Raw genomic sequence first — 112,188 nt, 5'->3', positions numbered from 1 at the left:
CTGACGCCGAAAGTCGCCGAGCTGACGGTCAAGTGCTGGATCGAAGCCGGTTTGCCGGCAGGCGTGTTGAACCTGCTGCAAGGTGCCCGTGAAACCGGTATCGCCCTGGCGGCGAACCCGGGCATCGACGGGCTGTTCTTCACCGGTTCGAGTCGCACCGGCAATCACTTGCACCAGCAGTTCGCCGGTCGTCCGGACAAGATCCTGGCGCTGGAGATGGGCGGTAATAATCCGCTGGTGGTCGACGAAGTGGCGGACCTTGATGCAGCCGTTTACACCATCATTCAGTCGGCGTTCATCTCCGCCGGTCAGCGTTGCACCTGTGCGCGCCGCTTGCTGGTGCCGCAGGGCGCCTGGGGCGACACGCTGCTGGCGCGTCTGGTGGCGGTCAGCTCGACGATCGAAGTCGGTGCTTTCGATCAGCAACCGGCGCCGTTCATGGGCTCGGTGATTTCCCTCGGTGCTGCGAAAGCCTTGATGGATGCGCAGGAACATCTGCTGGACAACGGCGCCGTGGCGCTGCTGGAAATGACTCAGCCACAGGCGCAAGCCGCGTTGCTGACCCCGGGCATTCTGGACGTGACGGCAGTCGCCGATCGTCCTGACGAAGAGCTGTTCGGTCCGCTGCTGCAAGTGATCCGCTACGCTGATTTTGAAGCGGCGATCGCTGAAGCCAACGACACCGACTATGGCCTGGCGGCCGGTCTGCTGTCGGATTCCGAAGCGCGTTATCAGCAGTTCTGGCTGGAAAGCCGTGCCGGTATCGTCAACTGGAACAAACAGCTGACCGGTGCGGCGAGCAGCGCTCCGTTCGGCGGCGTCGGTGCCTCGGGCAACCATCGCGCCAGTGCTTACTACGCGGCGGATTACTGCGCGTACCCGGTGGCATCGCTGGAAACGCCGAGCCTGACATTGCCAGCAGCCCTGACGCCTGGCGTGAAGATGGCGTAACGCCCATTCGCGAGCACGCCCGCTCCCACAGGGAAATGCATTCCAATGTGGGAGCGGGCTTGCTCGCGAAGGCCGCGCCTCGGTCTTACTGAATAGTTACCAGATGCCTATAACAACAGATTCTCGTGGAGCCTCGCTGATGAAATCCTATGAAGTCAATTTTGACGGTCTAGTGGGGCCGACCCATAACTACGGCGGCCTGTCCTACGGCAACGTCGCGTCCCAGAGCAACAGCCAGCAGTCTTCGAACCCGAAGGAAGCCGCGCTGCAAGGCCTGGCGAAAATGAAATCGCTGATGGAAATGGGCTTTCAGCAAGGCGTGCTGGCGCCACAAGAGCGCCCTGACGTCGCGGCTTTGCGCCGACTGGGCTTCAGCGGCACCGACGCGCAAGTGATCGAGCGAGCCGCCAAGGAAGCCATGCCGCTGCTGGTCGCCAGTTGCTCGGCCTCGAGCATGTGGGTGGCCAATGCCGCCACGGTCAGCCCGAGTGCCGACACCGCCGACGGTCGCGTGCATTTCACCGCCGCCAACCTCAACTGCAAATACCACCGGAGCATCGAGCACCCGACCACCAGCCGCGTGCTGGGCGCAATGTTCGCTGACCAGAAGCACTTCGCTCACCACGCCGCGTTGCCGGCGGTGGCGCAGTTCGGTGACGAAGGCGCGGCCAACCACACCCGTTTCTGCCGTGAATACGGTGAAGCCGGCGTCGAGTTCTTCGTGTTCGGTCGCAGCGCGTTCGACACCCGCTATCCAGCGCCGCAGAAGTACCCGGCGCGCCAGACGCTCGAAGCCTCGCAAGCCGTTGCCCGTCTGCACGGCTTGAGCGACGACGGCGTGGTCTACGCCCAGCAGAACCCTTCGGTGATCGATCAGGGCGTGTTCCACAACGACGTGATCGCGGTGGGTAATGGCGAAGTGCTGTTCTATCACGAGGATGCGTTCCTCGACACCGAACAGATGCTCGCCGAGCTGCAAGGCAAACTGGCCAAGGTCGGCGGGAATTTCCAGTCGATCTGCGTGCCGCGCTCGGCGGTCACCGTGGAAGATGCGGTGCGTTCCTACCTGTTCAACAGCCAGCTGCTGTCGCGTCCTGACGGCTCGATGCTGTTGATCGTGCCGGAAGAATGCCGTGGCAACGAGCGCGTCTGGCAATACCTGCAAGGGTTGACCAGCTCTGGCGGCCTGATCCGCGAAGTCAAAGTCTTCGACCTCAAGCAAAGCATGCAGAACGGCGGTGGCCCGGCGTGCCTGCGCTTGCGCGTCGCACTGAATGAAACCGAACTGGCGGCCGTCAACCCAGGGGTTATCATGACGGCACCGTTGTACGGCACGTTGACCGAATGGGTCGACAAGCACTACCGCGACCGCATGACCGAAAACGATCTAGCGGACCCGCAATTGCTGCTTGAGTGCCGGACGGCACTGGATGAACTGACGCAAATCCTTAAACTGGGCGCGGTTTATCCATTCCAGATCAATTGAACGTCGAGAGCGTAAAACACATGAGCGATACCCTGCAGCTGATCCTTGAAGACACCGACGGCACGCAACTGGAAACCTCCTGCACCCGCGTCGCGGTCCTGTGGCAAGGCAAAGAGCTGTGGATTCAGCAGGATGGCCGTGGCCAACTGCTGATCGGCGTGGACGTCGAAGAAGGTGACGCTGAATACGCAAACCTGCTGCTGCGCCCATTGGCGACTAATCTGGTAAGTCTGCAACTGGAAATGGAACCGGCTGAAGTCGGTGACGAAGACCACGTGCACGGCCCGGATTGCGCACACGACCACTAAGGAAACCGCTCTATGCTCGCCCTCGGCAAACTGCTTGAACTGACCCTCGCCGGCCGCGAACCGGCGGAGAAGACTCAACTGACTGTCGAAGGCGTGCGGATGCGCTGGTTGAGCGAAGGTGCGCTGGAAGTCCGGCCACCTGAAGCTCGTGACAATGGCCTGGACCTGCTGCTGTCAGCCGGGATCCATGGCAACGAAACAGCGCCGATCGAGTTGCTTGATCGCCTGTTGCATGACATCGCCCGCGGCGACTTGAAGCCGCGCGCACGCATTCTGTTCCTGTTCGGTAACCCGGAAGCGATTCGCAAGGGCGAGCGTTTCATCGAGCAGGACGTCAACCGGCTGTTCAACGGCCGTCACGAACAAACCAGCGGATCCGAAGCCCTGCGCGCCTGTGAGCTGGAGCGGTTGGCGGCGAGCTTTTTCAGCCTGCCGGATCGTGAACGTCTGCACTACGACCTGCACACCGCGATTCGGGGCTCGAAGATCGAGCAGTTTGCCTTGTATCCGTGGAAAGAAGATCGCCAGCATTCACGTGTGGAATTGGCTCGCTTGCGTGCCGCCGGCATGGAAGCGGTGCTGCTGCAAAACAAGCCGTCCATCGTTTTCAGTTCCTACACCTACGACAAGCTCGGTGCCGAGTCTTTCACCCTGGAATTGGGCAAGGCGCGGCCGTTCGGGCAGAACGATGGCGTTAACGTCTCATTGCTGGAAACCCGCCTCAAACAAATCATCGAAGGCACCGAGCCGGAAATGACCGAAGCATCGCTGGATGGTTTGCAGTTGTTCAGTGTGGCGCGGGAAATCATCAAGCACAGCGACAATTTCCGCTTGAACCTGCCGGCGGATATCGAAAACTTTTCGGAACTGGACGTGGGTTATCTGCTGGCCGAAGACATCGCCCAGACCCGCTGGATCATCGAGGAGGAGGGCGCCCGGATCATCTTCCCGAACCCCAAGGTGAAAAACGGCCTGCGCGCCGGCATCCTGATCGTGCCGACCACCGACGAAAACCTCGGCTGACCTGGACTCAAATCCGACATAAATACTTGTGGGAGCGGGCTTGCCCGCGATAGCGGACTGTCAGTCGATAACGATGGTGACTGACACACCGCTATCGCGGGCAAGCCCGCTCCCACAGGGTTTCGGGTTTAGACGGCTACCGCACGCGGCTCGCTGCGGCGCAACGCGCGGATCTTGTGCAGCGTATCCGCACACGTCTTCGCCGCTTCCTGGCCTTTGTGCACGAAGTGATCGAAGAAGAACTTATGATGTAGTTCTTCACCGGCATGGAAGTGGTGCGGGGTCAGGGAAACCGAGAACACCGGCACTTCGGTTTCCAGTTGAACCTGCATCAGGCCGCTGACGACTGACTGGGCCACGAACTCATGACGGTAGATTCCGCCATCCACCACCAGGGCGGCCGCGACGATACCGGCATAACGCCCGGTCTTGGCCAGCAACTTGGCGTGCAGTGGCATTTCAAAGGCGCCGCCGACTTCGAAGAAGTCGATGTCCGATTCCTGATAACCCTGGGCAATCATTTCAGCGACGAAGCCTTTACGGCTCTGGTCGACGATTTCCTTGTGCCAGCAGGCCTGGATGAACGCAACGCGCTCGCCCTGATGGTTTTTGCTTTTGCTGTCGATTGCAGTGGGTTGCATGTTCTGACTCCTGTTTATGTAAAAAACAGGGCATATGAATCGAATGGGATTTAAGGGTACGCACGCTCGCACGAATGCCCGCGGACGGCCCTTTGGCGCCAATCCCGTTCTCTCTTCATCCGGACTATGACCGTCGGCCCCGGGATCACACCGGGTCTGCTGACCTTGTCGCCAGTCACCGCCGAAGCCGTACTGTCGCCAAGCGCTCGCGGGCTATGCGCATTGCGCGCAATTACCGCCGGTGGGGAGTTGCACCCCGCCCTGAGAACGTTTTGCCGCCAGAATGTTTGGCGGCGCAGCGTTTTTAACACATATTTCTCACCTGTGCATTGCTGCTATCTGATGATTGCTATCGACTTTTTCGTCGGATCAGGCAGGCTTTTCCTGCCCAAGGGTTGATTATTTGTCGGGATGACCGCAGTAACTCCTACCTGAAAGGGATTTTCCCCTGCTTACCGAGGCCAGATTCATGAGCGTTATCGATCTTCGCAGCGACACCGTCACCCAACCGACCTCAGGGATGCTCCACGCGATGGCCAACGCGGCCACCGGTGACGACGTCTACGGCGAAGATCCGACGGTCAATCGTCTGGAGGAAGTGCTGGCACAACGACTGGGTTTTGCCGCTGCGTTGTTCGTCCCGACAGGCACCATGAGCAATCTGCTGGGCCTGATGGCCCACTGCGAACGCGGTGACGAGTACATCGTCGGCCAGCAGGCCCACACCTATAAGTACGAAGGTGGCGGTGCGGCGGTGCTCGGATCGATCCAGCCTCAGCCGCTGGAAGTGCAGGCCGATGGCTCTCTGGATCTGGAACAGGTCGCTGCAGCGATCAAGCCGGACGACTTCCATTTCGCTCGCACCCGCTTGCTGGCGCTGGAAAACACCATGCAGGGCAAGGTTTTGCCGCTGGAATACCTGGCCCGAGCCCACAGCTTCACCCGTGAACACGGTCTGGCCCTGCACCTGGATGGCGCTCGCCTGTATAACGCCGCCGTCAAACTGGGGGTCGATGCCCGTGAAATCACCCAGTATTTCGATTCGGTCTCGGTCTGCCTGTCCAAAGGCCTGGGCGCACCGGTCGGTTCGGTGCTGTGCGGCTCGGTGGAACTGATCGGCAAGGCGCGGCGCCTGCGCAAGATGGTCGGCGGTGGCATGCGTCAGGCCGGTATTCTGGCGGCGGCAGGTTTGTACGCCCTGGATAAAAACATTCACCGTCTGGCCGACGACCACGCCAATGCACAGTTTTTGGCCGAAGGGTTACGCAACGCCGGTTACAGCGTCGAGCCGGTGCAGACCAACATGGTTTATGTGCAAATGGGCGATAAGGCCGAGGCGATCAAAGCCTTTGCCGCCGAGCGCGGGATCAAGCTGAGCGCGGCCAGTCGCCTTAGAATGGTCACGCACATGGACGTCAGCCGCGCGCAAATCGAGCAAGTCATCGCGACATTCGTCGAGTTTTCGCGCAACTGACCGCGTTAGCCGTCCAATTGACCGTTTCTATCGTATAAACACGCTGTACCCCGCGCGCTGGGCCGATATAATGCGGCCCTTTGCCGTCGCTTCGTCTGTTGACGTTTCGCACAGGCCTTTGGCCGCAGCCTCCGTGGAAGAACCTAATGAAAAGCGCAGAAATCCGTGAAGCCTTCCTTCGCTTCTTCGAAGAGCAAGGCCACACCCGTGTAGCCTCCAGCTCTTTGATTCCGGGCAACGATCCAACCCTGCTGTTCACTAACGCGGGGATGAACCAGTTCAAGGACTGCTTCCTGGGCCAGGAAAAGCGCGCGTACACCCGCGCCGTCTCCAGCCAGAAATGCGTGCGCGCCGGCGGCAAGCACAACGACCTGGAAAACGTCGGTTATACCGCCCGTCACCACACCTTCTTCGAAATGCTGGGTAACTTCAGCTTCGGTGATTACTTCAAGCGCGATGCGATCACCTACGCCTGGAACTTCCTGACCTCCGAGAAGTGGCTGAACCTGCCGAAAGAAAAGCTCTGGGTCACCGTCTACGCCAGCGATGACGAGGCGTACGACATCTGGACCAAGGAAATCGGCGTTCCCGCCGAGCGCATGGTTCGCATCGGCGACAACAAAGGCGCGCCCTACGCGTCCGACAACTTCTGGACCATGGGCGATACCGGCCCGTGCGGCCCTTGCACCGAGATTTTCTACGATCACGGCGCCGACATCTGGGGCGGCCCACCGGGCTCGCCGGAAGAAGACGGCGACCGTTACATCGAAATCTGGAACAACGTGTTCATGCAGTTCAACCGCACCGCCGATGGCGTGTTGCACCCGCTGCCAGCACCGTCGGTCGACACCGGCATGGGCCTGGAGCGGATCAGTGCCGTGCTGCAGCACGTTCACTCGAACTATGAAATCGACCTGTTCCAGAGCCTGCTGAGCGCATCGGCCAAGGCCATCGGTTGCACCAACGACGCACAGGCTTCCCTGAAAGTCGTCGCCGACCACATTCGCTCCTGCGGTTTCCTGATTGCCGACGGCGTGCTGCCGTCCAACGAAGGCCGCGGCTATGTGCTGCGCCGGATCATCCGTCGCGCCTGCCGTCACGGCAACAAACTGGGCGCCAAGGGCAGCTTCTTCTACCAGATCGTTGCGGCCCTGGTTGCCGAGATGGGCGAAGCCTTCCCGGAGCTGAAATCCCAGCAGGCGCACATCGAGCGCGTCCTGAAAGCCGAAGAAGAGCAGTTCGCCAAAACCCTGGAGCAGGGCCTGAAAATCCTCGAGCAGGATCTGGCCGAACTCAAAGGCGACGTGGTGCCGGGCGACGTTGTGTTCAAACTCTACGACACCTACGGCTTCCCGATGGACCTGACCGGCGACATCGCTCGCGAGCGCAGCCTGACCATCGACGAAGAAGGCTTCGAGCGCGAAATGGAAGCCCAACGCGTCCGTGCGCGTTCGGCCAGCTCGTTCGGCATGGACTACAACAGCCTGGTCAAGGTTGACGTGGCCACCGAATTTACCGGTTACAAAGCCACCAGCGGTTCGGCGAAAGTCGTTGCTCTCTATAAAGATGGGCAATCGGTCGACGTTCTCAGTGAAGGCGAAGAGGGCGTGGTCGTTCTCGATCAGACTCCGTTCTACGCTGAATCCGGTGGTCAGATCGGCGATTGCGGTTATCTGCAATCGAGCAACGGCCGTTTCGACGTGCGCGACACCACCAAGACCGGCGGCGCGTTCCTGCACCACGGCGTACTGGCTTCGGGCAGCCTGTTGATCGGCGCCCCGGTTGAAACCCACGTTGAAGCCGACGTCCGTCACGCCACTTCGTTGAACCACTCGGCCACTCACTTGCTGCACGCCGCGCTGCGTAAAGTGCTGGGCGATCACGTTCAGCAGAAAGGCTCGCTGGTCGACAGTCAGCGCCTGCGCTTCGACTTCAGCCACTTCGAAGCCATCAAGCCTGAGCAGTTGAAGGCGCTGGAAGATATCGTCAACGCCGAGATTCGCAAGAACTCCGCCGTTGAGACCGAAGAAACCGACATCGAAACCGCCAAGCAGAAAGGCGCGATGGCGCTGTTCGGCGAGAAGTACGGCGACAACGTGCGCGTGCTGAGCATGGGCGGTGATTTCTCCGTTGAACTGTGTGGCGGTATCCACGCCAACCGTACCGGCGACATCGGCCTGCTGAAAATCATCAGCGAAGGCGGTGTGGCCTCCGGCGTGCGTCGTATCGAAGCGGTCACCGGCGCCGCAGCGCTGGCATACTTGAACGCTGCTGAAGAACAACTCAAGGAAGCGGCCAACCTGGTCAAGGGCAGCCGCGACAACCTGATCGACAAGCTGTCGGCTGTGCTGGAGCGCAACCGTCTGCTGGAGAAGCAACTCGAGCAGTTGCAAGCCAAGGCAGCCAGTGCGGCGGGCGACGATCTGTCGGCCTCTGCCCTGGACGTCAAAGGCGTGAAAGTGCTGGCCGTGCGTCTGGACGGTCAGGATGGCAAGGCGCTGCTGGCGCTGGTCGATCAACTGAAAAACAAACTCGGCCGCGCAGTGATCCTGCTCGGCAGTGTCCATGAGGAAAAGGTCGTTCTGGTTGCAGGCGTAACCAAAGACCTGACTGGCCAACTCAAAGCCGGTGATTTGATGAAGCAAGCCGCTGCGGCAGTGGGCGGGAAGGGCGGTGGTCGTCCGGACATGGCGCAGGGCGGTGGTACTGACGCTGGCGCACTGGATGCCGCATTGGCCCTGACCGTTCCATTTGTAGAGCAGGGTCTATAAGGCAGTGTCTCCGGCCCGCTGTCCAGTGGCGGGCCGGAACGCTGTTTGAGTGATTATTTGGGCGCCCTTCATGGGCAGAGGCGGCTTTGAAATGGCTTTGATCGTACAGAAATTTGGAGGCACCTCGGTCGGCACTGTCGAGAGAATCGAGCAGGTCGCCGACAAGGTTAAGAAATTCCGCGATGCCGGCGATGACCTGGTGGTTGTGCTGTCTGCAATGAGCGGCGAAACCAACCGTCTGATCGATCTGGCCAAGCAAATCAGTGGCGACGGCCAGCCGGTTCCACGTGAGCTGGACGTGATCGTTTCCACCGGTGAGCAGGTGACGATTGCCCTGTTGGCCATGGCGCTGATCAAGCGCGGCGTGCCAGCGGTGTCCTACACCGGCAACCAGGTGCGGATTCTGACGGACAGTGCGCACAATAAAGCGCGTATCTTGCAGATTGATGACCAGAAGATTCGCGGTGATCTGAAAGCAGGTCGCGTGGTGGTTGTCGCCGGTTTCCAGGGCGTCGACGAGCACGGCAACATCACCACCCTCGGTCGTGGCGGTTCCGACACCACCGGCGTGGCGCTGGCGGCAGCCCTGAAGGCTGACGAATGCCAGATCTACACCGACGTCGACGGCGTCTATACCACCGACCCGCGTGTGGTGTCCGTGGCCCAGCGCCTGGACAAGATCACCTTCGAAGAGATGCTGGAAATGGCCAGCCTCGGTTCCAAGGTGTTGCAGATCCGTGCGGTCGAGTTCGCCGGCAAGTACAACGTTCCGCTGCGCGTACTGCACAGCTTCAAGGAGGGTCCGGGCACCCTCATTACTATTGATGAAGAGGAAACCATGGAACAGCCGATCATTTCCGGTATCGCTTTCAACCGCGATGAAGCCAAGCTGACCATCCGTGGCGTGCCAGACATCCCGGGCGTTGCCTTCAAGATTCTCGGCCCGATCAGCGCCGCGAACATCGAAGTCGACATGATCGTGCAGAACGTTGCGCACGATAACACCACCGACTTCACCTTCACCGTGCACCGCAATGACTTCCAGGCCGCGCAAACCGTGCTGGAAAACACCGCTCGCGAGATCGGTGCCCGTGAAGTGGTTGGCGACATCAAGATCGCCAAGGTCTCGATCGTCGGCGTCGGCATGCGTTCCCACGCAGGCGTGGCCAGCCGCATGTTCGAATCCCTTGCGAAAGAAAGCATCAACATCCAGATGATCTCGACCTCGGAAATCAAGGTTTCCGTGGTGATCGAAGAGAAGTACCTGGAACTGGCTGTGCGCGCACTGCACACGGCTTTCGAACTGGACGCACCGGCCCGCCAGGGCGAGTGATGCGTTTGCCAAAGGGCGCGGTCTGACCGCGCCCTTTGTTTTTTTGAATGGCGCGACCCGAGGCTGTTCTTTTGCTCGCGCTGGTCAATACTCAGGCATGTAGGGCTGCGACCGCTCAGGTTGTAGGTCGAGTGCCTTTTTTTTGCAGACTGTTGTCCCTGAAATGAAATGCGTGAGGAGAAAGGTATGCTGATTCTGACTCGTCGGTGCGCAGAAAGCCTGATTATTGGTGATGGCGAAATCACCGTGACCGTGCTCGGCGTCAAAGGAAATCAAGTGCGTATCGGTGTCAACGCCCCGAAAGAGGTTGCGGTCCACCGTGAGGAAATTTACCTGCGTATAAAGAAAGAGAAGGACGAAGAACCAAGCCATTAATTTTTATCGTTTTTTATGTTTGCAAACGGGGAAGAAGCTGGTTAATATACGCCCCGTGTTGCGGAGAGCTGGCCGAGTGGCCGAAGGCGCTCCCCTGCTAAGGGAGTACACCTCAAAAGGGTGTCGGGGGTTCGAATCCCCCGTTCTCCGCCATTATTTGCGTAGTACGTTGTAATCTGGCTTCTTCGGTAAGTTGTTGAAATTACTAGAAAAAAGCGCTTTACATAGAGATTAAACGGCCTATAATGCGCGGCAACAAATGCACTCGTAGCTCAGCTGGATAGAGTACTCGGCTACGAACCGAGCGGTCACAGGTTCGAATCCTGTCGAGTGCACCATTTAAGAGTTGTTTGCAGTAATGTGAATGACTTGGCTTCAACCAGTTGTGATCTGGTATAAAACCACAAATGCACTCGTAGCTCAGCTGGATAGAGTACTCGGCTACGAACCGAGCGGTCACAGGTTCGAATCCTGTCGAGTGCACCAAACACCAAAAAGCCCGCGTTTAACGCGGGCTTTTTGCCGTCTGGGTTTTGGCTTTTCCCTTGGTGCATCCTTTCTCATCGAACTCGACGTGAGCACTGCGACCCCGCTTGGTGTCGTAACGATAGCTTGTGGCCGAATTGCGAACAGTGACCTTGTCGGGCTTGCCGAGTGCGCTTTCGACATCCTGCTGACTCATGCCGGCAACCACCCGTTGATTGATGATTGCTTCCCGTCGCTCCCGCGCATTAATCACGTTCCCGCATTTGTCCTCGGCCTGGCCGACGACTGTCGGCTCCCTCCTTTTGATTTTCATACCCGATGTTTCATGCGTGTCTGCTTCCGGCATAAGGGCTACCGCGGTGCCGGGAGTAAAGGTGCGCACTTCCTGCAGCGAAAGGCTGTCACCGGCCCCACAGCTCAATGTGGTGAAGGTGATGCGACCATTGGCTGCTTCGCATCGGTGAACGGTTGCAGCAAATGCCTCGAGCGGCAGGCAGAGCAGGGCGATCAGCAAAAAATACTGTGCATTCAATAGCATCAAACGTCCTCCATGACGGTCTGACTCAGGGTAGCCGTTACATTTTTCAGGGGTGGTGTGTTTTCTTTTCAGAATGAGTCGTCGCATTTTCATGGATCAGGATGGCGCTCAGGTTTGTCTCGCAAGCGCTTGTTTCAGCCGAGATTTTTTAACGTTTAAAACCGTCGGGCGGTGTATCATTGCGCCCGTCAGCCCCGCCGGGGCTTGTGGAATACCTCCATGGACTTACCCAGTAGTAACTCAGTAAACCGTTTTTCCAATCATGAATTGACTGATTGATCCTTCCGGCGTGCCCCGCTGCTGGGAGTGGAGTTCGCCTATGTCTGAAGTTGAAGTAAAGAAAACGCAAGAAAGCCTGCAGGACCGCCTCGCTCAAGTCGTTGAGCTGTTGCAGCGTCAGCGGGTGGTCGAAGACCTGACTCATCGTCAGGAAGGCCCGCATCACGACCGGGTCGAGAACCTGGTTCACCGGCAGAACCTGGTCGAGCTGCAGCGCAAGCTCGATGACCTGCACTCCGCCGACGTCGCCTACATTCTTGAAGCCTTGCCGCTGGACGATCGTCTGACGCTCTGGCAACTGGTCAAGGCTGATCGCGACGGCGACATCCTGCTTGAAGTCTCCGACTCGGTTCGTGAAACCCTGATCGCCGACATGGACGATCATGAACTCCTGGCTGCCGCCAAGGACATGGATGCCGACGAACTGGCTGACCTGGCCTCCGAGCTGCCGCGAGACGTCGTCCACGAGCTGATGGAAACCCTCGACGGTCAACAGCGTGAGCGCGTTCGCTCCGCGTTGTCCTATGACGAGGAGCAGGTCGGTGCGCTGATGGACTTCGAGATGGTGACGATCCGTGAGGATGTCAGTCTCGAAGTGGTATTGCGTTACCTGCGTCGCCTCAAGGAGCTGCCGGGCCACACCGACAAACTGTTTGTGGTCGATTACGACGGCGTGCTCAAGGGCGTGTTGCCAATCAAGCGTCTGCTGGTCAATGACCCGGAAAAACAGGTTTCGGAAGTCATGGCCAGCGACCCGGTGAGTTTTCACCCGGACGAAGACGCCTACGATGCCGCACAGGCGTTCGAACGTTACGACTTGATTTCGGCGCCTGTGGTCGACAAGAACGGCAAGCTGATCGGCCGTCTGACCATCGATGAAATGGTCGACCTGATTCGTGAAGAGAGCGAAAACGAAGTTCTCAACATGGCGGGTCTGCGGGAAGAAGAAGATATTTTCGCGTCGGTCTGGAAATCCCTGCGTAACCGCTGGGCCTGGCTGGCGGTGAACCTGATCACCGCGTTCATTGCCTCCCGCGTGATCGGTTTGTTCGAAGGTTCGATCGAGAAGCTGGTGGCGCTCGCGGCATTGATGCCGATCGTAGCGGGTATCGGTGGCAACTCGGGTAACCAGACCATCACCATGATCGTTCGCGCCATGGCGCTGGACCAGGTGAGCACCGGCAACACGTCGCGCCTGATGCGCAAGGAATTGGCCGTTGGCCTGATCAATGGTCTGGTGTGGGGCGGGGTGATCGGTGTTGTCGCCTACATGCTGTATGGCAGTTGGTCGCTGGGCGTGGTGATGACCGCGGCCATGACGCTTAACCTGTTGCTGGCGGCGCTGATGGGGGTGTTGATTCCCATGACCCTGGCGAAGATGGGGCGCGATCCGGCGATGGGTGCCAGTGTGATGATTACCGCCATGACCGACAGTGGCGGCTTCTTCATCTTCCTGGGACTGGCGACTATCTTCCTGCTCTGATTTCCAGACGTAAAAAAACCCGCCATCGGCGGGTTTTTTTTGCCTGAATTTCAGGCAAAAAAAAGCCAGCAATTAGCTGGCTTGAGCTTTCGGATGAATCAGGAAGCGTCTGCGGCCATTTCGGCGTCATGGGCAATCAGCGAAACGAGTGCGTTTTGCTGGCGATGGGAAAGTTGGCGGAAGCGTTGCAGCAGTTCGCGTTCGTGCAGTGACAGCTCCGGGCTGTCCAGGCGCATGCTCAACTCTTCGCCCAGCGCGCCTTCCTGAATAAGACTCTGCTCAAGGCGCGCAATGATTTCGGAGTTCATGCTGCGATGATGATTGCGAGCCACCTCGGCAATGCGTTCACGCATTCCGTCTGGCAGACGTACGACGAACTTGTCAGCCGTACGGCTGGAATAAATTGCCTGTTTCAATGGGCGCATATATTTAACCGGTTAGTTCAGGGGAGCGGTTCTCGGGATTGGCCGCACGATGTCTGATAGGACAAGGACTCTGGCCAAATGTTCAACCTGAATTGATAGAGGCTCGCATCATGCCTCAAAGAAGCCAGTTCATTGGCGTCAATTCTGTGACAAATATTGAACCGGATGCCGGCGTTATGCCAGCACCAATTATCAGAAATGCGGACTGGTTTGAAAAGTCTGCTCCATCCGCCTCTCTGGCCGCGTCCTGTAGCCCGACAGGTAATGTCCGAAGACACCTGAAGGTACATGCTATGCGGAGTCGATCACGATTCCTTACCTTTACAGGATAGTGGCAAATGGCCGATTTACTAGTGGCAACCACGGCATAAGGGCTATTTCAGGATGGATGGCAGACTGATTTACTTGAGCGTCTGCAGGCGAAACGCTTCGAAGGGGGAGGCGGCGGATGATTACGAGAGGGCAGCTGCGCGTTGTGCTGCCCGTCTGTTGAGTCTGTTGCGCGTCAGCGCAAGACCGGATCAAACTTGATCTTGCGCCCAGCGACCAGCGCCAGCACGAACAGCGCACTGAAAACACCGCAGGCAATCAGGGGCAGGGTGACAATCGAGTCCTGGACCAGTGACAAATGAAGAATGCCGCTCAGTAGGGCAAGGACGAAAAATCCTGCGGCTGATTTGGACATGCTGTGCTCCTGAAGGGGATTGTTCAAAATACCAGGCGTTGTGAAGATTGCGCCGGCAGCAGGATATTTTCCTGGCTCACTTCCTGACTGACAAAGCCGTGCTGATCACTCAGCACTGCCAATTGCGGCGCCCTCTGTACTTGAAGGTAATGGGGCATGCGTTGGGCGACCGGCTCGGCGCCGCTCTCGGGGGAAAAGTGAAAACCCAGCAAGACCGCCAGAGCGATCGCGTTCGAGAGTAAAAGGGCGCTGTTCATGAGGCTGGCCTCCGTTGTTCTTTGAGAACAGCTAAAGCACCCGACGTGCCAAGAGTTTAACGCCTATTAAATCCTTTAAAAACAACAAATTAGGGTATTCATCAGAAGTGCCATCATTGCAATTTGCAATGATGGCTTTTTGCGGTGATGCAATTTGCACGGTAAACAAATCTCTCGCAGTCGAGGGGCGCCTGCCTACACTTAAAAAGCGCTAAGGACGACATGACAAACGCAGACCCGCCCGTTAACATGCACGCCGTCCATCGCACCGCGTTTTCTCGCGGACGACTTGTGTCTCAGTAGCTCAATTGGATAGAGCATCCCCCTCCTAAGGGGAAGGTTGGCAGTTCGAACCTGCCCTGGGACACCATCAAATTCCAGCCCTTCGGCTGACAAAAAAGCCCCGCCAGGATCCTGCATCCGGCGGGGCTTTTTCATGGGCAATCACCCGACGACCAACATTGGAAAGACGCCCATTGCTGTGCCTTACTCCAGAGACAACTCAAGGAGCGAAATCGATGCGACGCAGAGGCGCCCAATTCTGGTTATGGACCAACATGCGACTGCCTCTGCACACTCACGAAGAGGTGCTGGGCAACGGTGTGCAGATCGAGGTGCATGCGCGGGTCAGTGTTGAAGGGGTTACCCAGGTTTTTTTAGGTGTCTACGGCGCTGATGGCTGGCCGATTTGCGAGGAACATCATGACCGCAACGTCGGTGAGCCTTACTGCGCAGCATTGAAGTGGGGGACCCAGCGGGCGAGGGAGATTGTGGCGGACACTCAGGCGTTCGTCGCGCCGCACCGGGTGCAACTGACGTTGGGGCCGGTGATCACCGATGAGTCGGTCATCGCGTTGCGCCGAATGGAGATGACCGAGCGTGAACGCTTGAAGCTCAGGTCTGAGGATGCCTGGTCAGAGTATCTGGCCGCCAAGGAGGCCATGCTCGTATTGATGCGCTCCACCAGGGTTGATCCCACGGTCTGGACCGCTCACAAGGAACGACTCAGGCAGGCGATCGACTGGCGCGCCTGTGTGCAGCGCGACTATCTGAACTGAGCGCGACTCAGCGTTGGCGTCGCAGGGTCTCGATGGTGCTGATCAGGTCATCGTAGGACACCGGTTTGCCGATGTGCTGGTCAAAGCCAGATTGCCGCGACTTCTGAATGTCGCTGCTGGTGCCGTAGCCAGTCAGGGCGATGGCCGGGACATCCCTCGCGAGCGGCAACTGACGCAGTGCGCTCATCAGCTCGTGGCCGTTCATGATCGGCATGCCGAGGTCCGAGATGATCAGGTCGAACCGGGTGCTTTTCGCCGCGTCCAGCGCTGCCACGGGCCGGTCAAAGGCAATCACTTGCGCATCTTCCATCTCCAGCAGCATTTTCAGGGTTTCCAGCACGTCTGCGGAGTCGTCCACCAACAGGATCGTCAACCCGCTGAGTCTTCCGGAAGCATCCTCGACGCCCGCGACGGGCTGTGCTTCGCCATGGGTCGTGGCCAGTGGCAAGTAGACGGTGAACGTACAGCCCGTGCCTACCCCGGCAGAGCTCACCTCGACCGTACCGCGTTGCGCCTCGGCCAACTGCCGTACCAGCGACAGGCCAATTCCCAGCCCTTCACGGTTGTGAGTGATGTGTTGTTTTTCAGCCTGGCTGAACAGGTCAAAGACATGCTCGAGGTTTTCCGGGGCGATGCCGGCGCCGTTGTCTTTGATGTCCAGCCGCACCATGGCCCCGGACTGGCTGGCGATCAATTGCACGCGGCCTTTGGGCGGGGTGAATTTCAGGGCGTTGTTTACCAGGTTCCAGATGATTTGCTCAAGGCGCGTCGGGTCGGCCTGGACCCATAACGCATCGGCTGGCAGCAACAGTTCGACGGTGACGTCATGCTGGTCATTGAGCACGACGGTGTAGACATCGCGCAGCACACTGGCGAGGTCGACGGCGACCGGTTGCAACTTGAGCTTGCCGGTCCGGACCCGGGCCACATCCAGCAGGTCGTCGATGATCCGCGCCTGGCTGTTGACCGCGTCGCAAATAGTGTTGACCGCCTTGGCGGCCGGAGCCAACGACTTGGTCACCGGCAAGCGCCGCAGCAGTTCGGCGTTGAGCTGGATCAGGTTCAGCGGATGTTTGAGTTCATGGGACATGACCGCGAAGAACTCATCCTTGAGGTAATTGGTGTTGCGGGTTTCGGCCAATTCCTGGCTCTGTGCTTCGTGCTGGCGTTTGTGGCCGGTCAGGTCCCGGGCAATTTTCACATAGCCTTTGAGGTTGTCGCCGCTGAGCAGGGTCACTTCGCCGCTGCAATAGAAGCGGCTGCCATCCTTGTGCAGATGCCAGCGTTCATCTTCGCTGCGGCCATGGTTGCGCACGGCCAGCAATTCGTTTTCCGGCACACCCGCCGCTCGGTCCTCGGCGGAGAAAATGAAGTCGTAGTAAGCGCCTTCGGCCTCGGCCTTGTTGTAGCCGAAAATCAACTCCGCGCCTTTGTTCCAACTGGTGATCACACCCTGTTCATCGAGGGTGATGATCGCGTAGTCGCGGGTGCTTTCGGCGACCAGGCGCATGCGCTCTTCGCCCAGGCGCAGCTCTTCTTCGGCGGCCCGACGCTTGGTGATGTCGATGAAGGTCAGCACGGTGCCGTCGATGTGGTCTTCGCTGGAGCGATAAGGCAACAGTCGGGCGATGTACCAGCGGTTGTCGGAGCTGCTGACTTCGCGTTCGATCATGTTCAGCGATTCGAACACCAGCGCCGCGTCACCGGCCAGGTTGTCGTAATCCAGGCGATGGGTGATATCGAGCAGGGAACGTCCGGTATCCACCGGCAACATGCTGAAGATGTCGGTGGCACGCGGGGTGAACCACTTGATGCGCATGGCACGGTCGACAAACACGGTGGCAATGTCGGTGGAGGCGATCAGGTTGGTCAGGTAATCGTTGATCTTGTCGGTTTCTTCGACCTTGGTTTTCAGCTCGAAATTGACCGTCAGCAATTCTTCGTTGATCGACTGCAGCTCTTCCTTGCTGGTTTCCAGTTCTTCGGTGGCCGAGCGCAGTTCTTCGTTGATCGCCTGCATTTCCTCGTTGGAGGCCTTGAGTTCTTCGCTGGAAATTTCCGACTGTTCGATGGTGTCCTGCAAATGCAGCTTGGTGCGTTGCAGTTCGCGTTCGAGGTTGGACAGCACCTGGTTTTCGTTCTGCAGCACGGTGGTCGCCGCCAGTTCTGAAGGGTCGATTTCGACCTCCTCGAAAATCACCAGCGCGTACTCGCTGTCCGAGCCTTCGTCCTTGTAGGGATGAACGACCAGATTGATCAGGTAACGCCGCTCATCTCGCTTGATCGGCACCTCCCGGGATTTGACCGACAGCGCGTTCTGCTGGACCTGGAACAGTGTGGTGCGCAGTTCCAGGCGCAGTTCCGGCAGGATCAGTGTCAGCAGGTTGCGCGACAGCTCGCCACCGACATGTCGCAGGAAGCGCCCGGCACTTTCACTCATGTGCAGGATGTCGGCGTTGGCATCGACGATCACGCTCGGTGGCGCGGACTGCTCTATGGCACGTTGATGGATATCAGCGAAAGACAGTTTGCGCTGCACGCTGCTTTGCGCAGGCTGCTGGGAAACATTGGTCCGCACGTAGCCGCCGCGGGGCATAGTCGGGGTGCGACGGCTGTTGGCGGTGCCGGTCTTGGCGCGGAAGATCCGGTTGCGTTTGTCCGCCGGGGCGAACAGTTCATGACACGCGTCGGCACTTTCGGAAGAACCGAGAAACAGGAAACCGCCCGGTCGCAGGGCGAAGTGGAACATCTGCAGGATTTCACGCTGCACTTCGCGATCCAGATAGATCAGCAGGTTGCGGCACACAATCAGGTCGATCTGCGAGAACGGCGGATCGGACAGCAGGCTGTGTTTGGCGAACAGGACCTTTTCGCGGATTTCCTTGCGGATCCGATAGTGATCGTCTTCCTTGAGGAAGTAATGCCGCAGTCGCGTTGGCGGCACGTCGGTCACGATCGCTTGCGGATACACCCCGGCACGGCCGACGCTGATGGCGCGTTCGTCAATGTCGGTGGCAAACAGCTGCATCGACGCCGCGCTGGCGTCCAGTTGCAACTGGTCGCTGAGCAACATGGCCAGGCTGTAGGCTTCCTCACCGGTGGAGCAGCCGGCGGACCAGACCCGGATTTCTTCCTTCTCGGGTTGCGCTGACACGGCGGCGCTGACCAGTTGCGGCACGACATCGCGCTCCAGCGCTTCGAAGGCTTCGCGGTCGCGGAAAAAGTTGGTCACGCCGATCAGCATGTCGCCGAGCAGGGCCTTGGTTTCTTCCGGATTGTCTTGCAGGTAACGATAGTAGGCCGCGAGGTCCGGCTGGGCCGTGACCTGCATCCGCCGTTCGATCCGGCGCAATACCGTGGCGCGTTTGTAGTGCTTGAAATCATGGCCGGTGCCGGTGCGCAACTGAATAAGAATGTCGTGCAGCATTTGTTCGGCCACCAGCGCTTCGCGTTCGGAAACGGCAGCAATGGTCTGTAATTCGGGGTCGTTGGGGGTGGGCAAACTGATTTCCTGGGAGTTGCGCCACAGCTCCAGCAGCTTTTGCGGCATTTCAACCACCGGCAGGACCAGGTCAACCATACGGGTGTCGATGGCGGCGCGAGGCATGCCGTCGAACTCGGCGTCTTCCGGCGCCTGGGCCAGCGCGACGCCGCCCTGTTCCTTGATTCGCGACAGGCCGACAGCGCCGTCGGAACCGGTGCCGGACAGCACTACGCAGAAAGCCCGTTCCCGGTGCACATCCGCCAGGTCGCGGAAGAACAAATCAATCGAGGCATGGCGGCTTTCCCGCGTCTCGCAGGCGCTGACTTCAAGAAAGCCATCGTTCATCGACAGGCGTTGCGCCGGTGAAATGACGTAAACGTGGTTTTTCTCGATGGACACCGTTTCGGTGACTTGCAGCACCGGCATCTGCGTCGATTCCTGGATGATCCTGTCGGCGATGCTCTGGTGATCGGGGGAGAGATGAAGAATGATCACGAACGCCATGCGGTTGTCATGAGGCATGTTTTCGAAGAAAAGCTTGATGGCTTGCAGGCCGCCCGCCGACGCGCCAATGCCCACCACCGGAAAGTCCAGGGTACTGGGGCGCAGGGTCTTTCGCTCTTTAGGAGGTATCGAGCGATCGGGAGTGGTGGTCATGACTTCTGCCTTTGCCAACGACGGGAGCGTCCTGGCCCGGGGCGGGAGCTGGCGCTTTGCAATAAATCAGGATAATCCCGTTTTTCGATAGCACCTTCAATTATTTAGCGCGTCTGCGCAGCCCTTTGAAATTTGGACTCCAGCTGCGCAAATGCATTCCCATTTCTTCAAGTGAATGACCCTGCTGGCCGATAACCCGGACAGTCATGATCTTCTTCTTAAAATTGCCTGGAAATCTTCGATGCTGTCGTATCACCAAAAGCGTTTTCTGATCGTCGATGATTTCTCCGATTTCCGCAGTTCGGTCCGTTCCATGCTGCGTGAGCTGGGCGTCAAGGACGTGGACACCGCCGACACCGGCGAGCAGGCGCTGCGCATGTGTTCGCAGAAGTCCTACGATTTCATCCTGCAGGATTTCCACCTCGGCGACGGCAAGAAGAACGGTCAGCAGGTGCTCGAAGACCTGATGGTCGAAAAGCTGATCAGCCATGAAGCCGTGTTTGTCATGGTCACTGCCGAGACCAGCCAGGCGATGGTACTCAGCGCCCTGGAGCATGAACCCGATGCGTACCTGACCAAACCGTTCAACCGCTCGGGCCTGGCTCAGCGCCTGGAGCGTCTGGAGCAGCGCAAGACCTTGCTCAAGCCGATCCTGCAGGCGCTCGATCGCGGCAAGCCGGTCGAAGTGCTCAATGCCTGCATCGCCCTGTGCAAACAGGACATCCGCTATTCGCCGCTGTGCCTGCGCTACCGCGCCGATGCCCTGCGTGACTTGAATCAGAATGAGGCGCTGGAGCGTCTCTACGACGGCATCATTGCCGATCGGCCATTGCCGTGGGCGTTTGCCGGGCTGGGCCAGTTGCTGTTCAAGCGCGGTCAGGTCAGTCAGGCCAAGGGCGTCTACGAAAAAGCCCTGAAAGTATTCCCGATGATGCCGGCGCTGTACGACGGCATGGCCGATGTACTGGTTGCCGAAGGCGACACCAAGGCAGCGCAGCAGGTATTGGAGGAGGCGATTCGCTTGTCGCCGCTGGCCGTGCGCCGCCAGGCGTTGCTGGGCAAGTTGGCGATGGCCAACGAAGATTTCGACACGGCGTCCAAGGCTTATCGACAGGCGGTCAGCCAAGGCGCCCAGTCACGCTTCAAGGATGCTGAAAGTAACCTCGGCCTGGCCCATGCCTTGATCAGCAAGGGCAGCGAAAAAGGCCTGGATACCCGCACGCGGCTGGAGATCAACACCACGCTGAGTGCCGTGGCCAAGGAAAACCCATCCGACCCTGGCCTGCAGATTCGTGCGCGGCTGATGAAGGCCACCAGCCTGTTGCTCAACGATGCCGAAACCGCGGAAAAGCTCACCGAGCAAGCCATGCTGCGCCTGGATGGCATGGAGCAGTTCATGAGTGCCGAAGCGGCGCTGTTGGTGGCCAAGCAGTTGCAAATGCTCGGTCAGGCCGATGCCGGCGCCTCGATGTTGAAAAACTGCGTGGAAATCTACGGCGACGATCCGACCGTGATGAAAAACATCGCCAAACTGACCGACGACCCGACCATCCTCAACTCCGGCAACGATGCGGCGGAACTCAACCGTCAAGGCGTGCGGGTGTACAAGACCGGCAACCTGGTGGAGGCGCGGGCGGCGTTCCGCAAAGCCCTGGCGATGCAACCGAAAAACATCAGTATCGCGCTGAACATGGCGCAGTCGCTGCTGCACGGCACCGACACCAGCGTGGCGTCGGCGGAACTCGAAGAATGTCGGGCCTGCCTGAAAACGGTCGGCCTGATGCCCGACACCGACGCGCGGTATGCGCGTTACCAGAAACTGAAAATCAAGGCGTTCGGCGCATGACCCAAAACGACCCGGCACTGGATTTCTCCACGGTGATCGCTTCCACCGTGCATGACATGAAGAACTCGCTGGCGATGTTGATGCAGGCCCACAGCCAATGGCTGGCGCGCCTGCCCGACCCGACGCGACACACCCCGGAGCAGGGCGTGATCGAATTCGAGTTCGCCCACCTCAACGGCATGCTCGTGCAGTTGCTGGGGCTGTACAAGCTCGGCGTCAATCAGATGCCGTTGCAACCGGCTTATCACGAACTCGATGATTTCATCGAAGCGCAGCTGGCCTGTCACCAGGACGTGTTCGCCAGCCGCGGCATCATGGCGACCTACGAAGTGGACCCGCTGAGCCCGCTGGGTTTCTTCGACCGGGAGCTGATTGCGTCGGTACTGGGCAATTGCATCAACAACGCGATCCGTTATGCCCGGCATGCGGTGTTGATCAGCGTCAGCGATGAGGCCGGGCAACTGGTGCTAACGATCAACGATGATGGCGACGGATACCCGACGGAAATGATCGAGCGTCAGGCCGATTACGTGCAGGGCATCAACCACAGCAGCGGCAGCACCGGCCTGGGGTTGTATTTCGCCGGGCGGATTGCCGCGTTGCATCAGCGCAACGGCATCGGCGGACGCACCGAAATCAGCAATGGCGGCCCGTTGGGCGGCGGCGTGTTCAGCCTTTATCTGCCCTGAGCGCAAAAATCCTGTGGGAGCTGGCTTGCCAGCGATGGGGCCTTTGGATTCTGCGTCGATCTTCTGGACGCCATCGCTGGCAAGCCAGCTCCCACAGAGAGCGAGGTTATTTGTCAGTTGAGTGCTTGATATTCCGAACAGGCGGAGCCTATTTTGTACGGTCGCCGTTCGCGGCTTGCACAACAACAAAGGATTGCGTCATGACAACCGATGGCCAGCGTTCACTCGCGCAGCGACTGACGGGCATTGATGAGATTGAATGTGTTACGCCGGACCTGAATGGCGTGCCCCGTGGCAAGGTCATGACGGCCGAGGGGTTTCTCGAAGGACGGCGGTTGCAGATGGCGCGGGGTGTGCTGCTGCAATGCATCATGGGCGGATATCCGCCAGCGCGTTTTTACGGCAGCGATGACGGCGACCTGGCGCTGGTGCCCGATCCCGCGCAGATTCACCGCTTGCCCTGGAGCAAGCAACCACGTGCCTTCGCCATTTGCGATGCCGACGAGCTGACCGGCCAGAGCTCGAATCTGTCGACCCGTGGCCAACTCAAGGCGGTGATCGCACGTTATGCGGCACTTGGCCTGGCGCCCGTGGTAGCGACCGAACTGGAGTTCTTTGTCTTCGCGCCCAATACCGACCCGACGCAACCGTTCCAGCCGCCGCTGGGCCTGGACGGTCGGCGCGAGGATGGCCATTCGGCGTTCAGCGTCAGCTCCAACAACGGCTTGCGCCCGTTCTTCAGTGAAGTCTACGAATGCATGGCGGCACTCGGTTTGCCGCGCGATACGTTCATGCACGAGATGGGCGTCAGCCAGTTCGAGATCAATCTGCTGCACGGCGATCCGCTGCTGCTGGCCGACCAGACGTTCCTATTCAAGCATCTGCTCAAGGAAGTCGCGCTCAAGCACGGCCTGACTGTGGTCTGCATGGCCAAGCCGCTGGCGCACACGCCGGGCAGTTCGATGCATATTCACCAAAGCATCGTCGAGATCGGCAGCGGGCGGAACGTGTTCAGCGACGAGGCCGGTGAACCGACCGCGACCTTCCGTCACTTCATCGGCGGCCAGCAGGCGGGCATGGCGGATTTCACCGCGTTGTTTGCGCCGAACGTAAATTCCTATCAGCGCTTGTGCCATCCGTTCGCATCACCCAACAATGCCTGCTGGTCCCACGACAATCGTGCGGCCGGTTTACGGATTCCGGCCAGTTCGCCGGCCGCTCGTCGGGTCGAGAACCGCTTGCCGGGGGCGGATGCAAATCCGTACCTGGCGATCGCCGCGAGCCTGGCAGCGGGGCTGTACGGTATTGAACACGCGCTGGAGCCGAGCGCAGCGATCCAGGGTGAGTTCGAGGTGCCGGATAATCTTTCGTTACCGTGTACCTTGCATGCCGCCCTCGAACGTCTGAAACGTAGCCAATTGGCGAAGGAACTGTTCGGCAAGGAGTTCATCGAAGGCTACGTCGCTTCGAAGACCCTGGAGTTGACCAGCTTCTTTGATGAAATTACCCCCTGGGAGCGCCGTGTCCTGGCCGCCCAGGCCTGACGAACCTTCGTCTTCGGGCTATCTTTGCGGATAGCCCGTTTCTCACCGCAAGGAGCCGCTCGGAACGCCGATGCGCCAAATCTGGAAACCCTTTCGAGCGCTGTATTTTGCCTCGCTGATGATGTTGATCGGCTCGGGCTTGCTGAGTACTTACCTGGGCTTGCGCCTGGCGGCCGACCATGTCGACAGCCTGTGGGTCGGTGCGCTGATGGCGGCCAACTATTTTGGCCTGGTGCTGGGGGGCAAGATCGGTCACCGGTTGATTGCCCGGGTCGGGCACATCCGTGCCTATTCGGCCTGCGCCGGGATCGTCGGGGCGGCGGTGCTGGGCCATGGCCTGGTGGACTGGCTGCCTGCCTGGATCTTTTTGCGGGTCATCGTCGGCCTCGGCATGATGTGCCAGTACATGGTCATCGAAAGCTGGCTCAATGAGCAGGCCGAAGCCTCGCAACGCGGAACGGTGTTCAGCGGTTACATGATCGCGTCCTATCTGGGTCTGGTGTTGGGGCAATTGATTCTGGTCATGCACCCGGCGCTCGGTCTGGAGCTGTTGATGCTGGTCGCCCTGTGCTTTGCCCTGTGCCTGGTGCCGGTGGCCCTGACGCGGCGGATTCACCCGGCGCCTCTGCACCCGGCGCCGATGGAACCGCGGTTCTTCATCAAGCGCGTACCGCAGTCGTTGAGTACGGTGCTGGGGGCAGGGCTGATCATTGGTTCGTTCTACGGTCTGGCGCCGCTGTATGCCTCGCAGCAAGGGTTGTCCACGGAGCAGGTCGGTCTGTTCATGGGTAGCTGCATTTTTGCCGGCCTGCTGGTGCAGTGGCCGTTGGGCTGGCTGTCCGACCGTTATGACAGGGCGCTGTTGATCCGCTGCTTTGCGCTTTTCCTCGCCGTTGCCGCCTTGCCGTTGGCGATCATGAAACAAGTGCCGCTGGAGGTGCTGTTTATCGCCGGCTTCCTCTGTGCTTTGGTGAAGTTTTGCCTGTATCCATTGGCGGTGGCGTTCTCCAACGACCACGTCGAGGGCGATCGCCGGGTGTCGCTGACGGCGATGCTGCTGGTGACCTACGGTGTCGGCGCCAGTATCGGGCCGCTGGTCGCCGGGGTGCTGATGAAGATGTTCGGCAGCCAGATGCTCTACGCCTTCTTCAGTTTCTTCGCGTTGGTGCTGGTGTGGCGAATCCGTCCGAAAGCGGTGACCAACCTGCACCAGGTGGACGACGCGCCGCTGCATCACGTCGCCATGCCGGACAGTATGTCGAGTTCGCCGCTGGTGGCGTGCCTTGACCCGCGTGTCGATGAACAAGTGGTGCAGGACCAGATGCAGAGCCCGGTCAATCCTGAGCCGAGCCCTGAACCAGAGACCGAGACAGAAACCCCTCGCTCTCCGGAAGACCCGGACACGGGTCGTGAGCAAAGCTTCACCGAGGCCAGGCCTTAAAACCCGGGCATAAAAAAACGGGCAGTCACCGCAAGGGACTGCCCGTTTTTCATGCCGCTTCGAATTACATGTCGTCTTTGTCGAAGCGTCGCGCTTCGCGCTGAAGCTGATAGACGAACCGCTCGACCTGACGCTGCACCAGGCCGCTCATGTTATGAAAGCGGATGCCGGCGAAGGTGGTGGAGATTCTTTCTTCGAAATGCAGATAACGCAGTTCGACCGGTGCCGTCATCTTGCCAAAGGGCAGGGCGGCGGAGAAACGGTCGTAGACCTGGCCCAGTTGCAGGCTGCCGGTGATGTCACCCTCGAAGCGCAACTTGCAGCCGGTGGCGGAAATGTCCAGCAGCTTGCCGCTGATCGGTGCCTTGAGCTTTTCACCGTCCAGTTCGACGCTGACCAGCTGGGCCAGCTTCAATGCCGCACGAAATGCATTGCGGCGCTGGTGATAGACCACTTCATCCGGCAGCGGGCCGCGATAGCAGCGACTGTCGCCGGATTCGTCGATGGTCAACTGGCCGTTGCTTTCCCAGGCAATGCGTACGCCTTCGTGAAAGCCTTCGACCTTGAACGGTTCGCCGGCCAGGAGGAAACGCTCACCGTCACGCGGGATCATTTCGTCGAGCGCCATGGTGCGGCCTTCGCGGTCCACGTCCACCAGATAGCTCTGGAAACGCTGGGTGCGCTCATGGAACGTGATGATCAGTGGATCATGGCTTTCTTGCAGTTGGCGCAGGTTGCCGGAGATTTCCAAAGGCGTGGTAAGCACCTTGGGTGGCTGCGGGGCATCTTCCGCGGTTAAGGCATTGGACACGGTTCATCAATCTCCAGACAAAATATGACTACGGCTGGCCAGTATATTGCCAGCATGTTGCGAGTCTTGATAGGGCGTGGTCATTGGAAGGCTCAAGCCTGACTGAGCGGGCGTGGCTTCGCAAGCTTGGCGGTTGATCCGCGGGCATCATAAAGGGCTGGCGGTTCGCCGCCGGTGAGGATTTTCAGCTGGTTGGCCGTGGCGGCCTGCTGGACCAGGATCGACTGGCCATTATTGGCGTTCGCCGCCTGGCATTGAGCCAGAAGGTCGGTCAGCACATCGCTCTGCGCCAGCAACTCTTCGCCGATGCTCGAATGGCTGGCCAGTTGCTCCAGACCGTTGCGATTGAGCGGCAGATTGAGGCTGGCGAGGATTTCACTGCGCTTGCGGCCATGCTGTTCGAGCAGAATGATCAATGCCTGTTTCTGCGCCAGAATTTCTTCGAGCAGTGGCATGTCACGACCGTGCAAGGCGAGGGACTCGGTTTGCAGTAACTCCAGCAAATGTTGCGCTGGAGCAAAGTCGTCGGTGATCAGTTGCAGTAAATTAGTGTCGTGCATGGCTGGCCTTGGGTTTTAAGCGTCCAAAAGCCTGGCGCGGGCCGTAGCCTAGCGCTGGGCTTCGAAGTTGAGCAGTTTGCTGGCTACACGGTTGCTGTCGACTTTGTAGCTGCCATCGGCAATCGCTGCTTTCAACTCGGCCACGCGGGCTTTGTCGACGGCAGGCTGATCGCGCAGCTTGTCAGTGACCTGTTGCAACTGTTGAGCCTCATTGCTGAGGTGTACCGATTCCCCGCTTTTGACGGTACTGGCCTGTTCGGCCGGGGTATTCAGCGGCGCGGATTTGCCGGCTTCGGCGGTTTCCTTGGCAACGCTGGTACGTGTACTGCCCGTAAGTGACGAGGAACTGTTCAAACGGCTGAAATCGATGACCATGGTAAAAAACCTCTGAGTATTTGGACGCTTGCCATGTTTTCGGCTCTCCCTGTGAAAACTTTAGACCCATTTATCAATGAGCCTGCATGCGCCAGCACTTCTCCTGCATGCGGCACAGTTTAGGGAACAGCCTCGGGCAACGCCACTTCTTCAGGAAAGGGTGCCTACATAGACACTTCCACCTGACCCGGCGCGGTGACCTGCGCCTTGATGACCCGCTTGGAGTTGAGGTTTTTCACGCGAATCTGTTCGCTCATGCCGCCGTTGGACATTGCTTCGCCGGGCATTCGCACGCTGAGCGTACCACTGCGGGCGGTAATGACCACCTGATCGCCCTTGCGAATGACTTCTGCCTGTTCGAGGTGGACGAGGGTAATCACCTGATCCGTGACCATTGGTCGGGTAAGTCGTTGGCCGATCGCCTGGTCGAGGGTCGTCAGGTAACCCTGGTTGATCAGGCTGACATCGCGTTCGCGCAGCAGCACGTCAGCGGGCTCGACAATGTCGGCGCGGCGCAGCGGGCGAGCAGTGGTCACGACGTCGCGAAACAGGCGGACTTGAGCGGGTACGAACACCGTCCAGGGGGAGGTTCCCTCGCAGCGAACCTTGACCGTGACCCGGCCCAGCGGCTTGGCCGGGCTCTCGAGACTGGCTGTCAATTCCTTGTCGCACATGGGCATGCGCAGTCGCGGATCGAGCTGGTTGACCTGGATTTCGTAGCGACCTTCCGTTTGACTGGTAGCCAGATAGTCTTCTACGGTGAATTCAAGAAAGCCCTGGGTGACGCCGATAAGCATGTCAGGCAAGGTAACCGCGTCAGCAAGGGCAGGGCTGCCAGCGTTGAACAGGCAAACAGCCGACATTGCACAGAGCAGTCTGCGAAAAGGCGATGTCAGGTGTCGGAAAAATGTCGGTTCTGTGTTCATAAGAGTTAAAAAGCAAGCGCCGTGCCGTTTAGTGATGAATGTGCGTCGCAACACACTTAGCGTTGGTGTAGGAGTCTGGGCATGGCTGGTGTAATGGATTCGGTAAACCAGCGCACGCAACTGGTAGGGCAGAATCGTCTGGAGCTGTTGCTGTTCCGTCTCGACGGCCAGCAGCTGTATGGGATCAACGTTTTCAAGGTTCGCGAGGTGCTGCAATGCCCCAAGCTGACCCTGATGCCCAAGTCCAATCCTGTCGTGTGCGGTGTGGCAAATATCCGGGGGGCGACCATTCCGATCCTTGATCTGGCAATGGCGACCGGTTCCGGAGCGCTTAAAGATCAAAGCAATCCCTTCGTGATCATCACGGAGTACAACACCAAGACCCAGGGTTTCCTGGTGCGCTCGGTCGAACGCATCGTCAACATGAACTGGGAAGAGATTCATCCGCCTCCCAAGGGCACAGGACGCGATCATTACCTGACGGCTGTGACTCGGGTCGACAATCAGTTAGTCGAAATCATCGACGTCGAGAAGGTCCTGGCGGAAGTGGCGCCGACACCGGAAGCGATTTCCGTCGGTGTGGTCGATGTCGAGACCCAGCACAAGGCACTGTCGCTGCGGGTACTGACGGTCGATGACTCGTCGGTGGCGCGCAAGCAAGTCACGCGTTGCCTGCAGACGGTCGGTGTCGAAGTGGTGGCGTTGAACGACGGACGGCAAGCGCTGGATTACCTGCGCAAGCTGGTCGACGAGGGCAAGAAGCCGGAAGAAGAGTTCCTGATGATGATTTCCGACATCGAGATGCCGGAAATGGACGGGTACACCCTGACGGCCGAAATCCGCAACGACCCTCGCATGCAAAAGCTTCATATCATCCTGCATACTTCGTTGTCGGGTGTGTTCAATCAGGCGATGGTCAAGAAAGTCGGTGCCGATGACTTCCTGGCCAAATTCCGTCCTGATGACCTGGCATCCCGGGTAGTCGACCGGATCAAAGCAGCAGATATCAGCTAGGGGCCTTCTGCCCCTGGCGGTCAATACGATTTAAGAGGCGGCATCATTGTCTACGGGTAATTTGGATTTCGAACAGTTCCGGGTCTTCCTGGAAAAAGCCTGTGGCATTTTGCTCGGTGAAAACAAGCAGTACCTGGTCTCGAGCCGTCTCAACAAACTGATGGAGCAGCAAGGCATCAAGTCCCTGGGTGAGCTGGTCCAGCGCATCCAGACCCAGCCGCGCAGCGGTTTGCGCGAGATGGTGGTGGATGCCATGACGACCAACGAAACCCTGTGGTTTCGTGACACCTATCCGTTTGAAGTCTTGAAGAACAAGGTGCTGCCCGAAGCAATCAAGGCAGCTCCCGGCCAGCGTCTGCGGATCTGGTCGGCGGCGTGCTCGTCGGGGCAGGAACCGTATTCGCTGTCGATGTCCATCGACGAGTTCGAGCGGGTCAACATGGGCCAGTTGAAGATGGGCGTGCAGATCGTCGCCACTGATTTGTCCGGCACCATGCTGACCAACTGCAAGACCGGCGAGTACGACAGCCTGGCTATCGGTCGCGGTCTGTCGCCCGAGCGCCTGCAGCGTTACTTCGACCCGAAAGGGCCGGGGCGCTGGGCGATCAAGGCGCCGATCAAGAGCCGGGTGGAGTTTCGCTCGTTCAACCTGCTGGACAGCTACGCGAGCCTCGGCAAGTTCGACATCGTGTTCTGCCGCAACGTACTGATCTACTTCTCCGCCGAGGTGAAGAAAGACATCCTGTTGCGCATCCACAGCACGTTGAAGCCGGGCGGTTATCTGTTCCTTGGCGCGTCCGAAGCGCTGAACGGATTGCCGGACCATTACCAGATGGTCCAGTGCAGCCCGGGGATCATTTACCAGGCGAAGTGATTTGTTGGCAGCATCAAAAAACGGGAGTCCTCAGGGGCTCCCGTTTTTTTTGCCTGATGATTTCTCAAACCCGCCACCGATCCCCTGTAGGAGTGAGCTCTGTGGCGAGGGGATTTATCCCCGTTGGGCTGCGAAGCGGCCCCGGCATTTCTAAGTTAAACCGTTACGACTGCTGCGCAGCCGAGCGGGGATAAATCCCCTCACCACAGGGTCAGGTGGTGTTCTCCGGAGCGTGTGAAGCGGCAGAAAAGCGGCAGACGGCGGAAACCCGTTGCCGCTTTTCTGGCATTGCCGCCTTGCCCCTGCCCGCAAAGCCCCGGTTTACGGGCTTTTCTGAATTGGCACGCTGCTTGCTATGTTCATCGTACGAAAAATCAGGTCACCCGAAGGTTTCCCGACATGAGCATCAGCTTCGATAAAGCGCTCGGTATCCACGAACAGGCCCTGGGCTTCCGCGCCCAGCGTGCCGAAGTCCTGGCCAACAACATCGCCAACGCCGACACCCCGAACTACAAGGCTCGGGATCTGGACTTCTCGAAAGTGCTCGCCGAGCAAAGCGAGAAAACCAAGAACGGCACTTTCGCCTTGAACATGACCAACAACCGTCATATCGAAGCGCAAGGCCTGGGCAATGGCGACGAGTCGCTGATGTATCGCACGCCGATGCAACCGTCGATCGACCAGAACACCGTGGACGCCCAGCTGGAACAGTCGAACTACGCGGAAAACGCGGTCAACTTCCAGGCGAGCTTCACCCTGCTCAACAGCAAATTCAAAGGGCTGATATCCGCCCTGCGTGGAGAGTAAGTCATGTCTCTAGCCAGTGTTTTCAATATCGCCGGTAGCGGCATGAGTGCCCAGACCACTCGCCTCAACACCGTCGCCAGTAACATCGCCAACGCCGAAACCGTCTCGTCGAGCATCGACCAGACCTACCGCGCTCGTCACCCGGTGTTCGCCACCATGTTCCAGGGGGGCCAGAGCGGCGGCAGCGATTCGCTGTTCCAGAGCCAGGACGCCGCGGGCCAGGGCGTACAAGTGCTGGGCGTGGTCGAAGACCAGAGCAATCTTGAAGCGCGCTACGAACCGAACCATCCGGCGGCCGATGCCAAGGGCTACGTCTACTACCCGAACGTCAACGTGGTGGAAGAAATGGCTGACATGATTTCCGCGAGCCGTTCGTTCCAGACCAACGCCGAAATGATGAACACCGCCAAAACAATGATGCAGAAGGTCCTGACCCTCGGTCAGTGATAAGGGGCGACTCAGATGAGTGTTACCGATACCACCAGCGGCCTTAGCCTCAAAGACATCCTGGCCAACTCTTCGATCAAGACCAACACCACTCCCGATGGCCTGGCGTCCGCGACGAACAGTGCCACCGGCAAGAAGGCCCTGGGCAAGGACGCGTTCCTGCAACTGCTGGTGACACAGCTGAAGAACCAGAACCCGCTGGAGCCGCAGGACAACGGCGAGTTCGTTGCCCAGTTGGCGCAGTTCAGCAGCCTGGAAGGCATTACCACGCTCAATGACACCGTGGGCGGCCTGGCGACCAACCTGGCGGGCAGCTTGAGCTCGTCCCAGGCGTTGCAGGCGTCGTCGCTGGTGGGCCGTTCGGTCATCGCGCCGGGCGACAAGGCGGTGGTCGACACCTCCAAGAGCTTCACCGGCACAGTCGCCGTGCCTTCGGCGGCCGATCCGGTCAAGGTCAAGATCACCGATGCCGATGGCAAGGTGATCCGCACCATCGACCTGGGCAGCCAGAAAGCCGGCAACGCCAGCTTCATCTGGGACGGCAAGAACGATGCCGGCGAAGTGGCCAAGGCGGGTACGTACACCTTCGGCGCCACGGCGACTTACGACAGCAAGGCGACTTCGCTGGTCACCTACCTGCCGGCCACCGTTACCAGCGTGACCATCAGCCAGACCGGCGGTGAGTTGATGCTCAATCTGGCCGGGCTGGGCAGCGTTGCCCTGTCCAAAGTACAAACCATTGGTATGTAAGAGCCGACTAACCCGGCACAAAGGAGTGGAATATGTCTTTCAATATCGGCCTTAGCGGTCTCTATGCAGCCAACAAACAACTGGACGTGACCGGCAACAACATCGCCAACGTCGCGACCACCGGTTTCAAATCGTCCCGTGCGGAATTCGAAGACGTTTACTCGGCCACCAAGCTGGGTTCGGGCAGCAAAGTCATCGGTAACGGTGTGCGCCTGGCCAACGTTTCGCAGCAGTTCACCCAGGGTGACGTCAACAACACCGGCAACGTGCTGGACATGGGCATCAACGGTTCCGGCTTCTTCGTGCTGAACGACAACGGTTCTCTGTCCTACACCCGTGCCGGTACGTTCAAGGTCGACAAGGACGGTTACGTCACCAACAGCGATGGCTCTGCGCGTCTGCAGGGGTATGGCGTGGATGCCAATGGCAAGATCATCAATGGCGTGTTGACTGACCTGCGCATCGACACGTCGAACCTGGCGCCAAAAAACACCTCCACGGTGTCGTCGACGATCAACCTGAACTCCACCGCACCGGTTATCGATCAGGTTGCCACCCCGTTCGACCCGACCAAAGAAGCCTCCTTCACCAAGCAGTTCAGTACCAAGATCTATGACACTCAGGGTAACGAGCACATCATGGATCAATTCATGGTGAAGACGGGCGCGAACACCTGGAAAACCTACACCCTGATTGATGGTCGCAACCCGAATGGCACCGACCCTAGTCCTACCGCGGTTCCGCTGAACCTGCCGGTCGCTTCGACCATGGTGTTCGATACCTCGGGCAATCTGGTTTCGGTCACCACACCGGCCGTTCCGACGCCGATCGTCAGCCCTGACCTGACGGTCACCGGCTGGATTCCCGGTACCGTAAAGAATGGCGTGTGGACACCGAACGGCGCTACCTCGGGTGTCGTTACAATCTCCATGGCCAAAACCTCGCAGTACAACGCCGACACCGCGCGTTCGATTCCTTCGCAGAACGGTTACGCCACCGGCCAGATCACCAACCTGACCATCGACAGCAGCGGTGTGATGCTGGCCAACTTCAGCAACAGCCAGACCAAGGCCATCGGCCAGATCTCGCTCGCCAGCTTCACCAACGAGCAAGGTCTGCAGCCAGTGGGCGGCACCAGCTGGAAAGAAACCTTCGCGTCGGGTATCCCGGGCTACGATGCGCCGAACACCGGCACCTTGGGCGAGATCCACTCCAACTCCCTGGAAGAGTCCAACGTCAACCTGACCAGCGAACTGGTCGACCTGATCAAGGCGCAGAGCAACTACCAGGCGAACGCCAAGACCATCTCGACTCAAAGCACCATCATGCAGACCATCATTCAGATGACCTGATGCTGGTTGGTTGATTGCTGCAAAAAGAACCCCTCGAAAGAGGGGTTTTTTTATGGGCGGGATTTTTCTCTGGGGCTTGGGTTGTTTGTGCCGGCCCTTTCGCGGGCAAGCCTCGCTCCTGCAGGATATGCGTCGTTCAGATGAACAGCGCGATCCCGTAGGAGCGAGGCTTGCCCGCGAAGGCGTCAGACCAGTCACCACATTCCTCCAGGCAAAAGAAAACCCCCGATCAATCCAGAGGACCGATCGGGGGTTATCCAGGTAAGCGCCTTTCAGCGCCTACCGGCTCGGCTTATTGGCAAGCTTCGCAATCCGGCTCGTCGATGGCGCAAGCCTTCGGCACTGGAGCAGGGCCGGCTGGCGCTGCCAGGACCGAATCTTCACCGTGGTTGCCACCGCTGGAAACAGCGTTCAGCTTGCCGGTGTTGATGGTCGACTTCTCGGTGCTGGTCGCGGCCAGGGCACGGAGGTAGTAAGTGGTTTTCAGACCACGGTACCAGGCCATGCGGTAGGTCACGTCCAGCTTCTTGCCCGAGGCGCCAGCGATGTACAGGTTCAGCGACTGAGCCTGGTCGATCCACTTCTGGCGACGGCTTGCTGCGTCGACGATCCACTTGGTGTCCACTTCGAAGGCAGTCGCGTAGAGCTCTTTGAGTTCTTGCGGGATGCGCTCGATCTGCTGCACCGAACCGTCGTAGTACTTCAGGTCGTTGATCATGACCGAGTCCCACAGACCGCGAGCCTTCAGGTCGCGTACCAGGTACGGGTTGATCACGGTGAATTCGCCCGACAGGTTCGATTTCACATAGAGGTTCTGGTAGGTCGGTTCGATCGACTGCGAGACGCCAGTGATGTTGGCGATGGTCGCGGTCGGCGCGATGGCCATGATGTTGGAGTTACGAATGCCTTTCTGTACACGGGCGCGAACCGGTGCCCAGTCCAGGGATTCGTTCAGGTCAACGTCGATGTACTTCTGGCCACGCTGCTCGATCAGGATCTGTTGCGAATCCAGCGGCAGGATGCCTTTGGACCACAGCGAACCCTGGAACGTTTCGTAGGCGCCGCGCTCGTCGGCCAGGTCGCAGGAAGCCTGGATCGCGTAGTAGCTGACCGCTTCCATCGACTTGTCGGCGAACTCGACGGCAGCGTCGGAACCGTAAGGAATGTGCTGCAGGTACAGCGCGTCCTGGAAGCCCATGATGCCCAGACCGACCGGACGGTGCTTGAAGTTGGAGTTCTTCGCTTGTGGCACCGAGTAGTAGTTGATGTCGATCACGTTATCGAGCATGCGGACTGCGGTGTTCACGGTGCGTTCCAGCTTGGCGGTGTCCAGCTTGCCGTTGACGATGTGGTTCGGCAGGTTGATCGAGCCCAGGTTGCAAACGGCGATCTCGTCCTTGTTGGTGTTCAAGGTGATCTCGGTGCACAGGTTCGAGCTGTGGACCACGCCGACGTGCTGCTGCGGGCTGCGCAGGTTGCACGGGTCTTTGAAGGTCAGCCATGGGTGGCCGGTTTCAAACAGCATGGACAGCATTTTGCGCCACAGGTCTTTGGCCTGGATGGTCTTGAACAGCTTGACCTTGCCCGGGTACTCGGTGAGGGCTTCGTAGTACTCGTAACGCTCTTCGAAGGCCTTGCCGGTCAGGTCGTGCAGGTCTGGAACTTCAGACGGCGAGAACAGGGTCCACTTGCCGTCATCGAAGACGCGCTTCATGAACAGGTCAGGGATCCAGTTGGCAGTGTTCATGTCGTGGGTACGACGACGATCATCACCGGTGTTCTTGCGGAGTTCGATGAACTCCTCGATGTCCATGTGCCAGGTTTCCAGGTAGGCGCAGACAGCGCCTTTGCGCTTGCCACCCTGGTTAACGGCAACGGCGGTGTCGTTCACCACTTTCAGGAACGGCACGACGCCCTGGGATTTGCCGTTGGTGCCCTTGATGTACGAACCCAGCGCACGAACCGGCGTCCAGTCGTTGCCCAGGCCGCCTGCGAATTTCGACAACATGGCGTTGTCGTGGATTGCGTGGTAGATGCCCGACAGGTCATCCGGCACGGTGGTCAGGTAGCAGCTCGACAGCTGTGGACGCAGGGTACCGGCGTTGAACAGGGTCGGCGTCGAGGACATGTAGTCGAAGGACGACAACAGGTTGTAGAACTCGATCGCACGGTCTTCTTTCTGCTTCTCTTCGATCGCCAGGCCCATGGCCACGCGCATGAAGAAGATTTGCGGCAGTTCGAAGCGGATACCGTCCTTGTGGATGAAGTAACGGTCGTACAGGGTTTGCAGGCCCAGGTAAGTGAACTGCTGGTCGCGCTCGTGGTTGATCGCCTTGCCGAGTTTTTCCAGGTCGAAGGTGGCCAGGACCGGGTTCAGCAATTCGAATTCGATACCCTTGGCGATGTACGCAGGCAGCGCCTTGGCGTACAGGTCGACCATCTCGTGGTGGGTCGCGCTGTCGGCGACGCCAAGGAAGCCCAGGCCTTCGGCACGCAGGGTGTCCATCAGCAGGCGGGCGGTCACGAACGAGTAGTTTGGCTCACGTTCAACCAGGGTACGGGCGGTCATCACCAGGGCGGTGTTGACGTCGGTCAGGGCCACGCCGTCGTACAGGTTTTTCAGGGTTTCGCGCTGGATCAGGTCGCCGTCGACTTCTTCCAGGCCTTCGCACGCTTCGGTGACGATGGTGTTCAGGCGACCCATGTCCAGCGGTGCGAAAGTGCCGTCGGCGCGGGTGATGCGGATCGACGGGTGAGCGTTGACCGCTTCTTCCGCCGGGGCGTGGGCAGCGCGTTGTTTCGAGCGACCGTCGCGGTAGATCACGTAGTCGCGGGCCACTTTCTGCTCGCCGGCACGCATCAGGGCCAGTTCGACCTGGTCCTGGATTTCTTCGATGTGGATGGTGCCGCCCGACGGCATGCGACGCTTGAAGGTCGCGGTAACCTGTTCGGTCAGGCGGGCAACGGTGTCATGGATTCGCGACGAAGCGGCAGCGGTGCCGCCCTCAACTGCGAGAAACGCTTTGGTGATCGCGACGGTGATCTTGTCATCGGTGTAAGGAACGACAGTGCCGTTACGCTTGATCACGCGCAGCTGGCCTGGCGCGGTGGCGGACAGATCCGAATTCGAATCAGCAGCCTGCGGCAAGGTGCCCTGCGGGTTCTCGCGAGTTGTGTCGGTTTGCATGGGGGAGTGTCTCCACATTCTCTATGTTTGTTTGAGCACCTTCATGGTGCCCACCGTTCTGTCCTGAAGCACTACAACCGACGTGGTGTCGGGCATAACAACTTCGGGACAGTAGGAAAAAGGCTAATGATGCCGCTTCCTTGCCGAAGTCTTTGGTCGCGGGCCTGGGCTCGTGACCGGATTCCATTCAGGGTGGCAGTAATGGCTGCAACACCCGTACCGTTCTGGCCTTACCGACCCGAAAAAACGGTGCCATCCGCAGGAGCGGTTTGGGCTTGTAAAATCGTGCTTGGTTCAACCATAAACAGGCAATAAAGCGCTTGAGTTTCTGGTCTGAAATGTGGTTGGGCTTTTAAGCTAAAACCCTACATGTAGGGTTTTTTTAGCGCCGAGGTACAAGATAATGCGTTTTTGAGGGTGTTGCAACGTACTACCTGTGGATAAACCTGTGCGTAAATTGTGTGTGAAAGGTGGAACGGGCGTGTAGGCCGCGACCTAGCTGGAGCGCACCGTTTTTCATCGATTTTCAACGACTGAAAACGGCCATTTGGATTTTTAAGGGCGCGAACCCTATCACAAAAAACCGGCGTGTCCGAACGCATTTGCCGGCTTGTGTTCTGGGCGAGTGGCGTTTATACAATCGGCCGGTGCATACGCATTCTTATCCTCCCCAATCATTACAAAAAGACGGGCGGATCCTTCCTTATAAGTGTTGTTGGCAAGCAGAGGTCACCGTGGAGCAAGAAGCCTGGCAGGTATTGATTGTCGAAGACGACCAGCGTCTGGCCGAACTGACCCGCGATTACCTGGAAGCCAACGGCCTGCGCGTGTCGATCGAGGGCAATGGCGCCTTGGCCGCGGCTCGCATCATCAATGAGAAACCGGACCTGGTGATCCTCGACCTGATGTTGCCGGGCGAAGACGGCCTGAGTATTTGCCGCAAGGTCCGCGACAAGTTCGACGGGCCGATCCTGATGCTCACCGCCCGCACCGATGACACCGATCAGATCCTCGGTCTCGACCTGGGTGCCGACGACTACGTGTGCAAGCCGGTGCGCCCGCGCTTGCTGCTGGCGCGCATTCAGGCGCTGTTGCGCCGCAGTGAAGCACCTGAGCCGGTCCCGGAAAAACAGCGGCGTCTGCAGTTCGGTCCGCTGGTGGTCGACAACGCGCTGCGTGAAGCCTGGTTGCATGACAACGGCATCGAATTGACCAGCGCCGAGTTCGACCTGCTGTGGCTGCTGGTGGCCAACGCCGGGCGCATTCTGTCCCGGGAAGAGATTTTCACCGCGTTGCGCGGCATCGGCTATGACGGCCAGGACCGTTCCATCGACGTGCGCATTTCGCGCATCCGGCCGAAGATCGGCGACGACCCGGACCATCCGCGACTGATCAAGACCATTCGCAGCAAAGGTTATCTGTTCGTGCCTGAAGCCTGCGTAGATCCCTCGCTGTGAATTCGATCTTCCTGCGCATCTATGGCGGCATGTGTGCGGCGCTGATTCTGGTGGCGGTGCTCGGCGTGCTGGCCCTGCACATGCTCAACCAGGTGCGCAGCGAGCAGTACCGCGAGCGCCTGGCCCACGGCACGTTCTCGCTGATGGCCGACAACCTGCAACCGATGAACGAAACCCAACGTCACCGCGCCTTGCTGGTGTGGGAACGGCTGCTGGGTATTCCCCTGGCGCTGAAAACCTTCGCCCAGACCGACCTCGACCTGACCCAACGCACCCGCGTGTTGCGCGGCCAGGCGCTGGTGGAGCAAACCGGTCCGCATGCGGCGAAGGTCTATCGACTGGTCAGCGACAAGGAACAGTTGGTGCTCACCGGCGAGGTGCAGCAGATCAGCGAGCAACTGGCCCGGGCAACGATTTACCTGCTCGCCGACGAACTGGTGCGCGTCCCGGTGGCCGACCAGCCGAAACGCCTGGCGCAGATAAAGGAAGAGAAGGGCTTCGGTTTCGACCTGCGGCTGGTCACGGTCGGTGAGGCTGACATGGATGAAGACCAGAGCCGCCGCGTGGCCGAAGGCGACACGGTGATGGCGCTGGGCAAGGAGGGCGACTCGATCCGGGTCTTTGCCGGCATGGTCGGCACGCCGTGGGTGCTGGAAATCGGTCCGCTGTACCAGATGAATCCTTACCCGCCGGAATGGCTGGTGCTGATCGCGGCCCTCGGTTTGAGCCTGATCGGTTTGATCGTCTATTTGCTGGTGCGGCAACTGGAGCGTCGTTTGCGCGGCCTCGAAGCGGCTGCCACGCGTATCGCCCGGGGTAGCCTGGAAACCCGAGTGCCGGCACGCGGCGCGGACTCGGTCGGGCGCCTGGCGTCGGCGTTCAACGGCATGGCCGAGCACCTGCAACAGTTGCTGGCGATTCAACGGGAACTGGTGCGCGCGGTGTCTCACGAGTTGCGCACACCGGTGGCGCGCCTGCGCTTTGGCCTGGAGATGATCGGCTCGGCCACCACGCCCCAGGCCTTGGAGAAATACTGCGAAGGCATGGACCACGACATCGAGGATCTCGACCGGCTGGTGGACGAGATGCTCACCTACGCGCGGCTGGAACAGGGTTCGCCGGCGTTGAATTTCCAGCGCATCGATCTGGATGCGCTGGTCAATCAGGTGATCGAAGAGTTGGCGCCATTGCGTGCGGACGTCACGGTGCAGCGCGGGTTGTGCCTGTCGGCGGCCGATTGTGACGACGCCTGGGTGGAGGCTGAGCCTCGTTATTTACACCGGGCGATTCAGAACCTGGTGAGCAACGCCATGCGCCATGCGCAATCGCGGGTGACGGTGAGTTACCAGGTGGGGCAGCAGCGTTGTCGGGTGGATATCGAAGATGACGGACCGGGCGTTCCGGAATCGGCGTGGGAGAAGATCTTTACGCCGTTCCTGCGACTGGATGACAGCAGAACCCGCGCGTCGGGCGGGCATGGGTTGGGCTTGTCGATCGTGCGGCGGATTATCCATTGGCATGACGGACGCGCGTTGATCAGCAAGAGCAAGAGTCTGGGTGGGGCTTGCTTTAGCCTGAGTTGGCCGCGGAATCAGGAGAAGCGTTGAGATCTTTGGTGTCTTTTAGGGCCTCATCGCGGGCAAGCCCGCTCCCACAGGGATTTGTGGTGCTACATAGATCCCTGTGGGAGCGGGCTTGCCCGCGATGAGGCCCTCCCAAACACTGAAAATCCTCAGGCCTTGATGCTGACCAGACTCAACAACTGCCCATCCATCACCCCAAACTGCGCATCCAGCTCAGTACCGTTGCGCCACTCGCTGGACAGGTCTGTCAGCAACCGCAACCGCACCTCACCCCCCTCGGTCCACTCCAGCACTTCGGCGTGCTCGAAATAAAACCGTTGCTGCACGATTGGGTAGAGCGCCTTGAACAGACTTTCCTTCACCGAAAACGTCAGCGTCACCCGCATTGCCAGTTGATCGCGAGGCCCGGCGGCCAGGCGCTGCAATTCCGCGGGCGTCAGGATTTCCCCGGCCAGGCGTTCCGCCCGTTCAGGGTTGAGCAGGTTTTCCAGGTCCATGCCCAGGCCGCGCCAATGGGTTTTCTTTGCGACAATCGCCGCCGCCCGGCCGGTGGTGTGAGTGATCGAGCCGCTGATGTGCGCAGGCCAGACCGGCGCCCGGTCGTCGCCAATGGCCGGGACGACATTCAACCCTTCCAGCTGTTTCAATGCGGCCCGTGCGCAAATCCGCCCGGCCAGGAATTCTGCCTGACGCTTGGCGACGGAGCGCTGGATAGTCGCGGGTGGTTCGATGGCGCTGCGCTGGAAATCATCGACGGCCAGTTGCGAGGTGTCGAAGTGCGTGCTCAGCAGCACCGTATCGGGCAGCACAAACGGCAGCGGCCAATGGGCATCGAGCGGGGTGCAGCAAGCGGGCAGGGCAGGGAGGGCATTCATGTCGGGCATTTTGCCGGGTTGGCTGGGTACTGGGTAGTAGCAAAGGCTTTTGTGGCGAGGGGATAAATCCCCTCACCACAAAAGCCCACTGCCACAGGGTTCACCAACTCAGCTAAAAATCTTCTTGAAGAAAGCCTGCATATCCGCCCACGACTTTTCATCCGCCGCCTTGTTGTAACCAATATCCGGGCCGCCATGATCGCCATGGCCCAGGCGATCTGCGTCCGGATTGCTGAATCCGTGCTTGGCCCCCTCAAGGCTGACGAATTGGTAATCGGCCCCGGCCTTGTCCATCTCGCTCTTGAATGCCGCCACGTTATCCGCCGTGACCATGCTGTCCAGCGCACCGTGCTCGACCAGGATTTTCGCCTTCACGCTGCCCGGCGTTGCCGGCGCTTTCGTCGCCAGCGCCCCGTGGAAACTCACCACGCCCAGCAGCGGCAAGCCCTGACGCGCCGCATTCAGTACCACCGCGCCGCCAAAGCAATAACCAATGGCCGCCACCTTGTTCGGGTCGGTTTGCGCCTGTTTCTTCAACAGATCGAGCCCGGCCTGAAAGCGCGCGCTGGACGCCGCGCTGTCTTTCAACGCGGCCTGCATGAAGGCCATGGCGTCCTTGGGATGTTCGGTGTTCTTGCCGTCGCCATACATGTCGATGGCCAGCGCGCTGTAGCCCAGACCGGCCAGATCACGGGCGCGACGCTTGGTGTAGTCGTTGAGCCCCCACCACTCGTGCACCACCACCACGCCCGGGCGTGGGCCTTTGATCGCGTCGTCGTAGGCGTAATAGCCGATCAGCTTCGTGCCGTCGGCGCTCTGATAAGGGATTTCCTGAGTCTTGATGGCGGCCTGACTGAGCCCGCTCAAGGCCAGCAACAGCAAAGCGAGGAATACGCGCATGGTCGGATCTCCTGCAAAAATTCGTTAAAACAGCCGGTTCGAATCGGTTCAGCTCAGGTTCAGAGTGCGTTCAGGGGGAGTTCAGGGCCAGGTGAGTAACCTTGCGCCATACCCGAAAAGCACAAGCGCACGAGGAAACTTCCCGATGACTACCTTCAAGAAACTGCTTCTGGCTTTCACCGTCATGGGGGCAAGCGTAGCCGCCCACGCGGCTGACGATAACTTTGCCAGCCTTACTTTTGGACAGACCAGCGACAAGGTCAAAAAATCCCACGCCCTGAACGACAACCTCAACAGCCCGAACGCCGACGGTGTGATCGGCAAGGACAACACTTGGGGTGTGCGTCTGGGCCAGCAAAATAGCCAGGGCCGCTACTACGCCACTTACGACAACGTGTCGGGCTCACACAATGGCATTAAACTGCGTCAGGAAAACCTGTTGGGCAGCTACGATCTGTTCTACCCGGTGGGCGGCAGCACCAAACTGTTTGGCGGCGCCACGGCCGGTCTGACCAAGTTGACCCAGGATTCCCCAGGCTTCAGTCGCGACAGCGACATCGGTTACGCCGTTGGCGGCCAGTTGGGTGTGTTGCAGCAGGTTTCGCAAAACACCTCGGTTGAACTGGGTTACCGTTACCTGCGCAGCAATGCCAGTACCGAGATGAGCGAGCGCGGTGGCAGCAAGCAGGGTTCGTTGGACCTGACCAGCAGCGCCCAGACGTACCTGTCCGCCAACTACGCTTTCTGACAAGCGTTGCCAGTCAGTTAAGCGCAACACCTGTGGGAGCAGGCTTGTTCGCGAAAGCGGCGTGTCAGGCGACATCAATGTCGACTGTGCTGCCGTCTTCGCGAGCAAGCCCGCTCCCACAGGTTCTGCGCTCGGCTGACTGGCATCGCCCTGTCAGGCATAGAGGTGCGAAATTGTGCTGCTGGAGATATCGATTTGCGTAGGAGAGCGTCATGAAATTGCTGGTCGTCGAAGATGAAGCGCTGTTGCGCCATCACCTGCAAACCCGCCTGACGGACAGCGGCCATGTGGTCGAATCCGTGGCCAACGCCGAAGAGGCGTTGTACCAGACCGAGCAGTTCAACCATGACCTGGCGGTGATCGACCTCGGGTTACCGGGCATGGGCGGGCTCGACCTGATCCGCCAGTTGCGCTCCCGGGGCAAGACCTTCCCGATCCTGATTCTCACCGCCCGTGGTAACTGGCAAGACAAAGTCGAAGGCCTCGCCGCCGGTGCCGACGATTACGTGGTCAAGCCGTTCCAGTTCGAAGAGCTGGACGCGCGCCTGAACGCCTTGCTGCGCCGTTCCAGCGGTTTCACCCAGTCGACCATCGTTGCCGGGCCGTTGCTGCTCGACCTCAATCGCAAACAGGCGTCCCTCGACGAACAGCCGCTGGCGCTGACCGCGTATGAGTACCGGATTCTCGAGTACCTGATGCGTCATCACCAGCAAGTGGTGGCCAAGGACCGCTTGATGGAGCAGCTCTACCCGGACGACGACGAGCGCGATCCGAACGTGATCGAAGTGCTGGTCGGCCGTCTGCGCCGCAAACTCGAAGGGCCGGCCGGGTTCAAGCCGATCGACACCGTGCGTGGCCTCGGTTACCTGTTCAATGAGCGCTGCACTTGATTCGTTCTCTTCGTGTCCGCTTGATGCTCGCCGCCACCCTGTTGGCGGTGTTGTTCATGCTGGCGTTGCTGCCGGCGATGCAGGGCGCGTTCAGCCTCGCGTTGCAGGATTCCATCGAGCAACGCCTGGCGTCGGACGTCACCACGCTGATTTCCGCCGCCCGGGTCGAGGGCAACCACCTGCAGATGCCGGCGCAGTTGCCCGATGAGCGCTTCAACCTCACCGACAGTCGTCTGCTCGGTTACATCTATGACCGCGAAGGCCATCTGGTGTGGCGCTCGAAGGGCACCCGCGAAGAGAACATCAATTACAAACCGCGTTACGACGGGCGCGGTAATGAGTTCGCGCGGATCAGCGAAGCCAACGGTCAGGAATTCTTCGTCTATGACGTCGAAGTCAAATTGCTCGGCGGCAAAAGCGCGGCGTTCAGCATCGTCGCGCTGCAACCGGTGCGCGAATACGAAGTCACCCTCGAGGGTCTGCGGGAAAACCTTTACCTCGGCTTCGGCGCCGCACTGCTGGTGCTGCTTGCTTTGCTGTGGATCGGCCTGACCTGGGGGTTGCAGGCGTTGCGGCGGCTCAGCCAGGAACTCGACGAAATCGAAAGCGGCACCCGCGAAAGTCTCAGCGAGCAGCACCCCCGGGAACTGCTGCGCCTGACCGGCTCCCTCAACCGCTTGCTACACAGCGAGCGCGAACAACGCAGCCGTTATCGCGACTCCCTCGACGACCTGGCCCACAGCCTGAAAACCCCGTTGACCGTGTTGCAAGGCGTCAGCGAGGACATGGCCCAGCGCCCGGAGGATCGTGATCAGGCCTGGGTGCTGCAAACCCAGATCGAGCGCATGAGCCAGCAGATCAGCTATCAATTGCAGCGGGCCAGCCTGCGCAAAAGCGGTCTGGTGCGCCATCAGGTGCGCCTGCGGCCAGTGTTGCAAAGCCTTTGCGATACGCTGGACAAGGTCTACCGCGACAAGCGTGTGCGGGTGGCCTTCGATCTGCCGGAACACTGTTATGTGCCGATCGAGCAGGGCGCCTTGCTGGAAATGCTGGGAAACTTGCTTGAGAACGCCTATCGCCTGTGCCTCGGCGAAGTGCGCATCAGCGTGCGCGAAACCCTGAGCGGGATCGAGTTGTGCGTCGAGGATGACGGGCCGGGTGTGCCGCCGGACCAGCGTGCGCGGATTCTGCAGCGCGGCGAACGTCTGGACCGCCAGCATCCGGGGCAGGGGATCGGGTTGGCGGTGGTCAAGGACATCATCGAAAGCTACAACGCCAGGTTGACCCTGGGTGATTCACCCATGGGCGGCGCGGTGTTCCGGATTCATTTTCCGGTGGTTTGACCTTGGGTTTATAGCGTTCTTTGCGGCCTCTTCGCGGGCAAGCCAGTGAGTCCACCAAAAAACCTGCTTGAAACTCAATTCTCCTGGGCGCGATAGGCCCCAGGCGTCAACCCGGTCCACTTCTTGAACGCCCGATGAAACGCCGAAGGCTCGGAAAACCCCAACTGCTCGGCAATCTGTTGCAACGACAGGTCCGCACGGCCCAGGTGATAAATCGCAATGTCCCGACGCAACTGATCCTTCAACTCCTGAAAACTCGAGCCCTCTTCACGCAAATGCCGACGCAGCGTCTGCGGGCTGATGTGCAAGTGCGCGGCTACCGTTTCCAGGTCCGGCCAGCGATCGCTGTCGCGGCTGAGCAAACGGCGCAACTGACTGCTCAGGCTGTCGCCGTCGTCCGGGCGCGACAACAGGTCGGCGGGCGAGCGCTCGAGGAAATGCTTGAGGGTGCGTTCATCCTGCAACAACGGCATGTTCAGGTAGCGACTGTGAAACAGCAGGCTGCTTTGCGCTGCCGAAAACTCCATCGGGCAGGGGAACAGCAAGTCGTATTCGGCGCCATGCGCGGGCCGCGGGTAGCTGAACGTCGCCTGCTCCAGGCGGATGCGCTGCCCGATCAGCCAGCTGCCGAGTCGATGCCAGACCATCAGCTGGCTTTCGGTGAGGAAATGGTCCGGGTCGCGAAACTGCGAATCGTCGAGGCTCAGGCAGATCATTTCGCCTTCACGGCTCAGGGTCAGCCGCGGCCCTTCGGGGAATAGGCTATAAAACAATAAGCCGCGATGCAGCGCCTTCTCCAGATTGCGGCAGTGAATCACCGCGTGGCACATCATCGCGAAGCTGCCGGTTTTGCTCGGGACCGGCCCGAAGCCGAGGTACTCGTCGTCGAGTGCCAGCCACAATCCCTGGATCAATCGGGTGAACTGTTCAGGCGCGATTCGCGCGCGCGGCTCATCCAGCAACTCCGGGCTGATGCCGAGGTGTTGCAGCAGCTCGGAACAGTCATGACCGAGGCGTCGCGCGCCACCGAGGGCGGCACGGGCGAAATGACTGGCGATGGTGCGTTCGCGCATAACAGGCAGATCCGTCATTGAACGACGGATGGTAGTCATGCTGCCTGCCGATGAACAAGGCGGATATCCGCCAAATTGCAGGACGTGGTTTGGCGGATGGGCGGAAATCCGCCACTGTTTTGTAGCGCATCAATAGCACGAAAATCCTATAACCCCTGATGTCAAAAGGCTTGCGGGTGTTTTGCCAAAGGTGGCACGCCACTTGCGATACAACGAGCAGATGCCTGCCGTCGCGCAGCTCGAAAAAACAAATCCCTCCAGTGCAGGAGGGTTCGCAATTCAGGTGTCGTGGGCAACAGGTGGATGTTGTCAGCGCTCACTCTTGAGGAACTTTGCAATGACGACTCGTCAGCCACTGTACAAATCCCTGTATTTCCAGGTGATCGTTGCCATCGCCATCGGCATCCTGCTTGGTCACTTCTATCCGCAGACCGGTGTAGCCCTCAAGCCATTGGGTGACGGGTTCATCAAACTGATCAAAATGATCATCGCCCCTATCATCTTCTGCACCGTCGTCAGCGGTATCGCCGGCATGCAGAACATGAAGTCGGTCGGCAAGACCGGCGGTTACGCGCTGCTCTACTTCGAAATCGTTTCGACCATCGCTTTGCTGGTCGGCCTGGTGGTGGTCAACATCGTCCAGCCGGGCAACGGCATGCACATCGACGTGACCACGCTGGATGCCTCGAAAGTGGCTCAGTATGTTGCAGCAGGTGCTGATCAAAGCGTGGTTGGCTTCCTGCTGAACGTGATCCCGTCCACCATCGTCGGCGCGTTCGCCACGGGCGATATCCTGCAAGTGCTGATGTTCTCGGTGATCTTCGGTTTCGCCCTGCATCGCCTGGGTGCCTACGGCAAGCCGATCCTGGACTTCATCGATCGCTTCGCCCACGTGATGTTCAACATCATCAACATGATCATGAAGCTCGCGCCGATCGGTGCCTTCGGTGCCATGGCGTTCACCATCGGTGCCTACGGTGTCGGTTCGCTGGTGCAACTGGGTCAGTTGATGGCCTGCTTCTACATCACTTGCCTGCTGTTCATCCTGATCGTGCTGGGCGGTATCGCTCGCGCTCATGGCTTCAGCGTTCTGAAAATGATCCGCTACATCCGTGAAGAGCTGCTGATCGTGCTGGGTACTTCTTCTTCGGAATCGGTATTGCCACGCATGCTGATCAAGATGGAGCGTCTGGGCGCGAAGAAATCCGTCGTGGGTCTGGTGATCCCGACCGGTTACTCGTTCAACCTCGACGGTACTGCGATCTACCTGACCATGGCGGCTGTGTTCATCGCTCAAGCGACTGACACCCACATGGACATCACTCACCAGATCACCCTGCTGGTGGTGTTGCTGCTGTCCTCCAAAGGCGCCGCAGGCGTAACCGGTTCGGGCTTCATCGTACTGGCCGCCACGCTGTCCGCCGTTGGCCACCTGCCGGTTGCCGGCCTGGCGCTGATCCTCGGTATCGACCGTTTCATGTCCGAAGCCCGTGCATTGACCAACCTGGTCGGCAACGCCGTTGCCACCATCGTTGTGGCCAAGTGGGTCAAGGAACTGGACACCGATGTACTGCAGGCCGAGCTGGCTTCCGGCGGTCGCGGTATCGCCGAAGAGCGTGAAGAAGACGACCTGGGTGTGGCCGAAGGCCCAACCCCAAGCAACGTCAAGTAACACGCGTTGTCATGAAAAAACCCGCTTCGGCGGGTTTTTTCATGCCTGCGATTTGAGCGTAACGGTCACAGTTGCTGACACATCAGGTGATTGCTGCAATCGCGTTGCCTGCCTAGGCTGGAAGCATCGTTTACGGAGATCGCTCATGCTCGGCCCACTGGCATCACTCAAGGTTCTGGATTTCTCGACACTGCTGCCGGGGCCGTTCGCCTCGCTGTTACTGGCCGACATGGGCGCCGAGGTGTTGCGCATCGAATCGCCGACCCGCATGGACCTGCTGCGCGTGCTACCGCCCCATGACCAGGGCGTATCGGCCAGCCACGCCTACCTCAATCGCAACAAGCGCAGCCTCGCGCTGGACCTCAAGCAGCCCGAGGCGCTTGAAGTCGTCAAGCAGTTGCTGCAGGACTACGACATTGTCCTGGAACAATTCCGCCCCGGCGTAATGGAACGCCTGGGTCTGGGGTATGAAGCGTTGAAGGCGATCAACCCGAAGCTGATCTACGTGTCGATCACCGGTTATGGCCAAACAGGTCCCTACAAGGACCGCGCCGGCCACGACATCAATTACCTGGCGCTGGCGGGGCTGGCGAGCTACACCGGCCGCGCCGAGAGCGGGCCATTGCCCTTGGGCATGCAAGTGGCGGATGTCGCTGGTGGCTCGCTGCACGGCGTGATAGGGCTGCTGGCCGCGGTGATCGCCCGGCAGCAGACCGGGTTGGGACAGCATCTGGATGTGAGCATGACCGACTGCGCGTTCAGCCTGAATGCCATGGCTGGCGCGGGTTATCTGGCCTGCGGCGAAGAACCGGGCAGGGAAGATCAGATGCTCAATGGCGGTAGCTTTTACGACTATTACCGTTCGCGCGATGGCCGCTGGTTATCGGTGGGCAGTCTGGAGCCGGCTTTCATGAAGCAACTGTGCACGGCGCTTGGGCTGGAAGAGTTGGCGGCCCTGGGGTTGTCGCCTCAACCTGCGCAGCAAAAGAAGCTCAAGGACGCGCTGAAGACCGAATTCGAGAAGCATGACTTTGCCGAGTTGTGTGCGCTGTTTGCCGAACTGGATGCCTGCGTGGAACCGGTTCTGAGTTTGGGCGAGACGATTCAGCATCCGCAGTTAAAGGCTCGGGAGGTGGTGACCGACGTGCCGCGGGGGGACGGGACGAGCCAGACGCAGATGGCGTGTCCGTTGAAGTTTTCCGAGGGTTTGCCCGAGCCTCGGCATATTGGCGCGGCACTGGGGCAGCATACGGATCAGGTGTTGGGGGAGTTGGGGTTTGGGGCTGAGCGGATTGCCGAGTTGCGGCGTGCCAAGGTGATTCTCTAGTGCCTGACCCGGCCTCATCGCGGGCAAGTCGGATCGCGATGAGGCCAGACCAGACAACACAAATCTGGACTACTCGACCCGCATCTCCCCACTGAACACCAACGTGCTCCGGCATCGGCGACACAAATACCGCCGCCCCTGCCGCACCAGGCTATGTCGCTGCGCCGAAAACGGGAAATCGCTATCGGCGCACGGGCACCTGTAGATATAGCGGGTCACGCTGCGACGCTTGACGTCATAGGTGTGGCAACGATTAGGCGGCAATTCATACACGCCGCGCATGATCAATTGCCACTCTTCACCGTGGGGCTGAATGCGATCGCCAAACAGCTGATGAGCAATCAGGTGCGCCACCTCGTGGGCCACGGTCTGTTTGAGGAAGTCTTCGGTGTTTTCCCGGTACAACTGCGGATTGAAGCGCAGCAGGTTCTCGTGCAAATGCGCGACACCGGCTTTTTGCCCGCGCAGCTTGAGACTCACCACGGGGCGTTTGAAGGTTCGTTTGAAAAAGGATTCGGCTTGTTGGAAACAGTCTTCGACGCGGGTATTGAGTTGCTCGAGCATGCTTGATGGATCTCCAGAGACGTCGAGTATGCCGCAACCTTCGTGGCTTGCGAATCGCTCAGGCGCCGAATGGTCGTTACCTCCCTTACATTAGAAGGCCGCCTTGCGGCGGCCTGTGTTGGCAGATCTTGTTTTTGGGTGGTGTGTTGCTAATTGGTATAGACCGGCCCCACGCCGAGTCCCCAGACAATCACCGTGAACGCCATGATGGCCACCAGCACCACCAGGCCTACGGCGAGCACCGAACTTGAAAACAGGAATCCCTCGTCTGATGGAATGTTCATGAAAGTGGGTAGCCCCACATACAGCAGGTACACCGTGTAGCAGATGGCCGCCGTCCCGACGATCATCCCCAGCCACATGTGTGGGTACAGCGCCGCGAGGCCGCCAATGAACAGCGGGGTCGCGGTATAGGTCGCAAACGCGACGCAACGGGCCAGGCTCGGATTGGCGTCATAGGTGCGCGCCATCCAGTGGATGAACGCGCCCATCACGGCAACGCCGCCGAGCATCGCCAGGTACGACATGATCGTCATCCATAGCGCACTCTCTGTCGTCAGCATCACCGGCGCTCGATTGCCGATGACCCAGCCGACCTGTGTGGTGCCGATAAACGCCGACACGGCGGGGATCGCCGCCAGAATCAACGTGTGGGTCAGGTACATGTGGCTGATGCTTTCCTCTTGGTCGCCACGGATTTCTTTCCATTCCTGGTCGGGGTGGGTGAAGAGCCCCACTACGTGATGGATCATGCCAGTCACTCCTCTTGTTTTTTACCGTCGCCCCCCAGTGGAGCGCCTACAGGCCAAAGTGGCCACGTAAGTAAAGGTCTGGATATGTGTGCGACCTTATGTCGCAGTATAGAAAGGAGTTACTTGCAATAGGGCGGGGTCGTTAGAGCAAATCGCGCTGTAAAAACAGCTGTTAATCGCCGCTGGGACTTGCACAAGCCCCCTCGCCACAGGGGTATGCTTGGCTCAGATGAAGTGCAGTCGCCAGGCTATTCGCCGAAAGCGGGTTTTTGCGTAAAATGCCGGCCTTTCGTCACACCTCACGGATTTCGCGTCATGGGCACTCTCACGGTCAACCAGAACAAACTGCAAAAGCGCCTTCGCCGACAGGCCGGCGAGGCTGTTGCCGATTTCAACATGATTGAAGACGGCGACAAGGTCATGGTCTGCCTGTCCGGTGGCAAGGACAGCTACACCATGCTCGATGTGCTGATGCATTTGCAGAAGGTCGCGCCGATCAGATTCGAGATCGTCGCCGTGAACATGGACCAGAAGCAGCCGGGTTTCCCTGAAGACGTGCTGCCGGCTTACCTGAAAACCCTGGGCATCGAGTACCACATCGTCGAGAAAGACACCTACTCGGTGGTCAAGGAGCTGATTCCGGAAGGCAAGACCACCTGCTCGCTGTGCTCGCGCCTGCGTCGTGGCACGCTCTACACCTTTGCCGATGAAATCGGTGCGACCAAAATGGCCCTCGGTCATCACCGCGACGACATCGTCGAGACGTTCTTCCTCAATATGTTCTTCAACGGCTCGCTCAAGGCCATGCCGCCGAAGCTGCGTGCCGACGACGGCCGCAACGTGGTGATCCGCCCGCTGGCCTACTGCAACGAAAAGGACATTCAGGCCTACTCGGACTTCAAGCAGTTCCCGATCATCCCGTGCAACCTCTGTGGTTCTCAGGAAAACCTGCAGCGTCAGGTGGTCAAGGAAATGCTGCAGGACTGGGAGCGCAAGACGCCGGGCCGCACCGAAAGCATTTTCCGCAGCTTGCAGAACGTGATCCCGTCGCAACTGGCGGACCGCAACCTGTTCGACTTCACCAGCCTCAAGATCGATGAAACGGCGGCTTCGCGCTTCGTTAACGTCGTAAACCTGTAAACACCGTTAAAAATGTGGGAGCGGGCTTGCTCGCGAATGCGTAGTGTCAGTCGACATATGTGCTGAATGACACACCGCTTTCGCGAGCAGGCCCGCTCCCACATTGGTTTTTTGTTTCATTCAATAGGAGAGGGCATGCGCGATTACAAGTGGCTGCACGAATACTGTCTGAACCGCTTCGGTTCAGCAGCTGAACTGGAAGCCCATCTGCCCGTTCCCAAGACCGCGGCGCAATTGCGCAAGATCAGCGACGACCGCTACCTCTCGACCATGGCGCTGCGCGTGTTCCGCGCCGGGCTCAAGCACAGCCTGGTGGACGCCAAGTGGCCGGCCTTCGAAGAAGTGTTCTTCAAGTTCGACCCGGAAAAAGTCGTGCTGATGAGCGCCGAGCACCTTGAACGCCTGATGCAGGACGCGCGGATTATCCGCCACCTGGGCAAGCTCAAGAGCGTGCCGCGCAATGCGCAGTTCATCCTTGATGTGGCGCATGAGAAGGGCAGCTTCGGTGAATTGATCGCTGATTGGCCGGTGACCGATATCGTTGGGTTGTGGACGTACCTGAAAAAACGCGGGCATCAACTGGGCGGATTGTCGGCGCCGCGGTTTCTGCGGATGGTCGGCAAAGACACCTTTGTCCCGAGCTACGACGTGGTGGCGGCGTTGAACGCGCAGAAGATCGTCGACAAGGTGCCGACCAGTCTGCGGGATCTGGCGACGGTGCAGGGTGTGTTCAATCAGTGGCATGAAGAGAGTGGCGGGCGGCCGATGAGCCAGCTTTCGATGATGCTGGCGTATACCGTCAATCATTAAAGACCGAGCAGCCCCCATCGCGGGCAAGCCCGCTCCAACAAGGACCGTTGTGAACACATTATTTGTGGACGACATGAACCCTGTGGGAGCGGGCTCCCACAAGGATCGTTGTGAACACATTATTTGTGAACGACATGAACCCTGTGGGAGCGGGCTTGAACTGGCCTAATGATTTTGGACATCTCAATCGGGCGCTATGATGGCGCCCAAATCTGAGGTGTTTGGATATGCGTAAATCCTATTCGAGTGAGTTCAAACTCAAGGCTGCCAGCCTGGTGCTGGATGAGGGGCAGTCGGTTCCCGAGGTCTGTGCCAATCTGGATATCGGTCCTACGGCCTTGCGCCGCTGGGTCGATCAAGTTCGCAAGGAGCGCTTGGGCTCGACTCCGGTGGGCGCCAAGGCGATTACCGCGGATCAGCGAGAGATCCAGAAACTCAAAGCCTTGCTCAGGCAAAAAGACCTGGATATCGAAATCCTAAAAAAGGCCAGTGCTCTCCTGCTTTTGGACGCCAAAGATCATTCTCGTTGATCGATGAGCTGGACGAGCAGTACGGCGTTAACAATTGCTGTCGGGTTTTTGGTGTCAACCGCAGCAGCTTTTACGCCTGGCGTCAGCGCCAAGGCAAAGTGAACCCTGAGCGGGAGAAGCTCAAGGCCGTGCTGGTTAAGCATCACAGGGCGTCGAGGGAGTCTGCGGGCGCACGCACCTTGGCCAAAGAGCTGCAAGCTGATGGACATCGTGTCGGGCGGTACATGGCCCGCAGCTTGATGCGCGAAGCTGGTATCGCCAGCCGTCAGCGCCGGCGCCATAAGTACAAATCGCCCGGCGTTGAGGCGTTGGTGGCGCCGCACGTCCTCAAGCGCAAGTTTGATGTCACGGCGGTCAATCAGGTGTGGTGCGGGGACGTGACGTATATCAAGGTCGGTAAGCGGTGGCTGTATTTCGCGGCGGTTCTGGATTTGTACGCCCGCCGGATCGTGGGCTGGTCGTTTTCGATGATCTCCGATGCCACCCTGACCTGCGAAGCCTTGCGGATGGCGGTTGAGTTGCGCAGTCGCCCAAAAGACGTACTGTTTCACTCAGACCAAGGTTGTCAGTACACCAGCCATAAGTTCAGGAATGAGCTGCTGGCACACGGGCTCCGGCAAAGCATGAGCCGTAAGGGCGAGTGCTGGGACAACGCTCCGATGGAGCGCTTCTTTGGCAGTTTGAAATCAGAGTGGGTGCCCGAAACAGGCTACGGATCGGAACATGAGGCCCGAGCGGATGTGCAGCGCTATGTCTCGCGCTACAACATCGCCAGGCCTCACAGTTACAACGACTACCGGCCGCCAGTCACGATGGAGAGACTGGCGGCGTAAACCTTAATTGGTGTCCAAGATTACTTGACCAGTTCAGCTTGCCCGCGATGGCGTCATGTCAGGCGGCGGAAATCTCGCCTTCACCCGCCAACTTGCGATTCAACTGAAACCGCCACCGCACATACAGCAGCGCTGAGCAGAACACCGCCAAACTCGCGCCCATCTCCAGCAAACCAAACAGCTGCCGGTTCGGGTCGTACGCCGCCAGTGCGCCCTTGATGAAATACAGGTTCACCACAAAGCACATCCACGAATGCCCGCGCGCGCTGCCGATGATCATCCCCGGCGCCAGCAACAGCAGCGGCACCAGTTCGATCAGCAAAATCACCCACGGCCGCGCGCCATGCAGGTCGGCGACCGCCAGGTAATAAACGCAAAGTAATCCCACCAGCCCGAAGAAGCACAGCAGGCTGATGACGCGCATCGCCCGCACCCGCGGTTCGAGCCATTCAATGGAAGGCAGCACCTTCGGCTTTTTGGCCATCTCAGCTCACCAACTTTTGCGCAGTCTTCGCCAGGCGCAGACCCAAGGCCCGGCACAGCGCCACTTCATGTTCATTCAAACCGCTTTTGCCATCGGCGCCGGCGTGATGACTGGCGCCGTACGGCGTGCCACCGCCACGGGTTTCCAGCAGTGCGGATTCGCTGTACGGCAGACCGGTGATCAGCATGCCGTGGTGCAACAACGGCAGCATCATCGACAACAGCGTGGTTTCCTGACCGCCGTGCAGGCTCGCGGTGGAGGTGAACACGCCGGCCGGTTTGCCGACCAGGGCGCCGGTCAGCCACAGGTTGCTGGTGCCGTCGAGGAAATACTTGAGCGGCGCCGCCATGTTGCCGAAGCGCGTCGGGCTGCCGAGGGCCAGGCCCGCGCAGTTTTTCAGGTCGTCGAGGCTGGCGTACAGTGCGCCTTCGTCCGGAATGTCCGGTGACACCGCTTCGCACTCGGTGGAGATCGCCGGCACGGTGCGCAGGCGCGCTTCCATCCCGGACTGCTCGACACCACGGGCGATCTGCCGGGCCATTTCATTGGTCGAGCCGCTGCGGCTGTAATACAGAACCAGAATGTACGGCGCACTCACGGCAGCAACTCCAGCACGTTCTCTGGCGGACGGCCGATGATGGCTTTGTCGCCGACTTCGAGAATCGGCCGCTCCATGAGTTTAGGGTGCGCGGCGATGGCGGCGATCAATTGCGCCTCGCTCAGGCTGGCGTCGGCGAGGTTGAGGGTCTTGTACTCGTCCTCACCAGTACGCAGCAGTTGCCGGGCGCTGAGGCCGAGCTTTTTCAGCAGGCCCTGCAATTGCGCGGCGTCCAGCGGGGTCTCGAGGTAGCGGACCACGGTCGGGGTCAGGCCACGGGCTTCGAGCAGTTCGAGCGCACCGCGGGATTTCGAGCAGCGCGGGTTGTGATAAAGCGTCAGATCGGTCATGGGCGGGTCGCATCTTGCGTAAGGTGGCGGCTATTCTAACTGTGCAGCGCGTAATCCAGAACCTTGGGAGGCGATGGGTCGCAGGCGCATTCAATTTTGAACAAGGATCACGACATGACAAGGCGACTGGCAGCGGCATTGGCAATCTTCGGGGCGCTGATGCTGGGGGGCTGCGGCAACGACTACGGCATCGATCAGAACGGGCATAAAGTCGCCGCCGAACGTCTGGACAAACAATGGCTGGTGCTCAATTACTGGGCCGAATGGTGTGGCCCGTGCCGGACCGAGATCCCGGAATTGAACCGGCTGGCCGATCAGTTGAAGGACAGGAAGATCGGTGTGTTCGGGGTCAACTTCGACAATGTGCAGGGTGAAGAGCTGAAAAGTGCCAGCGAGAAACTGGGGATCAGGTTCACCGTGTTGGCGTCGGATCCGGCGGAACTGTTTGAATTGCCGCGCAGCGAGGCGTTGCCGGTGACGTACATCATCGATAACAAAGGCAAGGTGCGCGAACAGCTGATGGGCGAGCAAACGGCGGCGGGGGTGATGGCGAAGCTTGAGGCGTTGCAGGCGACCAACTGATTACGCAGGGGCTTTTGTGGGCTGGGGGCTTTTGTGGTGAGGGGATTTAGCGAAACGTCGCACCGCCCCGTTGGGTCGCGAAGCGGCCCCAAAAAAGGGACTGCTGCGCAGTCCAACGGGGATAAATCCCCTCGCCACAAAAGCCCCTGCCACAGTCAGTCACCAGGGGTCAGCAGAGGGGATCAACCCTCTTCCAGCCACCAGCGCAACGGCTTGCCTTCAGCCGGCCAGAAGCGCATCTGGTCGATTGGCGAAACATCCCAGCGCTGCACGTTTTCCAGTGCCTGGAGGAAGCGTTTTTCCTGTTCCATGAGCGCCGGCGCGCACAGCTTGCGCGTGCTGCCGATCTTGCCGAAGCTCAGCTTGTCGCCGTCGAGCGTGTACGGCGCGAACCAGTGGTTGCAGCCGCCATTGCCATAAGCCCGGCCATCTTCACCGAGGGTGACGGTCAGGTGGCTGTAATCCATCAACGGACGTTCGCCGATCCATTCCAGAATATAACTGCGGTTCTGTTGCAATTGCACCGGTTCGGCGGCGCAGCCCAGCAGGCTGGCGCCGACCATCGCGGTCAGAGCAAGGCGTTTCATCACGCAAGCTCCTGGCATTTCGGGCACAGGTGCTTCTCGCCGATCGACTTCCAGCCCAGCTCGGCAATCCGCGCAGTGGCGGCAGGCTTTTCGGCCTTGTTGCCCAACTTGGCGTCGACCGCGAACTCGAAGCTCAGCTCCTTGGCGCAGCTGTCGCAATTGACTTTCCAGGTGTGGATCGCCAATTCACCGAACACCGGACCACTGGCCACCGCGACCCATTGGCCGGGCGGGTTGATCAGGTGGCGAACCGTTTCGACGGTCAGGCGCATGGACAAGTCCTTGGCACCTTTGAGGGTCACGACCAGCACGTCATTGTTGCGAATCGAGCCGCCGTTGCCGGTGACTTGATAACGCCCCGGCACCAGGGCGCGGCATTCAGTGAGGGTGTGTTGCGGGTTCATCAGGCTATAGCGGAAATCGTGTTCGACCATGGGTCCTCCAAATATGCGCGGCATGCTAGCACGGACATCGGCGCCGCACCGCGCAGGGAAGTGACCTTCGATCCGGTTCAGCCAGCCTCGACCTGATTTTGTAGAGTGCCCGCCGCCCAGGCTGCAATGTTCTGCAATGTTGTCGCGGCAATGGCGCCCAGGGCTTCATGGGTCAGGAAGGCCTGGTGCGCGGTGACGATCACGTTCGGGAAGGTCAGCAGGCGTGCCAGCACGTCGTCCTGCAGCGGCAGATCAGAGCGGTCCTCGAAGAACAACTGCGCTTCTTCCTCATAGACGTCCAGCCCCAGATAACCCAGTTGGCCATCCTTCAATGCGTCGATCAGCGCCGGTGTGTCCACCAGTCCGCCACGCCCAGTGTTGATCAACATGGCGCCGGGTTGCATATGCGCCAGTGACTCGCGGTTGATCAGGTGTTTGCTCTGTTCGTTGAGCGGGCAGTGCAGGCTGATGATCTGCGATTCGGCCAGCAGCTGCGGCAAGCTCAGGTAACGCGCGCCCAGGGCTTCAACCTGCGGATTGGGGTAGGGGTCGTAAGCCAGCAGCTGACAGCCGAAACCGTTCATGATTTTCGCGAAGGTTGCGCCGATCTGCCCGGTGCCAACCACGCCGACCGTCTTGCCTACCAGGTCAAACCCGGTCAGCCCATGCAGGCTGAAATCCCCTTCGCGGGTACGGTTGTAGGCGCGATGCAGGCGCCGGTTGAGCGCCAGGATCAACGCCACCGCATGCTCGGCCACGGCATGGGGCGAGTAGGCCGGAACCCGCACGATCGACAAACCCAGCCGCTTCGCCACGGCCAGGTCAACATGGTTGTACCCGGCCGAACGCAAGGCGATCAGGCGTGTGCCGCCGGCGGCGAGGCGTTCGAGCACCGGGGCGCTGAGGTCATCATTGATGAAGGAGCAGACGACTTCGTGATGTTCCGCCAGCGCCGCCGTGTCCAGGCTCAGTCGTGCCGATTGAAAGTGCAGCTCGATGCCGGCGGGGAGGTCGGCGCCGAGAAAACTGTCGCGGTCGTAGGTCTGGCTGCTGAAAAGAATCGTGCGCATGGCGTCCTCCTGGATAAATTCACGCTGTGTGCCTGTTGCCGAAAACTCAGGCCCGCCCGGATCTCTGTAGGAGCTTGGCTGCCAGCGAAGACGTCCTTGAGAGCGACGCAGAATTTGAGGGCCTCTTCGCTGGCAAGCCATGCTCCTACAAGCGGTTGCGGTGAGTTTAGCGATCAGGGTTTGCAGCGCCATTGCGCTGCATCAAGCATTTATCCGGGCATGGGCCGCCAGGCGATTGATGGCGCGATCGAGGTCTTCCAGTGCGCCGGGCGCTTTCGGGTCTTGTTGCTTGAGCAGGGTTTCGCTGCGCTGGCAGGCCGCGCGCAGTTGCGGCACGCCGCAATAACGGGTCGCGCCATGCAGGCGATGCACCCGTTCGATCAAGGCATTGTGGTCGTTGGTTTCCCGGGCCACGCGGATGGCTTCGCGGTCGGCTTCCAGGGAGGCCAGCAACATCGCCAGCATGTCCGCCGCCAGATCCGCCTTGCCGGCCGCCAGGCGCAACCCTTCCTCGTGATCCAGCACCTGCAACTCGTGGCTGCCGCCATGGCTGTCGCTGGAACGCTCCGGCCCCTGATTGCGCAGCGCCAGGCCGGTCCACTTCAGCACCACCTGCGCCAGTTGCCGTTCGCTGATCGGCTTGGTCAGGTAATCGTCCATGCCGCTTTGCAGCAGCGCGCGTTTTTCGTTGGCCATGGCGTGGGCGGTGAGGGCCACGATCGGCAGCGGGGTGCAATGCCGTTCGCTTTCCCACTGGCGGATGGTTTCGGTGCTCTGGCGCCCGTCCATGCCGGGCATCTGCACGTCCATCAACACCAGGTCGAAGGTCTCGCTCTGCACTGCCTTGACCGCGGCGTAACCGCTTTCCACCGCGAGCACTTTGGCGCCGAGGTCTTCAAGCAGGGTTTGCACCAGCAGCAGATTGGCCGGGTTGTCATCGACACACAGTACCTTCGGCGCACGGCTCGACACCGGTTCGCCGGGGTCGCTGCGTTGCTGGCGCGGATTGACCAGATCGGACAAGGCCCGGCGCAGCTTGCGGGTGCAGGCCGGTTTGGCCTGGAGCTGACTGTGGGGGTTGGGCACTGACAGGTGAAACAGCGTCTGCTCGGTGGTCGGGCACAGCACCAGCACTTTGCAGCCGAGGTGTTCGAGGTCCCAGATGTGCTGGTTCAGGCGTTCTGGCGGCATGTCATTGCTGGTGATGCCGAGCACGGCGAGATCGATGGCCTGATCGGTCTGGTGCGCGCCGGTCACGCCATTGGTCAGGCTTTCCAAGGTATTGAACGGCGTGACTTCCAGGCCGCAGTCTTCCAGCTGATGCTGCAACGCCTGACGGGCCAGTTCGTGGTTCTCCAGCACGGCGACGCGCCGCCCGAGCAGCGGCGGACCGGGCAGGTCTTCGGCATCGTCACGGGTTTTGGGCAGGCTCAGGCTGATCCAGAATTCCGAGCCTTCGCCCGGCGTGCTGTCGACGCCGATCTCGCCGCCCATCTGTTCGATCAAACGCTTGGAAATCACCAACCCCAAACCGGTGCCGCCAGGCTGCCGGGACAGTGAGTTGTCGGCCTGGCTGAAAGCCTGGAACAGCGCCCGCACGTCCTCGTTCGACAGGCCGATGCCGGTGTCCTGAATGCTGATGCGCAGTTGCACGCTGTCTTCGTGTTCTTCTTCGAGCATGGCGCGGGCGACGATCGTGCCTTCGCGGGTGAACTTGATCGCGTTGCTCACCAGGTTGGTGAGGATCTGCTTGAGTCGCAGCGGATCGCCGACCAGCGACAGCGGCGTGTCGCGATACACCAGGCTCACCAGCTCCAGCTGTTTGGCGTGTGCGGCCGGGGCGAGGATGGTCAGGGTGTCCTGGAGCAAATCGCGCAGGTTGAACGGAATATGGTCGAGTACCAGCTTGCCGGCCTCGATTTTCGAGAAGTCGAGGATCTCGTTGATGATCCCCAGCAGGCTGTCGGCGGATTTCTCGATGGTGCCCAGATAATCGAGCTGGCGCGGGGTCAGTTCGCTTTTTTGCAGCAAATGAGTGAAGCCGAGAATACCGTTGAGCGGTGTGCGGATTTCATGGCTCATGTTGGCGAGGAATTCGGATTTGATCCGGCTCGCTTCCAGGGCCTCTTTCCGCGCCAGGTCCAGCTCGATGTTCTGGATTTCGATGGTTTCCAGGTTCTGGCGCACGTCTTCGGTGGCCTGATCGATGCTGTGCTGCAATTCTTCCTGGGCGTTTTGCAGGGTGCCGGCCATGCGGTTGATGCCGGACGCCAGTTCATCCAGCTCCTGACTGCCGAGCGGCGGCAGGCGGGTTTCCAGATGACCGTCCTTGAGTTGCGCCACCGCTTGCTTGATCTGGCTCAGCGGCCGGTTGATGGTCCGGCCCATGCGCAACGCCAGCAGCGCTGCGCCGGCGAGCCCCGCGCCGATCAACAACAGGCTGGCGAACAGGCTGCGATAACCGCGCAGCAGCATGCCGTTGTGGGACAGTTCGAGTTCGACCCAGCCGAGCAGGCGGTCGGATTCTTCAGGAATCAGGTCGCCGGCCAGATTGCGGTGCTTGCCGAACACCGGCAGCAGGTAGCGCGTCGCATCGTTGCCACTGCGGCGCAACATCTGCGAGCCGTTGCCCAAGGGTGCCTGATTGAGCATGGTCGGGCCGGCATGGGCGAGCAGCGTACGGTCCGGGGCGAGAAAGGTCACCGCGCGCACGTCGGCGGTTTCCAGGGATTGGGTGGCGATGCGTTCCAGCAGTTCGGTGTCCTTGTGACCCATGGCTGGGGCCACGAGGGGCGCGAGCTGTTCGGCGATCATTTCGCCGCGCTGCATGAGTTGGGTCTGCAGGTCGGATTGCTGCATCCAGGTAAAATAGCCGCCCAGCACCAGCGCCATCAGGCTGGTCGGAAGCAAGGTCAGCAACAGCACGCGGCCTTTAATTCCCAGTTTCTTGAGCACGCATCTCTCCTGCATCCAGCCATTTAGGAACCTGCGCGTGCATCCGGCACGCGCCACTTGCGCAGTGTAGCGATTTGCTTGCGGGCAATCTTCGTAAAATTGATGTCGTCATTCGTCGGGTCATTGAATGCTTTGGGGGCGTGGACGAACCTTGGGTTGCCCTCGGCGAGGCAATCTTGAATAATCGCCAACTGAGAATTATTTGCAGATACTCATGACTCCCATTTCTGTCGGCCATCCCCGCATTCTTTCCATCGAAGACGACCTGGTGCTCGGTGCCTATGTTCATGAGCAATTGGGCCGCAGCGGTTTTCAGGTGACCTGGTGCCAGAACGGTCAAGAGGGCCTGGCGATTGCCCGCGAACAAAACTTCGATGTGGTGCTGATGGACATCCTGCTCCCGGGCATGAACGGTCTGAACGTGCTGACCCAATTGCGCCAGAACCATTCCACACCCGTGGTGCTGATGTCGGCGCTGGGGGCCGAGGCGGATCGCATCAGCGGCTTCCGCCTCGGCGCCGATGACTACTTGCCCAAGCCCTTCAGCATGGCCGAATTGCGCGTGCGCATCGAAGCGATCCTGCGGCGCGTTGCGCTGGATCGTCGGCCGGCAGTCGAGCCGGTTGCCCTGGCGGTGGACAGTCTGCATTTCGACGATGAACGTTTCGAGGTGTTCTTTGGCGAGCACGCCGCCGGCTTGACCCGCAGCGAGTACCGCTTGCTGGACACGCTCAACCGCAACGGCGATGAAGTGTTGAGCAAGGCCTTCCTTTATCAGCACGTGCTGCAACGGGGTTACGCGGCCCACGACCGCAGCCTCGACATGCACATCAGCCAGATCCGCAGAAAGCTCAAGGCCATCGGCTACACCGAGCGGGAAGTGCGCACGGTCTGGGGCAAGGGTTATGTCTTGAGTGCCGCCGATGAAATGGTCTGACCTGCCGGGCCGGCATTCGCTGTTCTGGAAGCTCGCCTGTCTGCTGGTGGCGTTCTGTCTGCTGATGATCTGGCTGAGCTGGTCCTGGGGCCGCTACATGGAAGAGCGCAACCAGTTTCTGTCGGACGAGGCCCGAGCCACTCTGACGCGCTATGCCGCCGAAGCCGAGCAGGCGTGGCAGCAGGGACAGAGTGCCGGTGTCGATGCCTGGCTACAGGAAATGCGCCAGCGTGAAGCGGGTTGGGCGGGCGTCATCGGTGGTGATTTACAGTCATTGAGCAGCCAGCCACTGACGGACCCGGAAATCCAGCACCTCACATTCCTGCGCGGCCTCGATTGGCCGATTCACAAGAAACGCCTGCCATGGTTGCGCGTGCCGTTTCCCGGCGACTCGTCTGCCGGCAGTCTGGTGATCGAACTGCCCCAGCGTTTCATGCCCGGGCGATACCGAGTGTTCTGGCGCGTGATCACCAACGGTGTGATCCCCGGACTGTTTACCTTGCTGTTGTGTGTCGGGTTGTATCGATTGCTGGTGGTTCCCCTCAATCAACTGCGCGAGCAGGCCAATGCCTGGCGTGCCGATCAGTTGGGCGTGCGGCTGTCACATAGCACCACCAATCGTTCAGATGAACTGGGTGAGCTGGGCCGCGCGTTCGATCACATGTCCGAACGCCTGCAAAGCACGGTGGCCCTGCAACAACAGCTGCTGCGCGACCTGTCCCATGAATTGCGCACGCCGTTGAGTCGTCTGCGGGTGGCCAGCGAGGGCGAGCAAAGCCTGTCACAACTGCGCGAACGCATTGGCCGCGAAGTCGATGGCATGCAGCGCCTGGTCGAGGACACGCTGCAACTGGCCTGGCTTGATACCGAGCGCTCGCCGTTACCGGACGAAGCGATCCAGATTCAGGCGCTGTGGGAAATGCTCACTGAGAACGCCTGTTATGAAAGCTGCTGCCCGGTGGGCCAGTTGCAATGTGCGGTGGATGCCTCCTGCTGGGTGCGCGGCAATCTCAATACCCTTGCGCAAGCCCTTGAAAACATCCTGCGCAATGCCATTCGTCATTCACCGAAGGGCGGCGTTGTGCGCCTGGATGGGCGACGCGATGGTGATTACTGGCACTTGTGGCTCGAGGATGAGGGGGGCGGTGTGGCGGAAGAGGATCTGGAGCGGATCTTCTCGCCTTTCACTCGGCTCGACGGGTCGCGGCCCGGTAATGGTGGGTTCGGTTTGGGGTTGAGCATCGCGCGCAATGCGGTGCAGCGGCAGGGCGGGCGGCTTTGGGCGGAGAACAGCGGGGCGGGGTTGCGGCTGAATATTCGGCTATTGGCCGATGAGGGCGTTGTCAGTGATGACGCCATCGCGGGCAAGCCCGCTCCCACAGTGGATGTGTGTCGGCCACAAATTGTTTGAACAATCCCGGCACCCTGTGGGAGCGGGCTTGCCCGCGATGAGGCCCTTGGCATCACCCCCAAGAAAAGTCTCCCCGCTGGCGAGACAATTATCCTGGGCCCACAACCGTCGGATCTCTAAGCCCCGCCATGCTGAGTGAAAGTCGCACCAGTAGTGTCAGCACTGCTGACAGTATTTGCTCTGTACCAAAACCCGTGGGATTCACGGCTGCTCCTTATTCCCATAAGCCATAAGCACCGCACTTTGCGTGATATGGCCTGCGAACGTTTGCCGGTATGATAGGCGCCCCCGCAGTCTGGATTGCGAATACGCCATGACCTTGCAGTACCCAACCATCGCCGATTGCGTCGGCAACACTCCGCTGGTCCGTTTGCAGCGCCTGCCCGGCGCCACCAGCAACACCCTTTTGCTCAAGCTCGAAGGGAACAACCCGGCGGGTTCGGTCAAGGACCGTCCGGCGCTGTCGATGATTACCCGCGCCGAGTTGCGTGGGCAGATCCACGCCGGCGATACGCTGATCGAAGCGACCTCGGGCAACACCGGGATCGCCCTGGCCATGGCCGCTGCGATCAAGGGTTACAAGATGATCCTGATCATGCCGGACAACTCCAGCGCCGAACGTAAAGCCGCGATGACGGCTTATGGTGCCGAGCTGATCCTGGTCACCCAGGAAGAAGGCATGGAAGGCGCGCGCGACCTCGCTCAGCGAATGGAAGCCGAAGGCCGTGGCAAGGTGCTGGACCAGTTCGCCAACGGGGATAACCCGGAAGCGCACTACACCACCACCGGCCCGGAAATCTGGCGCCAGACCGAGGGCACCATCACTCACTTCGTCAGTTCGATGGGCACCACCGGTACCATCATGGGCGTGTCGCGCTACTTGAAAGAGCAGAGTGAGAACGTGCAGATCATCGGCCTGCAACCGATGGAAGGCTCGGCGATTCCGGGCATCCGTCGCTGGCCGCAGGAATACCTGCCGAAGATTTACCAGGCCGATCGCGTGGACCGCATCGTCGACATGGCGCAAAGCGAAGCCGAGGACGTGACCCGTCGTCTGGCTCGCGAAGAAGGCATCTTCTGCGGCGTGTCCTCGGGCGGTGCCGTCGCGGCCATGCTGCGTCTGTCCAAAGAAGTTGAAAACGCGGTGATCGTCGCGATCATCTGCGACCGTGGCGACCGTTACTTGTCGACCGGCATTTTCGACGCGCCCAACTGATGGCCAAGCACGAGAGAGGCCTGCGCTTCCAACCCACGGGTGGCAGCAAGGCCCCGCAAATCCCGACCGGCAAAAAGCAGCGCTTGACCATCGAGCGCCTTGCCAATGACGGTCGCGGCATCGCGTTTTTCGAAGGTCGTACCTGGTTCGTCCTCGGCGCACTGGCCGGTGAAGAAATCGAGGCGCGCGTCTTGGGTGCCCACGGCAAAGTGGTCGAGGCACGCACCGAGCGTGTGTTCCAGGCCAGCGAATTGCGTCGCCCGGCGCCGTGCCCGCATGCGGGTCGTTGTGGTGGCTGCAGTGTTCAGCATCTGCCTCACACCGAACAACTCGCCCTGAAACAGCGCATGCTCGCCGAGCAATTGTCCAAGGTCGCCGGTGTCGAACCCGAAGAATGGGCCGCGCCATTGAGCGGTCCGGAATTCGGTTACCGCCGTCGCGCCCGTGTAGCGGTGCGCTGGGACATGAAAGCTAAAAAGCTCGAAGTCGGATTCCGTGCGGCGGGCAGTCAGGACATCGTTGCAATCAACGAATGCCCGGTGCTGGTACAGCCCTTGCAACCCATCATGACCCGCTTGCCGGAGATGTTGCGGCGCTTGAGCAAACCTCAGGCGCTGGGGCATGTGGAATTGTTCAGTGGTTCGTCGTTGGCGGTGTTGCTGCGGCACATGGCGCCGTTGACCGACGCCGATATGACGATCCTCAAGGATTTCTGCGCGTTCCATGAAGCTCAGCTGTGGCTGCATGGCGAGGGCGGCCCGCAACCGGTCGAGGCCGATCAGTCGTTGGGCTATCGCCTTGAACAGTGGGATTTGAACCTGGCGTACCGGCCGGGCGATTTCATTCAGGTCAACGCGGCGGTCAACGAAGCCATGGTCGCCCAGGCGCTGGACTGGCTGAAGCCGACAGCGGATGAACGCGTTCTCGATCTATTCTGTGGTTTGGGTAACTTTGCCTTGCCGCTGGCCAAAGCCGTTCGCGAAGTGGTGGCGGTCGAAGGTGTGCAGGCGATGGTCGAGCGGGCAGCCGCGAACGCCGCTAGCAACAATCTGCATAATGCGGCGTTTTTTCAGGCCGATTTATCCCAGCCTTTGACCGATGCCGAATGGGCGCGCGAAGGCTTTTGTGCGGTACTCTTGGACCCACCGCGTGACGGTGCTTTCGAGGTGGTGCGCAAGCTCAAGGCCCTGGGCGCCGAACGATTGGTGTATGTGTCGTGCAACCCTGCAACTCTGGCGCGCGACACGGTCGAATTGATCAAGCAGGGCTACCGGTTAAAACGTGCCGGGATTCTCGATATGTTTCCTCAGACGGCACATGTCGAGGCCATGGCGTTATTTGAAGCGAGCTAGGACGGCTCGTCTGGTCCGACTGACCCGCCCGTGCAGCACTCGTCCTGGCCCCGCGAGTGCACCCCGGCAACGAAGGTCAGCGATTTGACGCATTGAATCTGCGTCGTAGGGAAGGTAAAGCAAGATGGTACAGGTGAGAGCACACCAGCCGATCAACACGGACGGCAGCATCAACCTCGAGGCTTGGCTCGATCATGCGGTCAGTGTCGATCTGGCACTGGATCGCGAAGCCTTGAAGGACGCGTGCGAGTTCGCTCGCACCGCCGAACAACAAGCCAATGCGGCGAAGAATCTATGGTCCGAAGGGACCTCGAGTTTCCGCACGGGCCTTGAGATCGCCGAGATTCTCGCCGACCTCAAACTCGATCAGGATTCGTTGGTCGCCGCGGTCCTGTACCGCGGCGTGCGTGAAGGCCAGATCGAACTGCCGGAGGTGAGCCAGCGTTTCGGTCCGGTGGTCGCCAAACTCATCGACGGCGTGTTGCGCATGGCGGCGATCAGCGCCAGCCTGAGCCCGCGTCAATCATTGGTGCTGGGCACTCAGGGCCAGGTGGAAAACCTGCGCAAGATGCTCGTGGCCATGGTCGACGACGTGCGCGTCGCGCTGATCAAACTGGCCGAGCGCACCTGCGCGATCCGTGCGGTCAAAACGGCAGACGACGAGAAGCGCAACCGCGTTGCCCGTGAAGTTTTCGACATCTACGCGCCGCTGGCCCACCGTCTCGGTATCGGTCACATCAAGTGGGAACTGGAGGACTTGTCCTTCCGTTACCTCGAGCCCGATCAGTACAAGCAGATCGCCAAGTTGCTTCACGAGCGGCGTCTGGATCGCGAGCGCTTCATCGCCGATGTGATGAACCAGCTGAAAGTCGAATTGCAGGCCACCGGCGTCGAGGCCGACATCAGCGGGCGGGCCAAACACATCTATTCGATCTGGCGCAAAATGCAGCGCAAGGGTCTGGAGTTCAGCCAGATCTACGACGTGCGCGCCGTGCGCGTGCTGGTGCCGGAAATGCGCGACTGCTACACCGCGCTCGGCATCGTCCACACCTTGTGGCGGCACATCCCGAAAGAATTCGACGACTACATCGCCAACCCGAAAGAGAACGGCTACCGCTCGCTGCACACCGCGGTGATCGGGCCTGAGGGCAAGGTGCTGGAAGTGCAGATCCGCACCCACGCCATGCACGAAGAAGCCGAGCTGGGCGTTTGCGCGCACTGGAAGTACAAGGGCACCGACGTCAAATCCGGTTCCAACCACTACGAAGAGAAAATCTCCTGGCTGCGTCAGGTGCTCGAGTGGCACGAAGAGCTGGGCGACATTGGTGGCCTGGCGGAACAGTTGCGGGTCGATATCGAACCGGACCGGGTGTACATCTTCACCCCGGACGGCCACGCCATCGATTTGCCGAAAGGCGCGACGCCGCTGGACTTCGCCTACCGCGTGCACACCGAAATCGGTCACAACTGCCGTGGCGCGAAGATCAACGGGCGCATCGTACCGCTCAACTACAGCCTGCAAACCGGTGAACAGGTCGAGATCATCACCAGCAAGCACGGCACGCCAAGCCGGGACTGGCTGAACTCGAACCTGGGTTACGTCACCACCTCGCGGGCGCGGGCGAAAATTGTTCACTGGTTCAAATTGCAGGCACGTGACCAGAACGTCGCGGCAGGTAAAACCCTGCTCGAACGCGAACTCACGCGCCTCGGCCTGCCGGCGGTGGACTTCGACAAGCTGGCCGAAAAAGCCAACATGAAGACGGCCGAGGACATGTTTGCCGCCCTCGGTGCTGGCGACTTGCGCCTGGCGCAGCTGGTCAATCTGGCGCAGCAACTGGTCGAGCCGGAACGCGGCAACGAACAGCTGGAGCTGATCCCGCGCAAGGCCACCGGCTACAAGCCGGGCAAGCGTGGCGACATTCAGATTCAGGGCGTCGGCAACCTCATGACCCAGATGGCCGGCTGCTGCCAGCCGTTGCCGGGCGATGCGATCGTCGGTTACATCACCCAGGGCCGTGGCGTGAGCATTCACCGTCAGGACTGTGCCTCGGTGCTGCAACTGGGCGGGCGCGAGCCGGAGCGGATCATCCAGGTCAGCTGGGGCCCGGTGCCGGTGCTCACCTACCCGGTGGACATCATCATTCGCGCCTACGACCGTTCCGGTTTGCTGCGTGACGTCTCGCAAGTGCTGCTCAACGAACGGATCAACGTGCTGGCGGTCAACACCCGCTCGAACAAGGAGGACAACACCGCGTTGATGTCCCTGACCATCGAGATTCCGGGGCTGGATGCGCTTGGGCGGTTGCTGGGGCGGATTTCCCAGCTGCCGAACATCATCGAAACCCGGCGTAACCGTACACCGTGATGATCAGCGCCGATCCAATGTGGGAGCGGGCTTGCTCGCGAAAGCGGTCTAATGGGTACATTGATGTTAAATGTGCCTCCGTCTTCGCGAGCAAGTCGAATCGACGCACCGCCGCACCCACAAGGATTTTTGCAATGAGAGAGTTTGATGTACAGCCTTGAAGATTTGCTGCACCTGATGAACCGCCTGCGCGACCCGCAGTTCGGTTGCCCATGGGACATCAAGCAAACCTACGCCACTATCGTCCCGCATACCCTCGAGGAAGCCTACGAAGTCGCTGACGCCATCGAGCGCGGTGACTTCGATCACTTGCAGGGTGAGCTGGGCGATTTGCTGTTCCAGGTGGTTTATTACAGCCAACTGGCCCGGGAAGAAGGGCGCTTCGAATTCGCCGGTGTCATCGACAGCATCACCCGCAAGTTGATCCGCCGTCATCCTCACGTGTTTCCCACAGGCGATCTGTACGCGCCGCTGGATGTTCCGCATCTGAGTGAGGAACAAGTCAAGCAGCGTTGGGAAGAGATCAAGGCCGAAGAACGCGCCGAGAAGTCTGCGGCGCCGGAACAATTGTCCTTGCTCGATGATGTGCCCGCCGCGCTGCCGGCGTTATCCCGCTCGGCCAAGTTGCAGAAGCGCGCAGGGCAGGTCGGTTTCGACTGGCCGGACGCCTTGCCGGTGCTGGACAAGGTTCGTGAAGAACTCGATGAAGTGCTCGAAGCCATGGCCGACAATGACTCGGCAGCGATTGCCGATGAGGTCGGCGACTTGCTGTTTTCCGTGGTCAATCTGGCGCGTCATCTCAAGGTCGATCCGGAAACCGCCTTGCGCGGTGCCAACAGCAAATTCGAAAGACGCTTCCGTTTTATCGAACAGGCATTGCGCGATACCCACCGTCCCATAGAAGATTGCACCCTCGAAGAGTTGGACGCCCTGTGGGGCGAAGCCAAACGTCAGGAAAAGAATTTGCCCAGCTGCGGTTGAGCAGTGGCCTAAGTGAGAAATAAGCACCATGAGCATTTCCCTTCGCGACCAGTTGCTAAAGGCAGGGCTGGTCAACCAAAAGCAGGCCAAACAGGTCGGCAAAGAGAAGCAGAAACAACAGCGCCTGGTCCATAAAGGCCAGATCGAACTCGATGATTCCCAGCAGCGTGCGGCCCAGGAAGCCATGGCTGAAAAGGTCAAGCGCGACCAGGAGCTGAACCGCCAGCAGCAGGAGAAGGCCGAGGCCAAGGCCCGCGCCGCGCAGGTCAAGCAATTGATCGAAGCCTCGCGCTTGCCGAAGCTGACCACCGAGGACTACTACAACTTCGTCGACGACAAGAAGGTCAAGCGCCTTTCCGTCAACACCTTGATGCGCAACAAGCTCAGCAATGGATCGCTGGCGATCGTGCACCATGCCGGCGGTTACGAAGTGATCCCCCGTGAAGCGGCCCTGAAGATCCAGGAGCGCGATCCACAGCGCATCGTGCAGCTGAACGTGCAGACCGAAGAAGCCGCCGCCGAGGACGATCCGTACGCGGCCTATCAGATCCCTGATGATCTGATGTGGTAAACCCTTAGGTTGCAACAACGACAAACCCCGCTCATGGCGGGGTTTGTCGTTTTCAATGCTGTGATTGCTTATGCGGATTTGAGCGCTCGTTGCTGCTCCAGTTTTTCCAGTTCGGCCTTGTAACTGTGGGCATCGGTTTCGGAGTGGAACATCCCCACCAGAAGGTCTTGTTGGTGCACGTCCCAGATCCGGATGCCGGCGGCTACGCCTTCGTGGGACTTATGTGAATCGTCGCGTTCAGTTACTTTTACAGTCATCTGCTAGCTCCAATCTCTGTGATATCTGCAGCAAGGCGTGTGCAGGACTCTGTTATATGTTTGGTTAGCTGGCTAAGTAAACGACTGAGTTCGGTAACGAATTTTTGCGAAATCGGTAAAAGTCCTGCAGCCCGCCAAACACGCGGCATTCGGTCGCAGGGCGTTGAGTTTCATGACAAAAGCTTCATGTTCGCGACGACCAAAAACCGCAGGCTGTACGCAAAACCTGTGGGAGCGGGCTTGCTCGCGAAAGCGGTGTTTCAGTCGCCAACTCTATCGCCTGAAACGGCCTCTTCGCGAGCAAGCCCGCTCCCACAGGAACCGCGGTGTTCGGCATTTTTCAGGCACAAAAAAAACGCCCCGAACCAGTCGGGGCGTTTTTATGTGCGGCGTTGTGGCGGGGTGTTACTTACCCTGCCAGCGCTGCAGTACCAAGGTCGCGTTGGTGCCACCGAAGCCGAAGCTGTTGCTCATCACGGTGTTGAAGGCGACGTCTTCGCGAGTCTTGGTCAGGATCGGCATGTCTGCCACTTCCGGGTCCAGTTCGTCGATGTTGGCGGAACCCGCCATGAAGTTGCCTTCCATCATCAGCATGCAATAGATCGCTTCGTGAACGCCGGCGGCGCCCAGGGAGTGACCCGACAGGCTCTTGGTGGAGCTGATGGCCGGGGCCTTGTCGCCGAACACTTCACGTACACCTTTCATTTCCGCGACGTCGCCGACCGGAGTCGAAGTGCCGTGGGTGTTCAGGTAGTCGATCGGTGCGTCAACGGTGGACATTGCCATCTGCATGCAGCGGATGGCGCCTTCGCCGCTTGGGGCGACCATGTCGTAGCCGTCGGAAGTTGCGCCGTAGCCAACGATTTCCGCGTAGATCTTCGCGCCGCGGGCCAGAGCGTGTTCCAGCTCTTCAACCACGACCATGCCGCCACCGCCGGCGATGACGAAACCGTCACGCTTGGCGTCGTAGGCACGGGAAGCTTTTTCCGGGGTTTCGTTGTACTGGCTGGACAATGCGCCCATGGCGTCGAACAGGAACGACTGGCTCCAATGCTCTTCTTCACCGCCGCCGGCGAACACGATGTCCTGCTTGCCCATTTGGATCTGTTCCATGGCGGTACCGATGCAGTGAGCACTGGTCGCGCAGGCAGAAGCGATGGAGTAGTTCAGGCCCTTGATCTTGAACGGGGTGGCCAGGCAAGCGGAAACGGTGCTGCTCATGGTCCGCGTGACGCGGTATGGGCCAACGCGCTTCACGCCTTTCTCGCGCAGGATGTCCAGCGCTTCCATCTGGTTCAGCGTGGAGGCGCCACCGGAACCGGCGATCAGGCCGGTACGCGGGTTGGAGACTTGCTCATCGGTCAGACCGGAGTCGGCGATGGCGTCTTTCATGGCCAGGTAGGCGTAAGCCGCCGCATGGCCGACGAAGCGATAGATCTTGCGATCGATCAGCTCCTCGAGGGGAAGGTCAATGGAGCCGGAAACCTGGCTACGCAGACCCATTTCGGCATATTCCGGATTGAACCGGATGCCAGGGCGGCTTGCACGCAGGTTAGCGGAGACGGTCTCTTTGTCATTGCCCAGGCACGAAACGATGCCCAGACCAGTGATAACGACGCGGCGCATGCGGATAACCCTTAGAAGTTGTCAGTGGAGGTGAAAACGCCGACCCGAAGGCCTTCGGCGGTGTAGATCTCGCGACCGTCGACCGTCACCGAACCATCGGCGATGGCCAGGTTCAGCTTGCCTTTGAGGACGCGCTTGATATGAATGTTATAGGTCACTTTCTTCGCGGTCGGCAGAACCTGACCGAAGAACTTCACTTCGCCCGAACCCAGGGCGCGGCCCCGGCCCGGCAGGCCTTGCCAGCCGAGGAAGAAGCCGACCAGTTGCCACATGGCGTCGAGGCCCAGGCAGCCTGGCATCACCGGGTCACCTTCGAAGTGGCAGGCGAAGAACCACAGGTCCGGATTGATATCCAGCTCGGCGACCAATTCACCTTTGCCGTACTTGCCGCCTTCTTCGCTGATCAGGGTGATGCGGTCCACCATCAGCATGTTCGGGGCGGGCAGTTGCGCGTTACCTGGGCCGAACAGCTCACCGCGACTGCAGCGCAGCAGGTCTTCCCGAGTAAAGGCGTTTTGTTTGGTCATGCGAGCTCCTCAATAGTCCCATGCGGCAGGTGGGGCAAATCTTCCCGGCCGATCGAAGCGTTCATGCCTCGAGTCAGCAGCCTACTCATAGACTATTGCGTTGTGGTGAAAGTCACAGCACCAAGGACATGAATGTACACTTGTGCACTGAAATTTTTATTCAAGCCCCTTTTCGGGCCTGTTCGGGTGCCTAAGACTGCCGCACTTTCGCCTTTCACGCCAGTCGCAGATGGTCGAAAGGCCTGCACTACTGCACCCATCGCTGCAGAATTTGCTGCAAGTCAGTGCGTTTGAACGGCTTGGCCAGGTAATCGTTCATTCCCGCCGATAGACAGGCTTCACGGTCGCCCTGCAAGGCGTTGGCGGTCAGCGCAATGATCGGAAGATCGGTGCAGCCGGGCAGTTGGCGAATCTGTCGCGTGGCTTCGTAGCCATCGATGATCGGCAGTCGGCAGTCCATCAGAATGGCTTCGAAGATCAGGCTTTCGGCGCTGCGTACCGCCTGGGCGCCGTCGGTGGCAACGCTGACCTTAAAGCCCAGGCTGCGCAACATCGCTTCGACGACGGTCTGGTTGACCGGGTTGTCCTCGACCAGCAGCACATTGCGGCCTTCGCCATCACCACTGCCGGTCTGCGCGCGTGGCGTGCGCACCGGCAGCGTCTGTTTATACAGCGCCAGCGGGATTTCCAGGGTGAACACCGAGCCGCGGCCTTCCTCGCTCTGGGCGCGCAAGGTGCCGCCCATGCGTTCCGCCAGGGTGCGGGCAATCGGCAGTCCCAGTCCGGTGCCGCCGTAACGCCTTGAAATAGAACTGTCAGCCTGCTGGAACGCGTTGAACATCAATTCCAGGCTTTCGGCCGGGATACCAATCCCGCTGTCGCGCACGGTGCAGGTGAACCACAACAATTCATGATCCAGCGACTGCCATTGCGGTTCGATGGTGACGCGGCCCTGCTCGGTGAACTTCAGCGCATTGCCCACCAGGTTCACCAGGATCTGCCGGATCCGCGTCGGGTCGCCCTGAACCTGCAATGCACGCATGTCTTCGGGGATCAGCAGCGCCAGATCGAGCCCGCGTTGCAAAGCGCTGTGCTGGAACGACTGGGCGCAACTGCTGATCAGGTCCGCCAGATTGAACGGAATGTGTTCCAGCTCCAGTTCCGAGCGCTCGATGCGCGAGAAGTCGAGAATGTCGTTGATGACTTTGAGCAGGTGTTCGGTGGACTCCGAGGCCAGCGCCGCGTACTCGACCTGTTCTTCGGTCATCTCGGTGGTTTCGAGCAGTTGCAGCATGCCGAGCACGCCATTCATGGGGGTACGCAGTTCGTGGCTCATCATCGCCAGGAAATCGGATTTGGCGTTGTTGGCCTTTTCCGCTTCTTCGCGGGTCTGGATCAACTGCGCCATGGCCTGATGCTGTTCTCGGCTGGCCTGTTCGAGACCGCTGGCGAGGTTGTTGATGTGCTGCGACAGTGCGCCGAGTTCGGTGTCGTCGACAATCGGCAGCGGCGTCTTGTAGTCGCCGCTATGGATCGCCTTGACCGCGTTGCCGATATCGCGGATCGGCTGCGACAGGCTGCCGGCCAGGCGCCGGGCGATCAGGAAAGTAAACAACAGGGCGAACAGTGCGAGGACACCGGCCTTGAACAGGATTTCCTGTTGGCGCTTGCTGAAGGCGTCGTTCGACAGACCGACGATCACCCGGCCCAGATAATCCTCGGCGGGGGCGGTGGTGACGTCTTTGCTGCCCTGGAAGAAATCATTGTGCAGCGCGATCCGTTGCAGGCGCACCGGCGCCTGGAACACTTCGACCTGTTGCGAGCGGGTGTGGGTTTCCGACGGGTGCTCGACATACACCAGAATCCGGTTGGCGCTGTCCTGTACTTCCAGAAAGCGCACATTGGGCGTGGCCAGGGTGGCCTTGAGCAGGCTTTCGAGCACTTCGTTGTTGCCTGAAATCACCCCGTATTCGGCGGCCGGCGCCAGTTGGTTGGCAATCAGTTGACCGGTGTGATTGAGTTCCTGACGCAGGTCCTGGATCCGCACGAAGGTAAAGAAACTGATCAACAGCAAGGTCAGCAAAAGGGCAGGGCCGAGGCTGATGATCTGCGTGCGGGTATTGATGTCCCAACGACGACGGAAAGTCATGGGCGGCTTTCTCCTTCGGCCAACTGTGTTGCGACCAACGCTTCATTGATCTGTTCAATGCCTAATGAACGAGCCACTTGCGGGTTACTCAAGACTTTGAAGCGGTTGGCGTAATGCGTGCGTGGCCAGGTGGCCGGTGGCTGGTCGAGCAGTTCGTCGAGAATCGCCAGCCAGTCGCTCTGGTCGCTGTAGCTGCTGGTCAGGCTTCCGGCCTTGACGAAACCGGCGTTCGGGCCGATCAGCGCGGTTTGTCGTGCGTAGCTGCTGAGCAGCAGGTTTTTCGCGGTTTTGGGGTTATACAGGTCGGGATCGTCGAGGCCCAGCAGCACGTCGCTGTTTTTCAGCAGGGTTTGCAAGGGGCGACTGTCATTAGTGTTGTCCCAGCGTTCGGTGACGATTTCGAGGCCCAGTGGCCGGGCGGCCTGGCGCAGTTCATTCAAGAGGAACTCGCTATGGTCGTCGTACAGCACACCGATCCGTCTGGCTTGAGGCAGGAGGGTTCGGGCCAGGCGTAATTGCCGATCGGGCGGCGGATCGCTCCAGAGCAGACTCAAACGGGCGGGCAGGGCAGTGCCCAGGCGTTGACGGGCTTGCAGGCGACTGATGCGCAGCACCAGCGTTGCCGGCCCCTGGGCATCTTGCAGGCGCCAGTCGAGGCTGGGCAGGTCCAGCAGGATCAAACGAATGCCCGCGGGCAATTTGCTCGGCGCCGGCAGACCGGTCAGTGGCTGGAAACGCACCGTGTCGCCAGGACGCAATTCGCCAAGGGCCGTCGCGAAAGCCTGCATGCCGGGACTGTCGTCGGCACCGGTCAGCAGGATGTCCTCGGCGCTGACCGACAGGCTCACCAGCCAACCGGCAAACGCCAGGCACAACCCGGCCAGCAGGCGGCCAATAAATGGCGTCTTGGGCGACGGACACCGCAGCATCTAGAACGCCAGCTCCGCGCTGAAGTACATCACCCGTCGATCGTCGTAATTATTATCAACGAACGTGGTGGGTTGATTATCGAGACGTTGCTGGAGCACACCGGCCAGTTCCAGGCTGGCCTTGCCCAGGCCGATGCGTTTGGCGATGCGTGTGTCGACCCGTTCGAAACGATAGCCGTTGAGCGCATCGTCACCGTAATAGAAGAGTGCGCTGTTCCAGCCGTAGCCCCAGTTGCGCAGCCAACCGGCCGAGCCACTGTTGCGCGCGGTCTGTTGCGCATCCAGCGGATTGCTCGCCTGGGCATCGACGTAGGCGTAGGTCAGGCGTAGCCGGTCGGCACTGTTAAGGTGCCAGTCGAGCTGGGTTTCCGCCCCGGTGAAGCGCGAGCTGTTGGCGTTGCTGGCGATGTACTGATTGTTGCGCAACGGCTCGCTGATCATGCCGGTGATCTCGTCGTGGAACACCTTCACGTCCACCGCCAGCCCCCACTCGGCGAAGAAGCCGTTGTAGCCCAGTTCCCTCGAGCGCATGTGTTCCTGCTCAAGGTTTCCGGGGCCGCGGGTCCTGACGAAGTAACGGGCGCTGTTCTGGCCATAGGCAGCGGGTTGCAGGTTGGTCACCCGGTAACTCCAGTTGACGTTGTTCTCGAACATGTCCGGCGAACGGATGGCTTCCGAATACACTGCGCGCAAACCGTGGCGCGGCGTGATCAGATAGTTGACCGCCACCCGCGGGGTCAGCGAACTGCCGGTCAATTGCGTGTCTTCGAACATCGCACCGCCCTGTAGCAGCCAGTGTTCGGTCGCTCGCCACTCGAGTTGTCCGAATGCTCGCCACGTCGTGTCATCGAGCGTGCCATTGAAGTAAGTCTCGGAATCGGCCCGGTCGTAACGATAGTTCAAGCCGCTGACCAGTCGCAGGCTGTCGGACAGGCTGAGGGTGTCCTGCAATTCGAGGTCGTAGCGCGATTCCCGGGTGCTCTGGTCAATGTCACCGCACAGGGTTTGCCGGGCGCCGTTTCGCCACTGGTCCAGCACTTGATTGGCCAGGGCTTGCTCCGCTGCCGTGCCGGCCGGTGCGCCGGGACCGAGGTAACGCTCGATGTTGCGCGCCAGGCGTTCGGTGTAATTCGGGTTGAGCTGCCAGAGTTGGGTCAGTTCGGGGCTGAACGACACTTCGGCGTCGCAGGCGCGCCAGGTTTGCTGACGATCCCAATGCTGGGCCGAACCTTGAATATAAAGGCTGTGATCGGGGTTGAGGTCGAGGTTCCAGCGCAAGGAGCCGGCGTAGTCTTTGGCGACAACGTCGGAATTGTTCCCGGCAGCGGTAATCCCCGAGAACACTGGGCGGTAGGTATAAGGCCGCTGATTGCTCCCGTCCTTGGCGTTTAATTGCCAGTCGATGCTTTGCTGTTCATTGAGCGTCTGGCTGACGGCGAGGTTGAGGCGGTTCAGGCGGCGGCTGTCGCGATAGTCCGCGCCCTTGCGGTCGGAGTCGAAGCCGTCGTCCTGCTGGCCGGACAGCGACAGACGCAAGTCGCCACCGTCCCAACCCACGCCCTGACTGGCGTAGAAATCGTCGATGCCGCGCTGGCCGCGGGTGACCTTCATTCGCGTACCGTGGCTGTCGGCCGGATTGCGGGTGATGATGTTGACCACCGCCATCAGCGCATTGGCGCCATAGCTGACGGTGTTCGGGCCGCGGAAGACTTCGATGCGTTCGATGTCTTCCATGGCCACCGGGATGTCGCTCCAGTCCACCGTGGCCAGGCCGGCGCGGTACACCGAGCGGCCGTCGATCAGCACCTGCATGCGCCGCGCTTCGCTGGCGTTGGTGCCGTGGTAATTCACCGCGGCCTGATTGCCGGTGATGTTGCCGACCATCATTCCCGGCACCAGGCGCAGCAGCTCGCTGATGTCCCGGGCGCCGCTGGCGTTGATCAATTCGCTGTCGATCACCGTCATGCTCCCCGGCACCGCGGCCGGCGACTGTTTCAGGCGCGTGGCCGTCAGGACGTGCGGTAGTGGCTCGCTGTCGAGAAACAGGTCGTCGGCCAGCAACGGCGGGCTGAAGATCAGCGCCAGTACCAGCGGCGAGTGGGGTGAAGCAGAGCCAAACGACACAACACATCCTTGATAGCGATTTCACTGGCGCGCATGTTAACCGAGCCGGTCGACTTTTCCAGTCACGATGACGGCATTTTCCTCGGATTTGTTGGTCTTCTTCAGACAAGTGCCGGTAATTGACGCGGGGGCTGGCCGCCACTGGGCCGCTCCGTATAATGCCGGCATCGCCACTGGTATGGATTAACGGATTGCATATGACTGAACAGCGCCCGATTGCGGTCCTGGGAGGCGGAAGTTTTGGTACCGCCGTGGCTAACCTGCTGGCCGAGAACGGGCTTCAGGTCCGGCAGTGGATGCGTGATCCTGAACAGGCAGAAGCCATTCGGGTCAATCGCGAGAACCCGCGTTACCTCAAAGGCATCAAGATTCTCCCGGGAGTGGAAGCGGTCACAGACCTGCAAGCCACACTGGACGCTTGCGATCTGTGCTTCGTTGCGCTGCCGTCCAGCGCACTGCGCTCGGTGCTGGTCCCGCACGCCGAACGATTGAGCGGCAAGCTGCTGGTCAGCCTGACCAAAGGCATCGAAGCCCACACGTTCAAACTGATGAGCGAGATCCTCGAAGAGATCGCCCCGCAAGCGCGCATCGGCGTGCTGTCCGGGCCGAACCTGGCCCGTGAAATCGCCGAACACGCACTGACCGCCACCGTGGTCGCCAGCGAAGACGAAGAACTCTGCCAACGGGTTCAGGAAGCGCTGCACGGCCGCACTTTTCGCGTGTACGCCAGCAACGATCGTTTCGGCGTGGAGTTGGGCGGGGCGCTGAAAAACGTCTATGCGATCATCGCCGGCATGGCGGTGGCACTGGGCATGGGCGAAAACACCAAGAGCATGCTGATTACCCGCGCGTTGGCGGAAATGACCCGCTTTGCGGTGAATCAGGGGGCCAACCCGATGACGTTCCTGGGGCTCGCGGGGGTGGGTGACTTGATCGTGACCTGTTCGTCGCCGAAAAGCCGCAATTACCAGGTCGGGTTCGCCCTCGGCCAGGGCTTGAGCCTGGAAGACGCGGTGACGCGGCTGGGTGAGGTCGCCGAAGGCGTGAACACCCTGAAAGTGCTCAAGGCCAAGGCCCAGGAAGTGGGCGTGTACATGCCGCTGGTCGCCGGGCTGCACGCGATTCTGTTCGAAGGGCGCACGCTGAATCAGGTGATTGAATTATTGATGCGCGGCGAACCGAAAACCGACGTCGACTTTATTTCCACCAGTGGTTTCAACTGATTCATCAGGGAGAGCGAGACATGAACGAGCCGAAAACAGAAGCCCAATACGAATCCATCCTGCTGCGGGTGTTGTGGATGATCGTCTTCCTGCTGGTCTGGCAGGTGGCGCAATTCATCCTCGGCGCCGTGGTGCTGGTGCAACTGGTCTATCGTTTGATCTATGGCGCCCCGAGCGCCAGCCTGATGAATTTCGGCGACAGCCTGAGCCAGTTCCTGGCACAGATCGGTCGTTTCGGCACGTTCCACAGCGACCAGAAACCCTGGCCGTTCGCCGACTGGCCGACGCCGCGTACGCCGGAAGGTGAAGCGCCACACGTCGTGGCGCCTGCGCCGCATCCGGCCCGAGATGAGGAACCCAAGCTATGAAACTCTGGGTATTGCGTCATGGTGAAGCCGAGCCACACGGCAAGCGTCCTGATTCCGAGCGGGCATTGACCGACCACGGTCGTGAAGAAGTGTTGCGCACGGCAGCCGAACTGATGGACAAAAAGCTGACCGCCATTTATGCCAGTCCGTATCGTCGTGCGCAGGAGACTGCGCAACTGGTGCGCGAGACATTGGGGTTCGGGCCGGAGATTCGCACGGTCGAATGGTTGACCCCCGACTACAGCCCACAAGTGGTCGCGGAGCAGTTGGTGTCCGTGGATCGTGCCTTGCTGGTCAGTCATAACCCGCTGGTAGGCAACTTGCTGGGCTACCTGCAACACGGTCATGTGCAGGATCCGGAAAGGGTCGCCACCGCCGGCCTCGCGGAGCTGGAAGGCGATTTGCCGCTGGCCGGGGCGATGAAACTCAACGGCATCAAACACCCGTAACCTCAGGCGTGCCCTCGGTCTACTGTGGGAGCGGGCTTGCTCGCGAATGCGGTGTATCAGTCGAAGTGGATGGCGCCTGATACCCCGCATTCTCGAGCAAGCCCGCCCCCGCAGGGGTTGTGGCGTTTCTGATTTTTTGTAATGAAATAGTCAACCAAGCAACCGCTTGGTTGACTACGCTTGCTCCAGAACAAAAAACACAGGAGCGAGTCGCATGTCTGCTGCTTTTCGTTTGCCGCTGGACGTCTTTTACGAACGCGAGGCCCGTCATCCCCGTCAGCGCTTTCTGGTTCAACCGGTGGGCGGCGGTCAGGTCGAAACCCTGACCTGGGAAGACGTCGGTCATCAGGCCCGTTGCGCCGCGCACTGGCTGCGGGCGCGGGAATTGCCGCAAGGCAGCCACATCGCCCTGATCTCGAAAAACTGTGCGCATTGGATCATTGCCGACCTGGCGATCTGGATGGCCGGGCACGTTTCGGTGCCGTTGTACCCGAACCTCACCGCCGAGTCCGTCGCGCAAGTTCTCGAACACTCCGAAGCGGCGCTGGCGTTTATCGGCAAGCTCGATGACTGGCCGGGCATGTCCCGCGGCGTCAGTCCCGACCTGCCGACCATCAGCCTGCCACTGCATCCGCCGGGCAGCTTCGATTTCAGCTGGGCCGACCTGCAAACGTGTTCACCGATCCAGGACAACCCCAAACCTGCCGCCGACCAACTGGCGACCATCATTTACACCTCGGGCACCACCGGCATCCCCAAAGGCGTGATGCACAGTTTTGGCACCCTGGGGTTCGCCACCACCCACGGCACGCAATTGTTCGGCCTCAATGAGTCGGATCGGCTGCTGTCCTACCTGCCGCTGTGCCATGTCGCCGAACGAATGTTCGTTGAAATGGCGTCGATCTATACCGGGCAAACCGTGTTCTTTGCCGAGAGCCTCGATACTTTTCTGACCGATTTGCAGCGCGCGCGGCCGACCGCGTTGTTCGGCGTGCCGCGCATCTGGACCAAGTTCCAGATGGGCGTGTACAGCAAGATCCCGGCGAAACGCCTCGACTTCCTGCTCGGTCTGCCCTTCATCGGCAAGCGGGTAGGGCACAAAGTGCTTGCCGGGCTTGGCCTGGACGCCTTGCGCGTCGCGTTGTCCGGCGCGGCACCGGTGCCGCAGACCTTGTTGCTGTGGTATCGCAAGCTCGGGCTGGACGTGCTGGAGGTGTACGGCATGACCGAAAGCTGCGGTTATTCCCACATCGGCCGGACCGGCGAGAACAAGCCCGGCTGGATCGGCAAGCCTTGCCCTGAGGTCGAAGTGCGGATCGACGAGTCGGGCGAGGTCATGGTGCGCAGCGGCGCGACCATGCTCGGGTATTTCAAGGAACCGGAAAAAACCGCCGACACGATTACGGCGGACGGCTTCCTGCGGACCGGTGACAAGGGCGAGCAAGACGCCGAAGGCAACCTGCGCCTGACCGGACGGCTGAAGGAGATTTTCAAGACCAGCAAAGGCAAATACGTGGCCCCGGCACCGATCGAAAATCGTCTGGCGGTGCATTCGCGGATCGAACAGGTGTGCGTGGTCGGCGACGGTTTGAGCGCGCCGCTGGGACTGTGCGTGCTCTCGGCGGTCGGGCAGCAGGACGCGGGCGGAACCGCGCGTGCCGGTCTGCATTCAAGCCTGGAAAAACTGCTGGAGGAGGTCAACCACGCGCTTGATAAACATGAGCGCCTGCGCCGGCTCGTGGTGGTCAAAGACAGCTGGGCGGTTGAAAACGGTTTTCTGACACCGACCCTGAAGATCAAGCGCAACGTGATCGAAGCGGCTTACGGTGCCCGGTTCGAAGAATGGAGCGAGCGCAGCGAAGCGGTGCTGTGGCAGGATTGAGTCACGAATAAAACCAACAAAGGATGTCTGCAATGAGTTTGTGGCGCACCACTCCCAATATCGAGCAGTTGAACGCAATCCAGAAAAACACCATCGGCGAAGTGCTGGATATCCGCTTCGAAGCCTTCGACGAAGAGTCCCTGACCGCCAGCATGGTCATCGACCATCGCACGCATCAGCCTTATGGTCTGTTGCACGGCGGTGCCTCGGTGGTACTGGCGGAATCTGTCGGCTCCATGGCCAGCTATTTGTGCATCGATGCCAGCAAGTTTTACTGCGTGGGCCTGGAAATCAACGCCAACCATTTGCGGGGGCTGCGCAGCGGTCGCGTGACAGCTGTGGCCAAGGCGATTCACATCGGGCGTACGACCCATGTGTGGGATATCCGGCTGACCAGCGATGAGGGCAAGGCCAGTTGTGTGTCGCGGCTGACCATGGCGGTGGTGCCTTTGGGGGAAAATCCACCGGCGCGTTGATCGTCGAATGACCGACATTTTTTGGGCCAATGATTTTCTGTGGCGAGGGAGCAAGCTCGCTCGCCACAAGGTTCTGCGCGAACGCTGAATTGCTCATGGTCATGGCGGGACTGTCATCATCCCTGTCACTTACAGTCATTGCTGTAGGACGCTGTCTTACGGACAATCAACGCCTGTTCTCGCTTATGGATTTGCCGGTATGTCGCAGCAGATATTTTTCGCCCACGCCAATGGTTTTCCTTCAGGGACCTACGGCAAGCTGTTCGCGGCGCTGGCGCCCGAGTATCAGGTGACGCATCTGGAGCAACACGCCCATGACCCGCGTTTCCCGGCGGACGACAACTGGCACAACCTGGTGGATGAGCTGATTCATCACCTCAAGCAGCAGGCGGAACCGGTGTGGGGCGTAGGCCACTCCTTTGGCGGCGTACTGCACCTGCACGCCGCGTTGCGCTGTCCCGAACTGTACCGGGGTGTGGTGATGCTCGATTCGCCGGTGCTGACCCGCGCCGATCAATGGGTGATCCGCGCCGCCAAACGCTTCGGTTTTATCGACCGCCTGACCCCGGCCGGGCGTACGCTGGGGCGTCGGGAAGAGTTCACCGACCTCGAAAGCGCCCGCCGCTATTTCGCCGGCAAAACCCTGTTTCGCAGCTTCGATCCGGAATGTTTCGATGCCTACCTGCAACACGGTTTGCACAAGGTCGGTGACAAACTGCGCCTGCGTTTCGACCCGGCCACGGAAATCAGCATCTACCGCGGCGTGCCCGACACCAGTCCCGGCCGCGCCCGGCAGTTGAAGGTGCCGCTGGCAGTGGTGCGCGGGCACAAGAGCCGCGTGGTGATGCGTCATCACGCCAGTGCTGTCGGCCGCATGCCGTTGGGCGAATCCCTGACCATGCCGGGCGGGCACATGTTTCCCCTCGAACGTCCCCAGGACACGGCCTTGCTGCTGAAAAACCTGTTCAGCCGCTGGGACGGTCGCCATCAGCAGGATTGTGCATGAGCCAAGTCGTCGAAGAAGTCCGCCTGAGCCTGCCGCACATCGAGCTGGCTGCGCACCTGTTCGGTCCCGAAGACGGTTTGCCGGTGATCGCCTTGCACGGCTGGCTGGACAACGCCAACAGCTTTGCCCGGTTGGCACCGAAACTCAAAGGGCTGCGCATCATCGCGCTGGACATGGCCGGTCACGGTCATTCCGGGCATCGTCCTGCGGGTGCCGGCTACGCGATGTGGGACTACGCCCATGACGTGCTGCAAGTCGCCGAACAGCTTGGCTTGAAGCGGTTTGCGCTGATGGGGCACTCCATGGGCGCGATCGCTTCGTTGATCATTGCCGGGTCGTTGCCGGAACGTGTCACCCACCTGGCCTTGATCGACGGCATCATTCCTCCTACAGACAAAGGCGAAAATGCCGCCGAGCGCATGGGCATGGCCCTGCAGGCGCAGCTGGACCTGCGGGAGAAACGCAAACCGGTCTACAACACCCTCGACCGTGCCATAGAAGCGCGCATGAAAGGTCTGGTGGCCGTCAGCCGCGAAGCCTCCGAACTGCTGGCCCAGCGTGGCTTGATGCCAGTGCCGGGCGGCTACACCTGGCGGACCGACAACCGCCTGACGCTGCCGTCGCCGCTGCGTCTGACCACCGAACAGGCCATGGCCTTCGTCCAGCGGGTCAGCTGTCCTGCGCTGCTGGTCGTCGCGGCCGATGGCATGCTCGCCAAACATCCCGAGTTGCTGGAGCGTCTACCCTTTAGCCGTGAACAGCTGCCTGGCGGCCATCATTTGCACTTGAATGACGAGCCCGGTGCCGACCTTGTCGCAGACTGTTTCAATCGGTTCTTCGCCGTTCCTTGACTTGCGCCGGGCAACTGTCGAGGCTGGGCGGGTTGAAATGGGAGACAACCATGATAGATCTCTACACCGCTGCGACCCCGAATGGCCACAAGGTCTCTATCGTGCTCGAGGAACTCGGCCTGCCCTACACGGTGCACGCCTTGAGTTTCGACAAGAAGGAACAGAAGTCCGCGGACTTCCTCAAGATCAATCCCAATGGCCGGATCCCGGCGATTGTCGACCGCGCCAACGGCGATTTTGCCGTGTTCGAATCCGGCGCGATCCTGATTTACCTTGCTGAAATGACCGGCAAACTGTTGCCTCAGGACCCTAAGGGGCGTTCGGTGGTATTGCAGTGGCTGATGTTCCAGATGGGCGGAATCGGCCCGATGCAGGGCCAGGCCAACGTGTTTTTCCGTTACTTTCCGGAGAAACTCCAGGGCGCCATCGACCGCTATCAGCATGAAACCCGTCGCCTGTACGAAGTGCTCGACACGCGCCTGCAAGACGTGGAATTTCTCGCGGGCGAGTACAGCATTGCCGACATTGCGACCTATCCATGGGTTCGTGGTTACGAGTGGTCCGGAGTTTCGGTGGACGGCTTGTCTGCCTTGCAACGCTGGATGGCGACCATGGAAGCGCGTCCGGCCGTGCAGCGTGGGTTGCTGGTTCCCGAACGCATCGACGACGCCAGCGTCATCAAGGGTGCCCAGACCATGCTGATCCGATGAGCTCATCCATGCGTTCAATCAGTCTGCTGGCCCTGTGTTGTTTCAGTCCTCTGTTGTTTGCCGCCGATGTGCCGGGCAGTCAGGACCTGCCGATCGTGCCGCGAGTGGCCGATTCGCAGATCGTCGACTATCGCCCGGTGGTCGAGCTCGAGCGGATCTATCCGCTGGGTTCAATCCGCAAGATCAGCGGCCAGTTGCGTTTCGACGGTCAGGTCAGCGCCCGTGGGCAAACCACTTCGGTGACCTACGAGTTGCCACCGGAACATTCGTCTACCGAAGCCTTTACTGTCGCTCGCGAAGCCTTGCAGAAGCAGGACGCGCAGTTGCTGTTCTGGTGCCAGGCCCGTGATTGCGGTGAAAGCAGCCTGTGGGCCAATGAGGTCTTCGGCAATGCCAAGCTCTATGGCGCTGACGATCAGCAAGCGTATTTACTGTTGCGGTTGGCGGCGCCCAAGGACAACACCCTGGTGGCGCTATACAGCATCACTCGCGGCAATCGCAAAGCCTACCTGCACGTTGAACAGTTCGACGCTGCTACGCCGCTGGGCGATCTGCTGCCAACCTCCGCAACCCTGTTGCGAGAGCTCAAAAGCACCGGTGAACTCGACTTCCCGAAACTGACCGATGCGCCCGACGAGACCTGGTTGCGCTTGATCTCGCGCGGCCTGAACCTGGACACGACCTTGCGGGTGAGCGTTTCCGGGCCGAACGCCGAAGCCTGGCGTCAGGCATTGATGAACCAGGGCGTACGGTCGGCGCGGATGGAGACGGGCAGCGTCGAAGGCTCTGGTCTGCACATCGAGCTATTGCGATAAGCTGGATCGGGCGGACGCGCTGGCCGCGTTCGCCTACTCTTTTGCGAACTGACTTTTTTCGAGATTCGGATGATCAATAACGATCGGCTGTTGGTGCAAATCCTGCTCCTGGTGCTGTTTGGCGCGAGCTTCTGGGTGATGGCGCCGTTCTGGTCCGCGTTGTTCTGGGGCGCGGTGCTGGCGTTTGCCAGTTGGCCGCTGATGCGTTTGCTGACCCATTGGCTCAATGGTCGCGAATCCCTGGCGGCGGCATTGCTGACCCTGGGCTGGATGTTGGTGGTGGCGTTGCCGCTGGTGTGGCTGGGTTTCAACCTGGCGGATCATGTGCGCGATGCCACGGCCTTCATCAAGGATGTGCAGATGGACGGCTTGCCCGAGGCACCGACCTGGCTGGGCAGTATTCCTCTTGTGGGCGAACGGCTGGTGGTGATCTGGAACAGCATCGACCAGCAAGGCGCGGCAATGATGGTGGCGCTCAAACCTTATCTGGGGCAGGTCGGTAACTGGTTGCTGGCGCGCAGTGCGCAGATTGGCGGCGGCATTCTCGAGCTGACGCTGAGCATCGTGTTCGTGTTCTTTTTCTACCGGGACGGGCCGCGCCTGGCGGCGTTTGTCCATGGGCTGCTGCAGCGGTTGATCGGTGATCGCGCCGGTTACTACATCGAATTGGTGGCGGGTACGGTTCAACGGGTGGTGAATGGCGTGATCGGCACGGCGGCAGCCCAGGCGGTGCTGGCGTTGATCGGGTTCCTGATTGCCGGGGTGCCTGGCGCGCTGGTGCTCGGCATCGTCACCTTTCTGCTCAGTCTGATTCCCATGGGGCCGCCGTTGGTGTGGATACCGGCGACCGCGTGGCTGGCCTGGAAGGGCGAGTACGGGATGGCGGTGTTCCTCGGGGTTTGGGGCACATTCATCATTAGCGGGGTCGACAACGTGCTCAAGCCTTACCTGATCAGTCGCGGTGGGAATTTGCCGTTGGTGATCGTGCTGTTGGGTGTGTTTGGCGGGTTGATTGCGTTCGGCTTCATCGGCCTGTTTATCGGGCCGACGTTGTTGGCCGTGGCGTATAGCCTGTTGACCGACTGGAGCAAAAGTCAGGCGCGGGTGGAAGATCGCCGGCCTTGAGATTTGTGTTGAGGTGAATGGCCTCTTCGCGGGCAAGCCTCGCTCCTACAAATTTGATGTCGTTCATAGACAATGCGTACGACATATGACCTGTAGGAGCGAGGCTTGCCCGCGAAGCTTTTGACTTAAGTCGCTACGTTCAGGTACTTGCCCACTGTCGCCACCTTATCGAGCGAGTACTGCTTGCTCAGGTTGGCGATCATTTTGTTCAGCGCTTCTGCCAGGTTCGCCTGATCGGTGGAGCTGTCGCTGTCCTTCTCGCGACCGGCTTGCAATGCGGCTTTCAACTCGTCACTGCTGACACCGCCACTGCTGTCGCTATCCAATACTTTGAGTAGCGCGGCACTGGTCTCGGTGCTGGTGGATGAGGTGCTGTCGGCGCTGGTCAGGCCGTTGCTCAGCTCGTCGCCGCTGATGGCACCGTCGCCGTCGGCATCCAGGGCGCTGATCAGCGCGTCGGCCAGTTCGGTGCCCGGTGCCTGATCACGCGGTGGTGGCGGAGGAGGCGCCATCGCGGCCATTTCTTCGCTGCTCAGGCTGCCGCTGTCGTCGCTGTCCAGGTCGGCGAAGTTTTTGCTCAGACTGACCAGCAAACCGTCATCGGATTTCTGAGACAGGGCGCTTTTGAGCTCGTCCTGATCCACCGAGCCATCGCTGTTGGTGTCGAGTTTGGCGAGCAGTTCTTTCTGGAATTGCTGGCTACGGGCATTGCTGGTGGTGGTGCTGGCGCTGCTGTCATAGCTCGTGTAGTTGCTGACGCTACCGATCATTGGGCTCACTCCCTGGAATGTAAAACCGGCGGGTGCACCGGCTTATGCAGCCTCAAGGAGCAAGTTGTCGTGGGTATGTGAGGTTTGTACCGAGAGGTACACATGCGCGAATATCAGGCCAACCCTGAAACCTGTGGGAGCGGGCTTGCTCGCGAAAGCGGTGTGTCAGTAGACATCAAAGTTGACTGGTCCACCGCTTTCGCGAGCAAGCTCGCTCCCACATTAGGTTGATGTGTGGCTCAGGTGCGGGGCAACCAGATGACAGCGGTCAAACCACCTCCGAGGGTCTCTTCCAGCGTCAATTGCCCCCCCAACCGTTCAGCCGCTTCGCGGGCAATGGTCATGCCCAACCCGACACCACCCGAGTTGCGATTGCGCGAACCTTCCAGGCGAAAGAAGGGTTCAAACACGGCTTCGCGTTTGTCCGCCGCGATCCCCGGTCCGTGGTCGATGACCCTGATCACCAGGTGTTCGCGATGATCTTCAAGCGCGATCTGTGCCTGCCCGGCATAACGCAGGGCGTTATCCAGCAAGTTGTTGATACATGAACGCAGGGCCATCGGCTGCACCTGCAGCGGTGCGCAGTGGCCGTTGGCCTGGACATCAGAACCCTGGTCCTGGGCGTTTTCACTCAGGGATTCGACCAGCGCCTGCACGTCCATCCACTGCGGGGCTTCGCTGGTGCGCTGCTCGTGCAGGTAGGTGAGGGTGGCGTCGAGCATGCTGATCATGTCGTCCAGGTCCTGGCGCATCTGGCCTTGCAGCTTGTTGTCGTCGATCTGCTCCAGCCGCAGCTTGAGCCGAGACAGCGGCGTGCGCAGGTCGTGGGACACCGCACCGAGCATCCGCGAACGCTGCTGCATTTGTTCGATGATGCGTTTTTGCATCAGGTTGAAGGTGTAGGCCGCCTGCCGCGCTTCCCGTGGGCCGGACTCGTCCAGCGGCGGACTGTCGAGGTTTTCGCTGAGGCGCTCGGCGGCGTCGCTCAGGCGCTGGATCGGCCGGCTCAACAGTTTTGCGCCGTACCAGGCGGCAATGATCAACGAAATCAGCTGGAAAGTAAGTGGCACCAACGGCCCGCCGAACCAGGGCCGTGGTGGCCGGTTTTCGAAACGCGGGTCCGGCGGTGGGCGTTGTCCGTCGAGACTTTGGGAGAACTCGGGTGGTGGTGGCGGAGGTGGTGGACCGTAATGATGAAACCAGGCAAATGCCAATAGATGCGCCAGGATGATCGCCACCAGCAGCACGCCAAACAGGCGGCCGAACAGCGTATCGAAGCGCGCACGCATCAGCCGATGTCTCGGGCGTCGAACAGGTAACCCTCACCGCGAACGGTCTTGATCAACTGCGGGGCTTTCGGGTCGTCACCGAGTTTCTGACGCAGGCGCGAGACCAGCAAATCGATGCTGCGATCAAAAGCTTCGATCGAGCGACCGCGCGCCGCATCCAGCAACTGTTCGCGGCTGAGCACCCGGCGCGGCCGTTCGATGAACACCCACAGCAAGCGGAATTCTGCGTTGGACAGCGGAACCACCAGGCCATCCGCCGCGATCAATTGGCGCAGCACGCTGTTCAGGCGCCAGTTGTCGAAGCGAATGTTCGCACGCTGTTCGGTGCGGTCATCGCGCACTCGCCGCAGAATGGTCTGAATCCGCGCGACCAGTTCTCGCGGTTCGAACGGCTTGGCCATGTAGTCATCGGCGCCCAGTTCCAGGCCGATGATCCGGTCGGTGGGTTCGCAGCGCGCGGTGAGCATCAGGATCGGAATGTCCGATTCGGCGCGCAGCCAGCGGCACAGCGACAGACCGTCTTCACCGGGCAGCATCAGGTCGAGCACCACCACGTCGAAATGCTCGGCTTGCAGCGCCAGACGCATGGCGGCGCCATCGGTGACGCCGCTGGCGTGGATGTTGAACCGGGCCAGGTAATCGATCATCAGCTCGCGGATCGGGACATCATCGTCGACGATCAGCGCGCGAATGCTCCAGCGCTTGTCGTCGCCGGGCGCTTTTTGATCGTCGTTCAAGGGGGCTTGGGTGCTGTGCATGCGTGCTTCATCTGCCAGGTAGGCTGCCAACCACAAAGATAGGCTGCGAGGTTGTGGCTTCAGCATAGGCGTCCGGCCCGGAGGCGGGAAGTGCTGTAAGGACGTGTTGCGGCTGCCGAGGGTAGCGGGGAAGGGTGTTGTGGGCGTGTCGTGTGTGTATCGGTCTCGACACAATCGGTGAACGGGCTAGTCTTGGCTGAGCGCCGACGACGATTTACCGATCATCGGGTCCCGCAGCCGCGCTGGTTCCGCTACAATGCGCGCCGATTTCGTCCTGCCTGAGAGCCCGCACATGTCCGTCTGCCAGACTCCTATCATCGTCGCCCTGGATTTCCCCACCCGTGACGCCGCACTGAAGCTGGCCGACCAGTTGGACCCGAAACTGTGCCGGGTCAAAGTCGGCAAGGAACTGTTCACCAGCTGTGCGTCGGAAATCGTCGGCACCTTGCGCGACAAGGGTTTCGAAGTGTTCCTGGACCTCAAGTTCCACGACATCCCGAACACCACCGCCATGGCAGTAAAGGCTGCGGCGGAAATGGGCGTGTGGATGGTCAATGTGCACTGCTCCGGCGGTCTGCGCATGATGGCCGCCTGCCGTGAAGTGCTCGATCAGCGTAGCGGCCCGAAACCGCTGCTGATCGGCGTGACCGTGCTGACCAGCATGGAGCGTGAAGACCTGGCGGGGATTGGTCTGGACATCGAACCGCAAGAGCAGGTGCTGCGCCTGGCAGCGCTCGCGGAAAAAGCCGGTATGGACGGTCTGGTGTGCTCGGCGCTGGAAGCCCAAGCCTTGAAATCGGCTCACCCGTCGTTGCAACTGGTAACCCCGGGGATTCGTCCGGCGGGCAGCGCCCAGGACGATCAACGCCGCATCCTGACCCCGCGTCAGGCGCTGGATGCCGGTTCCGATTACCTGGTGATCGGCCGTCCGATCAGCCAGGCGGCGGATCCGGCCAAGGCGTTGGCAGACGTAGTAGCCGAAATCGCCTGACCAGACGCTGAAGATCAAATGTGGGAGCGGGCTTGCTCGCGAAAGCGGTATGTCAGTCAACGTTGATGTCGACTGACATACCGCTTTCGCGAGCAAGCCCGCTCCCACATTGGTTTTGCGGTGAATTTAAATTTCGGGTCAGATCTTCAAAACCAGCTTCCCGAAATTCTCCCCGCTGAACAACTTCATCAGCGTCTCCGGGAATGTCTCCAGTCCTTCAACAATGTCTTCCTTGCTCTTGAGCTGCCCCTTGGCCATCCAGCCGGCCATTTCCTGCCCGGCAGCGGCGAACTGCGCGGCGTAGTCCATCACGACAAAACCTTCCATCCGCGCGCGGTTCACCAGCAGCGACAGGTAGTTGGCTGGTCCTTTGACCGCTTCCTTGTTGTTGTACTGGCTGATGGCGCCACAGATCACCACCCGCGCTTTCATGTTCAGACGGCTCAGCACCGCGTCGAGGATATCGCCGCCGACGTTGTCGAAATAAACGTCGACGCCTTTCGGGCATTCACGCTTGAGGCCGGCGACGACATCTTCGCTCTTGTAATCGATGGCGCCGTCGAAACCCAGTTCGTCGATCAGGAACCTGCACTTGTCCGCACCGCCCGCGATGCCGATCACACGGCAGCCTTTGATCTTGGCAATCTGCCCGGCAATGCTGCCGACCGCCCCGGCCGCACCGGACAACACCACCGTGTCGCCTTCTTTCGGCGCACCGACATCGAGCAGGGCGAAGTAGGCGGTCATCCCGGTCATGCCCAGCGCGGACAGATAACGTGGCAGCGGCGCCAGTTTCGGATCGACCTTGTAGAAGCCGCGCGGCTCGCCAAGGAAGTAATCCTGCACACCCAGGGCGCCGTTGACGTAGTCACCGACCGCAAAGCCTGGATTGTTCGATGCCACGACTTTGCCTACGCCCAACGCGCGCATGACCTCGCCGATACCGACGGGCGGGATGTAGGACTTGCCCTCGTTCATCCAGCCACGCATGGCCGGGTCCAGGGACAGGTATTCGTTCTTGACCAGGATCTGACCCGCGGCCGGTTCTCCGACCGGTACTTCCTGATAGGTGAACGTCTCGCGGGTAGCCGCGCCCACCGGACGTTTGGCGAGCAGGAACTGGCGATTGGTCTGGGTAGTCATGACAGGCACTCAAGATGAATGAAGCCTTGTTGATAGCCCTTCATTGTCGTTGCCGCAAGTTTGGCTGATGCGGCGAATGCAGGTTGATCCAGTGCAGTGATAGTCAGGCCGGTCGTTTTATCACTGCCACTCATGGGCGCCCAACCGGCCTTCTGATAGTGCTGCCGTGGCGGTAGCGCCTGTGGCTAGACTGGGCTCACGCGAAACCCCGCATTCTTCTCTTCGAGGACAAAACAATGAGCATGACGTTTTCCGGCCAGGTCGCCGTCGTAACGGGCGCCGCCAACGGTATCGGTCGCGCGACCGCCCAGGCGTTCGCCGCCGAAGGGTTGAAAGTGGTGGTGGCCGACATGGATACGGCGGGTGGCGAGGGCACCGTGGCGCTGATTCGCACGGCAGGCGGCGAAGCGACCTTCGTGCGCTGCAACGTAACCGTGGAAAGCGATGTAAAAAATCTGATGGATGAGGTGGTGAAAACCTACGGCCGTCTCGACTATGCCTTCAACAACGCCGGCATCGAAATCGAAAAAGGCAAACTGGCCGAAGGCACGATCGACGAGTTCGACGCGATCATGGGCGTGAACGTCAAAGGCGTCTGGTTGTGCATGAAGTACCAGTTGCCGCTGTTGCTGGCCCAGGGCGGTGGAGCGATCGTCAACACCGCTTCGGTCGCCGGCCTCGGTGCTGCGCCGAAGATGAGCATTTATGCGGCGTCGAAACACGCGGTGATCGGCCTGACCAAATCGGCGGCGATCGAATACGCCAAGAAAAAAATCCGCGTGAATGCGGTGTGCCCGGCGGTCATCGATACCGACATGTTCCGCCGCGCCTATGAAGCGGATCCGAAGAAGGGCGAGTTCGCCAACGCCATGCACCCGGTGGGTCGTATCGGCAAGGTTGAAGAAATTTCCAGTGCCGTGCTGTATCTGTGCAGCGATGGTGCTGCGTTTACTACCGGTCATTCGCTGGCGGTGGATGGGGGGGTTACGGCGTTTTGATTTGCTGCGGTTATCTGTGTACATATCCGTTATTGCGGTCACGGCGGCTTATGGTTTCGCCCTTACAGCGAGTCACTTGGAGAAGCGCCAAGTAACCAAGCGCTTTTGCTAATTTCGTTCGGTGCCTCGCTTCGGCTCGCCATGCCCTCCTTCCGGTCCTGCTCCGTGGGCCCGCCGCCACAGCACCGCGAGGCGGCCTTTGGGCCGACCTGTCGTTTGAAGCGTTTCGCATTCCCCTGTGGGAGCTGGCTTGCCAGCGATGGTCGTTAACGATGACGCGTGCTGCCTGAAAGAACACGGTGTCTGGGCGTCCATCGCTGGCAAGCCAGCTCCCACAGGGATTGTTGGTGGGCATGACATTGGTGTTCACCGCCGATGATCTGACGGACTTCAGGCCGGCTATCAGGCCGCCTCGCTTTGTGTTTGATCTTGATCTGTCCCGTCGGAAGGCCGTACGTCAGGGGCGCTTGGCGCTTGGTTACTTGGCGCCTTTCCAAGTAACCTGCTGTAAAAGCGGAACCATAAGCCGCCGTGACCGCAGCACCGGATATGTACACCCAACCCGCCTCAGCAATGTGTTTCAAACAGTTAGAACCATGAGTTTTGACGGCGTTGTCGCACAGCCCATCAAGCGCGCCTGTGATTAACTGATTCCGTCAAACGAACAGGAGTTTGCTTGCTCATGGAATTGAGAATCGATCGACAGGCCTTGGTGCCGGTCGTACAGCAAGTCGTCGACGCGCTAGCGTGCTGGCTGCGTCAGAGCGACATCGTACCGGGGACGCGTTTGCCTTCAGCTCGGCAAATCGCGAGGACCAATTTACTCAGCCAGTCCAGCGTCGTTGAAGCCTGCGATCGACTGGTGGCTCAAGGGGTGCTGGCGTCGCGTCATGGCGCCGGATTCATAGTCGCTGCGCCAACGTCGGCTGTGGAGGAATCACCCTGGTTGGAAGGCGCGGAGTCGCCACCAGTCAACACCACGGGCGAACTGAAACTGGGAGGTGGCGGGCTCCCCGAAAGCTGGCGCGAAACGGATGACCTGACGTACGCGATCCGCGAGGTCAGCCGTACCGACATGGCTGGCCTGTTCAGCTACAGCACGCCGCTGGGTCTGCTTGCGTTGCGTCAACACATCATCAAGCGCTTGAGCCTGCTTGATATCGATGCAGAAGAAAACCGGGTCATGACGACGGCGGGGGCCAGTCAGGGCCTCGACCTGATCGTGCGGACCTTGCTCAAACCGGGTGATTGCGTGGTGGTTGAAAGTCCCGGTTACTCCCTGCTGTTCGAGCTGCTCAGGCTGCACGGCGTCTCGATGATCGAAGTACCGCGCACGCCGCGCGGGCCCGACATCGAGGTGCTTGAAGCCTTGTTGCTGGAGAACAAGCCCCGGGCGTTGTTCATCAACAGCTTCTATCACAACCCGACGGGCAGCAACCTCGCGCCAGTGGTGGCGCAGCGGATTTTACATCTGGCCAAAAATCATGGCGTGCTGGTGATTGAAGACGACGTCTACGCGGATTTGCACAGTGGGCCCGGTACGCGGCTCGCCGCTTTGGATACCGATGGCAGCGTCATCTACGTCGGCAGCTTCTCCAAAACCCTCAGCAGTTCGTTACGGGTCGGCTTTGTCGTGGCCGGTGCCGACGTCATTTCGCGACTGGCCGAGGTCAAGCGGATCAGCAGTCTGGGCGCTTCAGGGTTTTGCGAGTCGGTGCTGGCCTGCCTGCTCGCCAGCGGTGCGTATCGCAAGTTGGTGCTGCGGCTGCGCCAGCGTCTGAAACATGACCGAGAGGCCGCGTTGCAGGTGCTGGAAGACGCCGAGTGGGAGGTGTTCGGCAAACCCGTCGGTGGTTTGTTTATCTGGGCACGGTCGCGCAAGTCGGACTACGCTCACGTGCGGATGCAAGCACGGCGCTTCGGCGTCCTGCTGTCTTCCACGACGGCATTCAGTCCCGCCAGTGAGGCCAGCGACTGGCAGCGTATCAATGTGGCCTGCGCCTGTGATCCGCGAGCCCGGGCGTTTTTTCAGGCCACCGCTCCGGATCGACCTAAAGCGTTCTGAAAACGACGTTGGCGTAGCTTTTTGCCATTATTCCGACGCCAGAGACTTGTGTTGACACAGGCCCGTTGCGAATCTGCGTCAACAGACTATGTCAGGGGACTAAGTGCAATGATTTCGGCCGTGCAAGGACGTTTTGCCAACCTCGGTATGGCAAAAAAACTGGGTGTCGGGTTTGTGCTGGTGCTGCTGTTGACAGCCCTGGTGGCGGCCATCGGCGTATGGTCCCTGCAAACCATCAGTCATCGCTTCGACGGGCTCAAACAGATGTCGTCGCTCAACAGTGGCTTGCTCAAGGTGCGCCTGCTCGAGCAAGAGTATGCCTTGCACGGCAACCCGAAAATTGTCACGGCCTTGCACGAGGGGGTCGATGGCCTGGTCGTCCTGGCAAATCAGCTGAAGGCGCAATCGCCGGCCAACGTTCCCGTGATGAGCGACGTCGAGCAGTCGTTGGGGGCATACCGCAAGGCGTTTGACGAATTCGTCTCGCTGAGTCAGGCCAAGGACCTGGCGCTGGAAATGGCCAGTTGGTCGGTCTCCAGCGTGGCCAATAATCTCGACGTGCTGCAGGCCGGGCTCGCCGATGATGGCGCCTATACCTTGAAGGAATCCGAAGGCAAGGACGGTTCCCAGTTCATCGAGCAAGCCAATCAGGTCAGCCAGGTTTCGCGGCTGATGCTGCAAGCCATGAACGAAGCGCGTGTGCGCCTTGACCAGAGCCGCAAGGGTGACGACAGCGCCGGGCAAGGCAAGATCGAGCAGGCCGACCAGGCATTGACTCAGGCCGAGCAATTGAAAACCACGGTGAAGGATGAGGGCTACCTGACTGTCCTCAATGAAGTGGTCGGGCATATCGGCGGTTTCAGTGAAAAACTGGCGGAATACACCGGTCTGCTGGCTCAGGAAAAAACCGTCTATGAACAGTTGCATCAACGCGCCGCGCAGGTCGTGGAGCGGGTGGACCAGGCCTACGTCGCCGAAGATCAGTCGATGCAGACCGAACTGAAAAAGAACTCGCTGCTGATTATCGGCTCGTCGGCCCTGGCCTTGCTGGTCGGGTTGATCGCGGCGTGGGTGATCACCCGATTGATCGTCGGCCCGCTGCGCAGTGTGATTCGTGTCGCTCAGCAGATCGCCGCGGGCGATTTGAGTGCGACGGTTGAAGTGACCCGTCGTGATGAGATTGGCCAGTTGATGCAGGCCATGCAGCAAATGGGCGCGGGCCTGAGCAGTATTGTCAGTGGTTTGCAGGCAGGCATTGAACAGTTGGCCAGTTCGGCTCAGTCGCTGTCAGCGGTGACTGAGCAGACCAATCTTGAAGTCAGCAGTCAGAAGGAAGAAACCGAGCAGGTTGCTACGGCCATGAATCAGATGACCGCTACCGTGCACGACGTTGCGCGTAACGCGGAAGAGGCGGCCCAGGCCGCGCAGACGGCGGACGGAAAGGTCGAAAGTGGCCAGGCGGTGGTGCGCCAGAGCATGGCGCGGATCGAGCAACTGGCGGACTCAGCGTCGTCGGCCAGTTCGAGCATCGAAAGTCTGAGTGCGGAAATCCAGAATATCGGTACGGTGCTCAGTGTCATCAAGAGTGTGGCCGAACAGACCAACCTGTTGGCGCTTAACGCGGCCATCGAGGCGGCGCGCGCTGGCGAGCAGGGCAGGGGTTTTGCGGTGGTTGCCGATGAAGTGCGGGCCCTGGCGAAGCGGACTCAGCAATCGACCGAGGAAATCGAGCGACTGGTCAGTGCCTTGCGCTCGGCAGCGCAGGCGTCGGTGCATCAGATTCAGAGCAGTGGCGAGTTGGTGAAGTTGGCGGTCAGTGATGCGCTACAGACCGAAAGTGCCTTGGGCAGTATTGCGGCGGCGGTTTCGTTGATTCAGCAGATGAACCAGCAGATCGCGGCGGCTGCGGAGGAGCAGAGTTCGGTGGCTGAGGAGATCAACCGCAGTGTGACGAGTATTCGCGCGAGTGCGGATCAGTCTTCGTTGGCGATGCAGGGGAATGCTGCTTCGAGTATCGAGTTGGCGCAGTTGGGGGTTGAGTTGAAGGGGATGGTTGGGCATTTCAGGCTCTGAGGCTGGCTTGCCAGTCGTGGCGGCCTGATAGCCGACCATGATGTTGTTGAATGGGTGTATATCCATTTCTGCGGTAACGGCGGCTGGCGGTTTCGCCCTTACGGCGACTCACTTTTGCAGACGCCCAAAAGTAAGCAAAACGCTTCGCCCCGGCGTCCGGCCCCTCGCTTGGGCTCGGCGTTCCTTCGCTCCGGTCCTGCTCCGTGGGCCCGCCGCGATCGGCCATCCATGGCCGTGCGCGGCTAACCCGGCATCCATGCCGGGTTGCCCACTGCGCAGAACCTCCACTCAGCCTCCCGAAGGGGCGGGCAGATCAAAAGCGCAAGGCGAGCTAACGCTCGGCCTCGTGGTTTGGTGGGGGGGTATGCCGATCTGCTTTGTTTTTCTGTAGGAGCAGAGCTTGCTCGCGAAGGCGGCCTGACAGCCGACCTGTTCCCGCGGATGTACCAAAATCCCTGTGGGAGCTGGCTTGCCAGCGATGGCGGCCTGACAACCGACCTGTTCTCGCGGGTGTACCAAAACCCCTGTGGGAGCTGGCTTGCCAGCGATGACGGCCTGACAGCCGACCTGTTCTCGCGGGTGTACCAAAACCCCTGTGGGAGATTCTATGTTTGGGGGCAACCCCCAAACATAGAACTTGGCTTGTACTCGCTTTGATTTTTCATCAAGGCAAACAGTACTCTGGCCAGCTTACGGGCAAGTATTACCAAGGCTTGAGTGCCCTTCATGCCTCTTGCCAGATAGCTTTGATAGTAAGGTTTCCAGGCTGGAGAGCGACTCGCGGCCATGGCGCTGTTATGAAATAAGCGCCGGAACTCCGAATCGCCTCGTTTGGATAAGTATCGTTTCTGATCCTTCTTTCCCGATTGTCTGACTCGCGGATCCATTCCTAGAAAGGCAATGTAGCCATCGCTGTCGGAAAAATCTCCACGCATAAAGGCGGTGACTGCAGCTGTAGCCGTCAGGACGCCTACACCCTCAACCGCTTGGCAGCGTTTTACCTGCGCGTCCATGTCAGCTTCGCTGACAATGCTCTTCAGCACTTTCTGTATGTTTTTTTCAATCTGCTCAAGGCATGCCAGATAGTCGGCCAATGCCTCTTCGAGCAACGGTTCGTCCTTCCAGCTTTGTTTGATGGCCACACGATGCCGAACAAGCTCGGCCCGACGACGCAGCAAGCTTTTGAGTTGTGTGTAGGCCTTTGGAGGCGGACTCCAAATCCTCAACTTGTCGGACTCTTTACTCAAGTAACGAGCCAGCAACGCTGCATCCAGGGCATCTGTTTTAGCCCGAATACCTATCCCTTCGCGGTATCGATTAAGACGGCTGCCATCGATAACGTAAACGTCATGACCCATTTCATGGGCCATCTCTGTCGTATCGAGGTGATAGGTGTTGGTGGCTTCGAGGGCAATGGCGCTGTTTGCGGGCAGCGCCTTGAGCCACTTCTTAAGGGTCGATCGCTCGTTCGAAACAATCAAGACTTGCTCCAGATCGGATCGATAAACAACGATCTCGTCCTTCGCGACATCCACACCAACGACCACCTGCGAAACATGAATTGTCATGGCACGCCCTCCGAGCTAGGGTTTAAAGACTTGTCGGGGTTCACCGTTGCGCTGGCTTGTTTCTATCGTCGGTCTAGGCCGATGCATTCCTTATCGGCGCATTAGGTGAAGGGGCGGGACGAAGTCTCCCACGGTCTGTACTGGTCAGAGTCAGAAGCTAGGCTTTAGTCCCGCCCACCCCTTCAAGTCTAAACATACAAGCTGGCTTGCCTGCGAAGGCGGTCTGACAGCCGACCAATTTTTTCGAATGTAATCGCCCGTCAAACTCAACCCAAAAAAAAGCCACCTTTTCCGGTGGCTCTTTTCTGCATTTGCTATCAGTCGTAAATCACTTTCTTCTTCCAGTCCGCATCTGCCTCGACGTCTTTGAGGCCTTCGGTCAGTTGGTTCACTTCGCCTTCAACTGGCGCAATGTTGTCCATGACTTGTGCGTTGGCACGGGCCAGGAGTTTTTCCAGGTATTCGAGCTGTTCGGCGTAGACCTGCGGTTCCTGTTGTTTACGCAGGTATTGCACGCCGCGTTCGAATGCCAGGCGGGCCTGGCCAGGCTGGTTTTGCTGCAGGGAATGCTGGCCGAGGTTGTTGAAGAATTCGATGTGCAGCAGGACCAGGATGTGGCGAACTTCGCGGATCCAGCGTTTGGCTTCGTTGGTTGGCAGGAAGCCGTCCTGTGCCGCGCGGGTGATCTGGCCGTGCAGGGCTTCGAGCAGGAAGCGTACGTCCTTGGCTTTGGCTTCGGTCTGGATCGGTGCCGGCGGGTTGTTGACCGGGATCGACTCGCCTTGGGCGACCAGGGCGTTCAATTCACTGATTCGCACCTTGAGGTTGGCGCTGGATTTTTCGAGGTTCAACAGGCGCTGGCAGACGTTCAGCTCCAGGCGGGTCAACAGCAGCTTGAGAGCCGGTGTCATCAGCTGGCCAGGAAAGGTCTCGGTGATTTCGCCGCAGCGGCGCAGGCGGTCGTTGAGTTCAACCTTGGTGCGGGCCCTTTCCAGTTTATTGTTTTCCACCACATGGTTCATGTACCCAATGGCGATCAATAGTGCGATCCCGGCTACGACTAGCAGGGTGATCATGAGTGGTGTCACCGGTAAGACCTCTTTATGGGATTCGCGAGCGAGTGTAGTGGCTTGGCATGGGGGCGCATAGGGCCGCTCGACGGGTTGGATCGAACATCCTTCAGACTGTATCGACCGCAACGCTGCTTATATAAGTAATAGCGTGCGAGGTGCACATTGCCATCATTTGCGTCATGGGTGGACTATAACGTCTTGGCGGGTGTCAGAATATAGGCGTCAAACCCCGGACAACCAAAAAGCCGTATTCACTGCTCAAAGCAGGGCGAAGTCATTGATTTAAATAAATTTATATCTGGGGGTTGACGACCCCTCAATCCATCCATAGAATGCGCGCCACTTACAGCGTAAAGCACACAGCGAAACGCGGTAGGGAGTGAATGTTGTACGTGTGTCCCCTTCGTCTAGTGGCCTAGGACACCGCCCTTTCACGGCGGTAACAGGGGTTCGAGTCCCCTAGGGGACGCCAATATGCGGGAATAGCTCAGTTGGTAGAGCACGACCTTGCCAAGGTCGGGGTCGCGAGTTCGAGTCTCGTTTCCCGCTCCAATTTTAAACAGCGTTGCTTTCGGGCAGGGCTGAGTGAAACCAGAACCAAGTCTTCGGATGCGGCTCTGGGCACCGAAACACACACCATGTGTTCCGGGCAGCGTGTCCCCTTCGTCTAGTGGCCTAGGACACCGCCCTTTCACGGCGGTAACAGGGGTTCGAGTCCCCTAGGGGACGCCATTTGCGGGAATAGCTCAGTTGGTAGAGCACGACCTTGCCAAGGTCGGGGTCGCGAGTTCGAGTCTCGTTTCCCGCTCCAAATTCACAAAAACGCCGCTCATTGAGCGGCGTTTTTGTTTGCGCGTGATTTGTATCCGAGCCAGCAAAAAAAGGCCCGCCAGTCAGACTGAGCGGGCCTTTTGCATGGGCGCTTTTTACATCGACAGGATCAGGCGCCCCGCGAACAGAATCAGAATCACCCCCATGGTGCGTTCGAACCAGTGCCCCATGCGCATGAACAGCACGCGCACCCGACTGCTGGAGAAAAACAGCGCGACGATCACAAACCACAACGCGTTCACGAAACACATCCAGACGCCGTAGAGCGCCTGAATGTTGAGCGGTGTCGTGGCGCTGATGAGGGTGGTGAAGATCGCCAGGAAAAACAGCGTGGCCTTGGGGTTGGTGGCATTGGTCAAAAAGCCGGTGGTGAACGCCTTCATCAGCGTTTGTTCGACGACCGGCTCGTCTGCCTCTTTGTCGCCCTCCAGCGCGGATTTGGGTTTGCTGCGCAACAGGCTCACACCCAGGTACAAAATGTAGGCGCCGCCGAAAATCTTGGCCACGGTCAACAGCCAGGGCGTGGTGTGCATTAGTGCACCGACGCCGAGCAGGGTGTAAAGCACATGCACGGAAATGCCGGCGCCAATGCCCAGCGCCGTACAGATCCCCACCCCGCGACCGAAGCGCACGCTCTGGCGGATGGTGACGGCGAAGTCCGGCCCCGGAGCGACCACGGCCAGAAAGTGAATCGTCGCCAGCGCCAGGAACTCGCCCAGGTAATTCGAATACTGCATCTCAACTCCAGAACGTAAGGGGTGAAGCATTGCCGCGATAGCCGACAAAGAATGAAAGGCTCAAGCGCGGATCGGCCACACCCGGTGTGACCGAGTGCATGCAGCGCGAATTGAACATGATGAAATCACCCGGCTCGGGGCAGACCTCCAGGGCTGGAGTGCCGAGCAATGCCGGATCGATGCCGTAACTGTCGCCGCGCATTTCGTCGAACTGGTCCGGGGAAATGTCGTGGTCCCACATCTGCAGCGCGCCGCCCTCGGTGGGCATGTTCAGGTAAACATTGCAGGCGAACTGCGCATCGAGGCTTTTGGCCTGGAAGCTGTCCGGAGCATCCTTGGCGAAAATGTCGTGGTGGGCCAGAAAACACACTCCGGGTTTCACCACCCGCGACAGCCCGACATACATCTTGCGACCGTAGAGGTTTTCCAGATGGGCACCCGCCGGCCAGGACTCATCGAGCATGCAGCGCAGTGTGTCGACCGGGGACGAATAGGGCGCGCAACGATTGCGTAATTCCGCGATGTTGCGCGTGGCGCGTTCGAAATAATCCTCGATCAGCAGTGGCTGATTTTCCGCTTCATAAAACGCCATGCCGATACGACCGATGCTCGGCGCGTTGATATAGCCTTCAAAGCCGGGCGCGAGAATCTTGTCGCCGATCTGAATCGCCAGCGGCGGGGCCAGGAAGCCTTTGACCCGGATGGCGAGGACTTCTTCGTTGGCCAGTTTTTTTATGCACGTCTCATCGAGACGCTCGACGTCAAGCATCATGGTTCAGGTCCATCTATCGGATAGTCAACGGAGTTCGCGAATGCAGACTCCCCGGCGCCGGGCGAGGCGGTGTCCGGCATCGCCCACTTGCTCAATCCACGCTGTAGTGGACTGACAGCGTTCCTTTCTTCTGCGAAACAGAAGCGATCGTGACGGTGCCCAAATCCTTCAGGCTCCTTACATGGGTGCCGCCACAGCCGTAGGCGGGCAGTTCACCGAAACCGATTTCCCGGGCGCCTTCGCGCAGCGATGTCAGGCGCGGCAGATCGTGGGCGATCCATTGTTCAATGCCGAACTTGACGGTCCGGGCATCAACGTCCTGCGCCGACTCCGTCGGTTTGAACTGCACACGTCCTTCGCCCGGCCAGTGATGAGCCTTGATCGGCATCCAGCCCATGGCTTGTACGAAATGGCCGATCAGATGGCCGGCGGAATGCATCCGCGTATTGAACTGACGACGTGGCTCATCAACGCGAATCTGGATCATGCCGAGAGGTGCCGGGCGGTCGACGAAATGGATGATCCGGTCCGGGTCCTGGACCACGCGCAGCACCTGGCTTTCGCCGATCCAGCCGGTGTCAAACGGCTGTCCGCCGCCCTGGGGGTGAAACAGTGTTGCGCGCAGCTCCACGGCGAATTCGTTCTCGTGGGGCGTGCATTCCAGTACTTCCACGTTGGCCTTGAGGTCATCACTATGGAAAAAGAGGCGAAGCGTCATATTCCATGCCCTCATTAAAGATTCTGTTTTTTATTATATGAAGGGTGGAATTGCGTGATAATCCGTTCAAACATCAAAGGACTGTTGCGCCGTGAGCACAAATCTTCCACTGCCGTTGCTGGGTGAAATGGCGATTTTCGTCAAGGTAGTCGAGACCGGAAGCTTCTCTGAGGCAGCGCGACAGTTGGGCTCCTCACCGTCGGCGATCAGCCGCAGCATTTCGCGTCTGGAGAAGGCGCTCGCCACCCGTTTGCTGCAACGCACCACGCGCAAGCTTCGGCTGAGCGACGGTGGCGAGGAAGTCTTCAAGCGCTGCCAGGAGATGGTCAGCGCGGCCAAATCGGTGATGGAAATCAGTGGCCAGTTCACCCATGAAGCGGAAGGACTGGTGCGCGTCAGCGTGCCCAAAGCCGTAGGGCGATTCGTGATTCATCCGCATATGCCGGAATTTCTGCGGCGTTATCCCAAGGTGGATGTGGAACTGTTGCTCGAAGACCGCCAGGTGGATTTGATCGATGACAACGTTGATCTGGCGATTCGCATTACCGACCGTCCACCGGCCGGGCTGGTGGGGCGGCAATTGCTGACCATCGACCATTTGCTCTGCGCAACGCCGCAGTACCTGGCCGAACACGGCAGGCCGACGCATCCCCACGACTTGCTCAACCACAGCTGCATCTACCTGGGCGAAACGCCGAGTGATGCGCGCTGGAAATTCAAGAAAGGCACCAAGGCGGTCACCGTCGGTGTGCGCGGGCGTTATGCCGCCAATCACACCGGCGTGCGACTGGGGGCGGTGTTGCAGCACATCGGGATTGGCAGCTTGCCGTATTTCACGGCGCGATATGCGCTGGAGCAGGGCTTGATTGTGCAGGTGTTGCCGGACTGGACGTTTCTGGCGTCGTACCACGGTGGCGCGTGGCTGCTGCATTCGCCGACCCGTTACCTGCCGCCGAAGCTGCGGGTGTTGATCGATTATCTGGTGGAGTGCCTGGAGAAGGAGCCGACGCTGAGCAAGCCGGGGAAGCCGGGTGCGTTGGGTAAGGTCGCGGCGGCGTATGAGTTGCCCGAGAGTGATGGGTTGCTCTGACGGACGCCTTCGCGGGCGAGCCTCGCTCCTACAGGGTTAGCGCGAGGCTTGCCCGCGAAGGCGCCCGTCCAGACACCGCAACACTCGGCAATGCCACAAAAAAAGGCCCGCATGAATAACCATGCGGGCCTTTTGTATTTTGCTGATCAGCAATCAGTGCTTGCTGTCATCGTTCGACATCGCCAGCAGCTGTTTTTCCTGATTCCAGTCGAACGGCTCATCGTTCTGTTCGGCTTCGAAGCGACGTTCTTCCAGCGCCTGGTACAGGTCGATTTCATCATCGGGCATGTAATGCAGGCAGTCACCGGCGAAGTACCACAGCAGGTCGCGCGGGACCAGGTGGGCGATTTGCGGGTAGCGGGTGATCACCTGGCACAGAATGTCCTGGCCCAGGTATTGGCTTTCGATCGGGTCGACCGGCAGCAACGCACGCAGTTCGTCGAAGCGCTCCAGGAACAAGGCATGGCTTTCTTCGGGAACCTGTTCGGCCTCACCCACGGCGACCAGGATGCTGCGCAAGTGGTCAAGCAAGACGAGATGATCGGCAACGACGTTGGACACGAGATAAGTCCTCAAGAGCAAAACGGGCGCGGGAGTATAAAGCGCCCGCGCACCTTTTTACATGGCTGGCTGGATCAGCGGACTTTTCCTGGCGCCAGCGTCAGCTCCTCTTTGTCGAAATCATCGACATCGATCACCTTGCGCCGTGCCACTTCCGCCTCCCGCAGGTTTTGCGCTTCCACCGGCTGCAACACGCCAGCCTCCAGCGCGGCATCGATAGCGTTTTCCCCGGCAACCGGTTTGACCTGACCGCTTTTGAGTGCCACATGCAGTTTTTTCCGCACGGCCTGCGCCGCGTCCAGCAAGTCGCAGGCGTGTTGCAGTGCACCCACGGCGTCATCCGCCGATTGCGGACGGAAGCAACCACCGAGCAATTCCTCGAGGGTCGGATCGCCTTTGGCCCGGCCAATCACTGCGGCCACTTCGGCACCGAGTTTGTCCGACGGCCCTTTGTGACGGCGACCGAACGGGAACACGATCACCCGCAACAGGCAGCCGAGTACCTTGTTCGGGAAGTTGGTGAGCAATTCATCCAGCGCACGTTCCGCCTGGCCAAGACTTTCTTCCATGGCCCAGGTGAACAGCGGCGTCATGTGCCCGGGTGAATCCAGGTCGTGATAACGCTTGAGCGCGGCGGAGGCGAGGTACAGGTTACTGAGCACATCCCCCAGACGCGCCGACAGGCGTTCGCGACGTTTGAGCTCACCGCCGAGCAACATCATGCTCAGGTCGGCAAGAATGGCGAACGCAGCCGCCTGACGGTTGAGCGCACGGAAGTAACCTTGGCTGAGCTTGTCTCCAGGGGCGTGTTCGAAGTGACCGAAGCCGAGGTTCAGCACCAACGTGCTGGCGGCATTGCTCACGGCAAAACCGATGTGCTTGAGCAACAGGCCATCGAATTCGGTGAGGGCCTGATCCTTGTCTTCACGACCGGCGAGGGCCATTTCTTTCAGGACGAAGGGATGGCAGCGAATCGCGCCCTGGCCGAAGATCATCAGGTTGCGCGAGAGAATGTTCGCGCCTTCCACGGTGATAAAGATCGGCGCGCCGTTCCAGCTGCGGCCGAGGTAATTGTTCGGCCCCATGATGATCGCCTTGCCGCCATGCACGTCCATGGCGTGGCTGATGCACTCGCGGCCGCGTTCGGTGAGGTGATACTTGAGAATCGCCGACAGCACCGACGGTTTCTCGCCCAGGTCCACTGCGTTGGCGGTGAGCATCCGCGCCGCGTCCATCATCCAGGCGTTGCCGCCGATACGGGCCATGGCTTCCTGAATACCTTCAAACGCTGACAACGGCACGTTGAACTGCTCACGAATCTGCGCGTATTGACCGGTCACCAGGCTGGTGAATTTCGCCGCGCCGGTGCCGACGGCAGGCAACGAAATCGAGCGCCCGACCGACAGGCAGTTCATCAGCATCATCCAGCCTTTGCCGAGCATGTCCTGGCCGCCGATGAGGAAGTCCAGCGGAATGAACACGTCCTTGCCGGAGTTCGGGCCGTTCATGAAGGCTGCGCCCAGTGGCAAGTGACGACGGCCGATTTCAACACCGGCGGTGTCGGTCGGGATCAGTGCAAGGCTGATACCCAGGTCTTCTTCATCGCCCAACAGGTGATCCGGGTCATACGCCTTGAACGCCAGGCCGAGGAGGGTGGCGACCGGGCCGAGCGTGATGTAGCGCTTTTCCCAGTTCAGGCGCAGACCGAGAGTTTCCTTGCCTTCCCATTCGCCTTTGCAGATCACCCCGGTGTCGGGCATCGAGCCGGCATCGGAGCCGGCCAGTGGCCCGGTCAATGCGAAGCACGGAATGTCATCGCCGCGTGCAAGGCGTGGCAGGTAATGGTTGCGTTGTTCGTCGGTGCCGTAATGCAGCAACAGCTCGGCCGGGCCGAGGGAGTTGGGGACCATCACGGTGGACGCGAGGTCGCCGCTGCGGGTGGCCAGTTTCATCGCCACCTGGGAGTGGGCGTAGGCCGAAAAACCCTTGCCGCCGTATTCCTTGGGAATGATCAGGGCAAAGAAGCCGTTTTCCTTGATGTGGGTCCAGGCTTCGGCAGGCAGGTCCATGTCCTGGCCGATCTGCCAGTCACTGACCATCGCGCAGAGCTCGTCGGTCGGGCCATCGATGAAGGCCTGTTCCTCTTCAGTCAATTGAGCTTTTGGGTAGGACAGCAGTTTGTCCCAGTCCGGCCGGCCGCTGAACAGTTCACCGTCCCACCACACCGTGCCGGCGTCGATGGCATCGCGCTCGGTTTCCGACATCGGCGGCAGGGTTTTCTGGAACCAGCTGAACAGCGGCGCGCTGAAGTATTTACGGCGCAGGTCGGGCAGCAACAAGGGCGCCGCGACAGCCGCGATCAACACCCACAGCACCAGCAGTAACCAGCCTGGCGCGTGGCTGAAGGCGCCCATCGCCACCACATAAACGGCAACGATGCACAGGGCAGGCAGCGGGGCGATACGGCGGTGGGCTAAATACGCAATCCCGACAACCAGAACCAGTATCCACAACAGCAGCATATTTAATCCTCCGTGAAACAAGGGCAAAAACAACCTTCAGAGCTTAGACGGCATCCGCAAAACAGGGTGGTCAGAGCGATGTGATTGAAATCGTGGGAAACTTCGATGAGTTTTGCAGGACCGGTTGGTACCGGGCCAGATCGTTCGTTGGACGGGCGGCTAAGCGTCCATGTTTGGCCGAAACGTCGTTATCTCTGTGCTCAACCTGTCGATAGACTCGTGGCTTCCTCAGGAGATTGTTCTCATGCACGAGTATCTGCGTCCCGGCCGCTTCATCGATAGTGACCACCCGTCGGTGGTGGAGTTCGCCGAAAAACATCGTGGCAGTCACCGCGACCCGCTCGAGCAGGCGATCAATCTTTATTACGCGGTGCGCGAGGCGGTGCGTTACAACCCCTATACGTTCAGCCGCGATCCAGACACCTTGCGTGGCAGTTATGCGCTGGCGGCCGGGGAAAGCTATTGCGTGCCCAAAGCCACGTTGCTGGCTGGCGCGGCCCGGCATTGCGGGATTCCCGCGCGAATCGGCCTGGCGGATGTGCGCAATCATTTGTCGACCCCGCGTCTGCTGGAATTGCTCAAGAGCGACGTGTTCGCCATGCATGGTTATACAGAGCTGTACCTGAACGATCGCTGGGTCAAAGCCACGCCGGCGTTCAACCAGAAACTTTGCGAGCTGTTCAACGTTGCGCCGCTGGAGTTCGACGGAATCAACGACAGTGTTTTCCACCCGTTCAATCGCGACGGCGAGCAGTTGATGGAATACCTGATCGACCACGGCCAGTTCACCGACGTGCCGGAAACGTTCTTTTTCGAGCACCTGGAAAAGTGCTACCCGCATCTGTTCAGCGACCAACTGCCGCCGCTACTGGGTGACATGCAGAGCGATTTGAGTCGCGCCTGATCCGGCGTATGCTGCCTGCGCATTCATCCATAAAGAGGCGGTCATGCTGAAGATCTGGGGTCGGAAAAATTCGTCGAATGTCAGAAAGCCTTTGTGGGCCGCCGAGGAACTGGGCCTGGCCTATGAAGCCATCGATGCTGGCGGCGCCTTTGGTCTCGTCGACACGCCGGAGTACCGCGCGATGAACCCCAACGGCCGCGTGCCGGTCATCGAGGACGACGGTTTCGTGCTGTGGGAATCCAACGCCATCGTGCGTTACCTGATGGCGCTTCACGCCAACGATACCGCCTGGTATCCCTCCGACCTGAAGGCCCGCGCTACAGCGGACAAATGGATGGACTGGACCACTTCAAGTTTTGCTGGGCCATTCCGAACCGTATTCTGGGGCGTCTTGCGCACGCCGGAAGACAAGCAGGACTGGCCGTCAATCAACGCGGCGATCAAAGAGTGCGATGGTTTGCTGGCGATGGCCGATCAGGCGCTGGCGGCCAAACCATACCTGTCCGGCGATGAAATCGGCATGGGCGACATTCCCCTTGGCAGTTTCATTTATGCCTGGTTCGAGATGCCGATCGAGCGTGCACCGCAGCCTCATCTGGAAGCATGGTATGCGCGACTGAAGCAGCGTCCGGCGTATAAAAAAGCCGTCATGACCGCGTTGACTTAATACTCACTATCGACACACTTGACTGTACTTGTGTGGCGGCGACAAGCACCATTGCGCTCATGCGCCGCGGTTGCAGTGTTCGCCGCCCGCCCTTTTTGATCCCTTTCTTCCCTTCTTGGTGCGTAAATCCGATATGAGTTCCGCTCTGTCCATCCGGCAGCTAACCAAAACCTACGGCAACGGTTTCCAGGCCCTGAGTGGTATCGATCTGGACGTCGCCGAAGGTGACTTTTTCGCCTTGCTCGGCCCGAACGGCGCCGGCAAATCCACGACCATCGGCATTCTCTCGACCCTGGTGAACAAGACCAGCGGCACGGTGAATATCTTCGGCAACGACCTGGACAAGAATCCTGCGCAGCTCAAGCGCTCCATCGGCGTGGTGCCGCAGGAATTCAACTTCAACCAATTCGAAAAAACCTTCGACATCGTCGTGACCCAGGCGGGTTACTACGGCATCCCGCCGAAAATCGCCAAGGAGCGCGCCGAGCAGTACCTGACCCAGCTTGGGTTGTGGGACAAGCGCGATGTGCCCTCGCGTTCGCTGTCCGGCGGCATGAAGCGTCGACTGATGATCGCCCGCGCGCTGGTTCACGAACCGCGCCTGCTGATCCTCGACGAACCGACGGCAGGGGTGGATATCGAACTGCGTCGTTCGATGTGGACGTTCCTGACAGAGCTGAACCAGAAAGGCATCACCATCATCCTCACCACGCACTATCTGGAAGAGGCTGAGCAGTTGTGCCGCAATATCGGCATCATCGATCACGGCACCATCGTCGAGAACACCAGCATGAAACAGCTGCTCGGCCAGCTGCATGTGGAAACCTTCCTTCTCGACACGAAAAACACGCTGAGCGTTGCGCCGCAGTTGTTGGGTTACCCGACCCGATTGCTCGACGGGCATACCCTTGAGGTCCAGGTCGACAAATCCATGGGCATCACCGCGCTGTTCACCCAACTGGCGCAGCAGAACATCGAAGTGTTGAGCCTGCGTAACAAAACCAATCGCCTCGAGGAGTTGTTCGTGTCCCTGGTGGAGAAAAATCTGTCGAAGGTGGCGGTATGAGTTCCGAGCTGCAACCCAACCTCGTCGCCCTCAATACCATCGTTTACCGCGAGGTCAAACGCTTCACCCGGATCTGGCCGCAGACGCTGCTGCCACCGGCGATCACGATGGTTCTGTACTTCGTGATCTTCGGTAACCTGATCGGCCGGCAGATCGGTGACATGGGTGGTTTCACCTACATGGAATACATCGTGCCGGGGCTGATCATGATGTCGGTGATCACCAACTCCTATGGCAACGTGGTGTCGAGTTTCTTCGGCAGCAAGTTCCAGCGATCCATCGAGGAGTTGATGGTGTCGCCGGTGTCGCCGCACACGATCCTGATCGGCTACACCCTGGGCGGCGTGCTGCGCGGGTTGATGGTCGGGCTCATCGTGACGCTGTTGTCGCTGTTTTTCACTCAGTTGCAGGTGCATCACCTGGGCGTGACGATTCTTGTGGTGGTGCTGACGGCGACGATCTTCTCGTTGCTGGGCTTCATCAATGCGGTGTTTGCGCGCAACTTCGATGACATCTCGATCATCCCGACGTTTGTGCTGACGCCGCTGACTTATCTGGGTGGGGTGTTTTACTCGATCTCGTTGTTGCCGCCGTTCTGGCAGACGGTGTCGTTGGCGAACCCGGTGTTGCATATGGTCAATGCGTTCCGGTACGGGATTCTTGGGGTTTCGGATATCCGGATCAGTGTGGCGATTACGTTCATGCTGGTGGCGACGGTGGTGTTGTATGTCGGGTGTGCGCGGTTGTTGGTGAGTGGGCGGGGGATGCGTACTTAAGTGTACATATCTGTTGCTGCGGTAACGGCTGATTACGGTTTCGCCCTTACGGCGAGTCACTTGGAGAAGCGCCAAGTAACCAAGCGCTTTTGCCCCTTTCGTTCGGCCCTTCGCTTAGGCTCAGGGTTCCCTCGCTCCGGTCCTGCTCCGTGGGCCCGCCGCCATCGGCCATCCATGGCCGGGGGCGGCTACCGCCACAGCACCGCGAGGCGGCCTTTGGGCCGACCTGTCGTTTGAAGCGTTTCGCATTCCCCTGTGGGAGCTGGCTTGCCAGCGATGGACGCCCAGACACCGCGTTCATTCAGACAGCATGCGTTATCGTTGACGACCATCGCTGGCAAGCCAGCTCCCACAGGAATTGTGGCGGGCATGACATGGGTGTTCACCCCCGATGATCCTGACGAACTTCAGGCCGGCTCTCAGGCCGCCTCGCTTTGTTTTTGATCTTGATCTGCCCCGTCGGAAGGCCGAGCGCAGGTTCTGCGCAGTGGGCAACCCGGCATGGATGCCGGGTTAGCCGCCCCCGGCCATGGATGGCCGATGGCGGCGGGCCCACGGAGCAGGACCGGAGTGAGGGAATGGCGAGCCTTAGCGAGCCACCGTACGTCAGGGGCGCAGGCGCTTGGTTACTTGGCGCTTTTCCAAGTAACCCGCTGTAAAAGCGGAACCAATAGCCGCCGTTACCAAAGAAACGGATATGTACCCCGATCCAAGCACCATAAAAAAGGCCTCCCAACGCGGAGGCCTTTTAACATTCATTGCATCCGCTTTTTCTTCCGCCGAGCCCACTGCCGACCCACCCACCACCGCCAATACATCATCACCAGGCAATAGGCGAGCGCACCCAACACAAGCCCTACCACAACCGAACCCAGCAAAAACGGCTGCCAAAGCGTAGAGAGCTCGCCGCTGATCCATTCCCAGGTCAACTCATCCGGCAAATGACGAGCCGGCACATCCATCAGCCAAGCCCCAGTCTGATACGTACAAAAGAACACCGCAGGCATGGTGATCGGATTGGTCAACCACACCAGGCTGACAGCAATCGGCATGTTGCCCCGCACAACGATGGCGAGGATGGCCGCCACCAGCATCTGCAACGGAATCGGCAGGAACGCCGCGAACAAACCCACCGCCATGCCCCGCGCAACCGAGTGACGGTTGAGGTGCCAGAGGTTCGGGTCATGCAGCAGAGTGCCGAGAAAGCGTAAGGATTTGTGTTCCCTGATGCTGGTCGGGTCTGGCATGTAACGTTTGAATAAGCGCCGGGGCATAGGGCTTCTCGGTCGGTTAAGGCGGCAAGTATGTCTGGATTCTAAGAGCCGCCCATTCAGACTTTGTGACAATTAATAACGATGCACGTGCCGTGAGCCGGCTATGCCTAGGGAGGGGACTCTCAAGGACGGGCTTATGCGCACAGGGATGATGGCGCTGGCGCTGGGTCTGCTGGCCCTGCGTTTTTTGCCGGCATTACCACCGGTCTGGTTATGGCTGGTGTTGCCCGTAACGGGATTGATGGTGCTTCCGTTCCGGACGTATCCGTTGGCGTTTTTCCTGTTCGGCTTCAGTTGGGCGGGCGCGAATGCGCAGTGGGCGCTGGATGATCGACTGTCGGCGAAGCTCGATGGCGAAACCCGTTGGGTCGAAGGTCGGGTGACAGGATTGCCGCAGAATAATGAAGGCGTCGTGCGTTTCGAGTTGGCGGACGCCCGGTCGCGACAGACACAGGTGCCGTCACTGATGCGCCTGGCCTGGTACGACGGACCGCCGGTCAACAGTGGCGAACGCTGGCGGCTGGCGGTGAAATTGAAGCGTCCTGCGGGGCTGCTCAATCCCCATGCCTTCGATTACGACGCCTGGCTGCTGGCGCAACGCATCGGTGCAACCGGAACCGTCAAGGATGGCCAGCGTCTTGCCGAAGCCCGATGGGCCTGGCGCGACAGCATCCGCCAACGCTTGCAAACCGTGGACGCTCAGGGGCGAACCGGTGCATTGACGGCGCTGGTGCTGGGGGATGGCGCCGGGCTCAGTCGCGAGGACTGGCAGGTGTTGCAAGACACCGGCACCGTGCACCTGCTGGTGATTTCCGGGCAGCACGTCGGCCTGCTGGCCGGCGTGGTGTATCTGCTGATCGCCGGGCTGGCTCGCTACGGTTTGTGGCCAAATCGTCTGCCGTGGCTGCCATGGGCGTGCGGACTGGCATTCGCCGCGGCCCTCGGCTACGGACTGCTGGCAGGATTCGACGTGCCGGTGCAGCGAGCCTGCATGATGATCGGGCTGGTCCTGTTGTGGCGCCTGCGCTTTCGTCATCTCGGTGCCTGGTGGCCGTTGTTGCTGGCGCTCAACGCGGTGTTGTTGCTGGATCCGCTGGCGAGTCTGCAACCGGGTTTCTGGTTGTCCTTCGCGGCGGTGGCGGTGTTGATCTTCACCTTCGGCGGTCGCCTCGGCCCTTGGCGATGGTGGCAAACCTGGACCCGCGCCCAATGGCTGATCGCAATCGGCCTGGGACCGTTACTGCTGGTGCTGGGATTGCCGATCAGTCTCAGCGGGCCGGTCGCGAATCTGCTTGCCGTGCCCTGGATCAGTTTGCTGGTATTGCCGCCGGCCTTGCTGGGCACCCTGTTGTTGCCGCTGCCTTATGTGGGCGAGGGGCTGCTGTGGCTGGCGGGCGGGCTGATCGACTGGCTGTTCAAGGGCCTTGGGTTGATGGCCGGTCAATTGCCTGCGTGGGTGCCCGTGGCGATTCCATGGTGGACATGGGTGCTGGGCACCCTCGGCGCGTTTTTGCTGTTGATGCCGCGCGGCGTACCGCTGCGCCCGTTGGGTTGGCCGTTGTTACTGTTGCTGGTTTTTCCACCTCGGCCACTGTTGCCACAGGGTATCGCCGAAGTCTGGCAACTGGATGTTGGCCAGGGGTTGGCGATCCTGGTGCGGACCCGCCATTACACACTGTTGTATGACACGGGCCCGCGCTTCGGCGACTTCGACCTCGGCGAGCGAGTGGTGCTGCCCACGTTGCGCAAACTGGGCGTGGGCGGACTCGACCTGATGTTGCTCAGCCACGCCGACGCCGATCACGCTGGCGGTGCGCGTGCGGTTGCCCAGGGCTTGCCGGTGACGCGAGTGCTCAGCGGCGACCCCGGGGCATTGCCCGTCGAATTACGCGCCGAGGCCTGCGAGAGTGGCCGGCAATGGACATGGGACGGCGTGAGGTTTCAGCTCTGGCAATGGCCTTCCGCCTCGGACAGTAATCAAAAATCCTGTGTCCTGCAGATAGAGGCCAATGGCGAGCGCTTGCTGCTGACGGGTGATATCGACAGCGCCGCCGAACGAGCCCTGCTCGACGGTCCGCTGGCCGTGCCCACTGACTGGTTGCAGGCGCCGCACCACGGCAGCCGCAGTTCGTCGTCGATGGCGCTGCTCGCCGCGTTGCAGCCCAACGCGGTGCTGATCTCGCGCGGCAACGGCAACTCCTTCGGTCATCCGCACCCCACGGTCATGGCCCGCTACATGAAACGCGGCATGGCGATCCATGACAGCGCCGAGCAGGGCGCCATTCGTCTGCACCT

The 112,188-nt window shown here is 60.0% G+C and carries 101 protein-coding genes, 8 tRNA genes, 2 pseudogenes and 1 riboswitch (2 of these 112 only partly in view); of the genes and pseudogenes, 68 read left to right on the top strand and 43 right to left on the bottom strand.

The genetic code is table 11. The features are described from left to right. From astD to astE, 4 genes are all read left to right on the top strand, one after another. Positions 1 to 951: the 3' portion of a succinylglutamate-semialdehyde dehydrogenase gene (gene astD, locus J2Y86_RS10885; RefSeq protein ID WP_253440213.1), read on the top strand. The gene continues 519 nt to the left of window position 1, outside the view; the window shows 951 of its 1,470 coding nt (coding positions 520-1,470); the start codon falls outside the window, past its left edge; its stop codon occupies positions 949 to 951. 139 nt (positions 952 to 1,090) lie between these two features. Next, a complete protein-coding gene (gene astB, locus J2Y86_RS10880; RefSeq protein WP_253430843.1) occupies positions 1,091 to 2,437 on the top strand; it encodes an N-succinylarginine dihydrolase in 1,347 nt (448 codons plus the stop codon). A 20-nt stretch (positions 2,438 to 2,457) separates the two neighbouring features. After that, positions 2,458 to 2,745, top strand: a complete 288-nt coding sequence (locus J2Y86_RS10875) for a hypothetical protein (protein WP_010457234.1) — start codon at positions 2,458 to 2,460, stop codon at positions 2,743 to 2,745. 12 nt (positions 2,746 to 2,757) lie between these two features. After that, positions 2,758 to 3,768, top strand: coding sequence for a succinylglutamate desuccinylase (astE, locus tag J2Y86_RS10870; protein ID WP_253430841.1), 1,011 nt, complete (start codon positions 2,758 to 2,760; stop codon positions 3,766 to 3,768). A 128-nt stretch (positions 3,769 to 3,896) separates the two neighbouring features. Here the strand turns inward: astE and J2Y86_RS10865 are convergent, their stop codons facing one another. Next, entirely contained in the window at positions 3,897 to 4,409 is a 513-nt protein-coding gene (locus tag J2Y86_RS10865) for a 6,7-dimethyl-8-ribityllumazine synthase (protein ID WP_253430838.1), read from the bottom strand. Between the two features lie 102 nt (positions 4,410 to 4,511). Further along, positions 4,512 to 4,682, bottom strand: a riboswitch (FMN riboswitch). A 196-nt stretch (positions 4,683 to 4,878) separates the two neighbouring features. On the opposite strand from J2Y86_RS10865, the gene ltaE reads away from it, so the two are divergent. The 7 genes from ltaE to J2Y86_RS10830 all read left to right on the top strand — a co-directional run bounded on the left by ltaE (position 4,879) and on the right by J2Y86_RS10830 (position 10,848). Then, positions 4,879 to 5,883 carry a low-specificity L-threonine aldolase gene (gene ltaE, locus J2Y86_RS10860; RefSeq protein ID WP_253430834.1) on the top strand — a complete coding sequence of 335 codons (1,005 nt, stop codon included), beginning with the start codon at positions 4,879 to 4,881 and terminating at the stop codon, positions 5,881 to 5,883. 146 nt (positions 5,884 to 6,029) lie between these two features. Next, the gene (gene alaS, locus J2Y86_RS10855) at positions 6,030 to 8,654 is read left to right on the top strand and encodes an alanine--tRNA ligase (protein ID WP_253430831.1); all 2,625 of its coding nucleotides are present in this window, start codon (positions 6,030 to 6,032) and stop codon (positions 8,652 to 8,654) included. A gap of 91 nt (positions 8,655 to 8,745) precedes the next feature. Beyond that, positions 8,746 to 9,987 (top strand): aspartate kinase, encoded by a 1,242-nt coding sequence (locus J2Y86_RS10850; RefSeq protein WP_253430828.1) that lies wholly within the window; start codon positions 8,746 to 8,748, stop codon positions 9,985 to 9,987. Positions 9,988 to 10,173: 186 nt separating this feature from the next. Further along, on the top strand, positions 10,174 to 10,362 hold the full coding sequence (gene csrA, locus J2Y86_RS10845; protein WP_002554426.1) for a carbon storage regulator CsrA: 189 nt from the start codon (positions 10,174 to 10,176) through the stop codon (positions 10,360 to 10,362). 62 nt (positions 10,363 to 10,424) lie between these two features. After that, positions 10,425 to 10,515 (top strand) — tRNA-Ser (locus tag J2Y86_RS10840). A 108-nt stretch (positions 10,516 to 10,623) separates the two neighbouring features. Beyond that, positions 10,624 to 10,700, top strand: a tRNA-Arg gene (locus J2Y86_RS10835). Positions 10,701 to 10,771: 71 nt separating this feature from the next. Then, a tRNA-Arg gene (locus tag J2Y86_RS10830) sits at positions 10,772 to 10,848 on the top strand. A gap of 19 nt (positions 10,849 to 10,867) precedes the next feature. Here the strand turns inward: J2Y86_RS10830 and J2Y86_RS10825 are convergent. Next, positions 10,868 to 11,386 (bottom strand): cell envelope protein SmpA, encoded by a 519-nt coding sequence (locus J2Y86_RS10825; RefSeq protein WP_253430825.1) that lies wholly within the window; start codon positions 11,384 to 11,386, stop codon positions 10,868 to 10,870. A 319-nt stretch (positions 11,387 to 11,705) separates the two neighbouring features. Between J2Y86_RS10825 and mgtE the strand changes: the two genes are divergently transcribed. Next, entirely contained in the window at positions 11,706 to 13,148 is a 1,443-nt protein-coding gene (mgtE, locus tag J2Y86_RS10820) for a magnesium transporter (RefSeq protein ID WP_214377984.1), read from the top strand. A gap of 98 nt (positions 13,149 to 13,246) precedes the next feature. Here mgtE and J2Y86_RS10815 read toward each other — a convergent pair whose 3' ends face one another. From J2Y86_RS10815 to J2Y86_RS10805, 3 genes are all read right to left on the bottom strand, one after another. Beyond that, positions 13,247 to 13,573 (bottom strand): Arc family DNA-binding protein, encoded by a 327-nt coding sequence (locus J2Y86_RS10815; RefSeq protein ID WP_003178899.1) that lies wholly within the window; start codon positions 13,571 to 13,573, stop codon positions 13,247 to 13,249. Between the two features lie 505 nt (positions 13,574 to 14,078). Next, positions 14,079 to 14,258 carry a PA3371 family protein gene (locus J2Y86_RS10810; protein WP_253430822.1) on the bottom strand — a complete coding sequence of 60 codons (180 nt, stop codon included), beginning with the start codon at positions 14,256 to 14,258 and terminating at the stop codon, positions 14,079 to 14,081. A 23-nt stretch (positions 14,259 to 14,281) separates the two neighbouring features. Next, on the bottom strand, positions 14,282 to 14,515 hold the full coding sequence (locus J2Y86_RS10805; protein ID WP_253430819.1) for a hypothetical protein: 234 nt from the start codon (positions 14,513 to 14,515) through the stop codon (positions 14,282 to 14,284). Positions 14,516 to 14,808: 293 nt separating this feature from the next. Here J2Y86_RS10805 and J2Y86_RS10800 point away from each other — a divergent pair. Further along, positions 14,809 to 14,885, top strand: a tRNA-Arg gene (locus J2Y86_RS10800). Positions 14,886 to 15,033: 148 nt separating this feature from the next. Beyond that, the gene (locus J2Y86_RS10795; RefSeq protein ID WP_253430816.1) at positions 15,034 to 15,573 is read left to right on the top strand and encodes a hypothetical protein; all 540 of its coding nucleotides are present in this window, start codon (positions 15,034 to 15,036) and stop codon (positions 15,571 to 15,573) included. Positions 15,574 to 15,580: 7 nt separating this feature from the next. Here the strand turns inward: J2Y86_RS10795 and J2Y86_RS10790 are convergent, their stop codons facing one another. Then, on the bottom strand, positions 15,581 to 19,714 hold the full coding sequence (locus J2Y86_RS10790) for a CheR family methyltransferase (RefSeq protein ID WP_253430813.1): 4,134 nt from the start codon (positions 19,712 to 19,714) through the stop codon (positions 15,581 to 15,583). Positions 19,715 to 19,955: 241 nt separating this feature from the next. Here J2Y86_RS10790 and J2Y86_RS10785 point away from each other — a divergent pair, with 241 nt between their 5' ends. The 4 genes from J2Y86_RS10785 to J2Y86_RS10770 all read left to right on the top strand — a co-directional run bounded on the left by J2Y86_RS10785 (position 19,956) and on the right by J2Y86_RS10770 (position 25,234). Then, positions 19,956 to 21,560 (top strand): tetratricopeptide repeat-containing response regulator, encoded by a 1,605-nt coding sequence (locus tag J2Y86_RS10785; protein WP_253430810.1) that lies wholly within the window; start codon positions 19,956 to 19,958, stop codon positions 21,558 to 21,560. Beyond that, the gene (locus J2Y86_RS10780) at positions 21,557 to 22,249 is read left to right on the top strand and encodes a sensor histidine kinase (RefSeq protein ID WP_253430793.1); all 693 of its coding nucleotides are present in this window, start codon (positions 21,557 to 21,559) and stop codon (positions 22,247 to 22,249) included. Before J2Y86_RS10785 ends, J2Y86_RS10780 begins: the two co-directional genes overlap by 4 nt. A 302-nt stretch (positions 22,250 to 22,551) precedes the next feature. Continuing rightward, positions 22,552 to 23,793, top strand: a complete 1,242-nt coding sequence (locus tag J2Y86_RS10775) for a glutamine synthetase family protein (RefSeq protein WP_253440209.1) — start codon at positions 22,552 to 22,554, stop codon at positions 23,791 to 23,793. Positions 23,794 to 23,863: 70 nt separating this feature from the next. Then, a complete protein-coding gene (locus J2Y86_RS10770) occupies positions 23,864 to 25,234 on the top strand; it encodes an MFS transporter (RefSeq protein ID WP_253430790.1) in 1,371 nt (456 codons plus the stop codon). Between the two features lie 64 nt (positions 25,235 to 25,298). Here J2Y86_RS10770 and J2Y86_RS10765 read toward each other — a convergent pair whose 3' ends face one another. The 4 genes from J2Y86_RS10765 to flgA form a co-directional block, all read right to left on the bottom strand. Beyond that, the gene (locus J2Y86_RS10765) at positions 25,299 to 26,045 is read right to left on the bottom strand and encodes a flagellar brake protein (RefSeq protein WP_253430787.1); all 747 of its coding nucleotides are present in this window, start codon (positions 26,043 to 26,045) and stop codon (positions 25,299 to 25,301) included. Between the two features lie 92 nt (positions 26,046 to 26,137). Then, positions 26,138 to 26,605 (bottom strand): flagella synthesis protein FlgN, encoded by a 468-nt coding sequence (locus tag J2Y86_RS10760; RefSeq protein ID WP_253430785.1) that lies wholly within the window; start codon positions 26,603 to 26,605, stop codon positions 26,138 to 26,140. Between the two features lie 48 nt (positions 26,606 to 26,653). After that, a complete protein-coding gene (gene flgM, locus J2Y86_RS10755) occupies positions 26,654 to 26,980 on the bottom strand; it encodes a flagellar biosynthesis anti-sigma factor FlgM (protein WP_017340202.1) in 327 nt (108 codons plus the stop codon). A 164-nt stretch (positions 26,981 to 27,144) separates the two neighbouring features. Beyond that, positions 27,145 to 27,906 (bottom strand): flagellar basal body P-ring formation chaperone FlgA, encoded by a 762-nt coding sequence (gene flgA / locus J2Y86_RS10750; protein ID WP_253430782.1) that lies wholly within the window; start codon positions 27,904 to 27,906, stop codon positions 27,145 to 27,147. An 81-nt stretch (positions 27,907 to 27,987) separates the two neighbouring features. Between flgA and J2Y86_RS10745 the strand changes: the two genes are divergently transcribed. The 6 genes from J2Y86_RS10745 (at position 27,988) to flgE (ending at position 33,150) form a co-directional block, all read left to right on the top strand. Continuing rightward, positions 27,988 to 28,920 (top strand): chemotaxis protein CheV, encoded by a 933-nt coding sequence (locus tag J2Y86_RS10745; protein WP_253430778.1) that lies wholly within the window; start codon positions 27,988 to 27,990, stop codon positions 28,918 to 28,920. Positions 28,921 to 28,966: 46 nt separating this feature from the next. Next, positions 28,967 to 29,794, top strand: a complete 828-nt coding sequence (gene cheR, locus J2Y86_RS10740; RefSeq protein WP_150633335.1) for a protein-glutamate O-methyltransferase CheR — start codon at positions 28,967 to 28,969, stop codon at positions 29,792 to 29,794. A gap of 399 nt (positions 29,795 to 30,193) precedes the next feature. Continuing rightward, complete coding sequence (gene flgB / locus J2Y86_RS10735; RefSeq protein WP_253430775.1) at positions 30,194 to 30,601, top strand: flagellar basal body rod protein FlgB; 408 nt, start codon at positions 30,194 to 30,196, stop codon at positions 30,599 to 30,601. Between the two features lie 3 nt (positions 30,602 to 30,604). Continuing rightward, positions 30,605 to 31,048, top strand: coding sequence for a flagellar basal body rod protein FlgC (gene flgC / locus J2Y86_RS10730; protein WP_133840425.1), 444 nt, complete (start codon positions 30,605 to 30,607; stop codon positions 31,046 to 31,048). A 15-nt stretch (positions 31,049 to 31,063) separates the two neighbouring features. Beyond that, complete coding sequence (flgD, locus tag J2Y86_RS10725) at positions 31,064 to 31,798, top strand: flagellar hook assembly protein FlgD (RefSeq protein WP_253430772.1); 735 nt, start codon at positions 31,064 to 31,066, stop codon at positions 31,796 to 31,798. Positions 31,799 to 31,830: 32 nt separating this feature from the next. Further along, the gene (flgE, locus tag J2Y86_RS10720) at positions 31,831 to 33,150 is read left to right on the top strand and encodes a flagellar hook protein FlgE (protein WP_253430769.1); all 1,320 of its coding nucleotides are present in this window, start codon (positions 31,831 to 31,833) and stop codon (positions 33,148 to 33,150) included. 292 nt (positions 33,151 to 33,442) lie between these two features. Here flgE and J2Y86_RS10715 read toward each other — a convergent pair whose 3' ends face one another. Further along, positions 33,443 to 36,337: a ribonucleoside-diphosphate reductase subunit alpha gene (locus J2Y86_RS10715; RefSeq protein ID WP_253430767.1), complete on the bottom strand. Its 2,895-nt coding sequence runs from the start codon at positions 36,335 to 36,337 to the stop codon at positions 33,443 to 33,445. A 734-nt stretch (positions 36,338 to 37,071) separates the two neighbouring features. Here J2Y86_RS10715 and J2Y86_RS10710 point away from each other — a divergent pair. Both J2Y86_RS10710 and J2Y86_RS10705 read left to right on the top strand, forming a co-directional pair. After that, on the top strand, positions 37,072 to 37,794 hold the full coding sequence (locus tag J2Y86_RS10710) for a response regulator (protein WP_253430762.1): 723 nt from the start codon (positions 37,072 to 37,074) through the stop codon (positions 37,792 to 37,794). Further along, positions 37,791 to 39,401 carry an ATP-binding protein gene (locus J2Y86_RS10705; RefSeq protein ID WP_253430759.1) on the top strand — a complete coding sequence of 537 codons (1,611 nt, stop codon included), beginning with the start codon at positions 37,791 to 37,793 and terminating at the stop codon, positions 39,399 to 39,401. The genes J2Y86_RS10710 and J2Y86_RS10705 overlap by 4 nt, the downstream gene beginning before the upstream one ends. Before the next feature lie 125 nt (positions 39,402 to 39,526). Here the strand turns inward: J2Y86_RS10705 and J2Y86_RS10700 are convergent, their stop codons facing one another. Both J2Y86_RS10700 and J2Y86_RS10695 read right to left on the bottom strand, forming a co-directional pair. After that, the gene (locus tag J2Y86_RS10700; RefSeq protein ID WP_253430756.1) at positions 39,527 to 40,252 is read right to left on the bottom strand and encodes a 4'-phosphopantetheinyl transferase family protein; all 726 of its coding nucleotides are present in this window, start codon (positions 40,250 to 40,252) and stop codon (positions 39,527 to 39,529) included. A 108-nt stretch (positions 40,253 to 40,360) separates the two neighbouring features. Then, positions 40,361 to 41,152 carry a dienelactone hydrolase family protein gene (locus J2Y86_RS10695; RefSeq protein ID WP_253430738.1) on the bottom strand — a complete coding sequence of 264 codons (792 nt, stop codon included), beginning with the start codon at positions 41,150 to 41,152 and terminating at the stop codon, positions 40,361 to 40,363. 145 nt (positions 41,153 to 41,297) lie between these two features. Between J2Y86_RS10695 and J2Y86_RS10690 the strand changes: the two genes are divergently transcribed. The 3 genes from J2Y86_RS10690 to J2Y86_RS10680 all read left to right on the top strand — a co-directional run bounded on the left by J2Y86_RS10690 (position 41,298) and on the right by J2Y86_RS10680 (position 44,133). Next, positions 41,298 to 41,900, top strand: coding sequence for a porin family protein (locus J2Y86_RS10690; protein WP_253430735.1), 603 nt, complete (start codon positions 41,298 to 41,300; stop codon positions 41,898 to 41,900). Positions 41,901 to 42,112: 212 nt separating this feature from the next. Continuing rightward, positions 42,113 to 42,790, top strand: coding sequence for a response regulator (locus tag J2Y86_RS10685; RefSeq protein ID WP_008029360.1), 678 nt, complete (start codon positions 42,113 to 42,115; stop codon positions 42,788 to 42,790). Then, positions 42,787 to 44,133 carry an ATP-binding protein gene (locus J2Y86_RS10680; RefSeq protein ID WP_253430731.1) on the top strand — a complete coding sequence of 449 codons (1,347 nt, stop codon included), beginning with the start codon at positions 42,787 to 42,789 and terminating at the stop codon, positions 44,131 to 44,133. Before J2Y86_RS10685 ends, J2Y86_RS10680 begins: the two co-directional genes overlap by 4 nt. 74 nt (positions 44,134 to 44,207) lie before the next feature. Here the strand turns inward: J2Y86_RS10680 and J2Y86_RS10675 are convergent, their stop codons facing one another. Then, positions 44,208 to 45,206 (bottom strand): AraC family transcriptional regulator, encoded by a 999-nt coding sequence (locus J2Y86_RS10675; protein WP_253440206.1) that lies wholly within the window; start codon positions 45,204 to 45,206, stop codon positions 44,208 to 44,210. Positions 45,207 to 45,543: 337 nt separating this feature from the next. Between J2Y86_RS10675 and J2Y86_RS10670 the strand changes: the two genes are divergently transcribed. Next, positions 45,544 to 46,878, top strand: a complete 1,335-nt coding sequence (locus tag J2Y86_RS10670; RefSeq protein ID WP_253430683.1) for a dicarboxylate/amino acid:cation symporter — start codon at positions 45,544 to 45,546, stop codon at positions 46,876 to 46,878. A gap of 145 nt (positions 46,879 to 47,023) precedes the next feature. Then, positions 47,024 to 48,205 carry a CaiB/BaiF CoA transferase family protein gene (locus J2Y86_RS10665; RefSeq protein WP_253430681.1) on the top strand — a complete coding sequence of 394 codons (1,182 nt, stop codon included), beginning with the start codon at positions 47,024 to 47,026 and terminating at the stop codon, positions 48,203 to 48,205. Positions 48,206 to 48,274: 69 nt separating this feature from the next. On the opposite strand, the gene J2Y86_RS10660 is transcribed toward J2Y86_RS10665, so the two are convergent. Both J2Y86_RS10660 and J2Y86_RS10655 read right to left on the bottom strand, forming a co-directional pair. After that, the gene (locus tag J2Y86_RS10660; RefSeq protein WP_253430678.1) at positions 48,275 to 48,769 is read right to left on the bottom strand and encodes a SprT family zinc-dependent metalloprotease; all 495 of its coding nucleotides are present in this window, start codon (positions 48,767 to 48,769) and stop codon (positions 48,275 to 48,277) included. A 149-nt stretch (positions 48,770 to 48,918) separates the two neighbouring features. Then, positions 48,919 to 49,521 carry a Yip1 family protein gene (locus J2Y86_RS10655; RefSeq protein WP_017340184.1) on the bottom strand — a complete coding sequence of 201 codons (603 nt, stop codon included), beginning with the start codon at positions 49,519 to 49,521 and terminating at the stop codon, positions 48,919 to 48,921. Positions 49,522 to 49,836: 315 nt separating this feature from the next. Between J2Y86_RS10655 and ttcA the strand changes: the two genes are divergently transcribed. The 4 genes from ttcA to J2Y86_RS10635 all read left to right on the top strand — a co-directional run bounded on the left by ttcA (position 49,837) and on the right by J2Y86_RS10635 (position 52,834). Then, the gene (gene ttcA, locus J2Y86_RS10650; RefSeq protein WP_017340183.1) at positions 49,837 to 50,661 is read left to right on the top strand and encodes a tRNA 2-thiocytidine(32) synthetase TtcA; all 825 of its coding nucleotides are present in this window, start codon (positions 49,837 to 49,839) and stop codon (positions 50,659 to 50,661) included. Positions 50,662 to 50,796: 135 nt separating this feature from the next. After that, the gene (locus J2Y86_RS10645; RefSeq protein ID WP_253430676.1) at positions 50,797 to 51,471 is read left to right on the top strand and encodes a DNA-3-methyladenine glycosylase I; all 675 of its coding nucleotides are present in this window, start codon (positions 50,797 to 50,799) and stop codon (positions 51,469 to 51,471) included. Positions 51,472 to 51,698: 227 nt separating this feature from the next. Next, a complete protein-coding gene (locus J2Y86_RS10640) occupies positions 51,699 to 52,001 on the top strand; it encodes a transposase (RefSeq protein ID WP_253427691.1) in 303 nt (100 codons plus the stop codon). Then, a complete protein-coding gene (locus J2Y86_RS10635; RefSeq protein WP_253427692.1) occupies positions 51,998 to 52,834 on the top strand; it encodes an IS3 family transposase in 837 nt (278 codons plus the stop codon). Before J2Y86_RS10640 ends, J2Y86_RS10635 begins: the two co-directional genes overlap by 4 nt. 58 nt (positions 52,835 to 52,892) lie before the next feature. On the opposite strand, the gene J2Y86_RS10630 is transcribed toward J2Y86_RS10635, so the two are convergent. Genes J2Y86_RS10630 through arsC form a run of 3 tightly spaced genes read right to left on the bottom strand, consistent with a single transcriptional unit; the run spans position 52,893 to position 54,266 of the window. Continuing rightward, positions 52,893 to 53,318: a DUF2069 domain-containing protein gene (locus J2Y86_RS10630; RefSeq protein WP_253430673.1), complete on the bottom strand. Its 426-nt coding sequence runs from the start codon at positions 53,316 to 53,318 to the stop codon at positions 52,893 to 52,895. A gap of 1 nt (position 53,319) precedes the next feature. Continuing rightward, positions 53,320 to 53,916 (bottom strand): NAD(P)H:quinone oxidoreductase, encoded by a 597-nt coding sequence (wrbA, locus tag J2Y86_RS10625; RefSeq protein ID WP_008011647.1) that lies wholly within the window; start codon positions 53,914 to 53,916, stop codon positions 53,320 to 53,322. Next, a complete protein-coding gene (arsC, locus tag J2Y86_RS10620) occupies positions 53,913 to 54,266 on the bottom strand; it encodes an arsenate reductase (glutaredoxin) (protein ID WP_084321982.1) in 354 nt (117 codons plus the stop codon). Before arsC ends, wrbA begins: the two co-directional genes overlap by 4 nt. A gap of 114 nt (positions 54,267 to 54,380) precedes the next feature. Here arsC and J2Y86_RS10615 point away from each other — a divergent pair, with 114 nt between their 5' ends. Further along, positions 54,381 to 54,848, top strand: coding sequence for a TlpA disulfide reductase family protein (locus tag J2Y86_RS10615; protein ID WP_253430671.1), 468 nt, complete (start codon positions 54,381 to 54,383; stop codon positions 54,846 to 54,848). 182 nt (positions 54,849 to 55,030) lie between these two features. On the opposite strand, the gene J2Y86_RS10610 is transcribed toward J2Y86_RS10615, so the two are convergent. From J2Y86_RS10610 to J2Y86_RS10595, 4 genes are all read right to left on the bottom strand, one after another. Further along, positions 55,031 to 55,435 (bottom strand): META domain-containing protein, encoded by a 405-nt coding sequence (locus J2Y86_RS10610; protein WP_253430669.1) that lies wholly within the window; start codon positions 55,433 to 55,435, stop codon positions 55,031 to 55,033. Further along, on the bottom strand, positions 55,435 to 55,869 hold the full coding sequence (locus J2Y86_RS10605) for a hypothetical protein (protein WP_253430667.1): 435 nt from the start codon (positions 55,867 to 55,869) through the stop codon (positions 55,435 to 55,437). The genes J2Y86_RS10610 and J2Y86_RS10605 overlap by 1 nt, the downstream gene beginning before the upstream one ends. A 77-nt stretch (positions 55,870 to 55,946) precedes the next feature. Then, positions 55,947 to 56,939 carry a 2-hydroxyacid dehydrogenase gene (locus tag J2Y86_RS10600; RefSeq protein ID WP_253430665.1) on the bottom strand — a complete coding sequence of 331 codons (993 nt, stop codon included), beginning with the start codon at positions 56,937 to 56,939 and terminating at the stop codon, positions 55,947 to 55,949. A 201-nt stretch (positions 56,940 to 57,140) separates the two neighbouring features. Continuing rightward, entirely contained in the window at positions 57,141 to 59,894 is a 2,754-nt protein-coding gene (locus J2Y86_RS10595) for a response regulator (protein ID WP_253430663.1), read from the bottom strand. Between the two features lie 214 nt (positions 59,895 to 60,108). On the opposite strand from J2Y86_RS10595, the gene J2Y86_RS10590 reads away from it, so the two are divergent. The 7 genes from J2Y86_RS10590 (at position 60,109) to J2Y86_RS10560 (ending at position 68,730) form a co-directional block, all read left to right on the top strand. Beyond that, on the top strand, positions 60,109 to 60,831 hold the full coding sequence (locus J2Y86_RS10590) for a response regulator transcription factor (protein ID WP_253430661.1): 723 nt from the start codon (positions 60,109 to 60,111) through the stop codon (positions 60,829 to 60,831). After that, complete coding sequence (locus J2Y86_RS10585) at positions 60,818 to 62,242, top strand: sensor histidine kinase (RefSeq protein ID WP_253430659.1); 1,425 nt, start codon at positions 60,818 to 60,820, stop codon at positions 62,240 to 62,242. Before J2Y86_RS10590 ends, J2Y86_RS10585 begins: the two co-directional genes overlap by 14 nt. Before the next feature lie 313 nt (positions 62,243 to 62,555). Continuing rightward, a complete protein-coding gene (gene cysM / locus J2Y86_RS10580) occupies positions 62,556 to 63,458 on the top strand; it encodes a cysteine synthase CysM (RefSeq protein ID WP_214384909.1) in 903 nt (300 codons plus the stop codon). After that, a complete protein-coding gene (gene rlmD, locus J2Y86_RS10575; protein WP_253430656.1) occupies positions 63,458 to 64,810 on the top strand; it encodes a 23S rRNA (uracil(1939)-C(5))-methyltransferase RlmD in 1,353 nt (450 codons plus the stop codon). Before cysM ends, rlmD begins: the two co-directional genes overlap by 1 nt. Positions 64,811 to 64,934: 124 nt before the next feature. Continuing rightward, positions 64,935 to 67,178: a GTP diphosphokinase gene (gene relA / locus J2Y86_RS10570; RefSeq protein ID WP_253430641.1), complete on the top strand. Its 2,244-nt coding sequence runs from the start codon at positions 64,935 to 64,937 to the stop codon at positions 67,176 to 67,178. Between the two features lie 147 nt (positions 67,179 to 67,325). Next, positions 67,326 to 68,159: a nucleoside triphosphate pyrophosphohydrolase gene (gene mazG / locus J2Y86_RS10565; protein ID WP_253430638.1), complete on the top strand. Its 834-nt coding sequence runs from the start codon at positions 67,326 to 67,328 to the stop codon at positions 68,157 to 68,159. Positions 68,160 to 68,187: 28 nt separating this feature from the next. Continuing rightward, positions 68,188 to 68,730 (top strand): DUF2058 domain-containing protein, encoded by a 543-nt coding sequence (locus J2Y86_RS10560; protein ID WP_253430635.1) that lies wholly within the window; start codon positions 68,188 to 68,190, stop codon positions 68,728 to 68,730. A 68-nt stretch (positions 68,731 to 68,798) separates the two neighbouring features. Here J2Y86_RS10560 and J2Y86_RS10555 read toward each other — a convergent pair whose 3' ends face one another. The 6 genes from J2Y86_RS10555 to J2Y86_RS10530 form a co-directional block, all read right to left on the bottom strand. Continuing rightward, the gene (locus J2Y86_RS10555; protein WP_253430632.1) at positions 68,799 to 68,987 is read right to left on the bottom strand and encodes a hypothetical protein; all 189 of its coding nucleotides are present in this window, start codon (positions 68,985 to 68,987) and stop codon (positions 68,799 to 68,801) included. 405 nt (positions 68,988 to 69,392) lie between these two features. Further along, positions 69,393 to 70,613, bottom strand: coding sequence for a beta-ketoacyl-ACP synthase I (gene fabB, locus J2Y86_RS10550; protein ID WP_017340165.1), 1,221 nt, complete (start codon positions 70,611 to 70,613; stop codon positions 69,393 to 69,395). An 11-nt stretch (positions 70,614 to 70,624) separates the two neighbouring features. Next, positions 70,625 to 71,140 carry a 3-hydroxyacyl-[acyl-carrier-protein] dehydratase FabA gene (fabA, locus tag J2Y86_RS10545; RefSeq protein WP_003227150.1) on the bottom strand — a complete coding sequence of 172 codons (516 nt, stop codon included), beginning with the start codon at positions 71,138 to 71,140 and terminating at the stop codon, positions 70,625 to 70,627. Positions 71,141 to 71,387: 247 nt separating this feature from the next. Continuing rightward, on the bottom strand, positions 71,388 to 73,289 hold the full coding sequence (locus J2Y86_RS10540) for an ATP-binding protein (RefSeq protein ID WP_253430629.1): 1,902 nt from the start codon (positions 73,287 to 73,289) through the stop codon (positions 71,388 to 71,390). Further along, on the bottom strand, positions 73,286 to 74,218 hold the full coding sequence (locus J2Y86_RS10535) for an ABC transporter substrate-binding protein (protein ID WP_253430626.1): 933 nt from the start codon (positions 74,216 to 74,218) through the stop codon (positions 73,286 to 73,288). The genes J2Y86_RS10540 and J2Y86_RS10535 overlap by 4 nt, the downstream gene beginning before the upstream one ends. Beyond that, positions 74,219 to 76,342 (bottom strand): TonB-dependent receptor plug domain-containing protein, encoded by a 2,124-nt coding sequence (locus tag J2Y86_RS10530; RefSeq protein WP_253430624.1) that lies wholly within the window; start codon positions 76,340 to 76,342, stop codon positions 74,219 to 74,221. A gap of 197 nt (positions 76,343 to 76,539) precedes the next feature. Between J2Y86_RS10530 and J2Y86_RS10525 the strand changes: the two genes are divergently transcribed. The 10 genes from J2Y86_RS10525 to J2Y86_RS10480 all read left to right on the top strand — a co-directional run bounded on the left by J2Y86_RS10525 (position 76,540) and on the right by J2Y86_RS10480 (position 85,247). Beyond that, a complete protein-coding gene (locus tag J2Y86_RS10525; protein WP_253430621.1) occupies positions 76,540 to 77,565 on the top strand; it encodes an NAD(P)H-dependent glycerol-3-phosphate dehydrogenase in 1,026 nt (341 codons plus the stop codon). Between the two features lie 20 nt (positions 77,566 to 77,585). Further along, the gene (locus J2Y86_RS10520; protein WP_253430618.1) at positions 77,586 to 77,933 is read left to right on the top strand and encodes a DUF4389 domain-containing protein; all 348 of its coding nucleotides are present in this window, start codon (positions 77,586 to 77,588) and stop codon (positions 77,931 to 77,933) included. Next, positions 77,930 to 78,382: a phosphohistidine phosphatase SixA gene (sixA, locus tag J2Y86_RS10515; RefSeq protein ID WP_253430615.1), complete on the top strand. Its 453-nt coding sequence runs from the start codon at positions 77,930 to 77,932 to the stop codon at positions 78,380 to 78,382. Before J2Y86_RS10520 ends, sixA begins: the two co-directional genes overlap by 4 nt. Positions 78,383 to 78,596: 214 nt before the next feature. Beyond that, complete coding sequence (locus tag J2Y86_RS10510; protein WP_253430612.1) at positions 78,597 to 80,264, top strand: AMP-binding protein; 1,668 nt, start codon at positions 78,597 to 78,599, stop codon at positions 80,262 to 80,264. Positions 80,265 to 80,296: 32 nt separating this feature from the next. Then, on the top strand, positions 80,297 to 80,740 hold the full coding sequence (locus tag J2Y86_RS10505; protein WP_090186884.1) for a hotdog fold thioesterase: 444 nt from the start codon (positions 80,297 to 80,299) through the stop codon (positions 80,738 to 80,740). A 199-nt stretch (positions 80,741 to 80,939) separates the two neighbouring features. Next, entirely contained in the window at positions 80,940 to 81,746 is an 807-nt protein-coding gene (locus J2Y86_RS10500) for an alpha/beta fold hydrolase (RefSeq protein WP_253430609.1), read from the top strand. Next, a complete protein-coding gene (locus tag J2Y86_RS10495) occupies positions 81,743 to 82,597 on the top strand; it encodes an alpha/beta hydrolase (RefSeq protein ID WP_253430606.1) in 855 nt (284 codons plus the stop codon). The genes J2Y86_RS10500 and J2Y86_RS10495 overlap by 4 nt, the downstream gene beginning before the upstream one ends. Positions 82,598 to 82,647: 50 nt before the next feature. After that, complete coding sequence (locus J2Y86_RS10490) at positions 82,648 to 83,307, top strand: glutathione S-transferase family protein (RefSeq protein ID WP_253430604.1); 660 nt, start codon at positions 82,648 to 82,650, stop codon at positions 83,305 to 83,307. Between the two features lie 8 nt (positions 83,308 to 83,315). Further along, positions 83,316 to 84,122 (top strand): DUF4892 domain-containing protein, encoded by an 807-nt coding sequence (locus tag J2Y86_RS10485; protein ID WP_253430602.1) that lies wholly within the window; start codon positions 83,316 to 83,318, stop codon positions 84,120 to 84,122. Between the two features lie 69 nt (positions 84,123 to 84,191). Beyond that, positions 84,192 to 85,247, top strand: a complete 1,056-nt coding sequence (locus J2Y86_RS10480; RefSeq protein ID WP_253430600.1) for an AI-2E family transporter — start codon at positions 84,192 to 84,194, stop codon at positions 85,245 to 85,247. Between the two features lie 125 nt (positions 85,248 to 85,372). On the opposite strand, the gene xopAW is transcribed toward J2Y86_RS10480, so the two are convergent. The 4 genes and pseudogenes from xopAW to J2Y86_RS10460 form a co-directional block, all read right to left on the bottom strand. Then, the gene (gene xopAW, locus J2Y86_RS10475) at positions 85,373 to 86,017 is read right to left on the bottom strand and encodes a XopAW family type III secretion system calcium-binding effector (RefSeq protein ID WP_253430598.1); all 645 of its coding nucleotides are present in this window, start codon (positions 86,015 to 86,017) and stop codon (positions 85,373 to 85,375) included. Between the two features lie 122 nt (positions 86,018 to 86,139). Continuing rightward, a pseudogene (locus J2Y86_RS10470) lies at positions 86,140 to 86,238 on the bottom strand (metal ABC transporter ATP-binding protein); the annotation flags it as partial. Positions 86,239 to 86,256: 18 nt separating this feature from the next. Beyond that, positions 86,257 to 87,306, bottom strand: a complete 1,050-nt coding sequence (locus J2Y86_RS10465) for a sensor histidine kinase (RefSeq protein WP_253430596.1) — start codon at positions 87,304 to 87,306, stop codon at positions 86,257 to 86,259. Then, on the bottom strand, positions 87,306 to 88,064 hold the full coding sequence (locus J2Y86_RS10460) for a response regulator (RefSeq protein WP_253430594.1): 759 nt from the start codon (positions 88,062 to 88,064) through the stop codon (positions 87,306 to 87,308). Before J2Y86_RS10460 ends, J2Y86_RS10465 begins: the two co-directional genes overlap by 1 nt. Positions 88,065 to 88,356: 292 nt before the next feature. On the opposite strand from J2Y86_RS10460, the gene pyrF reads away from it, so the two are divergent. Next, positions 88,357 to 89,055, top strand: coding sequence for an orotidine-5'-phosphate decarboxylase (pyrF, locus tag J2Y86_RS10455; protein WP_008029289.1), 699 nt, complete (start codon positions 88,357 to 88,359; stop codon positions 89,053 to 89,055). A 138-nt stretch (positions 89,056 to 89,193) separates the two neighbouring features. Here pyrF and J2Y86_RS10450 read toward each other — a convergent pair whose 3' ends face one another. After that, positions 89,194 to 90,198 carry an NADP-dependent oxidoreductase gene (locus tag J2Y86_RS10450; RefSeq protein WP_253430592.1) on the bottom strand — a complete coding sequence of 335 codons (1,005 nt, stop codon included), beginning with the start codon at positions 90,196 to 90,198 and terminating at the stop codon, positions 89,194 to 89,196. Then, the gene (locus J2Y86_RS10445) at positions 90,195 to 90,332 is read right to left on the bottom strand and encodes a hypothetical protein (RefSeq protein WP_253430589.1); all 138 of its coding nucleotides are present in this window, start codon (positions 90,330 to 90,332) and stop codon (positions 90,195 to 90,197) included. The genes J2Y86_RS10450 and J2Y86_RS10445 overlap by 4 nt, the downstream gene beginning before the upstream one ends. A 102-nt stretch (positions 90,333 to 90,434) precedes the next feature. On the opposite strand from J2Y86_RS10445, the gene J2Y86_RS10440 reads away from it, so the two are divergent. From J2Y86_RS10440 to J2Y86_RS30395, 4 genes and pseudogenes are all read left to right on the top strand, one after another. Then, a complete protein-coding gene (locus J2Y86_RS10440) occupies positions 90,435 to 91,196 on the top strand; it encodes an SDR family oxidoreductase (protein WP_253430586.1) in 762 nt (253 codons plus the stop codon). A 682-nt stretch (positions 91,197 to 91,878) separates the two neighbouring features. Next, positions 91,879 to 93,261, top strand: coding sequence for a PLP-dependent aminotransferase family protein (locus tag J2Y86_RS10435; protein WP_253430581.1), 1,383 nt, complete (start codon positions 91,879 to 91,881; stop codon positions 93,259 to 93,261). Between the two features lie 108 nt (positions 93,262 to 93,369). Then, a pseudogene (locus J2Y86_RS30400) lies at positions 93,370 to 94,425 on the top strand (HAMP domain-containing protein); the annotation flags it as partial. A gap of 27 nt (positions 94,426 to 94,452) precedes the next feature. Next, positions 94,453 to 95,334, top strand: coding sequence for a methyl-accepting chemotaxis protein (locus J2Y86_RS30395; protein WP_431768161.1), 882 nt, complete (start codon positions 94,453 to 94,455; stop codon positions 95,332 to 95,334). Positions 95,335 to 95,939: 605 nt separating this feature from the next. Here J2Y86_RS30395 and J2Y86_RS10425 read toward each other — a convergent pair. Together J2Y86_RS10425 and J2Y86_RS10420 are read right to left on the bottom strand one after the other, a co-directional pair. Continuing rightward, on the bottom strand, positions 95,940 to 96,902 hold the full coding sequence (locus tag J2Y86_RS10425) for an IS110 family transposase (protein WP_253430575.1): 963 nt from the start codon (positions 96,900 to 96,902) through the stop codon (positions 95,940 to 95,942). Positions 96,903 to 97,219: 317 nt separating this feature from the next. Then, complete coding sequence (locus J2Y86_RS10420; RefSeq protein WP_253430572.1) at positions 97,220 to 97,978, bottom strand: hypothetical protein; 759 nt, start codon at positions 97,976 to 97,978, stop codon at positions 97,220 to 97,222. Positions 97,979 to 98,371: 393 nt separating this feature from the next. Between J2Y86_RS10420 and J2Y86_RS10415 the strand changes: the two genes are divergently transcribed. The 4 genes from J2Y86_RS10415 (at position 98,372) to J2Y86_RS10400 (ending at position 98,786) form a co-directional block, all read left to right on the top strand. Next, positions 98,372 to 98,447 (top strand) — tRNA-Glu (locus J2Y86_RS10415). A gap of 4 nt (positions 98,448 to 98,451) precedes the next feature. Next, a tRNA-Gly gene (locus J2Y86_RS10410) sits at positions 98,452 to 98,527 on the top strand. 104 nt (positions 98,528 to 98,631) lie between these two features. Then, positions 98,632 to 98,707: transfer RNA gene (locus J2Y86_RS10405), tRNA-Glu, on the top strand. 3 nt (positions 98,708 to 98,710) lie between these two features. After that, positions 98,711 to 98,786, top strand: a tRNA-Gly gene (locus J2Y86_RS10400). A gap of 115 nt (positions 98,787 to 98,901) precedes the next feature. Here the strand turns inward: J2Y86_RS10400 and J2Y86_RS10395 are convergent. From J2Y86_RS10395 to J2Y86_RS10385, 3 genes are all read right to left on the bottom strand, one after another. Further along, positions 98,902 to 99,543: a LysE family translocator gene (locus J2Y86_RS10395; RefSeq protein ID WP_253430568.1), complete on the bottom strand. Its 642-nt coding sequence runs from the start codon at positions 99,541 to 99,543 to the stop codon at positions 98,902 to 98,904. 1 nt (position 99,544) lies between these two features. Further along, positions 99,545 to 100,315: a 2OG-Fe(II) oxygenase gene (locus J2Y86_RS10390; protein ID WP_253430565.1), complete on the bottom strand. Its 771-nt coding sequence runs from the start codon at positions 100,313 to 100,315 to the stop codon at positions 99,545 to 99,547. A 91-nt stretch (positions 100,316 to 100,406) separates the two neighbouring features. After that, complete coding sequence (locus tag J2Y86_RS10385) at positions 100,407 to 101,033, bottom strand: alanyl-tRNA editing protein (RefSeq protein ID WP_253430562.1); 627 nt, start codon at positions 101,031 to 101,033, stop codon at positions 100,407 to 100,409. 91 nt (positions 101,034 to 101,124) lie between these two features. Between J2Y86_RS10385 and J2Y86_RS10380 the strand changes: the two genes are divergently transcribed. Next, positions 101,125 to 102,123: a LysR family transcriptional regulator gene (locus J2Y86_RS10380; protein WP_253430559.1), complete on the top strand. Its 999-nt coding sequence runs from the start codon at positions 101,125 to 101,127 to the stop codon at positions 102,121 to 102,123. Positions 102,124 to 102,276: 153 nt separating this feature from the next. On the opposite strand, the gene J2Y86_RS10375 is transcribed toward J2Y86_RS10380, so the two are convergent. Together J2Y86_RS10375 and J2Y86_RS10370 are read right to left on the bottom strand one after the other, a co-directional pair. Further along, the gene (locus J2Y86_RS10375) at positions 102,277 to 102,684 is read right to left on the bottom strand and encodes a PA2817 family protein (RefSeq protein WP_027924016.1); all 408 of its coding nucleotides are present in this window, start codon (positions 102,682 to 102,684) and stop codon (positions 102,277 to 102,279) included. A 74-nt stretch (positions 102,685 to 102,758) separates the two neighbouring features. Then, positions 102,759 to 105,206: an acyl-CoA dehydrogenase gene (locus tag J2Y86_RS10370; protein ID WP_253430555.1), complete on the bottom strand. Its 2,448-nt coding sequence runs from the start codon at positions 105,204 to 105,206 to the stop codon at positions 102,759 to 102,761. A 244-nt stretch (positions 105,207 to 105,450) separates the two neighbouring features. On the opposite strand from J2Y86_RS10370, the gene J2Y86_RS10365 reads away from it, so the two are divergent. The 4 genes from J2Y86_RS10365 to J2Y86_RS10350 all read left to right on the top strand — a co-directional run bounded on the left by J2Y86_RS10365 (position 105,451) and on the right by J2Y86_RS10350 (position 108,619). Next, complete coding sequence (locus J2Y86_RS10365; protein WP_253430550.1) at positions 105,451 to 106,110, top strand: transglutaminase-like domain-containing protein; 660 nt, start codon at positions 105,451 to 105,453, stop codon at positions 106,108 to 106,110. Between the two features lie 43 nt (positions 106,111 to 106,153). Continuing rightward, on the top strand, positions 106,154 to 106,777 hold the full coding sequence (locus J2Y86_RS10360; protein WP_253430545.1) for a glutathione S-transferase family protein: 624 nt from the start codon (positions 106,154 to 106,156) through the stop codon (positions 106,775 to 106,777). Between the two features lie 133 nt (positions 106,778 to 106,910). Then, the gene (locus J2Y86_RS10355) at positions 106,911 to 107,843 is read left to right on the top strand and encodes an ABC transporter ATP-binding protein (protein WP_214377866.1); all 933 of its coding nucleotides are present in this window, start codon (positions 106,911 to 106,913) and stop codon (positions 107,841 to 107,843) included. After that, complete coding sequence (locus tag J2Y86_RS10350; RefSeq protein ID WP_214377864.1) at positions 107,840 to 108,619, top strand: ABC transporter permease; 780 nt, start codon at positions 107,840 to 107,842, stop codon at positions 108,617 to 108,619. Before J2Y86_RS10355 ends, J2Y86_RS10350 begins: the two co-directional genes overlap by 4 nt. Before the next feature lie 755 nt (positions 108,620 to 109,374). Here the strand turns inward: J2Y86_RS10350 and J2Y86_RS10345 are convergent. Further along, positions 109,375 to 109,893: a DUF2062 domain-containing protein gene (locus J2Y86_RS10345; RefSeq protein WP_253430541.1), complete on the bottom strand. Its 519-nt coding sequence runs from the start codon at positions 109,891 to 109,893 to the stop codon at positions 109,375 to 109,377. Positions 109,894 to 110,029: 136 nt separating this feature from the next. Between J2Y86_RS10345 and J2Y86_RS10340 the strand changes: the two genes are divergently transcribed. Continuing rightward, positions 110,030 to 112,188, top strand: the 5' portion of a protein-coding gene (locus J2Y86_RS10340) for a DNA internalization-related competence protein ComEC/Rec2 (protein ID WP_253430538.1). It continues 64 nt past the right edge of the window; the window shows 2,159 of its 2,223 coding nt (coding positions 1-2,159); it begins with the start codon at positions 110,030 to 110,032; the stop codon falls past the right edge of the window.

Origin of the sequence: Pseudomonas migulae, assembly GCF_024169315.1 — a bacterium.
In the GTDB taxonomy this organism is placed as follows: Bacteria; Pseudomonadota; Gammaproteobacteria; order Pseudomonadales; family Pseudomonadaceae; genus Aquipseudomonas; species Aquipseudomonas migulae_B.
This window is presented reverse-complemented; position numbering and strand designations above follow the sequence as displayed.

What these genes read in the sequence shown, in the direction of transcription:
- astB (WP_253430843.1), top strand. Translation starts at nt 1,091, where the DNA reads ATGAAATCCTATGAAGTCAATTTTGACGGTCTAGTGGGGCCGACCCAT.
- J2Y86_RS10875 (WP_010457234.1), top strand. Translation starts at nt 2,458, where the DNA reads ATGAGCGATACCCTGCAGCTGATCCTTGAAGACACCGACGGCACGCAA.
- astE (WP_253430841.1), top strand. Translation starts at nt 2,758, where the DNA reads ATGCTCGCCCTCGGCAAACTGCTTGAACTGACCCTCGCCGGCCGCGAA.
- J2Y86_RS10865 (WP_253430838.1), bottom strand. Translation starts at nt 4,409, where the DNA reads ATGCAACCCACTGCAATCGACAGCAAAAGCAAAAACCATCAGGGCGAG.
- ltaE (WP_253430834.1), top strand. Translation starts at nt 4,879, where the DNA reads ATGAGCGTTATCGATCTTCGCAGCGACACCGTCACCCAACCGACCTCA.
- alaS (WP_253430831.1), top strand. Translation starts at nt 6,030, where the DNA reads ATGAAAAGCGCAGAAATCCGTGAAGCCTTCCTTCGCTTCTTCGAAGAG.
- J2Y86_RS10850 (WP_253430828.1), top strand. Translation starts at nt 8,746, where the DNA reads ATGGCTTTGATCGTACAGAAATTTGGAGGCACCTCGGTCGGCACTGTC.
- csrA (WP_002554426.1), top strand. Translation starts at nt 10,174, where the DNA reads ATGCTGATTCTGACTCGTCGGTGCGCAGAAAGCCTGATTATTGGTGAT.
- J2Y86_RS10825 (WP_253430825.1), bottom strand. Translation starts at nt 11,386, where the DNA reads ATGCTATTGAATGCACAGTATTTTTTGCTGATCGCCCTGCTCTGCCTG.
- mgtE (WP_214377984.1), top strand. Translation starts at nt 11,706, where the DNA reads ATGTCTGAAGTTGAAGTAAAGAAAACGCAAGAAAGCCTGCAGGACCGC.
- J2Y86_RS10815 (WP_003178899.1), bottom strand. Translation starts at nt 13,573, where the DNA reads ATGCGCCCATTGAAACAGGCAATTTATTCCAGCCGTACGGCTGACAAG.
- J2Y86_RS10810 (WP_253430822.1), bottom strand. Translation starts at nt 14,258, where the DNA reads ATGTCCAAATCAGCCGCAGGATTTTTCGTCCTTGCCCTACTGAGCGGC.
- J2Y86_RS10805 (WP_253430819.1), bottom strand. Translation starts at nt 14,515, where the DNA reads ATGAACAGCGCCCTTTTACTCTCGAACGCGATCGCTCTGGCGGTCTTG.
- J2Y86_RS10795 (WP_253430816.1), top strand. Translation starts at nt 15,034, where the DNA reads ATGCGACGCAGAGGCGCCCAATTCTGGTTATGGACCAACATGCGACTG.
- J2Y86_RS10790 (WP_253430813.1), bottom strand. Translation starts at nt 19,714, where the DNA reads ATGACCACCACTCCCGATCGCTCGATACCTCCTAAAGAGCGAAAGACC.
- J2Y86_RS10785 (WP_253430810.1), top strand. Translation starts at nt 19,956, where the DNA reads ATGCTGTCGTATCACCAAAAGCGTTTTCTGATCGTCGATGATTTCTCC.
- J2Y86_RS10780 (WP_253430793.1), top strand. Translation starts at nt 21,557, where the DNA reads ATGACCCAAAACGACCCGGCACTGGATTTCTCCACGGTGATCGCTTCC.
- J2Y86_RS10775 (WP_253440209.1), top strand. Translation starts at nt 22,552, where the DNA reads ATGACGGCCGAGGGGTTTCTCGAAGGACGGCGGTTGCAGATGGCGCGG.
- J2Y86_RS10770 (WP_253430790.1), top strand. Translation starts at nt 23,864, where the DNA reads ATGCGCCAAATCTGGAAACCCTTTCGAGCGCTGTATTTTGCCTCGCTG.
- J2Y86_RS10760 (WP_253430785.1), bottom strand. Translation starts at nt 26,605, where the DNA reads ATGCACGACACTAATTTACTGCAACTGATCACCGACGACTTTGCTCCA.
- flgM (WP_017340202.1), bottom strand. Translation starts at nt 26,980, where the DNA reads ATGGTCATCGATTTCAGCCGTTTGAACAGTTCCTCGTCACTTACGGGC.
- flgA (WP_253430782.1), bottom strand. Translation starts at nt 27,906, where the DNA reads ATGAACACAGAACCGACATTTTTCCGACACCTGACATCGCCTTTTCGC.
- J2Y86_RS10745 (WP_253430778.1), top strand. Translation starts at nt 27,988, where the DNA reads ATGGCTGGTGTAATGGATTCGGTAAACCAGCGCACGCAACTGGTAGGG.
- flgB (WP_253430775.1), top strand. Translation starts at nt 30,194, where the DNA reads ATGAGCATCAGCTTCGATAAAGCGCTCGGTATCCACGAACAGGCCCTG.
- flgC (WP_133840425.1), top strand. Translation starts at nt 30,605, where the DNA reads ATGTCTCTAGCCAGTGTTTTCAATATCGCCGGTAGCGGCATGAGTGCC.
- flgD (WP_253430772.1), top strand. Translation starts at nt 31,064, where the DNA reads ATGAGTGTTACCGATACCACCAGCGGCCTTAGCCTCAAAGACATCCTG.
- flgE (WP_253430769.1), top strand. Translation starts at nt 31,831, where the DNA reads ATGTCTTTCAATATCGGCCTTAGCGGTCTCTATGCAGCCAACAAACAA.
- J2Y86_RS10715 (WP_253430767.1), bottom strand. Translation starts at nt 36,337, where the DNA reads ATGCAAACCGACACAACTCGCGAGAACCCGCAGGGCACCTTGCCGCAG.
- J2Y86_RS10700 (WP_253430756.1), bottom strand. Translation starts at nt 40,252, where the DNA reads ATGAATGCCCTCCCTGCCCTGCCCGCTTGCTGCACCCCGCTCGATGCC.
- J2Y86_RS10695 (WP_253430738.1), bottom strand. Translation starts at nt 41,152, where the DNA reads ATGCGCGTATTCCTCGCTTTGCTGTTGCTGGCCTTGAGCGGGCTCAGT.
- J2Y86_RS10690 (WP_253430735.1), top strand. Translation starts at nt 41,298, where the DNA reads ATGACTACCTTCAAGAAACTGCTTCTGGCTTTCACCGTCATGGGGGCA.
- J2Y86_RS10685 (WP_008029360.1), top strand. Translation starts at nt 42,113, where the DNA reads ATGAAATTGCTGGTCGTCGAAGATGAAGCGCTGTTGCGCCATCACCTG.
- J2Y86_RS10675 (WP_253440206.1), bottom strand. Translation starts at nt 45,206, where the DNA reads ATGCGCGAACGCACCATCGCCAGTCATTTCGCCCGTGCCGCCCTCGGT.
- J2Y86_RS10670 (WP_253430683.1), top strand. Translation starts at nt 45,544, where the DNA reads ATGACGACTCGTCAGCCACTGTACAAATCCCTGTATTTCCAGGTGATC.
- J2Y86_RS10665 (WP_253430681.1), top strand. Translation starts at nt 47,024, where the DNA reads ATGCTCGGCCCACTGGCATCACTCAAGGTTCTGGATTTCTCGACACTG.
- J2Y86_RS10660 (WP_253430678.1), bottom strand. Translation starts at nt 48,769, where the DNA reads ATGCTCGAGCAACTCAATACCCGCGTCGAAGACTGTTTCCAACAAGCC.
- J2Y86_RS10655 (WP_017340184.1), bottom strand. Translation starts at nt 49,521, where the DNA reads ATGATCCATCACGTAGTGGGGCTCTTCACCCACCCCGACCAGGAATGG.
- ttcA (WP_017340183.1), top strand. Translation starts at nt 49,837, where the DNA reads ATGGGCACTCTCACGGTCAACCAGAACAAACTGCAAAAGCGCCTTCGC.
- J2Y86_RS10645 (WP_253430676.1), top strand. Translation starts at nt 50,797, where the DNA reads ATGCGCGATTACAAGTGGCTGCACGAATACTGTCTGAACCGCTTCGGT.
- J2Y86_RS10640 (WP_253427691.1), top strand. Translation starts at nt 51,699, where the DNA reads ATGCGTAAATCCTATTCGAGTGAGTTCAAACTCAAGGCTGCCAGCCTG.
- J2Y86_RS10630 (WP_253430673.1), bottom strand. Translation starts at nt 53,318, where the DNA reads ATGGCCAAAAAGCCGAAGGTGCTGCCTTCCATTGAATGGCTCGAACCG.
- arsC (WP_084321982.1), bottom strand. Translation starts at nt 54,266, where the DNA reads ATGACCGATCTGACGCTTTATCACAACCCGCGCTGCTCGAAATCCCGC.
- J2Y86_RS10615 (WP_253430671.1), top strand. Translation starts at nt 54,381, where the DNA reads ATGACAAGGCGACTGGCAGCGGCATTGGCAATCTTCGGGGCGCTGATG.
- J2Y86_RS10610 (WP_253430669.1), bottom strand. Translation starts at nt 55,435, where the DNA reads ATGAAACGCCTTGCTCTGACCGCGATGGTCGGCGCCAGCCTGCTGGGC.
- J2Y86_RS10605 (WP_253430667.1), bottom strand. Translation starts at nt 55,869, where the DNA reads ATGGTCGAACACGATTTCCGCTATAGCCTGATGAACCCGCAACACACC.
- J2Y86_RS10600 (WP_253430665.1), bottom strand. Translation starts at nt 56,939, where the DNA reads ATGCGCACGATTCTTTTCAGCAGCCAGACCTACGACCGCGACAGTTTT.
- J2Y86_RS10590 (WP_253430661.1), top strand. Translation starts at nt 60,109, where the DNA reads ATGACTCCCATTTCTGTCGGCCATCCCCGCATTCTTTCCATCGAAGAC.
- J2Y86_RS10585 (WP_253430659.1), top strand. Translation starts at nt 60,818, where the DNA reads ATGAAATGGTCTGACCTGCCGGGCCGGCATTCGCTGTTCTGGAAGCTC.
- cysM (WP_214384909.1), top strand. Translation starts at nt 62,556, where the DNA reads ATGACCTTGCAGTACCCAACCATCGCCGATTGCGTCGGCAACACTCCG.
- rlmD (WP_253430656.1), top strand. Translation starts at nt 63,458, where the DNA reads ATGGCCAAGCACGAGAGAGGCCTGCGCTTCCAACCCACGGGTGGCAGC.
- relA (WP_253430641.1), top strand. Translation starts at nt 64,935, where the DNA reads ATGGTACAGGTGAGAGCACACCAGCCGATCAACACGGACGGCAGCATC.
- mazG (WP_253430638.1), top strand. Translation starts at nt 67,326, where the DNA reads ATGTACAGCCTTGAAGATTTGCTGCACCTGATGAACCGCCTGCGCGAC.
- J2Y86_RS10560 (WP_253430635.1), top strand. Translation starts at nt 68,188, where the DNA reads ATGAGCATTTCCCTTCGCGACCAGTTGCTAAAGGCAGGGCTGGTCAAC.
- J2Y86_RS10555 (WP_253430632.1), bottom strand. Translation starts at nt 68,987, where the DNA reads ATGACTGTAAAAGTAACTGAACGCGACGATTCACATAAGTCCCACGAA.
- fabB (WP_017340165.1), bottom strand. Translation starts at nt 70,613, where the DNA reads ATGCGCCGCGTCGTTATCACTGGTCTGGGCATCGTTTCGTGCCTGGGC.
- fabA (WP_003227150.1), bottom strand. Translation starts at nt 71,140, where the DNA reads ATGACCAAACAAAACGCCTTTACTCGGGAAGACCTGCTGCGCTGCAGT.
- J2Y86_RS10540 (WP_253430629.1), bottom strand. Translation starts at nt 73,289, where the DNA reads ATGACTTTCCGTCGTCGTTGGGACATCAATACCCGCACGCAGATCATC.
- J2Y86_RS10535 (WP_253430626.1), bottom strand. Translation starts at nt 74,218, where the DNA reads ATGCTGCGGTGTCCGTCGCCCAAGACGCCATTTATTGGCCGCCTGCTG.
- J2Y86_RS10525 (WP_253430621.1), top strand. Translation starts at nt 76,540, where the DNA reads ATGACTGAACAGCGCCCGATTGCGGTCCTGGGAGGCGGAAGTTTTGGT.
- J2Y86_RS10520 (WP_253430618.1), top strand. Translation starts at nt 77,586, where the DNA reads ATGAACGAGCCGAAAACAGAAGCCCAATACGAATCCATCCTGCTGCGG.
- sixA (WP_253430615.1), top strand. Translation starts at nt 77,930, where the DNA reads ATGAAACTCTGGGTATTGCGTCATGGTGAAGCCGAGCCACACGGCAAG.
- J2Y86_RS10510 (WP_253430612.1), top strand. Translation starts at nt 78,597, where the DNA reads ATGTCTGCTGCTTTTCGTTTGCCGCTGGACGTCTTTTACGAACGCGAG.
- J2Y86_RS10505 (WP_090186884.1), top strand. Translation starts at nt 80,297, where the DNA reads ATGAGTTTGTGGCGCACCACTCCCAATATCGAGCAGTTGAACGCAATC.
- J2Y86_RS10500 (WP_253430609.1), top strand. Translation starts at nt 80,940, where the DNA reads ATGTCGCAGCAGATATTTTTCGCCCACGCCAATGGTTTTCCTTCAGGG.
- J2Y86_RS10495 (WP_253430606.1), top strand. Translation starts at nt 81,743, where the DNA reads ATGAGCCAAGTCGTCGAAGAAGTCCGCCTGAGCCTGCCGCACATCGAG.
- J2Y86_RS10490 (WP_253430604.1), top strand. Translation starts at nt 82,648, where the DNA reads ATGATAGATCTCTACACCGCTGCGACCCCGAATGGCCACAAGGTCTCT.
- J2Y86_RS10485 (WP_253430602.1), top strand. Translation starts at nt 83,316, where the DNA reads ATGCGTTCAATCAGTCTGCTGGCCCTGTGTTGTTTCAGTCCTCTGTTG.
- J2Y86_RS10480 (WP_253430600.1), top strand. Translation starts at nt 84,192, where the DNA reads ATGATCAATAACGATCGGCTGTTGGTGCAAATCCTGCTCCTGGTGCTG.
- xopAW (WP_253430598.1), bottom strand. Translation starts at nt 86,017, where the DNA reads ATGATCGGTAGCGTCAGCAACTACACGAGCTATGACAGCAGCGCCAGC.
- J2Y86_RS10465 (WP_253430596.1), bottom strand. Translation starts at nt 87,306, where the DNA reads ATGCGTGCGCGCTTCGATACGCTGTTCGGCCGCCTGTTTGGCGTGCTG.
- J2Y86_RS10460 (WP_253430594.1), bottom strand. Translation starts at nt 88,064, where the DNA reads ATGCACAGCACCCAAGCCCCCTTGAACGACGATCAAAAAGCGCCCGGC.
- pyrF (WP_008029289.1), top strand. Translation starts at nt 88,357, where the DNA reads ATGTCCGTCTGCCAGACTCCTATCATCGTCGCCCTGGATTTCCCCACC.
- J2Y86_RS10450 (WP_253430592.1), bottom strand. Translation starts at nt 90,198, where the DNA reads ATGACTACCCAGACCAATCGCCAGTTCCTGCTCGCCAAACGTCCGGTG.
- J2Y86_RS10445 (WP_253430589.1), bottom strand. Translation starts at nt 90,332, where the DNA reads ATGAGTGGCAGTGATAAAACGACCGGCCTGACTATCACTGCACTGGAT.
- J2Y86_RS10440 (WP_253430586.1), top strand. Translation starts at nt 90,435, where the DNA reads ATGAGCATGACGTTTTCCGGCCAGGTCGCCGTCGTAACGGGCGCCGCC.
- J2Y86_RS10435 (WP_253430581.1), top strand. Translation starts at nt 91,879, where the DNA reads ATGGAATTGAGAATCGATCGACAGGCCTTGGTGCCGGTCGTACAGCAA.
- J2Y86_RS30395 (WP_431768161.1), top strand. Translation starts at nt 94,453, where the DNA reads ATGCAGGCCATGCAGCAAATGGGCGCGGGCCTGAGCAGTATTGTCAGT.
- J2Y86_RS10425 (WP_253430575.1), bottom strand. Translation starts at nt 96,902, where the DNA reads ATGACAATTCATGTTTCGCAGGTGGTCGTTGGTGTGGATGTCGCGAAG.
- J2Y86_RS10420 (WP_253430572.1), bottom strand. Translation starts at nt 97,978, where the DNA reads ATGATCACCCTGCTAGTCGTAGCCGGGATCGCACTATTGATCGCCATT.
- J2Y86_RS10395 (WP_253430568.1), bottom strand. Translation starts at nt 99,543, where the DNA reads ATGCAGTATTCGAATTACCTGGGCGAGTTCCTGGCGCTGGCGACGATT.
- J2Y86_RS10390 (WP_253430565.1), bottom strand. Translation starts at nt 100,315, where the DNA reads ATGATGCTTGACGTCGAGCGTCTCGATGAGACGTGCATAAAAAAACTG.
- J2Y86_RS10385 (WP_253430562.1), bottom strand. Translation starts at nt 101,033, where the DNA reads ATGACGCTTCGCCTCTTTTTCCATAGTGATGACCTCAAGGCCAACGTG.
- J2Y86_RS10370 (WP_253430555.1), bottom strand. Translation starts at nt 105,206, where the DNA reads ATGCTGCTGTTGTGGATACTGGTTCTGGTTGTCGGGATTGCGTATTTA.
- J2Y86_RS10365 (WP_253430550.1), top strand. Translation starts at nt 105,451, where the DNA reads ATGCACGAGTATCTGCGTCCCGGCCGCTTCATCGATAGTGACCACCCG.
- J2Y86_RS10360 (WP_253430545.1), top strand. Translation starts at nt 106,154, where the DNA reads ATGCTGAAGATCTGGGGTCGGAAAAATTCGTCGAATGTCAGAAAGCCT.
- J2Y86_RS10355 (WP_214377866.1), top strand. Translation starts at nt 106,911, where the DNA reads ATGAGTTCCGCTCTGTCCATCCGGCAGCTAACCAAAACCTACGGCAAC.
- J2Y86_RS10350 (WP_214377864.1), top strand. Translation starts at nt 107,840, where the DNA reads ATGAGTTCCGAGCTGCAACCCAACCTCGTCGCCCTCAATACCATCGTT.
- J2Y86_RS10345 (WP_253430541.1), bottom strand. Translation starts at nt 109,893, where the DNA reads ATGCCCCGGCGCTTATTCAAACGTTACATGCCAGACCCGACCAGCATC.